The following is a 109,533-nucleotide window of genomic DNA, read 5'->3' on the forward strand; positions in this document are numbered from 1 at the left end:
AGCCATGCACGGCATGGTCCGAGATGGCCGAGATCGCGCGGCTGTAGGCCAGGTGGTAGGCGCGGGCATCGGCGGCGGTGCGCGCCGCCTCGCCCAGCATGTCGTAGCTGTAGGTGTAGCCCTTCCGCTGCATCCCCTCGGCGCGCTTCATCGCCTTGCCGATATCCTCGCCCAGCACGAATTGCCGGCCCATCTCGCGCATCGCGCGGCCGACCGCGCTGCGGATCACCGGCTCGCCCAGCCGCTTCACCGCGCCGCGCAGCGCCCGGAACGGGGCGGGGCGATCCTCGTCCAGGACCCGGCCCGTCAGCATCAGCGCCCAGGTCGAGGCGTTGACCAGCGGGGAATGCGACCTGCCGAGATGCCGGCCCCAGTCCGAGGGCGCGATCTTGTCCTCGATCAGCGCGTCGATCGTCTCGGCATCGGGTACGCGCAGCAGCGCCTCGGCGAGGCACATCAGAGCGATCCCCTCGTCGGTGGAGAGGCCGTACTCGGCCAGGAACACCTCCATCAGCCCCGGATCGGCATGGGCCCGGATCCGCCGGACGTAGTCCGCGCCCGCCCGGCCGATGGCCCGCCGCGCCTCGGGCGAGAGGTCCGCCCGCGCGGTCAGGCGCGCAAGTGCGTCCGCCTCGGGGCCGAGATAGGCGGCGTCGATCGTGTCGCGGATGCTGCGGGGGCTGTCGTCGCGGGGCATGGGAGGGCTCCGAGGGAGAGGGGCGATGCCACAATATAGGGCTTTGCGCGGCGGCGTATCGACCGTAAAGCGGATCACGGGTGGGCGATCCGCCGCAAATCGGGGGATATCATGGTCCAACAGGATCCGTTGCTCGACGCGTTCGACCGCCGCATCCTCGACGTGCTCGCCACCGAGGGACGGATCCCCGTGGCCGAGCTCGCCCGCCGGATCGGGCTGAGCAAGACGCCGGTCCAGGCGCGTCTGCGCCGGATGGAGGAGGCGGGCGTGATCCGCGGCTACCGCGCGCTGATCGACGAGGTGCGCCTCGGGCGCGACCACATCGCCTTCGTCGAGGTGAAGCTGACCGACACGCGCGAGGCGGCGCTCGCCGCCTTCAACGCCGCCGTCGCCCGGCTGCCGGAGGTCGAGGAATGCCACATGATCGCCGGCCAGTTCGACTACCTGCTGAAGGTGCGCACGACCGGAATGACCTCGTACCGCCTCCTCCTGGCCGAGAAGGTCTCGACCCTGCCGCATGTCGCCAGCACCTCCACCTATGTCGTGATGCAGGCGGTGGTGGAGGAGGGGCGCCCCGCCGGGGCCTGACCGCGCGCGAAGGCGTGATTTGACGCCGGGGCAGGACGGCGCAGGTCGGCCGTCATGCGCCTTCTCCTTCTCTTGGCCCTCTGCCCCGCTGCCGCCCTCGCGGACTGCCCGCCCGGCCCCGACATCGCGGCCGAGGCCGCGCCGCTGATCCGGGCACTGCCGCAGGCGGGGGGCGAGCGCGCGGCGCGCCTGATCATGGACGATCTGTGGCAGCTCTGGATGCGGGCGCCCGATCCGCGCGCGCAGGAATTTCTGGACCGCGGGATGGACCGGCGGGCCGCCTACGACCTGCGCGCCGCCTACGACGCCTTCGACCAGCTCGTGGGCTATTGCCCGGGCTGGGCCGAGGGGTGGAACCAGCGCGCCTTCGCGCTCTTCCAGATGCAGGATTTCGAGGGCGCCCTGCCGGATCTCGACCGCGCGCTGGAGCTCTCGCCCGCCCATGTCGGGGCGCTGTCCGGCCGGGCGATGACGCTGCTGGCGCTCGGGCGGGTCGAGGAGGGGCAGCAGGCGCTGCGCGACGCCCTCGCGGTCAATCCCTGGCTGGCGGAGCGGCGGCTCCTGATCGAGCCGCCCGGCGTGGACCTCTGATCCCGGCTTCGCTATCGATCGGACCGGGGTCGCCCGCGTGGTGGAATTGGTAGACACCGCAGACTTAAAATCTGCTGGCCGCAGGGCCGTGCCGGTTCGAGCCCGGCCGTGGGCACCCCCCAGCCGGACCGCGCCGCGCCGGCCCGCTCCGCCCGGGCGCCCCGTCCGCAGGGCCCGTTGCCGACCCGCGCGCGGGGGCTCTCCCTCCGCAACGACCAGCATAGCCGATCAGAGACAGACAGGGGGGGGGACGTTCCCCGGCCTGGCGCCCCTTGCCCGCACCCCCTCGGCCCGCGCATCCTGCGCCCCGGCGAGGTGACGACATGACCAGAGACATCCCGATCGAGCCGCTGCGCGCGGAGGAGTTCGGCCCTTTCGGCGAGGTGCTCGACACCGACGGCGATCCCGACCGGATCATCAACCAGGGCCTCTGCGGCCGCTGGCACGACCGGGCCGCGCTGGACTTCGGAACCGGACGGGCCGGGATCAGCCTGTTCCGGGCCGAACCGCGCGGCCTGCCCCTGCGGCTCGAGATGGTCGAGCGTCACCCCGAGGGCAGCCAGGCCTTCCTGCCGATGACGGAGCACCCGTTCCTCGTGATCGTCGCGCCCGATGCGGGCGGCGTGCCAGGGGCGCCGCGCGCCTTCCGCGCCGCGCCGGGGCAGGGGGTCAATTACCGCCGCGGCACCTGGCACGGGGTTCTGACGCCGCTCCACGCGCCCGGGCTCTTCGCCGTCGTGGACCGGATCGGGGCGGGCGCGAACCTGCAGGAGCACTGGTTCGACGCGCCCTGGACGATCCGCGGCTGACCGCCCGGCGGGGCGGCCAGGGACGACGGCCGCGGCCCCCGGAACGGGCCGGCGGCGCGCCACACCCCCAGCCCCGTCGCCGCCCCCGGCCGGAGCGCCTGTCCCCGTCCCGACCGCCCGCTTGCCCGGGACGCCCCCGGGCTCTCCCGGCCCGCCGGTCGCCGGGGCCTACCCGCTCTTATCTTGCCCCAAATACTCCGGGGGCTCGCGAAGCGAGCGGGGCGGAGCCCCTCGCCGCCGACGCCCCGCGCTAGCGCAGACGCAGCGCGGGATGCCGGTTGACGTCCTTGTAGAGCAGGTAACGGAACCGCCCCGGCCCGCCGGCATAGCACGATTGCGGGCAGAAGGCGCGCAGCCACATGTAGTCGCCCGGCCCGACCTCGACCCAGTCGCGGTTCAGCCGGTAGACCGCCTTGCCCTCCAGCACGTAGAGGCCGTGCTCCATCACGTGGGTCTCGGGGAAGGGGATCAGCCCGCCGGGGCGGAACTCCACGATGTTGACATGCATGTCATGCGCGATCTCGCCGGGATCGACGAAGCGCTTCGTTGCCCAGGCGCCGTCCGTGTCCGGCATCGGAACCGGCTCGTGGTCGTCCTCGTGCGTGACGAAGGCGCCGGGCGGGGCGAGGCCCGGCGCCGCCTCCCACGACTTGCGGATCCAGTGGAAGGAGAGGGCGCTTTCGGCCCGGAGCGCCCAGTCCGCGCCGGGCGGCAGGTAGGCGTAGCTGCCCGCCCGCAGCGCACGATCCGACCCGCCCAGCGTCAGGCGCCCGGTCCCGGCGGTGACGAAGAGCACGCCCTCGGCCCCGGGATCGGGCTCGGGCGCGGTCGATCCGCCGCCGGCGCCGGTTTCCATCAGGTAATGGGCGAAGGTCTCGGCGAAGCCCGAGAGCGGGCGGGCGATGATCCAGGCCTCGGTCGCCTCCCAGCCCGGCAGGCGCGAGGTGGTGATCCCCCGCATCGTCGAGGCGGGCAGGAAGGCGTAGCTCTCGGTGAAGACGGCGCGGGTCTCGGCCGCGGCGTTCTGCGGCGGCAGGCCGCCTGGGGGCGTGGCGTATCCGGTCATGGTCGGCACCTCCTGCCGTCCTGATGCCAGAGGAACGGGGGCGGGGCCAGAGGACGCGCCGGAGGGCGCGGCCCCGCCAGGCGGGGCGGGACCGGCGACGCCGCCGCCGGTCGCGTGCTGGGGCGCCGGCCGGAACCCGGCGCGCAGTCATCGGCCGCGAAGGGAAGGCGCAGGTCATGGGCAGCCCCCCTCCGGCGCCTTGCCGCGGGCGCCGGGGGCGGGGCGGGCCGGCCGAACCGGGCCCGGGGGCGGGGCGGGGGCCGGCCGGCCCGGGTCGGCCGGCCGCGGAGCCTCGTGCGGCCGGCCCGCCCCATGGGCCGGCCGGGCCGGTTTCAGCGGACGCGCTCGGCGCCGTAGGCGATCGCGCGCTGGTAGTTGCCGCTGTCGTTCCAGGCCGAGAGGATGCGGAAGTTCGCGGTCCCCTCGCCGAAGGGCTGGCCGGCCTGCCAGCCGTTCGCGCGCAGCAGGTTCGCCGCCGAGGCGAGCGCGTCCGCCGCCGTGTAGGGATCGGCCCGGCCGTCGCCGTTCGCGTCGACGCCGAAATTCACCCAGTTCCCGGCGAGGAACTGCATGTGCCCCAGCTCGCCCGACGGGCCGCCCCTCGTGTCGGCGGTGATCACCCCGCGATCCACCAGCTGCGCGGCGGCGAAGGCATGGGTCTCGAACCGGGGATGCCGGCGGCAATAGGAGGCGAGCGTGACCGCCCCGTCGACGATCCGGGTCTCGCCCAGATAGCCGCCCCAGCCGGTCTCGAGCCCCCAGATCGTCGCCAGGAGCGGCCCCGGCACGCCGTAGCTCCGCTCGATCGAATCGAACAGCGCCTGGTTGCGGGTGTAGTTCTGGCGGATCAGGTTCACGAAGGCATCCGCGCTCGACCCCGAGCGGCGCGCGAGGAAGGTCGCGGGATCGACGACGCTGACCCCGCTCTGCGAGGAGGGGTTCGATTCGAACCGCCAGGTGATGCCCGAGAGCTGGGCGTTCTGCAGCGCCTGCAGCCCCCGCTGTCCGACACCGTAATTGGCGGCCTCCGCGGCGAGGTTGGCGCGATAGGTCGGGAACTGGTCCTGGCTGGTGATGCAGGGCGCGGCGGCGGCGAGGGCCGGCAGCAGGGACACCGTCGCGGCGGCGACGGCACGAAGAACGGGACGCATGGTGGCTCCAGTCGAAAGGGTCTGTCGTTGCGCCCGAGCATGGGGGAACGCCTCCTGATATGCCATAGCGAAGCCCCTCACGTCCGGGGGATCGCCCCGCCCCGGCGCCGCAGCCGGTTCCGCCACCGGCCAGATGATCCGCCCCCGCATCCCTGGGCCGCCCCCGGATTCGCGGCCGTCGGGGACGTTGTCGTTTCCCCGCCGGGAACGATCCGGGCGGCCCGGGCCGGATCGGATGCCGGAGGTACGGTTATCATCGATCCGACATCGCAATGAGGCAGTCCCGTCACGGAACCGCCCCATACTGGCCACAGTTGCGGAAACGTCGGGACCGCCTCCGGCCCCGGCCATCGCTGGAGCCGGTCCCATGCCCATCGACATTCCCGCCCGCCTCGTCCTCGCGCCCGTCCTTGCGCTGCAGGCGCTGCGGTTGCGGGCCGCGGCGCAGGTCCTGCCGGAGGCGCGGGGCCAGCGCAGCGGCACGGCCGGGATGGGGCCACGGCTGCGGGTGCTCATCGTCGGGGACAGCTCGGCCGCCGGGGTGGGCGCGGCGACCCAGGCCGAGGCGCTGGCCGGCCGGATCGTTGCCGACCTGTCGCGCGATCACCGGGTCGAGTGGCGGCTCATCGCCCGCTCCGGCGCGACGGCGCTGTCGATGCTCGAGATGCTGCGCGCGGATGCGGGCGGACGGTTCGACGTGGCGGTCGTGACGCTGGGCGTCAACGACGCCAAGAACGGCGTGCCCTGGGCGCTCTACCTCGCGCGGATGCGGCGGATCGTGGCGCTCTTGTCCGGCAGGTACGGGGCGGGCCGGATCTACGTGTCGGGCCTGCCGCCCGTGGGCCTGTTCCCGGTCCTGCCGCAGCCGCTGCGCTGGATCCTCGGCAGCCAGGTGGCGCGGTTCGACCGGCTGCTCGCCTATGCCGCACGCCGGATCCCCGGCATGGTCCATGTCCCGCCGGATTTCACGCTGGACGTGACCGACCTCGCCATCGACGGCTTCCATGCCGGGCCGCGGCTCTACCGCCGGTGGGGGCGCTGCCTCGCAAGGGCGGTCCGGGCCGGGGACGCGGTGCGTCACGCGCCCAGCTACGACCTGCGCGGCGCCGCCGGGACGGCCCCCCGCGCGTGGGGCGCCGCCCTGTCGCGCCGCTTCAGGCGCTGAGCTAGGCGCGGGTGCCGGCGAAGCGCGCCGCCCAGTCGGCGCGCTGCTCGTCGGTGATCTTGGCGAAGAGCACCTCCGGCACGGTGAAGGCGTGGCCGGGGGGCAGGGCGCCGAGCGCGCCGGTCACGTCGTCCGGCCAGCCGAGATCGGTCCGCATCGCCCCCGCCATCGCCCGGGCGGCGAAGGGGATGAACGGCTCGGACAGCGCGGCGTAGAGGCGGATCAGGTTGAGGCCCAGCCGGACCTGCATCGCCGCGATCTCCGGGTCGGTCTTGAAGGTCGCCCAGGGCGCGGCGGCCTGGAGATACTCGTTCCCCGCGACCCAGATCCCGCGCAGCTCGGCCGCCGCCTTGCGGACCTCGATCGCGTCCATGTGCCGCGCGTAGGCGGCGACGCGGCGCGTCAGATCCTCGGCCAGGGCGTGCTCGCGCGCGCCCCATTCCCCGCCCTCGGGCACCGTCTCGCCGAATTTCGACCGGCAGAACTTCGTCACGCGGCTGACGAAGTTGCCCAGCACGTCGGCGAGATCCTTGTTCACGCCGTCCTGGAACCCCTCCCAGGTGAATTCGCTGTCGCCGCTCTCGGGCGCGCGGCTCAGCAGCCACCAGCGCCAGTAATCCGCGGGCAGGATCTCCAGCGCCTGATCCTGGAACACGCCCCGCCCGCGCGAGGTCGAGAACTGCCCGCCGTCGTAGTTCAAGTAGTTGAAGGACTTGATGTAATCGACCAGCTTCCACGGCTCGCCGCTGCCGAGGATCGTCACCGGAAAGCCCAGCGTGTGGAAGGGCACGTTGTCCTTGCCCATGAACTGCGTGTAGCGCACGTCGTCCGCGCCCCGGTCGGTGCGCCACCAGCGCTCCCAGTCGTCACCCTTGCCGGCATCGACCCATTCCTGCGCAGATGCGATGTACTCGATGGGCGCGTCGAACCAGACGTAGAAGACCTTGCCCTCCATCCCCGGCCAGGGCTGGTCGCCCTTCTGGACGGGCACGCCCCAGTCGAGGTCGCGGGTGATGCCCCGGTCCTGCAGCCCGTCGCCGTCATGCAGCCATTTCCTGGCGATGGAGGTCGTCAGCACCGGCCAGTCGGCCTGCCGGTCGATCCAGTCCGACAGCTCGTCCTTCATCGCCGATTGCCGCAGGTAGAGATGCTTGGTCTCGCGCATCTCGAGATCGGTGGAGCCCGAGATGGTCGAGCGCGGGTCGATCAGGTCCACGGGATCGAGCTGCTTGGTGCAGTTGTCGCACTGGTCGCCCCGCGCGCTCTCGAAGCCGCAATTGGGGCAGGTGCCCTCGATGTAGCGGTCGGGCAGGAAGCGTCCGTCGGCATTGGAATACATCTGCCGCTCCGACACTTCGCGGATCAGGCCCGCCGCATCGAGCCGTGCCGCGAAATGCTGGGTCAGCGCCTTGTTCCGGTCCGAGGAGGAGCGGCCGAAATGGTCGAAGGAAAGGCCGAAGCCCTCGGCGATCTCCGCCTGAACGGCGTGCATCTCCTCGCAATACTCGGCGACCGGCTTGCCCGCCTTCTGCGCCGCGATCTCGGCCGGGGTGCCGTGCTCGTCCGTGGCGCAGAGGAACAGTACCTCGTGGCCCCGGTCCCGCAGGTAGCGGGCATAGAGATCGGCCGGCAGCTGGCTGCCCACGAGGTTCCCCAGGTGCTTGATCCCGTTGATGTAGGGAATGGCGGAGGTGATGAGGTGGCGGGCCATGATCGCTCCCTGTCGCGGCGGCCCCATCTAAGTCCGCCGCGCCCGGCGGACAAGGCGATTGCGTCCGCCATGCCGGACGGAGGGATCGTGTCCGCTATGCCGGACCGAGCTATTGCGTCGACGGCCGAAGGCGATTGACCGGCACACCTGAATCACCATATGGTTATATAAACGATGGGGGATGCCCTGATGGCCGATCTCGACATGCTCTTCGGCGCGCTGGCCGATCCGACCCGCCGGGCGATCCTGCGCCGCCTCGCCGACGGACCGGCGGGGGTGGAGGAGCTGCGCGCGCCCTTCAACATGAGCCAGCCCGCCATCTCCAAGCATCTCAAGGTCCTCGAGGGTGCGGGGCTCGTCGAGGTGGAGGTCGACGGCCCGCGCCGCCCGCGCCGCCTCGTCCCGGCCCCCCTGGTCGAGGCGACGCGCTGGCTCGAGCGCACCCGGGACCGCTTCGAGGCGAATTTCGCCGCCCTCGACACCGTCCTGGACGAGATGACGAACGAAACCTCAACGGGGAAGGAGACCCCATGACCAGCACCGCCGTCGATCCCGTCACGACCACCCGGGTGGAGGAGGCGGAGCCCGCCGCCCTCGTCGTCACCCGCGACTTCGCCGCCCCGCCCGAGAAGGTCTGGCGCGCCTTCACCGACCCGGCGATCCTGACCCGCTGGATGACCGGCTATCCCGGCTGGACCATGACCTGCGAGATGGACGTGCGCGAGGGCGGCGCCTTCCGCTGGACCTGGGAGGAGACGGAGACCGGGAGCCGCTTCGGCTTCCACGGCACCTACCGCGAGGTGATCCCGCACGGCCGCATCGTCAACACCGAGACCTACGATCCCGGCACGGTGGGCGGCGGGATCGGGACCAGCGTCAACACGACCACCTTCGCCGCCACGCCCTACGGCACGCGGATGGTCCTGCGGATCGACTACGACAGCCCAGCGACCCGCGCCGCGGCGCTGGAGACCGGCATGACCGAGGGGATGGAGGTGACCTACGGGCTGCTCGACGGCGTGCTGGCGGGCGGCTGACGCGTCCGCGCCCGCCCGGTCAGCCGCCCGATCGTGAACGAGGTGCGCGGCACCCAGACATAGCGGGTCCGCGTCTCGGGCGAGGCGCGGCGCCGCATCCGGGCCAGGCCGAACGCGATCAGCAGGACATGGGCGGCCGAGATGAAGACGAAGAGCGCCGCCGGCCCGTAGGCGCCGATCAGCAGGGCCGCGACCCAGGGCGCGGCGATCGCGCCGACCGCGTACCAGAACATCAGTGCGGCCGAGAGCTCGACCCGCTCGTCCTCGGCCGCGTGGTCATGGGCATGGCTGGCCGCGACCGAGTAGATCGGGAAGGTCGTCATCCCGAACAGGGCCGAAGCGGCGAGGATCGCCGCGGTCCCGGCGCCGGAGGCGGCGACCGTCACGGCGGAGGCGAGGATGCCGAAGGCCGACAGCCAGATCAGCACCCAGCGCCGGTCGATCTTGTCCGCGGCCCAGCCCACGGGCAGCTGCGCCAGCGCGCCGCCGCCGATCCAGGCCGCCAGCAGCACGCCGATCTGCCCCGGCTCCAGCCCCACGCCCTCGCCGTAGATCGGCCCGACCATCCGGAACGACGCGCCCGTCACCGCCGAGACGAGGCAGCCCGCCACAGCGAGCGGCGAGCGGTCCCAGGCCAGGCGCGGCCGCAGGCGCGGCGCGGCCGGGGTCGCGGGCTGGGGCAGGCGGCTCAGCGTCAGCGGCAGCAGCGCCGCGCAGGCGAAGAGGGCGAGCGTGTTGTACGCGACGTAGAGCTCCAGCGGCGCCAGCGCCCCGATCATCAACTGCGCCACCAGCGAGGCGCCCATGTCGGCGATCCGGTAGGAGGCGAAGGTCCGCCCCCGCGTCTCGTTCGTCGCCCGGGCCGACAGCCAGGCCTCGACGACAGTGTAGCAGCCCGCGATGCACAGCCCCGTTGCCAGCCGCAGCGCCGCCCAGGCGAGGGGGTCGAAGACCAGCGTGTGCCCGATCAGCCCGATCGCCCCCAGCGCGGTCAGCGCGGCGAAGGTCCGCGCATGTCCGAGCGCCCCCATCATCCGCGGCGCCGCCCAGCACCCGGCGAAGAAGCCGAGGAAATGCGCCGAGCCGAGCAGCCCCACCTCCCCGGCCGTGAACCCGCCCGCGAGCCCCGTCAGCGCGTCGAGCGGCCCCACGCCCCCCGACGACAGCTGCAGCAGCGCGACGGAGAGGAACAGGGCAGCAAAGGACAGGGCGGTGCGCATTGGGGGCCTGCGGGTGGGTCATCGCGACAGAACGCCCGGACCCGAAGGATGTAAAGCTTGCGGGCGGCTGATCGACGCAGGACAAGTCGGACATGGTCAAGGCCGTCTTCATCCAGAACCCGCATTCCATCTACGACGACAGGCCGGGCGAGGCCTATCATTTCCCGCAGATGTACTTGGGAACCGTCCGGCAGACCGTCGGCGACTGGGTCGTCTTCTACGAAAGCCGCAAGGGCGCGTTCGGCTATGTCGCGGTCCAGAAGGTTCTTTCGGTGGAGGCCGATCCCGCGATGCCCGGCCATCACTACGCCCGACTCGATCCGGGCACCCTGTGGGAGTTCGAGCAGGTCGTCGGCCGCAGCGACGCCGATGGCCGACCGCTCGAGTCGATGCTCCGGGACGAAGTGGGCCGCCCGCTGAAGGGCGGCGCGAACGTGCTGGCCGTGCGGCGTCTGCCCGATGCGGAGTTCGCGGCCATCGTCGGGCGGGGGCTGGCGGAGGTGCCGGGGCCGGAATCCCTGCCGCGCCTGGGATCATGGCCCGAGGGCGAGCGTCCTGCAGCATCGGGGGAGACGTTCGGACTCGCGAATGGACATGAGCCGTTCGGACCGGCCCCGCTGGCCGGAGCGCGCGAGTCGGTGCTGATGTCGCGCCCCCTCCGGGACGCCTCGTTCCGGCGTCAGGTCCTCCGAGCGTACGACAATCGCTGTGCGATCTCGGGTCTGGCGCTTCGCAACGGCGGAGGACGGGCAGAGGTGCAGGCGGCGCATATCCGTCCTGTCGACCAAGGGGGCCCCGACACCGTCCGCAACGGGCTCGCCCTTTCGGGGACGCTGCACTGGATGTTCGACCGTGGCCTGATCGCGGTGGCGGACGACCTGACCATTCTCGTCTCGCACAACAAGGTCGATCGGGAGACCGCGGATCGCCTGATCGGACGGGAGGGGAGATTGCGACTTCCGCAATCCCCCCGCCACCATCCGCATCCCGACTACCTGCGATACCACCGAGAAAACGTCTTCGCCCTGTCGACGGGATGAGGCGCCGCTACTGCGCCGTGTAGCCGCCATCGACGAGGTGGTAGGAGCCGGTGACGAAGCTGGCGCGGTCGGACAGCAGGTAGCAGGTCAGGTCGGCCACCTCGTCGTCGCGCCCCAGCCGGCCGATCGGGTGCAGGCCGGCGAGGCCGTCCATCTGCTCCGCGCTCAGGTTCTTCTCCAGCAGCGGGGTCTGGATGTAGCCCGGCCCGATCGAGTTCACGCGGATGTTCTTGCCTGCGTATTCCAGCGCCGCCGCCTTGGTCAGGCCCACGACGCCGTGCTTGGCCGCGACATAGGCCGGTGAGCCCTGCGTGCCGACCGAGCCGAGGATCGAGGCGATGTTGACGATGGCGCCGCCGCCCGCGCGCTCCAGCGCCGGAATGGCGAAGCGCATGCCGTAGAACACGCCGTTCAGGTTGATGCCGATGACCTTCTGCCAGCCGTCCACGGGATACTCTCCCACGGGCGCCTGCGGCCCCCCGATCCCGGCATTGTTGACGACGAGGTGCAGCCCGTCGCCCGCCTTCTCGGCGAAGGCCACCATGGCCTCGACTTCCTGGGGGTCGCCGACATCGGCGCGGGTGGCGACGCCGCCGATCTCGTCGGCGGCGGCCCGCGCCGCGTCGAGGTCGAGATCGGCAAGGACGACCGTCGCGCCGGATTCCTTCAGCCGCTTCGCCACCGCCTTGCCGATGCCCGAGGCCGCGCCCGTGACGAGGGCCGTCTTGCCCGTGAGGTCGATATGCATGGGAACGCTCCTTCTTCTGCGTTACCCGCCGATAACGCATGGGCGCGGCGAACGCTCCGCCCGGGGGCGCACCCGACCTGTGCAGAAGGGGGCCTTGCGGCGGCTATGCCGGCCTCAATTGACCTTGCGCGTCGGGGTGAAGGGCAGGGGCGCGACGGGGATCCCGTCCTCGATCAGCCTGCGCGCGTCGGCCAGCTTCGCCTCGCCGTGGATCGGGCGGGCGGGCTTGTCGCCCTCGTGCATCGCCCGCGCCTCGGCCGCGAAGGACAGGCCGACATAATCGCTCTCGCGTTCGACCTTCTCGCGCAGCGCGGCGAGCGCCTTCTCGCGCGCGGTCGCGGGCGAGAGCCGCTCGCGGCCGGGCCCAGGCGACCGCTCCGGCGCGACGGCCGGCGCCATCAGCGACTTCTCGACCCGGGCCGAGCCGCAATCGGGGCAGGCGACCTGCCCGGCGGCGGCGAGCGTGTCGAAGGCGGCGTTCGAGGCGAACCAGCTCTCGAAGCGGTGGTCGTTGTCGCAGCGCAGGGTGAAGCGGATCATGTCGGGGTCCGGCAGGAATGTCGCTTGATCACATAATCCCCCCGGCGGCGGGCGCAATCTGGACGGCGCACGGGCGTGCCATAGATGACGCGGGCGTGACACAGCCGTCGCGTCCCTGCCGCTGCCGAGGCCCCCATGCTGCGCGTCGCCCTCGCCCTCCTCGCCCTGCCGGGCCTCGCCCTCGCCGGCGAGACCTTTCCCTCGATCGACGGGGGCGCCTACGACATGGACGACTGGTCCGGCCAGCCGGTGCTGGTGGTCAATACCGCCTCGCAATGCGCCTTCGCGCCGCAATTCGTCGGGCTGCAGGATCTCTACGATGCCTACCGCGAGGCCGGGCTCGTCGTGCTCGCCGTGCCGTCCGACGATTTCCGGCAGGAGCTGGAGACCGAGGCGGAGGTGAAGGAATACTGCGCCATGGTCTTCGGCATCGACATGCCGATGACCGAGATCGAGGTCGTGACGGGCGAGGGCGCCCATCCCTTCTACGCCCGCGTCGCGGAGGAGACGGGCTTCGCCCCGACCTGGAACTTCAACAAGATCCTGATCGGCCCGGACGGGGACGTCCTGGGCACCTGGGGATCGGCCGTCACCCCGCAGAGCCCGGCGATCACCGGCGCCGTCGAGGCCGCGCTGGGGATGTGACCCCGCTGGGCCGGCCGCTCTTCATCGGGCACGAGATCTACCGCCATTCCTCCTACGGGGGATGGCACCCGCTGCGGATTCCGCGCGTCTCGACCGTGATGGACCTGTCGCGGGCGCTGGGCTGGCTGCCGCGCGCGGCCTACGTGACCTCGCCCCGGGCCAAGCCGGCCGCCATCGCCGCCTTCCACACGCCCGACTACATCGCCGCCCTGCAGGAGGCGGAGCGGACGGGAGAGGTGAGCGCCGCCGTGCGCGCCCGGCACAATATCGGCACCCATGCCAACCCCGTCTTCCCCGAGATGTACCGCCGGCCCGCCACCTCGGCCGGGGCGGCCCTGCTGGCGGGGGAGCTGCTGGCCGGGGGCGGGGTGGTCTACGCCCCCGCCTGCGGCACGCATCACGCGCTGGCCGATGCCGCCTCGGGCTTCTGCTACTTCAACGATCCCGTCCTCGCGATCCTGTCGCTGCGGCGGCAGGGGCTGCGGCGCATCGCCTATGTCGACATCGACGCCCATCACGGCGACGGGGTGGAGATCGCCTTCCGCGACGAGCCCGAGGTGCTGGTCCTCTCGGTCCACGAGGAGAACCGCTGGCCCCGCACCGGCGCGCTCGGCGATCGCGGGGCGGGCAATGTCTGGAACCTGCCGGTACCGCGGGGCTTCCACGACGACGAGATGGCGCTGGCGCGGGACGCGGTGATCCTGCCCGCAGTGCAGGCGCATCGCCCCGAGGCGATCGTCCTGCAATGCGGCGCCGACGGCGTGACCGAGGATCCCCAGTCGCGGATGGAGCTGTCGAACAACGCGCATTGGGCGGTGGCGGCCGCGCTGATGCCGCTGGCGCCCCGGATGCTGGGCCTCGGCGGGGGCGGCTACAATCCGTGGAGCGTCGGCCGGCTCTGGACCGGGATCTGGGGCACGCTGTCGGGACAGGAGGTGCCGGAGCGCCTGCCCGCGCAGGCGGAGGCGGTGCTGCGCGCCCTGCGCTGGGAGGGGCGGACCCGGGTGACGGTCCCGCCGGAGAGCTGGGTGACCACCCTGCGCGACCCGCTCCGGGGCGGGTCGATCCGCAGCGAGGTCCGCGATCGGATCTCCGCCCTGCGATCGCGGTTGACGGCAGAGGCCTGAGAGGCACCTCTGCCCTTGATCCGGCGCCATTCCGGCCGGTGCCCCTGGGAACGGACGCGATGCTGCTCGACTGGACCGACTACTACCTGATCGTCACGGTCCTCGCGGTCCTGTTCGCCATCGCCATCTCGGCGGCGCTGGGCCGGCAGCGCTCGCCGCAGGCCAGCACGGCCTGGGTCCTCTTCATCATCCTGGTGCCCTATGTCGGCCTGCCGGCCTTCCTCGCCTTCGGTCTGAGGCTGGGACCGGGGCCACGGGCGCCGGCGGCGGAGGATGCGCCCGGCCTTGCCAAGATGCTGGCCTGCTACGATGCCGGGCCCCGCCGCGGGGGGACCGACCTGCGGCTGCATGCCTCGAACAGCGAGGCGCGGGAGGCGCTGTTCGGCCTCGTGGAGGGGGCGGAGCGCACGCTGGACGTCGCGCTCTACCAGCTGGCGAACGACGCGACGGGACTGGAGTTCCTCGCCCTGCTCGAGCGGCGGGCGCAGGCGGGCGTGCAGGTCCGGCTCTGCCTCGACGGGATCGGCGCGGTCCTGCGCCCGCGCCGGGCGATCCATGCCGCCAAGCGCAGCGGCGTGAAGGTCCATGTCCATGCGCGGATCTTCCCGCCCAAGCGGCTCTGGTCGATGGATCGCCGCAACCATCGCAAGATCGCGATCGCGGACGGGGCACATCTTTGGTCGGGGGGCCGCAATGTCGGCGACGTCTACCTGTCCGAGGGGGAGGGGGCCTGGACCGATCTCGGCTTCACCGCCCGCGGGCCGCTGGTCGCCGAGGCGGCGCGGCTCTTCGCCGAGGACTGGCCGGGCCGGCAGATCGTCGCCGCCCCCGTGGTCGAGGCGGGCGAGGCCGAGGTTCAGCTGCTGCCGACGGGGCCGAGCCAGCCGGGGGACGGGCTGCACGAGATGCTGCTGCATCTCATCCACACCGCCACCGACCGGATCGAGATCGGCACGCCCTACTTCACCCCGACCGAGACCCTGACGACCGCGCTCGCCATGGCGGGGCGGCGGGGCGTCGACGTGCGGATCGTGCTGCCGACCCATTCGAACCATCCCGCGGCCGATCTCGCCCGCGGCGCCTTCATCCGCCAGCTCGAACAGGCGGGCTGCCGGTTCCACTGGCACGGGAACGGCATGTTCCACGCCAAGGCGATGCGGTTCGACGACCGTGTCGCGCTGGTCGGGTCGGCCAATTGCGACAGCCGGTCCCTGCTGACGAACAAGGAGATGATGGTCCTGCTCTGGTCCCCGGCGGAGATCGCCGCGGTGCGGGACTGGTTCGAGACGGTAATGGCCGGCTGCGGGAGCGAGGGGCCCGAGGACGGGCCGCTCCGCCGTCTGGCGGAGCGGACGCTGCGGCTGGCGGCGCCGCTGCTCTGAGCCGTCAGGCCATCTCGGGCCGGCGGACTTCCACGGGGCGGTCGTCCTCGCCGAAGCGGTGGATGTTCTGCGGCTGCGGCCGCAGGTGCAGCTCGGTCCCGAGCGGCGTGTTCAGCTTGCCCGGCTGGCGCACCAGAACCGGCTCCTCGGCGCCGATATCGACGAAGACGTAGTTGTCGGATCCCAGGTCCTCGCCATGGACCACCTTGCCGGTCCAGACGTCGGGGCCGGGGCCGTCCACCAGGTCGATATGCTCGGACCGGATGCCGAGCGTGGCGCAGGTCTCGGCCTCCGCGAAGCGCCCCTTGAGGAAGTTCATCTTGGGCGAGCCGATGAAGCCGGCGACGAAGACGTTGGCGGGGGCCTCGTAGAGCTCGGACGGGGTGCCGACCTGCTCGACCCGCCCGTCGCGCAGCACGCAGATCCGGTCGGCGAGCGTCATCGCCTCCACCTGGTCGTGGGTGACGTAGACCATCGTCACGTCCGACATGTCGTGGTGCAGCTTCGCGATCTCGAGCCGCGTCGCCACCCGCAGCGCGGCGTCGAGGTTCGACAGCGGCTCGTCGAACAGGAAGACGCGCGGATCGCGGGTGATCGCCCGGCCGATGGCGACGCGCTGGCGCTGCCCGCCGGAGAGCTGGCGGGGCAGGCGGTCGAGCAGGTGCTCGATCTGCAGCAATCGGGCCGCCTCGCGCACGCGCTTGTCCCGTTCGTCCTTCGACGCGCCGGCCAGCTTCATGCCGAAGGCCATGTTGTCGTAGACCTTCATGTGCGGGTAGAGCGCGTAGCTCTGGAACACCATCGCGATGCCCCGGTTCGAGGGCAGCACGTTGTTCACCCGCTCGCCGTCGAAGACCAGGTCCCCGCTCGTGATCCCCTCCAGCCCCGAGATCAGGCGCAGCAGGGTGGACTTGCCGCAGCCCGAGGGCCCGACGAAGACCATGAACTCGCCCTTGCGGATCTCGAGATCGATGCCCTTGATCACCTCGACGGCGCCGTAGGACTTGCGGACGTTCTTCAGTTCGATCTTGGCCATGAGACGACCTCCTTAACCCTTGACGCCGCCCGCGGTCAGGCCCGCGACGATCTTGCGTTGGAAGATGAGCACGAGGACGATCAGCGGTACGGTCACGATGACCGAGGCCGCCATGATCGACCCCCAGGGGATCTCCTGCTGGCTCGCGCCCGACAGTAGCGCGATGGCGACGGGCACCGTGCGCTGCGTCTCGGAGATGGTGAAGGTCAGCGCGAAGAGGAACTCGTTCCACGCGCCGATGAAGGCGAGCAGGCCCGTGGTGACGAGGGCCGGCCAGAGCAGCGGCAGGAAGACCTGGGTGATGATGACCCAGGGGCTGGCCCCGTCGACGATCGCCGCCTCCTCGATCTCGATCGGCAGGTCGCGCATGAAGGTGGTCAGCACCCAGACCGTGAAGGGCAGGGTGAAGATCGTGTAGCTCAGCACCAGCGCCCAGGGCGTGTTGTAGAGGCCGAGCAGGTTGACCAGCTCGTAGAGGCCCGACAGCACTGCGATCTGCGGGAACATCGACACGCCGAGGATGGTCATCAGCAGCAGGCCGCGGCCCCGGAACCTCACGCGCGACAGGGCGTAGGACGCCGTGACCGCGAGGAGCAGCGCAAAGCAGACCGTCACCCCGGCGATCAGGATCGAGTTCCCGATCGACCGGACGAAGGCGCCCTGCGTCAGCACGTTCACGTAGTTCTGGAACGTGATCATCTCGGGCAGGAAGTTCGGCGTGAACAGCGCCGTGCCGGATTCCAGCGAGGTGATGACCGCGTAGTAGAACGGGTAGACCGCGATCACGACGATCAGGACGACGCCCGCGTAGAAGAGGGCGGTTTTCCACCAGACCTGTTGCATCAGCCCTTGTCCCCCGCGAGGTCGACCCGGCCGATCTTGAGATAGAGCAGCACGAAGCCTGTGATGATGAGGAAGAGCAGCGTCGACATCGTCGACCCCTCGCCGTAATCGCCGAACTGCTGCAGCTCTCGGTAGGACAGGACCGACATCGTGACCGTCGAATCCGATTGCGGCGTGAGCAGGTAGATCAGGTCGAAGATCCGCAGCGCGTCGAGCGCACGAAAGATCACCGCGACGAGGATCGCGGGCCGGATCAGCGGCAGCGTCACCTTGAAGAAGACCTTGACCGGGTGGATGCCGTCGATCTTGGCCGCCTCGTACATGTCGCGCGGCACCATCTGGAGACCGGCGAGGATCAGCAGCGCCATGAAGGGCGTCGTCTTCCAGACGTCGACGATCAGCACCGCGATCATCGCCGTGTCGGACGAGGCGGTCCAGGCGATGGGCCGGTCGATCAGTCCGACGCCCATCATCATGTAGTTTATCACGCCGAACTGGTCGTTCAGCATCCAGCCCCACATCCGGGCCGAGACCACCGTCGGGATCGCCCAGGGGATGAGGATGGCGGCGCGGACGAGGCCGCGGCCCTTGAACTCGGCATTGAGGACCAGCGCGACCAGCATGCCCAGCACCAGCTCGAGCCCGACCGAGACGAGGCTGAAGCGGACCGTGTTCCAGACCGCGTTCCACCAGTCGCCGTCGACCAGCACGCCGCGCCAGCGCACCTCGCCGTTCGAGCGGACCGACCGCTCGACGTAATTGTCGAAGCCGACCCATTCGGATTCGCCGTTGAAGATGGTGTTCGCGCTCGCATCGGTGAACGAGAAGGCGATGGAGCGGAAGAGCGGCCAGGCGGCGACGAGGGCCAGCATGACCAGCATCGGCAACAGGAACAGGTAGGCGGCCCGGATCCGCTGCCGCTGCAGCTCGGCCTCGCCGCTCCCGGCATTGACTTCGGGCGGTGGCGATTTCGGCGCGTTCGCGGCCTCGGGCACCATGTCGGCGTGGCTCATGCGGCTTGCCCTCCCTTGCAAGACCTGCGCCGCATTTCCCGGGAGACGCTTCGGGGGAGCCGGGCGCCCCTCCTCGGGCGCCCGGCGATCGCGTCGGACCCTTCCCCGCGGGGAAGGGTCGGGGGCGTCACTCGAGGATGTCCTCGAGGTCCAGCTCCAGATCCTCCAGCGCGGTCGCGGCGTCCTCTTCGCCGGTCAGCACCGAGTGGACGGCCGAGAAGAACGCCGTCGAGACCTCGTTGTAATCCTCCTGCGTCGGCGCGGACGGGCGCGGCACGGCGGAGAGGAACACCTCTTCCCAGCGCGGGATGATCGGCTGCTGCTCGGCGATCTCGGGATCGGAGTAGAGCGACTGGATCGTCGGCAGGTTGGTGGAGTTCAGCGCGCGCATCTTCTGCGCCTCCTCCGAGGCGAGATACATCGCCAGGTCGGTCGCGATGTCGATGTTGTCGCCGTACTGGGACACCGCGATGTTCCAGCCGCCCAGCGTCGCGGCCGAGCCTTCGCCGCCCGTAGGCAGCGTCGTCACGTCGAACAGGCCGGCCACCGCCGAATCCTCGCCGTTGCCGAGGCTATAGGCGTAGGGCCAGTTGCGCATGAAGGCCGCGTTGCCGGTCTGCCAGACGCCGCGGGCCTCTTCCTCCTGGTAGGAGACCACGCCGTCGGGCGCGATCGTGCCGACCCAGGACGCCGCCTGCTCGAGCGCGGCGACCGCCTGCTCGTTGTTGATCGAGATCGTGCCGTCGGCCTCGACGATCTGGCCGCCGCCGTAGGACTTCACCCATTCCAGCGCGTTGCAGGTCAGGCCTTCGTAGGAATTGCCCTGGAAGACGAAGCCCCAGAACTCGCCGTTGCCGTCGTTGCGCTCGCCTTCCTGGATGGTCTGCGCCATCGAGGTCAGCTCTTCCCAGGTCTCGGGCGGGGCGTCGAAGCCGTACTTCTCGAGCATGTCGGTGCGGTAGTAGAGCGCCGGCGCGTCGGTATAGATCGGCATCGCGACCAGCTTGCCCTCCACCGTCTGCGACTCGATGATCGAGGGGAAGTGGTCGTCGATGACGTCGGCCGCGGCCTCGGACAGGTCCACGAAATGCTCGGCCAGCTGCGGGGCCCAGATCACGTCGGTCTGGTAGAGGTCGATGTCGCCGTTCCCGGCGGCGAGCCAGAGCCGGTACTGGCCGAACTGGTCGGTGGTCGAGGCGGGCATCGGAACCAGCACGGCGGTATGTCCCGTGCGCTCCTCCCACGGGGCGACGATGCGGTCGAATTCCTCGATGGCGTTGCCGACGGCGCCGGAGACGACGGTGATCTCCTCGGCGGCGGCGACGGTGCCGAGGCCGGCCAGCGTGATCGCGAACGCGGTGGTGGACCGCAGCGAGGCGGCCCGGATCGATTTGGTCATGTAGTCCTCCCAGAATTCGGCGGGCTGGCCCCGCCTGTCGAAGACGCGCGGACCGGGGCGGACCCCGAGCCGAAACGTTTCGGGTGGAGTAAGCGACATCGTGACGATTCTGTCAACGGGTGTCCCCATGGTGATTTTTTCGGGGCGCCGGGCGCTCGTTCCGCGGGGCCGCGACGGAGCCGCGCTCGACGAAGTCGACCGCCGCGGTGTGCTGCACCGCCGGGATCGGGGCGCCCGCGATCAGCCGGGCCAGCCCGTCGGCCAGCGGCGCCCAGCTGTCGTAGATCGGCGAGGTCGTGGTGGTCAGCGGCGGCTCGAATCCCGTCGCGGCGAGGTCGCTCAGCTGGTCGTCATGGGCGACGATCGACACGTCGTCCGGCACCCGCAATCCCAGCGCCGACAGGCCCTGCACCAGCCCGCGCGCGATCTTCAGGTGGCTGGCGATCACCGCGGTGGGGTGGGGCGCTGGGCCCGAGAACAGCTTCACCGCCGAGACGAGGCCGTGCTTCTCGTCCATCGAGGCGGTGATGTGCAGCCCGGGGTCGAAGGGCAGGCCCGCCTCCTCCAGCGCCTCGACATGGCCGCGGCGGCGGGCCTCGGAATAGGCCCGCTGGGGCGAGCCGTTGAGAAAGGCGATGCGGCGGTGGCCGTGGCGCAGCAGGTGGCGCGTCAGCACGCGGCCCACCTCGGCATTGTCGATGTCGTAATAGGCATGGGCCGGCCCCCCGAAGAGGCGGCCGTGCACGATGACCGGGATGCCGCGCTGCGCCAGATAGGCGACGCGCCGGTCGTCGGTCACCGGCTCGATCAGGACGAAGCCGTCCAGCCCCCCGCCGTCGATCAGCCGGCGGTAGACCTCGATCACGTCCTCCTCGGGATCGGCCATGTGCAGCACGAACTGCAGCTCGCGGCGCGAGAACTCGGCGCTGAGGCCGCCGATCACCGTCAGGAAGTGATCCCCCGTCATCGAGGCGGGCGTGCCCTGCAGCACCAGCCCGACGATCCCCGACCGGCCCGAGACCAGCTTCCGCGCCGAGAGGTTGGGCTGGTAGGCCAGCTCGCTCGCGGCGGCGAGGACGCGGGCGCGGGTCGCCTCGCTCACGTCCGCATAGCCGTTCAGCGCCCGGCTGACCTGCGTCACCGACAGGTTCAGGTGCCGGCTGAGGTCCTTGAGCGTCGTCATCTGCGTCCTCCCGCTCTCCACCCTTGCGCGACCGAAACGCTTCGGGCAACGGTTTTCCACGGGCCCGAAACGTTTCGGGCCGCGAAATGCGGGAGGACCTCATGAGCAAGAACAGCGATTGGTGGCGGGGCAGCGTCACCTATCAGATCTATCCGCGGTCCTTCCAGGACGATTCGGGCGACGGAATCGGCGATCTGAGGGGCATCACCCGCCGGCTCGACCATGTCGCCGGGCTCGGCGTCGACGCGATCTGGCTGTCGCCGATCTCGACCTCGCCCATGGCGGACATGGGCTACGACGTCAGCGATTACCGCGACATCGACCCGGTCTTCGGCACGCTGGACGATTTCGACGCGATGGTGGCGCGGGCGCACGAGCTGGGGCTGAAGGTCATCATCGACCAGGTGCTCTCGCACAGCTCCAACCGGCACTCGGCCTTCCTCGAGAGCCGGTCCAGCCGCGACAATCCCAAGGCCGACTGGTATGTCTGGGCCGACCCGCAGCCCGACGGCTCGCCCCCGAACAACTGGCAGTCGATCTTCGGCGGGGTGGCCTGGGAATGGGAGCCGCGGCGCAAGCAGTACTACTTCCACAACTTCCTCAAGGAACAGCCGGACCTGAACTTCCACAACAGGGAGGTGCAGGACTGGACGCTGGAGAACGTGCGGTTCTGGCTGGAGCGGGGGGTCGACGGCTTCCGCCTCGACACGGTGAACTTCTACTTCCACGACCGGCATCTGCGGAACGACGCCGCGAACTTCCAGCCCGGCGCGCTGCAGGCGTGGAACCCCTACTACATGCAGTACCACCTCTTCTCGAAGAACCAGCCCGAGAACCTCGATTTCCTCAAGCGCCTGCGCGCGCTGATGGACGAATACGAGGACCGGACGCTGGTCGGCGAGGTGGGCGAGCAGCACCACCCGATCGAGATCATGGGCCAGTACACGACGGGCGGCCGTCTCCACATGGCCTACAGCTTCGAGATGCTGAGCCACAAATGGGATGCCGCCCATTTCCGGCGCCAGGTCGAGGAGTTCTTCCGCCTCGCCCCGGGCGGATGGCCCTGCTGGGCCTTCTCGAACCACGATGTCGTGCGGCACCTGACCCGGTGGGAGAAGCACGGCGCCAGCCGCGAGGCGCTGGCCAAGCTGGGGGCCGCGCTCCTCTTCAGTCTCCAGGGGTCGGTCTGCATGTATCAGGGCGAGGAGCTGGGCCAGACGGAGACCGAGCTGACCTACGACGAGCTGACCGATCCGCAGGGCCTGGTCTTCTGGCCCGAGGACAAGGGCCGGGACGGCTGTCGCACCCCTATGGTGTGGGAGAGCAACGCCCCGAACGGCGGCTTCTCGACCGCCACGCCCTGGCTGCCTGTCAAGTCGCCGCAGCAGGCGGTGGCGGTGGACGCGCAGGGGGAGGGGTCGGTGCTGGACTTCTACCGCCGGATGCTGGCCTTCCGTCGCTCCGAGCCGTCGCTGCGGACCGGCGGGACGACCTGGATCAACACGCCCGAGCCGGTCCTGGCCTTCACCCGCGGGGGCGAGGTGACCTGCGTCTTCAACCTCTCGCCCGAACCGGCGGAGGCGGAGATGCCGTCGACCGGCGAGGTCCTGTTCGCCGAGAAATCGGACCTCGACGGGCGCATGGCGCGGCTGGGGCCCAACGGCGTCCTGTTCCTGCGCCTCTCCTGAGGGCGGACCACAAAAGGGCGGCGGTCCCGCAGGGCCGCCGCCATCCCTTCAGCGCCGGCAGGTGCCGGTGCCGAACGGCCGGTAGAGCGGGCAGGTGCCGAGGGCGGCGGTCAGCAGGAAGATCCCTCCCACGACCAGGGCGAGCCAGAAGGCCGCGCCCGCAAGGCCCGTCCCGAAGGCGAGCCATACCAGCGCCACCGCGATCGCCGCGCGGACGATCCTGTCCGCCGATCCCATGTTCCCGATCATCGGGTTCACTTCTTTTCCCCCGGGCCGGGCCGTCATGGTCCCGGCCGGTCGTCGCGGTCCGACGACAGGGCCCGCGCCTGGTCGCCGGCCGGGTCCTCGTACTGGCCCGAACGCAGGGCCCAGACGAAGGCGACCAGCCCCGCGAGGCCCAGCGTCACCGAGATCGGGATGAGGAAGGCCAGGACGTTCACAGCCGCCTCATCGCGTTGAGCGTCACCGTCAGGGAAGAGGCCGACATCGCCAGCGCCGCCACCAGCGGCGAGGCGTGGCCCGTCACGGCGAGCGGGATCGAGATCGCGTTGTAGGCCAGCGCGAGGCCGATGTTCTGGCGCATCCGCGCCATCGCGCCGCGGGCGGTCCGCAGCAGCAGCGGCACGGCCCCCACATCCCCGGACAGCGCGACCACGTCCGAGGCCGAGCGCGCGGCGTCGAGCGCGCTGCCCGGCGACAGTCCGGCATGCGCCACGGCGAGCGGCCCGGTATCGTTCAGCCCGTCGCCCACCATGAGGACGCGGTGCCCCTCGTCCTGCCGGGCCTCGACCCAGGCGGTCTTGTCCGCGGGGCGGAGATCCGCATGCGCCTCGGCGATCCCCGTCTCGGCGGCGAGGCGGCGCACCGGCCCGGCCGCGTCCCCCGACAGGAGGGCGGTGCCGTAACCGGCCGCGGCCAGCGCGGCGGTGGCGGGGGCCGCGCCGGGGCGCAGCGTCTCGGCCATCGGCAGGGCGACCGGGGCCGTGCCGTCCCGGCCCAGCCACAGCCCGTCCCCCGCTCCGCCCGCGAAGGCGGCCCGGCCGAGCCGCAGGCGCCGGCCGTCCAGCCATCCCTCCACCCCGTCGCCGGGATGCTCGGCGATGTCGCGGACGGGGGCGGGGGCCAGGCCGGCCGCTTCGGCCGCGGCGACGATCGCGCGCGACATCGGGTGCGCGGAATGGCGGGCGAGGCCGGCCGCGGCGGCCAGTGCCGCGTCGTCCGGCCGGACCGCGAGGCGCGGCGTGCCGGTCGTCAGCGTGCCCGTCTTGTCGAAGGCGACGATGTCCACCTCCGACAGGCGTTCCAGCGCGGTCGGCGACTTCACCAGCAGTCCCGCCCGGAACAGCCGCCCCGTCGCCACCGTCGAGACCGCCGGCACGGCGAGGCCGAGCGCGCAGGGGCAGGTGATGACGAGGACCGAGATCGCGACGTCGAGCGCGCGCCAGCCGTCGCCGGTCGCCGCCAGCCAGCCGAGGAAGGTGCCCGCGCCAAGCAGGTGCACGGCGGGCGCGTAGAGCCGCGCCGCGCGGTCCGCGAGCCCGGCATAGCGGGTGCGCTGTCCCTCGGCAGCCGCGATCGTCTCGGCCATCCGGGCCAGCGCCGTGTCGCGCCCCGCGCGCAGGACGCGGACGGTGAGCGCGCCGGTCAGGCAGGTCTCGCCGGCCGCGACGGGATCGCCGGGACCGGCGGGGGCGGGCTGGCTCTCGCCCGTCAGGGCGGAGCGGTCGAGGTCGCAGCGCCCGCTCACGATCTCTCCGTCGGCGGGGAGGCGATCGCCGGGGCGCAGCAGGATCAGGTCGCCGGGGGCGAGATCCGCGGCGGGCACGACGCGCTCGCGCCCGTCCTCCAGCCGGATCGCCTGCGGCACGTCCAGCGCGGCGAGATCGGCGGCGGCCGAGCGGGCGGCGGCGCGACCGGCCGTGTCGAGATAGCGGCCGATCAGCAGGAAGAAGGTCAGCGCCAGCGCCGCGTCGAACCAGCCGTCGTTCGGCGCGAGGTCGAAGGCCGCCGCGAGCGAGGCGAGGCTGGCCAGCAGGATCGCCAGCGCGATCGGCACGTCCATGTTCAGCCGCCTCGCCCGCAGCGCCTGCAGGGCCGAGCCGAAGAAGGGCTGCGCGGCATAGGCGACGGCGGGAATCGCGATGGCGGCAGAGACGAGGTGGAAGACCTGCGCCGTCGCGCCCGTCGCGCCGCTCCAGACCGCGACGCTCAGCAGCATGACGTTCATCATGGCGAAGCCCGCGACGCCGATCCGGGTCAGCAGGTCGCGCGGGGTCCGGTCCGCGCCGGTACGCGCGGCGTCCATCGGCTGGGCGCGATAGCCCGCCTCGGCCAGCGCGGCGACGAGGGTGGCGGCGTCGAGGCCCGGCGCGGTGATCGCCACGCGCTTGCGGGTCAGGTTCACGCGGGCGGCGCGGACCCCCGGGGCGGCGCCGAGCGCGCGCTCCACCCCCGCGATGCAGGCGCCGCAATGGATGTCGGGCAGGTGCAGAAGATGCGTCGTCTCGAGCGCCGGGGCGGGGCGGGCCATCTCGACGCCGGCGCAGGCAGGACAGGCGGCGGTCACGGCGCCACCTCCAGGACGACGGCCCGCTCGAACAGGGTACCGTCCGGCGCGGTGGCGGTCAGGTCCAGCCGCCAGCGCCCGGGGGCGAGGTCGATCGCGACCTGTCCCGCCTCGAGATCGAGGGCGATGTCGTCGCGGGCCTCGGTCGGGCGGCCGACATGACCCGAAAGCTCCGCCGCCGGGGCCGGGGCGCCGTCCGGGCCGGTCAGCGCGACGGTGAGCAGGCCGTCCGAATAGCCCGCCGCCACCTCCCATCCGAGCGCGTCCTGCGCCTCGCGCCGCGCCTCGAAGCTCTGGCTGGCGACGTAGGAATTGGCGACCTCGAGCCCCGGGAATGTCCGGACCGCATTGGTGGCGAGCGCGACGTTCACCGCGATGATGATCCCGAAGCCGAAGGTGAACATGCCCGCGACATGGATGCCCCGAAGTTCGGTCATGGCGTCTCTCTCCCGTTGAAGGTGGTGTCGACGAAGGCGCGCTCGCCACTCTCCCGGTCCTGGGCCCAGAGCCGGACCTCGGTCCGGTCGGCGGTGGCGGGCGCGCTGCCGGGCGGGGCGGTGAGGTAGACCCGCACCCGCCCCTGCGTGTCGGCGGGCACCGTGACGGCGGCGTCCGTGCTGCCCTCGACGCTCAGCGCCAGGCGTCCCGCCATCGCCTCGCCGGTGGCGAGCGCGAAGTCCCGCGCCTCGCCGTGCTTGTTGCGCAGCCGCACGTCGTAGGCGTTGCGGATCGACCCGTCGGACAGGGTGACGAAGGTCGGGTTGCGGACCGGGGCGACCGTCATCTCGATCTCGGGCCGGATGAAAAGGAGCACGACCAGCGCGATCCCGACGGCGGACCAGAGCCCGGCATAGACGAAGTTGCGGGGGCGCATCGCGTGCCGCCAGGCGGCGATCGGCGCGCCGCCCGCCGCCTCGCGCGGGGCGTCGGACAGGGCGACGTAGTCGATCAGGCCGCGGGGCCTGCCGATCCGGTCCATCACCTCGTCGCAGGCGTCGATGCAGAGTGCGCAGGTGATGCAGGCCATCTGCTGGCCGTCCCGGATGTCGATGCCCATCGGGCAGACGTTGACGCAGGCGTTGCAGTCGATGCAGTCGCCCGCCGCGCCCGGGACGGCGGGGGCCGGGGCGGCGGGCTGCGCCACGGCGGTGGCGCCGCGCACCTGCATCGGGATCACCGGCGAGCGCCCGCCGATCCGGGGGCCGGCGGCGCGGGTCGCCGCCTCTGCCGCCTCGGCCCGTTCGCGGCGGCGCAGCCCCTTGCCCCGCGGCTCGCCCCGCCAGTCGCGATAGGCGACCGTGAGCGTGCCCTCGTCCATCATCGCGCCCTGGATGCGCGGCCAGGGGCACATGTAGATGCAGACCTGCTCGCGCATGAAGCCGCCGAAGACGAAGGTCGTCGCGGTCAGCAGGGCGATCGTCGCCCAGGCCACGCCCGGCGCCTGCAGCGTGGCCAGATCGCGGGCGAGCGTCGGCGCGTCGGCGAAGTAGAAGACCCAGGCCCCGCCGGTCGCCACCGCGATCATCAGCCAGAGCGACCAGGTCGTGAGCTTCAGCCGGATCTTGCGGGCGGTCCAGGGGGCCTGGTGCAGCCGCAGCCGCGCGTTGCGGTCGCCCTGCACCCAGCGCTCGACCTTGAGGAAGAGGTCCGTCCAGACGGTCTGCGGGCAGGCATAGCCGCACCAGACGCGCCCGAGCGCCGCGGTGAAGAGGAAGAGGCCGAGCCCGGCCATCACCAGCAGGCCGGCGACGAAATAGAATTCGTGCGGCCAGATCTCGATCCAGAAGAAATAGAAGCGCCGGTTCGCCAGATCGACCAGCACCGCCTGGTCGGGCAGGTTCGGCCCCCGGTCCCAGCGGATCCAGGGGGTCAGGTAGTAGATGCCGAGGGTCACCGCCATGATGACCCATTTCAGGTTGCGGAACCGGCCCGACACCCGGCGGGGGAAGATCGGCACGCGGGCGGCATAGAGGGATTTCGTGGCCGTCATGATGGCTCTTTCGAAGCAGGTCGGCCCTCCCTAGGGCGGGAGGGCCGGGGCGGCCTTGACGTGGATCAACCGGACACGGCCGCGTGATCCTTCGGGGGGCGATACGCTACTCGGTGGCGCCGGCTTCTTCCGCGAACGGCACCTCGTCCGGATCGGACGGTTCGGCCCCGGTCGCGCCCGCCCCTTCGGCCACCGGGGCCTCGCCGACCTGCGCCTCGCCCCCGCCGAGCGCGTGGACATAGGCGGCGACGGCGCGCACCTCGGCCTCGCCCAGCCGCTCGCCCCAGGGCGGCATCACGCCGGAGGGCCCGCGCCGGATGCTGCTGGCGACCTGCTCGGGCGTGTCCCCGTAGAGCCAGATGGCATCCGTCAGGTTCGGCGCGCCGATCGTCCGGTCGCCTTGCGCGTTCTCGCCGTGGCAGGAGGCGCAATTGTCGAGGAAGAGCTGCCCCGCTTCGCCCGCGGCAGGATCGGCGCCACCGGGCAGCGACAGGACGTGGTCGGTCAGCAGGGCGATCTGGTCCCGCTCGAGGATGTCCCCGAAGGCCGGCATCTGGCTGAACCGGGCGTCCGGATCCTCGTCGTTGCGGATGCCGTGGCGGATGGTGAAGGCGATGTCCTCGAGCGTGCCGCCCCAGAGCCACTCGTCGTCCAACAGGTTGGGATAGCCCAGCGCGCCGGCCGCGCCCGAGCCGTGGCATTGCGAGCAGGTGTTGCGGAACACCGCGCCCCCAGCCTGCTGGGCGAAGCCGTAGAGCTCCTCGTTGCGGGGCAGGACGCGCAGGTCCACCTCCGTCAGCGAGGCGAAGAGAGAGGCCTGGCTGGCATCCACCGCCTCGATCTCGGCCGCGACGTCGCCGCGGGTCGACCAGCCGAGCAGTCCCGACGTCGCGCGGTTCACGACCGGCCAGGCCGGGTAGAGCACGACGTAGATCAGGGAGAAGACGACCGTCGCGTAGAAGGTCCAGAGCCACCAGCGGGGGAGGGGGTTGTTCAGCTCCTCGATCCCGTCCCAGACGTGGCCCGTCGTCTCGGTCCCGGTCACGTCGTCCTTGCGCTTGCCGCTCATTGCCGGCCCTCCGGGGTGTCGCCCAGGTGATCGCGGAAGATCGCGCGGGCCGCGTCGTCGTGGAGCGGGCGCGAGCCGGGCCGCCAGGCCCAGGCGAAGACGCCCGCGAAGAAGAGGGTCAGGGCGAGCAGCATCCAGCTGTCGGCGAATTCCCTCAGGATCGAATAGAGGTCCATGTGCGTGGCTCCCTCAGCAATTGGCCTGGCGGCTGGCTTAGCGACTGGCATCGGCCACGAAGGTCGAGAAATCGACCGTCGTGCCGAGCATCTGCAGATAGGCGATGAGCGCATCCATCTCGGTCAGCTCCGGCTGGCCGTCGAAGTTGCGGACCTGCGCGCCGGGATAGCGCTCCAGCAGGCCGTCGAAATCGCCGAACGGATCGACCTGCACGCGGAAGTCGGCGCGGGCGGCCTCGATCATCTCGTCCGTGTAGGGCACCCCGACGAAGGCGTGGGTCGCCATCGTCTCGGCGATCAGCGTGGGCTCGATCGGGGTCCGGGCGAGGTAGTCGTATTTCGGCATCACGCTCTCGGGGACGACCGATTGCGGGTCGGTGAAATGGTCGACATGCCATTCGTCCGAGTAGCGCCCGCCGACGCGGGCCAGGTCCGGCCCGGTCCGCTTGGACCCCCATTGGTGCGGGTGGTCGTACATGCTCTCGGCGGCGAGGCTGTAATGGCCGTAGCGTTCCACCTCGTCGCGCATCGGGCGGATCATCTGGGAATGGCAGACGTAGCAGCCCTCGCGGATGTAGATGTCGCGCCCGGCCAGCTCGAGCGGGGAGTAGGGGCGCACGCCCTCCACCTCCTCGATCGTGTTCTCCAGCCAGAAAAGCGGCGCGATCTCGACGATGCCGCCGATGGTCACGACGAGGAAGGACAGGACGAGCAGCAGCGTCGCGTTGCGCTCGATGATGCCGTGCTTGTCGATCAGCGCCGTCTCGGGCGGCAGCTCGTTCGGAACCTCGCCCGGCGGGTTCACCTTGGGATCGTCCTCGGGGGACGGGACGGAGTCGTTGTGCTTGGTCATGTCGGTTACTCCGCGGGGACGAGGTCTTGGACGGGCCGCGCCTGCGGGGCGCGGATCGTCATCCACACGTTCCACGCCATCAGCAGCGCGCCGGAGAGGTACAGCACCCCGCCGAGGCCGCGCACGACGTACATCGGGAACTTGGCGGCCACGGTGTCGGCGAAGGAGTTGACGAGGAAGCCGTTCGCGTCGACCTCGCGCCACATCAGGCCTTCCATGATCCCGGTGACCCACATCGAGGCGGCGTAGAGGACGATGCCGATCGTCGCGAGCCAGAAGTGCCAGTTGATCGCGGCCATCGAATGCATCCGCTCCCGCCCCCAGAGCTTCGGCGTCAGGAAGTAGAGGCAGCCGAAGGTGATGAGCCCGTTCCAGCCGAGCGCGCCGGAATGGACGTGGCCGATGGTCCAGTCGGTGTAGTGCGACAGCGAGTTGACCGCCCGGATCGACATCATCGGCCCCTCGAAGGTCGACATGCCGTAGAAGGCGAGGGAGGCGACGAACATGCGGATGATCGGGTCGGTGCGGATCTTGTCCCACGCCCCTTCGAGCGTCATCAGCCCGTTGATCATGCCGCCCCAGCTGGGCATCCACAGCATGACCGAGAACACCATGCCCAGCGTCGCCGCCCAGTCGGGCAGGGCGGTGTAGTGCAGGTGGTGCGGCCCCGCCCAGATGTAGAGGAAGATCAGCGCCCAGAAGTGGATGATGGACAGCTTGTAGGAATAGACCGGACGGCCCGCCTGCTTGGGCACGAAGTAGTACATCATCCCCAGGAACCCGGCCGTCAGGAAGAAGCCGACGGCGTTGTGCCCGTACCACCACTGCACCATCGCGTCCTGCACGCCGGCGAAGACCTGCACGGACTTGGAGCCGAGGATGCTGACCGGGATCGAGATGTTGTTGACGACGTGCAGCATCGCGACGGTCACGATGAAGGCGAGGAAGAACCAGTTGGCGACGTAGATGTGCCGCTCGCGCCGCTTGATGAGCGTGCCGAGATAGACGGCGAGGTAGACCAGCCAGACGGCCGTCAGCCACAGGTCCACGTACCATTCGGGCTCGGCATATTCCTTGGATTGCGTGGCGCCGAGCAGGTAGCCCGTCGCGGCCAGCACGATGAAGAGCTGGTAGCCCCAGAACACGAACCAGGCCGCGTTCCCGCCCCAGAGCCGGGCGCCCGAGGTGCGCTGCACCACGTAGAAGGACGTGGCGATCAGGGCGTTGCCGCCGAAGGCGAAGATGACCGCGCTGGTATGCAGCGGGCGGAGCCGGCCGAAATTGGCGTAGCCCTCGGACCAGTCGAAATTGAGCTCGGGAAAGGCCAGCTGGAAGGCGATGAAGGTCCCGACGAGGAACCCGGCGATGCCCCAGAAGGCGGTCGCGATCACGCCGTAGCGGATCGGACCGTCGAGATATTGCGCCTCGTCATGGACGGGGGCGGGCTCGCCGATCCGGCCGACCGACCAGACGAGCATGCCGGCCGCGATGACCATGACGAGGAAGGCATGGACCGAATAGGCCAGGTCGTGCCCCCAGTTTGCGGCGATGGCCGCGAAGAGAGCGACCAGCCCGAAGATGACGGGCCTGAGATACTCCATGATGCCTCCTGCGATTCCCGTGCGCCCCGCGACAGCGGGCGGGGCCGGGGGGGATGTCGCATGAGGGCGGGGGGCGCTCCTTGACCTGGATCAAGTGCGCGGCAGGTCGCGGGGCGGGTGAGCTGGCGGCGGAAGGGTGCCACGACCCCGTCCCGGGCCTGACCCCGGACCCCGAGAACGGGGAGGCGCCCGGTCCGTCGAGGTCCGGCTCGCGGCCGGGGCGGCGTCGGAGGGAAGTGCGAGAACCCCGTCCCGGGCTCGATCCGGGGCCCCCCGGGGGGGATGCGGACGGGTCGGCCGCAGGGGGCGATCCCCCCGCGGGCGGATCAGGCGATCACGCCGCCATCGCCGTCATCGCCGGTCTCGAGCGCCAGCGCCTCGAAATCGGGGATGACGATCTCGCGCTTGCCCGGAACCTCGATCAGCCCGTCCTTGCGCAGGGCCGTGATCTGCCGGCTCGTCGTTTCGATCGTGAGGCCGAGGTGGTCGGCCATCGCCTCGCGCGAGAGCGGCAGGTGCAGCGCGACCGCACCCACGGGGCCGTCCCGCTCCTCGATGACCGCCTGCCGGCGGGCGAGGCTGACGAGGAAGGCGGCGATCTTCTCGCGCGCGGTCATCCGGCCCAGCACGACCGCCCAGTCGCGGGCGGCGTCGAGCTCGTCCAGCGTCATCGTCAGCAGCCGCGAGGCGATGTGCGGCAGCTCGCGCACCAGCTTCTCGAAGGCGCGGCGCTCGAAGCGGCAGACGGTAACCTCGCTCAGAGCCTCGACGTCGAAGGGCGAGGTCGCGCGCCCCGGCCGGCCGATATAGTCCGAGGGCATGAGAAGGCCGACGGTCTGGCGCCGCCCGTCCTCGAGCGTGCGCGACATCGTGGCGCAGCCGGCGACGATCGACGAGAAATGGTCGAGCGATTCCCCGGCGGCGGCGAGCGGCGCGCCGGCGGGAAAGGTGCGGTAGCTCTTGATCTCGGCGAGCAGGGCCAGTTCGCGCGCATCGCATTCGGCGCAGACGGCCCGGTGCCGGATCGGACAGGCGGCGCAGGAGGAGATCGGGTCGAGCTTCATGTCCCCCCTCCCTAGCGGGACGGTTGATCTCGATCAATGCGGGTCCGCCCGCGAGGCGTCACCACGGCGCCCATGACACAGGACACCGCCGTCACGCCCTCGTCGCTGCGCGCCGCGCTGCTGACTGCCCGCGTTCCCCGCTACACCAGCTATCCGCCCGCCGACCGCTTCGGCGACCGGGTGGGCCCCGCGGAGGGGGACGCCTGGCTGCGCGCCGTGCCCGAGGGGGCCGAGGTGTCGCTCTACGTCCACGTCCCGTTCTGCCGGCGGCTCTGCTGGTTCTGCGCCTGCCGGACCCAGGGGACGCGCACCGACGCGCCGCTGGACCGCTATCTCGACCATCTGGAGCGCGAGATCGCCGCCGTGCGCGGCCGGCTCGCCCCGGTCCGGATCAGCGCGCTGCACCTGGGGGGCGGAACGCCGACCCTGCTGTCGGCCGACAGGCTCGACCGGCTGGGCGCGATGCTGCGCGCGGCCTTTCCGATCGATGCCGCGACCGAGGTCTCGGTCGAGATCGACCCCACCGAATGCGACGGGCACCGGCTGGACGCGCTGATGCGGATGGGGCTGAGCCGCGCCTCGATCGGCGTGCAGGATTTCGATCCCGTCGTGCAGGCCAGCATAGGCCGCCGGCAGGGCCTGGACGAGACGGAGCGCGCGGTCGCCGGCCTGCGGGCGCGGGGCGTGCGGTCGGTCAACGTGGACCTGCTCTACGGTCTGCCGCACCAGACGCTGCCGCGGCTCGCCCGCACGCTGGCCGCGATCGTGCGCCTCGCCCCGGAACGGATCGCGCTCTACGGCTACGCGCATGTCCCCTGGGTGGCGCGGCGGCAGAAGCTGATTCCCGAGGCGGCGCTGCCGGACCCCGTCCAGCGGCTCGCCCTGGCCGAGGCCGCGCGCGAGATCCTGACGAGCTCGGGCTACGACGCGGTCGGGATCGACCACTTCGCGCGCCCGGGCGACGGGCTGGCGCGGGCGGCGGCCGAAGGGCGGCTGCACCGCAACTTCCAGGGCTACACGACCGACGCGGCCGGAACGCTGATCGGCCTCGGCGCCTCGGCGATCTCGCGCTACGCGCAGGGCTACCTGCAGAACGCCGCCGCCACCGACGCCTGGCAGAAGGCACTGGAGGAGGGGGACCTGCCGGTCGCGCGGGGCATCGCGCTCACCCCCGTCGACCGCACCATCGCCGCCATCATCGAGTCGCTGATGTGCTACGGCCGTGTCGACCTGGCCGCGCTGCCGGACGAGACGCGGCCCTGGGCGCGCGAGATGGCCCTCGCCGCGCTGACCCTCTATCCCGGCGCGGGCGAACTGGCCGGACAGGTGCTGCGCCTGAACGACTTCGCCGCCGCCCGCCTGGTCGCCGCGGTGTTCGACCCCGGCTCGGGCCGGGGCGGACCGCGCTACAGCCAGGCGAGCTAGGCCCGCCGCCGCGCGCCCCGGGCGCGAGCGACACGCCGCGCCGGCCGGACGGACTGGCCGGACGAGCCGCGCGATCGGGAGAGAGCGGGGGACCCTGGAGGCGAGTACCGGAATCGAACCGGTGTGCACGGATTTGCAATCCGCTGCGTAACCACTCCGCCAACTCGCCGCCGAAGGTGCGGCCCTGATAGCCCTCCGTCCGGCGGCTTGCAAGCGGGCGGGACGGGCGAGGCGGGGGCGGGGCGGCCCATCACGTGTTGCCCCCCTGCGGGGGGTGTGGCATCAGGGTCGTGACATTCCACTGACGAGACATGCGAAGGTCCCGTGGCTGATTACGCATCCCGCCGCCGTGTGATGGTCGACACCCAGGTGCGGCCCTCCGACGTGACGAAGTTCCCCATCATCCAGGCGATGCTGAACGTCCCGCGCGAGCGCTACGTGCCCGACGCCGCCCGCGAGGCCGCCTATGTCGGCGACGGCGTGCGCCTGGGCGACGGGCGCGTCCTGCTGGAGCCGCGCACCTTCGCCAAGCTGCTCGACGCGCTCGACGTGGGCCCCGGGGACGTGGTGCTCGATATCGGCTGCGGGCTCGGTTACTCTGTGGCGGTGCTGGCCTGGATGGCGGAGTTCGTCGTCGGGGTCGAGGACGACGAGACCCGCGTGGACGAGGCGCAGGCGACGCTGTCCGATACCGGAATCGACAACGCCGCCATCGTGGTCGGGCCGCTCGCCGAGGGGGCGCCGAAATCGGGCCCCTACGACGTGATCCTGATCGAAGGCGGGGTCGAGCAGGTGCCGCAGGCGGTGATCGACCAGCTCAAGGACGGGGGGCGGATCGCCTGCCTCTTCGCCGAGGGGCGGCTGGGCGTCGCCCGGGCGGGAATCAAGACAGACGGCCGGGTCAGCTGGCGTTACCTCTTCAATGCGGGGGCGCCGCTGCTGCCGGGCTTCGAGAAGGACGTGGCATTCACATTCTGACCGCGGAACCGGCGGATCGGGGGCACAACCCCGGCAGGTCACGGGCCGACGGCGCAACCTCGAGAGGACGGGCATGGGGCATCGTGGCACGGCACGGGGCAGCCGCAGGAGCGGCCGGAACGCATTCGCAACCCAATTCGGACCGGGGCTGAGGCGCGCGGCGTCGGCGGCCCTCCTGGCGCTGGCGCCCTTCGCCGCAGAGGCCGAGACGCTCGGCGACGCGCTGGCCTTCGGCTACGAATACTCCGGCCTGCTGGAGCAGAACCGCGCCCTCCTGCGCGCCGCGGACGAGGATGTCGCGCAGGCGATCGCCGCCCTGCGGCCGGTGGTCAGCTACGCGGCCCAGGCCTCGGTCGGGGCGCCGCTCGGGGGCCTTTCGGATTACCAGATCGACCAGAGCCTCAGCGTCAGCGCCCAGATGACCGTCTATGACGGCGGGGCGAACCGGCTCGCCATCGACGCCCAGAAGGAACTGGTGCTGGGCACCCGCGCCGCCCTCGTCGGGGTGGAGCAGGATGTCCTGCTGCGGATCGTCGTCGCCTACATGGAGATCCGGCGCTCGCAGCAATTCGTCTCGCTGCGGCAGAACAACGTGCGCCTGATCACGCAGGAGCTGCGGGCCGCCGAGGACCGGTTCGAGGTGGGGGAGGTGACGCGCACCGATGTCAGCCTCGCCGAGGCGCGGCTCGCCGCGGCACGCAGCCTGCTGGCGGCCGAGCAGGGGGGGCTCGCCCAGGCGATCGGCGAGTTCCGGGCCGCCGTGGGCCGGGCGCCGGGCGACCTGCAGCCGGTGCCGCTGGCCGACGTCCCCGCGACGCTCGAGGAGGCGCGGGCCATCGCCCTGCGCAACCACCCCGCCATCGAGGAAGCGCAGCGCAACGTCGCGGCGACCGAGCTGAACATCCGCCGGGCCGAGGCCGCGGTGCGGCCGCAGGTCACGGTGAACGGGCGCCTGTCGGCGGATCTCGAGGGTAACGAGAGTGCCTCCCTGGGGCTGAATGTCGGCGGGCCGATCTATCAGGGCGGCGCCATCGCCAGCCAGGTCCGGCAGGTCATGGCGCGGCGGGATGCGGCGCGGGCGGGCCTGCATGTCGTGTCGGACAACGTCGCCCAGAACGTCGGCATCGCCTGGACCGGGCTCGAGGTGGCGCGGGCCAGCGATGTCGCGCTGGCGCAGCAGGTGACGGCGGCGACCGTGGCCTTCAACTCGATCCGCGAGGAGGCGACGCTGGGCGCGCGCACCACGCTCGACGTGCTGAACGCCGAGCAGGAGCTGCTGACCGCGCGGGCCGACCTGATCTCGAGCCAGGTGGACGAGACGATCGCGACATACCGCCTGCTCTCCACGATGGGGCTGCTGACGGCCGAGCATCTGGGCCTTGCGGTGCAGATCTACGACCCGGCCGCCTATTACAACCTCGTCCGGACAGCGCCGTCGGCCCTGTCCGAACAAGGGCGCGCGCTCGACCGGGTGCTGGAGGCGATCGGCGACTGAGACGGGCGCTGCCGGACGGGGAAAACGTCGCCATTCCGCGACATCCGTTTCCCGGCGCCCCATTCGGGCCCTATTCTCGCCGCGAGACTGATAGATCGAGGACACATGTCGGAAATCCGGACCAATGCCGAAATCGAGGACGTCCTGTCCTCCATCCGCCGCCTCGTCTCGAAGGGCGAGCGCGGCGACGCGCCGGCCGCGCCGGCGCAGGCGCCCCGGCTGGTCCTGACCCCCGCGCTCCGCATCGCCGAGGCGCCACGGGAGGCAGAGGTAGAGGCAGAGGCGGGGACAGGGGCCGACGAGCCCCTCGACCTCTCCGTCCTCGATCTCGGACCCCATTCCGATCCGGCTCCGCAGGAGGCGGCCGCGCGGCCGGGCCTGAGGGCCGTTCCCGACGCGCCCGCCGGCCCGGCCCGCGAGCACGCCGAGGAGCCCCCCCGAGCCGGGGAGTCCGACATCCCTGCCGCCGGACCGATGGCGGAGAGGCCCGGCGAGGTCGGGGAAGGGGCCCCGGACGGTGCGGAAGGGGGGGCCGGATCGGCCCCGCCCGAGGAATCCGAAGACGACGCGGCGGCGCTCGAGGCTGCCGCCCTCCGCGCCACGATCGCCGAGCTCGAATCCGCCGTCACCCGCACCGCCGAGGCCTGGGAGCCGGACGGAAGCGAGGTGGAGGGCCGGGACCTGCCCCGCGACTGGTCCCGCGACTGGGCCCGCGACGAGGGGGCGGCCGCCTTCTTCCACTCGCGCCGCGCGCCGGCCCAGCCGGATTCGGAGCCCGTGGCCGAGACCCCGGCACCGGACGCTGTCGCCCCGGCGCTCGACGAGGCCGCCCTGCGCGGGCTCGTCGCCGACGTCCTGCGCGAGGAACTGGCGGGCGAGCTGGGCGAGCGCATCACCCGGAACGTGCGCCGGCTGGTCCGGCGCGAGATCGCGCGGGCGCTCGCCTCGCAATAGGCGCCGGACGACAGGCCGCCGGTCAGACAGGTCGCCAGTCAGACCGGCCGGGCCAGCGCCAGCAGCCGCTCCACGTCCAGCGTCGCCTCGATCTGCGCCGCCAGCGCGTCGAGCGCCGCCTCGACACCCGCGCCATAGGAGGTCGCCCCCGTCCCGGGACTGCCGAGCCGGGCGAGGAACGCCGCGCGGAAGGCGTCGGCGGCGAACATGCCGTGCAGGTAGCAGCCGCGGATCCGGCCGTCGGCGCTCGCCGCGCCCTCGCCCCGCCCGTCGAGATCGAGCCAGGCGCGCGCGGTGTCCGGGCCCGTGGTCTCGCCCATGTGGATCTCGTATCCGGTGAGGTCGAGCCCGCTCTCGCGGTCGCGCGCCTCGGACAGGGCGAGCCGCTTGCGCGGCTGCAGCACCGTCTCGACATCCAGCAGGCCCAGCCCCTCGACCGCACCGGCCGGCCCCTCGATCCCGTCCGGATCGGCGATCCGCCGGCCCAGCATCTGGTAGCCGCCGCAGACGCCCAGCACCGCCCCGCCCCGCCGGACATGGGCGGCGAGGTCGATATCCCAGCCCTGTGCCCGGAAATGGGCGAGATCGGCGATCGTGCTCTTCGATCCCGGCAGCAGGACCAGAGCGGCGTCGCCGGGCAGGGCGCGTCCCTCGGGCACGATCTCGACGCTGACCGCCGGATCGGTGGAGAGCGGGTCGAGATCGTCGAAATTCGCGATCCGGTTCAGGCGTGGCACCGCGATCCTGATGGGCCCGCCGGGACGCGAGGCGATGTCCATGACATCCTCGGCCGGCAGGCGCCACGCCTGGTCGAACCAGGGCAGGATGCCGAGCGGCGCCCAGCCGGTCCGCGCGGCGATCGCGTCCATCCCCTCCGCGAAGAGGGTCGGGTCGCCCCGGAACTTGTTGACGAGGAAGGCGACGATCCTGTCGCGATCCGACGGCGGCAGCACGGCGTGGGTGCCGACGAGCTGGGCGATCACGCCGCCCCGGTCGATGTCGCCCGCCAGCACCACGGGCACGTTCGCCGCCTCGGCAAAGCCCATGTTGGCGATGTCGCCCGCCCGCAGGTTGATCTCGGCCGGGCTGCCAGCCCCCTCGACGAGGACGAGGTCGGCCGACGCGGCGAGGCGGCGGAAGCTCTCCATCACCTTCGGCATCAGGGTGGGCTTTAGCGCGGCGTAGTCCCGCGCCCGGACCGTGGCGAGGCGCCGGCCCTGGACGACGACCTGCGCGCCGATCTCGGTCTCGGGCTTCAGCAGGACGGGGTTCATGTCGGTCAGGGGCGCACGTCCGGCGGCGAGGGCCTGCAGCGCCTGCGCCCGTCCGATTTCGCCGCCATCCACGGTCACGGCGGCGTTGTTCGACATGTTCTGCGGCTTGAACGGGGCCACCGACAGGCCCCGCCGGGCCGCCGCCCGCGCCAGTCCCGCGACGAGGAGCGACTTGCCCACGTTCGAGCCTGCCCCCTGGATCATGAGTGCCCGTGCCATGGCCCCTCGATTAGCCCGGCGCCGCGGGGGGCGCATCCCGTTTCCGACATCCCCTGCGGGGGCCGCGACGCCGCCGCCCGCCCGAACGAAACGCGGCCGCCCAAGGGGACGGCCGCGTTTCGGTTCGGCTGGCGCGCGGCTCAGGCGGCGCGCGCTTCCTCTTCCGCCAGGGCGGCGGCGTGGCGACGCTCGCTCTCCTCGCGCGACAGCGCGACGGAGGTGCGGACGCCGCGCGAGACGAAGTCCATCAGCCCGCCGACGACCCGCTCGTTGGGGTCGATGCCGGCGCAGGTGAGCACCTCGCGTCCATCGCGCGAGCGGGCCCAGCGGGCGATCTGCTCGGGGCCGTTGCCGTACTTCTTGTCATCGGCGATGGCGTCATCCAGAGCGGCAAGGACGACGGCGGCGAACAGCTTGCGGGCGCGGTTGCCCTGCTCGTTGTTGTAGGCGGTGCCGTCGATAAAGTCGGTCATGTTCCGTCCTTTTGTTTTTGCTCTTGTGTGTCGTGGGTCCGGCGCAATATGGCCATTTCGCACCGATTCTGGTGACCTGTTTCGGCATGTCACCTATGCATCCGGTGCATGGCTCAGGGCCCTGACACACGCTATCTGTTGTCGAAAGTGGCGGTTTCCGGCCCAGAGCTAGGGTCGGGACCGACAGCTTCAAGGGATTGCCATGATTTGGTCACATCGGACGCGACGGGATCGGGAAAAGCGACTTGACGTTTTCACGAAATGATGCCGCTGCCCTAGCGTCAGCCGCGATGGAGTCGGCGCGTGTTCACGTGCTTCCCCGGTTCAGGCGGCTGGATCCGGGCGAAATTGCGGAGAAATCGGGGCCGGGCGACCTGGTCACCGTCGCGGACCTCGAGACGGAGGCCGCGCTGACGGCCTGGATCGCGGCGCATCTGCCTTCCGCCCGGGTGGTGGGAGAGGAAGCGGCCGCCGCCGATCCCGCGCTCGCCTCGGGCCTGGGATCGGCCGAGCTTGCCGTGGTGATCGACCCGGTCGACGGAACCTGGAACTTCCGCGTGGGGCTGTCGGTCTTCGGCCTGATCCTCGCGGTGGTGGAGGGCGGGCGTACCCGCTGGGGTGCGATCCTCGATCCCGTGATCGGCGACCGGGTCGAGGCGTGGTCCGACGGGCCGGCGCGGCTGATCGGTGCGGATGGCGCCACCCGCGCGCTGTCCTGCGACCGCCTGACGGACCCCGCGCGGATGTCGGGATTCATCCATACGACCTACGCCCCGGCGGACCGGCGCGGCGCGCTGCACGAGGCGGGCCTGCGCTTCGCCGACATGCGGGCGCTGCGCTGCTCGGCCCACGAGTATCGTCTGATCGCGATGGGGCAGGCGTCGTTCTGCCTGTCCTTCCTGCTCAATCCCTGGGACCATCTTGCCGGCTGCCTCGCGGTGAAGCGGGCGGGCGGCGTGGCCCGGCAGCTGGACGGCACGGCCTACGGGCCGGGCACGATGTCGGCTGCGCCGCTCCTCGTCGCCTCGAACGAGGAGGCGTGGCAGATCGCGTCGGGGATCTTCCGGCCGGCGCTGGGCCTGGACTAGAGGCGCCGTCCTTCCGGGCGGCGCCGGCTTGGGGTCGAAGGGCGGCCCCCCGGACGGCGCCGGGGCCGGGCTAGAGGCGCCGCACGGTCGCCTCGCCGGCCTGCATCTCGTCCTCGGCCCGGTCGAATCTCAGATAGGCGAGGCCCACCTCACCCGCGCGGCTGGTCAGCGTGCCGATCGCGCGCCCGCCCGCCGTGATCGGCGTGCCGGGCTCGGCCGGGCCGTCGACCGCGACCCGGGCGAGGCCCTTGCGCAGCTCGGTCTTGTGCTTCATACGCGCGGTCACCTCCTGCCCGACATAGCAGCCCTTGCGGAAATCGACGCCGTTCAGACGCTGGAAATCCTGTTCGAGGATGTAGGCGTCGGGATGCAGCTCGGCCCCCGTCTCGGGCACGCCCAGCCCGACCCGCAGCGCGGTCCAGTCGGTGCCGTCGTCGCCCCCCTCGGCCCCGTAGAGCCGCCAGCCGAGCGCGGGATCGCGCGGATCGGGCAGGGCGCCCTCGGGCGCGGGCCCGGTTCCGCGGCGGACCTGCAGGTCCGTCTCCGCGAGGTCGACCTTCGCGCGCAGCCTGTACATCGCGAGGCGGCGATAGAGATCCGGCGCGATCCCGGAATCGACATCGACGAGGATCCGGTCCGGCTGCCCGACGAGGAAGAAATCGGCGAGGTACTTGCCCTGCGGCGTCAGCAGCGCGGCGTAGACGATGCCGCCGCGCGCCCGCGTCACGTCATTGGTTACGAGGCCCTGCAGGAAGGATTCCCGGTCCTCTCCGGTCACGGCGATGATGGTCCGCTCGGTCATGGCGCCTCTCCTGTCCGGTCCAGGCCAGAAGTGGGATCCGATTGCAGCGCGTGCAACCGGGCATAGGTGCCGGCGGCCGCGATCAGCGCCTCGTGCGTGCCTGTCTCGACCGCGCGGCCGCCCTCCATCACCACGATCCGGTCGGCGCGGCGGATCGTCGACAGGCGATGCGCGATCACGATGACCGTCCGCCCCGCCGCCAGGCGGTCCAGCGCCGCCTGCACCACCGCCTCCGAAGCGGTGTCGAGCGCGCTCGTCGCCTCGTCCAGCAGCAGGATCGGCGCGTCGCGCAGCAGCGCGCGGGCGATGGCGACACGCTGCCGCTGCCCGCCGGACAGGGCCGAGCCGCGGGGCCCGGCCGGCGTGTCGATCCCCGCATCCAGCCGGGGCAGGAAATCGGCGACATGCGCCGCCTCCAGCACCTCGGCCAGCCGCGCCTCGCTCACGTCGGTGCGGCCGAGCAGGATGTTCTCGCGGATCGTCTCGTCGAAGAGCAGCGAATCCTGTGTCACCACCGAGAAGAGGTCGCGGAGCGCGGAGAGGTCCATCTCGGACGGCGCGACGCCCCCGATCGTGACCAAGCCGCCTTCGGGATCGACCATCCGCGTCAGCAGGTTGAAGACCGTGCTCTTGCCCGCGCCGGACGGCCCGATCAGCGCCGTGGTCCGGCCGGCCGGGGCGGTGAAGGTCAGGCCGTTCAGCACCGGAAGGTCGCCGTAGCGCAGCCGGACGTCCCGCAGCGCGATCTCGGGCGCGCCGGCCGGCGCGGGACGCGGCGCCGCGGGACCGGGCAGGGCGGAGCGCTCGCCAAGCAGGGCGCGGATCCGCTCGATCGAGGCGGCCGTCGCCTGCCACTGGCCCGACAGGTTGCCGAGCCGGCGCAGCGGCTCGAAGGTCAGGGCCATCGCGGTGAAGAAGGACAGGAATTCGCCGACGCTCTTCTCCCCCGCGATGATCTCGCGCCCGCCGAAGACGAGCACGGCGACGAAGCCGACGCCCGACATCACGTCCATCAGGGCCGGGATCGCGGCCTGCCCGGTGGCCGAGCGCGTCTCGGCCCGGACCCTCTCGCGCGCGAGGCGGGCGTAGCGCCCCGACTGGTAGCGCTCCAGACGGTTCAGCTTCACCGGCATCAGCCCGTGGAACACCTCGTCGAGCCGGGTCGACATCCGCGCCGCGATCTCGCGCGCGCCGCGGGCGCGGCGACGGACATAGGATTGCGCCAGCATCGCGGGCAGGACGAGCACGGGGATCCCGACCAGCGCGACCAGCGTCCAGCGCCAGTCCACCGTCAGGGCGACGACCAGCAGCGCGACGACCGAGACGAGGTCGCGTCCGAAGCCGGTGATGATCCCGCTCCACAGGTTGCCGACCTGTCCGACATCGCCCTGCACCCGCTCGATCAGCGCGCCGGGCGGGTTGCGCTGGTGAAAGGCGCCGTCCAGCGTCATCAGGTGCGAGAGCAGGTCGCCCCGCATCTCGGCCGCGGTGCGCTCGCGGATCCGGGTCAGCAGGATCCGGTTGCCCATCGAGGTGACGGCCCGCAGCAGGAAGATCCCCAGGATCGCGCCCCCGACCCACCACATCGCGCCGCTGTCGCCCGCGGTGAAGACGCGGTCGAACATCGGCTCCATCATCCGCGCCAGCAGGCCGAGCGAGGCGCCCTCCAGCGCCATCAGGACCATCCCGGCGAAGAGCGGCCTGCGGTGGCGGCGCAGATAGGTGCGCCAGATCCAGCCCAGCAGGTCGGCGAGACGGCTGTCGCGGGCGCCGGGGGCGGGCCCGCCGGGGATCGCGCCGTCCTCTGCGCCCGTTCCGGGGCCGGTTTCGGGGCCGGTTTCGGGGCGCGCTCCGGGGCCGGACCGGGGGCCGGGGTCCGGCGCGGCCCCTCGCCGGTCCGGGTCCGGGCTCATCGGCCGCGCCTCTCGGCGAAGCCGCGCGTGGCCTCGGCGGGGTCGTATTCCGTGCGCAGCCAGTCCTCGATCCCGATGGGCCCCCGCGCCAGCCGCGCGGCATAGAGGTCGAGCGTGTGATCGAGGATCCCGGTAGCCGAGCCGCGCAGGTGCAAGTAGCGCCAGCCGAGTTCCCTGCGCGCCTCCTCCAGCGGGGCGCCCTCGATGGCGAGGCGGTAGAGCGTCGCCGCCATCCCGGCCCGGTCGGCGCCGGACTTGCAATGCATCAGGAAGGGCCGCTCGGCGGCGCGGAAGGCGGCGATGACGGCGAGGTATTCCTCGGCCCGCGCGGCCTTGCGGGCATGAAGCCTGACGTCGATCAGGGGCAGCCCGTTCACCGCGCAGGCATGCGAGAGCAGGCGGTAATAGGGGTCGGATTGCCTCGCCCCGCGCAGGTTCACCACGCTGCGCAGTCCCAGCCGCGCCTTCAGTCGCCGCAGCCGTCCCGCCGTGGGCTGGTTGGACCGCCAGACGCCCGGCGCGACGGGCCCCAGATTGTGCCACAGGTGCCGCAGCACGCCGTAATCCCGGAACTCGTAGGCGAGCCGGTCGGACAGGCTGGGGGGGATGGGCGGCAGGGACATCCGGGGCTCGATAGCGGCAAAGGGCGGGGCCGGGCAAGCGGCGGCCGCATGGCGCGGCGCGGGACGGCCGCCCGGGGCGCATGGTCCGCAGTGGGGAGGGGGCCGGGGGCCGGGTGGCAGGGGCGCCGGGGCCGTCCGCCGGGAGGGCTTCGCTGGCGGGAGCGATGCGGCCCTGACGGGGCCCGATCGCCGCCGCCGGCTCACCGGCCGCCCCGGCGCCGGGCCCGTGGCGCGACCGGGCCTGCCCGTCGCGGATCCACGGGGGCGCGGGACGGTCGGCGCCGGAGAGCCGCGGATCGCCCGGACCCGCCCCCCGATCCGCAGCCGGTGGCCGGACGGCGCCCCACCGCGTCGCTCGGCACCCCGGATCCCGCGCCGGCAGGCGTTGACCTTCCCCGGCGCGGGCGTAGGGTCGCGCGGCTCACGATCCGCCCCGAAAGGTCCCCCACAGATGTTCGCAAACGGCCGCCCCTACCTCGCCATTCCCGGACCCTCGGTCATGCCCGACCGGGTGCTGCAGGCGATGCACCGGCCGGCGCCGAACATCTACACGGGCGATCTGCACGAGGTGACGATGTCCTGCATCCCCGACCTCAAGGCGGTGGCGCGGACGGACGGCCACCTCGCCATCTACATCGGCAATGGCCACGCCGCCTGGGAGGCGGCGCTGACCAACGTGGTGGGCGAGGGGGACCGGGTCCTCGTCCCGGCGACCGGACGCTTCGGCCATGGCTGGGGCGAGATGGCGGCGGGTCTCGGCTGCGAGGTGGAGGTGCTGGATTTCGGCCAGTCCTCCCCCGTCGATCCCGGCAGGCTGGAAGAGGCGCTGCGGGCGGATACCGACCGGCGGATCAAGGCGGTCCTGGCGGTCCATGTCGACACCTCCACCGGGGTGAAGTCCGATCTCGCCGCGATGCGTGCCGCGCTCGACGCGGCGGGACACCCGGCGCTCCTGATGGGCGACACGATCGCCTCGCTCGGCTGCGACGTTGTCGAGATGGACGCCTGGGGCGTCGACGTGCTGGTCAGCGCCTGCCAGAAGGGGCTGATGACGCCGCCCGGCCTCGGCTTCGTGTGGTTCAACGACCGGGCCGACGCGGTCCGGGCGACGCGCGGGCGGGTGTCCAACTACTGGGACTGGGTGCCGCGCTCGCGTCCCGATTTCTACTACCAGAACTTCTGCGGCACCGCGCCGACGCACCACATCTACGCCCTGCGCGCCGCGCTCGACATGATCGGGGAGGAGGGGCTGGACGCGGTCCATGCACGGCACGAGGCCCTGGCCCGCGCGCTCTGGGCCGCCGTCGACGCCTGGGGGGCGCAGGGGGCGATCCGTCTGAACGTCGCCGATCCGGCCGCGCGCAGCCGGGCGGTCACCTCGATCCATGCCGGCGGCACCGATGGCGACCGCCTGCGCGACTGGTGCGAGAGGCAGGCCGGGCTGGTGCTCGGCATCGGGCTGGGGCGCGAGCCGACCTCCGCCTGGTTCCGCGTCGGGCATATGGGCCATGTCAACGCGCCGATGCTGCTGGGGGCCATCGCGACGATGGAGGCCGGGCTGACTGCCCTGTCGATCCCGCACGGGACCGGCGCGGTCGAGGCGGCGACCAGCGCGCTGGTGAGCTGATCCGCGCCTAGCCGCGGCGCGGCAGGGCGAGGATCGCCCGGTCGAGCGCCGCGCCGGCGAGCAGCGCCCAGATCCACCCGGCGAGCGCGGCGAGGGTGAGCAGCGCCATGAAGAGCAGCAGGCCCGTCACGGCGAGGAAGGCGTCGGTGTAATCGGGCGCGCGGCCCGGCGGCGTGCGGTGGGACATCTGAGGTCTCGGCTCGGGCTCTTCCCCGCCGGCGAAGCTAGGGCGCGGCGGCGGCGGGAACAGATCGCCTCGCGGCCTCCAGCGCTTGCGGCAGGGCGGCGGCGAACAGGTCGAGATCGGCTCGGGTGCCGCAGCTGACTCGGATGCAGCGGTCCTGAGGCGCGACGAAGGGCATCCGCACGAAGAGGCCCCGCTCGGCCAGCCCGGCCAGCACGGCCCGGGCAAAGGCGCCGTCCCGGCCGCAATCCACCGCGACGAAATTGGTGGCGGAGGGCAGGGGCGACAGGCCGTTCTCGCGCGCGATGGCGCCGATCCGGTCCCGGGCGGCGGCGATCCCGCCCTGCACCCGGGCGAGATGCGCGCCGTCCGCCAGCGCGGCGCGCGCGCCGTCCTGGCTGACCCGCGACAGGCCGAAATGGTTGCGCACCCGGTCGAAGGCCGAGATGACCGGCGCCGCGCCGATCGCGTAGCCGACCCGGATCCCGGCGAGGCCGTAGCCCTTGGAGAAGGTGCGCAGCCGCAGCACCCGGGGATCGCCGGGGTCGAGCGGCGGCGCCGTCCCCTCCGGCGCGCATTCCAGGTAGGCCTCGTCGAGTAGCAGCAGGCACCCCTCGGGGACCGCCTCGATCATGCGCTGCACCGTCCCGGCCTCGTGCCAGCTTCCCGTCGGGTTGTCGGGATTGGCGAAGTAGACGAGCTTCGCCCCGGTCTCGCGCGCGGCGGCGATCAGCGCCTCGGGGTCCTCGGCATCGTCGCGGTAGGGCACCGCGTGAAGCACCCCGCCGAAGCCCGTCACGTGGTAGTTGAAGGTCGGGTAGGCCCCGGCGGAGGTGACGACCGCGTCCCCGGGCGCGACGAAGAGACGGACGATCAGCCCCAGCAGCCCGTCGATCCCCTCGCCGGGCAGGACATGGGCGGGCGCGACGCCCAGATGCGCGGCGAGCGCGGCGCGCAGCTCGTGCGCCTCCGGGTCGGGATACATCCAGGCGTCCTGCGCCGCGCGGGCCATCGCCGCGACCGCCGACGGGGAGGGGCCCCAGACGCTCTCGTTCGCGCCGAGCCGGGCGGCGAAGGGCACGCCCGTCCGCCGCTCCTGCGTCTCGGGCCCGACGAAGGGGACGGTGGCGGGCAGGGAGGCGGCGAGCGGGGTCAGGCGGGGATCGGTCGGATCGGTCATGGCGCCGAGGATTGGGGCCGGGCGCCGCCGCTGTAAAGGCTCAGCGGTAGCGTGCGCTCCGCCGGCGCTGCTCCATCATCATGTCGTGGCGCAGCTGGATCCGGCTGACCTCGGTCATCAGCCGGCGGCGATCCTCGGGATCGTCGCAGGCCTTGAGCCGGGCGCGCGCGGCGGCGAGGTCGCGCATCACCTGGACCTCGGGCGGGATCGCGCCGTTCTCGGCCATCAGGCGGTAGCCGATCTCCTCCGCCGCGTCGACGGCCCCGTCGCGCGTCTTCTCGGGCAGCGGCTTGCCGGCCCCGGGCAGGTGGTCGAAGACGCCGTCCTCGGCGGCCTTGTCGATCAGGCGTTCGGTGAGGCGGGCGAGGAAGCGCATGGACGGGCCTGCTGGAGGGTGCGGGGGAGGTGCTGCGGGGGGTGGGTGCGACCCACCCTACATGGCGCCGGGAGAGGCGGCGGGCAAGGGTCGGGCGTTCGACAGGGGGGCGACCCCGTCGCGCCCTTCCGACCCCGTAGGATGGGTCGCACCCATCCGTGACAGCGGCCGCCCGCCCCTGTTCCGGGGGGGGGCGCGACCGCCACCCACCGATCCCGTCGAGTGGGTCGCACCCACCCGCGACGATCGCCGCCCGGGCTCAGATCCGGGGGTTTCGCGACCGCCACCCACCGATCCCGTAGGGTGGGTCGCATCCACCCGCGACGATCGCCGCTCTTCCTGCGGACCAGCGCCCTATCCCGGGGCGCGGTCCCGCGGCCCCGTGCGGAACCGTCCGGCGCGGCTCACCCGATCTCTTCCAGCCGGGCGAGCGCGGCGCGCAGCTGGGCGGCCTCCTCCTGCCGGAGGGCGAGGTTCGCTTTCGCCTCCTCCACCACTTCGGGCGGGGCGGAGGCGGCGAAGTTGGGATTGCCGAGCCGCTTCTCGAGGCCGCCGATCTCCTTGTCGAGCTTGGCGGCGGACTTGCCGATCCGGGCCTTCTCGGCCTCCACGTCGATGATGTCGGCCAGCGGCAGGGCGAAGGACGCGCCGCGCACCGGCACGGCGAGCGATCCCTTCGGCGCCGTGCCGTCCGTGATCTCCCCCACCCGGGCGAGGCGCTTGATCAGCGCCTCGTTGGCGCTCAGCGCGGCGCGGGCCGCCCCGTCCATCTCCTCGGCCACGACGGGGACGTGCAGGCCGGCGGGCACGTTCATCTGGGCCCGGGCCGACCGGATCCCCTCGATCAGCGAGATCGTCCAGCGCATCTCGGCCTCGGCGCCCTCGTCGGCGAGATCGGCGGCGGCCTCCGCCGGCCAGTCGGTGACGGCGAGCAGCCTCTCGCGGTCGCCGGTGGTCGACCAGAGCTCCTCCGTGACGAAGGGCACGATGGGATGCAGCAGGATCAGGCAGCGATCCAGCACCCAGGCCATCGTCTCGCGCGTCTCGGTCTTCTCGTCCTCGCTGCCGTCCAGCAGCAGCGGCTTGGAGAATTCCACGTACCAGTCGCAGACCACGCCCCAGACGAAGGCGTAGAGCGCCTGCGCCGCGTCGTTGAAGCGGTAGGCGGCGAGGGCGGCATCCACCTCCTCGCGGACCTTCGCCGTCTCGGCCATGATCCAGCGGTTCACGGTGGCCGTCGGGGCGGGGGTGCCGGTGCCCCGCGCCTCGAACACGCCGTTCATCTCGGCGAAGCGGCAGGCGTTCCAGAGCTTCGTCGTGAAGTTGCGGTAGCCCTTGATCCGGTCCTCGGAGAACTTGAGCACGCCGCCGATGGACGCCATCGCCGCATTGGCGAAGCGCAGCGGGTCGGCGCCGTACTGGTCGATGATGTCGAGCGGGTCGACCACGTTGCCCGTGGTCTTGGACATCTTCTTGCCCTTCTCGTCCCGGACGAGGCCGTGCAGGTAGACCGTGTGGAACGGCGCCTGGTCCATGACGGCGTAGGACATCATCATCATCCGGGCGACCCAGAAGAACAGGATGTCCTGCCCGGTGACGAGCACGTCGGTCGGGAAGTACTTCAGCGCGGGGTCGTCGTTCGGCCAGCCCAGCGTGCCGAAGGGCCAGAGGCCGGAGGAGAACCAGGTGTCGAGGACGTCGGGATCCTGCGTCAGGGTCCTGCCGGGGGCCATGGCCTGCGCCTCGGCCTCGGTCGCGGCACAGTAGCGGTTCCCGTCCTCGTCATACCACACCGGGATCCGGTGCCCCCACCAGAGCTGGCGCGAGATGCACCAGGGCTCGATGTTCTCGAGCCAGTGGTAGTAGGTCTTCTCGCCGCTCTCGGGCATGATCCTGACCGTCCCGTCGCGGACGGCGTCCAGCGCGGGGCCGACGATCTTGGCCGTGTCGACGAACCACTGGTCGGTGAGCATCGGCTCGATCACCACGCCCGAGCGGTCGCCGAAGGGCTGCATGATCGGCTTGGATTCGATCAGCGGGACGAGCTCGGCGTCGCGCACCTCGCCGCCCTCCTCGGGGGCGACGGGGCGGGGAACCGGGCCGAGGCGGGGGTCGGTATCCTCGGTCATCACGGCAAGGCCCTCGACCGTGATCTCCTCCACCACCTTCTGCCGCGCCTCCAGCCGGTCGAGGCCGCGCAGATGGTCGGGCACGAGGTTCAGGGCGTCGACCTCGGCCTCGCTCATCTCGAAGGGCTGCTCGGCGAGGCCGGGCGTGGCGTAGCCGTTCGCCACCAGCCAGGCCCGCGAGGCGCGGTCGGCGGTGGCCGCGCATTCGGCATAGGCCGGCCCGTCGCCGCGCATCGCGCCCTTCTCGTCCATCAGGCGGTACATCGGGATGCCCACGCGCTTGGCCACCGCGTAGTCGTTGAAGTCGTGGGCGCCGGTGATCTTCACCGCGCCCGAGCCGAAGGCCGGGTCGGGATACTCGTCGGTGACGATGGGGATCAGGCGACGGTGCTCCTTGGGCCCCACCGGGATCTCGCAGAGTTTCCCGACGATCGGCGCGTAACGCTCATCCTTCGGGTGAACCGCGACCGCGCCGTCGCCCAGCATCGTCTCGGGCCGGGTCGTCGCGATCGAGATGTAGTCGCGCTCCTCCTCGAAGAGGACGTTCCCGTCCTCGTCGCGCTCGACATAGGTGTAGGTGGCCCCGCCCGCGAGCGGGTACTTGAAGTGCCACATATGGCCGGGCACCTCGCGGTTCTCCACCTCGAGATCGCTGATCGCGGTCTCGAAATGGGGATCCCAGTTCACCAGCCGCTTGCCGCGGAAGATCAGCCCGTCCTCGTACATCCTGACGAAGACCCGGATCACGGCGTCATGGAAGTTGCCCTCCTCGCCCGCCGGGGCGCCGGGGGCGCCGGACATGGTGAAGGCGTTGCGCTCCCAGTCGCAGGAGGCGCCGAGGCGCTTCAGCTGCCCGATGATCGTGTCGCCGTATTGCTGCTTCCACTCCCAGATCTTCGCCGTGAAGTCCTCGCGGCTCATGTCCTGGCGGCGCAGGTTGCTCTCGGCCTTCAGCTTCTTCTCGACCTGCAGTTGCGTGGCGATGCCGGCATGGTCCTGCCCGGGCTGCCAGAGCGTGTCGAAGCCCCGCATCCGGTGCCAGCGCACGAGGATGTCCTGCAGCGTGTTGTTGAAGGCGTGGCCCAGATGCAGCGCGCCGGTCACGTTGGGCGGCGGGATCATCACGGTGAAGGTCTCGTCCCGGCGGGCATTCGCGCCCGCGCGGAACGCGCCGGCCTCTTCCCAGGCGGCGCTGATCCGCGGTTCGGCCTCGGCGGCGTCGAAGGTCTTTTCCATCGGCATGTCGGTCTCGTCCTCGGGCATCACGTCGGCGTCGGTATCGGGCGCGGGGGCGGTCTAGCGCGCGGGGCGGGGCGGGTCCAGCGGCGGGCGGTCTGGACACCGGCGCCGGGGCGGCTAGGCTCCGCCCCGCGCCGGCGGGCCGTCCCGCCCGGCGCGCCAGGAGGACGGACCCATGCAGAAATTCGGCAAGCAGCAGAGCATCAAGCGGGTGGAGGATCTGCGTCTTCTCACCGGGCACGGGCGGTTCATCGACGACATCGCGCCCGAGGGGGCGCTGCATCTCTTCGTCCTGCGCTCGCCGGTGGCGCATGGCACCCTGCGCCCGCTGGACCTGAGCGCCGCGCGCGAGGCGCCGGGCGTGGCGATGGTCGCCGCGGCCGCCGACCTCGCCGGGGCGGGGGTGACGCAGGCGATGCCCGCCTCGATCCTGACGCAGAAGGACGGCCGCAAGGCCGCCGTGACCCGCCGCACGCTGCTGGCCGAGGACCGCGTGCGCTACGTGGGCGACCCCGTGGCCTTCGTCGTCGCCGAGACGATGGCGCAGGCGCGCGACGCGGCCGAGCTGATCGAGATCGAGATCGACGAGCTGCCGGTGCATCTGGACCTCGCCGAGGGCGGCGAGGCGCTGCACGACACCGCGCCGGGCAACGTCGCCTACGACTACGCCTTCGGCGATTCCGGCGCGGTCGAGGCGGCCATCGCCGGCGCCGCCCGGACCGTCACCGCCGAGATTCCCGACAACCGGATCATCGTGAACTCGATGGAGCCGCGCGGCGCCTATGCCGAGATCGAGGAAGGCGGCCGGCTGCATGTCGCGGTGAACGGGCAGGGCGTCTGGGGCACGCGCGACAACATCGCGAAGATGTTCGGGCTCGAGAAGGACGCGGTGCGCGTCACCAATCCCGATGTCGGCGGCGGCTTCGGGATGAAGGCCTCTCCCTATCCCGAGCAGTTCATGGTGGCCCATGCGGCGCGCGTCCTGAACCGGCCCGTCCACTGGATGTCGGACCGGACCGAGGCGATGCTGTCCGACAACGGGGGCCGCGACCTGACCTCGACCGCGACGCTCGCCTTCGACGAACAGAACCGCATCCTCGCCTACAAGGTTCAGAACGTCTGCAACCTCGGTGCCTACAATTCCGGTTACGGCCAGTTCATCCAGTCCGAGCTCTTCACCAAGGTGATGCCGGGCACCTACGACATTCCCTGCGCCTCGCTGGAGTGCCGGGGCATCTACACCAACACCACCCCGACCGACGCCTATCGCGGCGCGGGCCGGCCCGAGGCGATCTTCGTGCTCGAGCGGGCGATGGACCACGCCGCCCGCGCGCTGGGCGTCGATCCGTGGGAGCTGCGGCGCATCAACTTCATCCGGCCCGACCAGTTTCCCTACACCTCCGCCACCGGCATGGCCTACGACGTGGGCGAGTTCGAGCGCCTGCTGGACCGTGCCATCGCCGAGGCGGACGTGGCCGGCCTCGCCGCCCGCAAGGCGCAGAGCGCGGAGAAGGGCCTGCTGAGGGGGATGGGCTTCGCCTATTACATTGAGTCGATCCTCGGCCAGAAGGACGAGTTCGCCGAGGTCGTCTTCGGCGAGAACGAGGTCGAGATTCGCGTCGGCACCCAGTCGAACGGGCAGGGTCACGAGACCGTCTTCGCCACCTTCCTCGCCGACCAGACCGGCATCCCGCTGGAGAAGATCCGCGTGGTGCAGGGCGACAGCGCGCTCATTCCCTCGGGCGGCGGCACGGGCGGCTCGCGGTCGGTCACGACGCAGACCAATGCCACGCTCGCCACGGTGTCGGTGATGACCGAGGCTTTCGCCGCCTTCCTCGCCGAGCGCGAGGGAGTGGAGGCGGGCGAGATCGCCTTCGACGACGAACGCTTCCGCATCCCGGGCTCGAACGCGACGCCGACGATGCTGGAGGTCGCGCGGATGGCGCGCGAGGCGGGGCGGACGGATCTGCTGTCGCACCGCCAGAAGGGCAACCTCGACAACATGTCCTTCCCCAACGGCTGCCATGTCGCCGAGGTGGAGCTCGACCCCGAGACCGGCGTCGTCCGGGTCGAGAGCTACACGGTCGTCGACGATTTCGGAAATCTCATCAATCCGATGCTGGCCGAAGGTCAGGTGCATGGCGGCGTCGCGCAGGGTCTCGGCCAGGCGTTGATGGAGAGCGTGCACTACGACGAACAGGGACAGCTGCTGACAGCGACCTTCATGGACTACGCGATGCCCCGGTCGGACAACATGCCCAACATCGCCTTCCACACCGAGGCGGTGCCGAGCGTCTATAACCCCATGGGCATGAAGGGCTGCGGCGAGGCAGGGACCGTGGGGGCGCTGGCCGCGATCACCAATGCCGTCGCCGACGCGGTGGCGGAGCGGGGGCTGGCGGACCGGGTGACGATGCCCTTCACGCCGGTGCGGATGTGGTCTCTGCTGAACGACGCGGCGTGATGTTCAGCAGATGGCAAGACTCGACCGCTAGCCTGGGCGGAACGGCCTGCGCGCGGCGATATATCTGGAAGGATCGTTCATGGATCGCGTGACGCTCGGCCGCGACGGGCTGGAAGTCTCGGCCTGGTGCCTCGGCACGATGACCTGGGGCAACCAGACCGAACAGGACGACGCCCATCGGCAGATCGACATGGCGCTCGATCACGGGATCGACTTCCTCGACACGGCCGAGATGTATCCCGTCGCCCCCGTCCGGGCCGAGACGGTGGGCCGGACCGAGCGGATCATCGGCAACTGGATCGAGCGGACGCATCGCCGGGACGAGCTGGTGATCGCGACCAAGGTGTCGGGTCCCGACAATCCCGACATCCGCGACGGGGAAGGGTATTCGGGCGCCAATATCCGCGCCTGCGTCGAGGCGTCGCTCCGCCGCCTGCGCACCGACGTGATCGACCTCTACCAGCTGCACTGGCCCGCCCGGCGGGTCTGGGCCTTTCGCCGCAACTGGTCCTACCGGCCGAGCAGCGACCGCGCGAAGTGGACCGCGCATATGGAGGAGGTGCTCGCCGCGCTGGGCGATCTGCAGCGCGAGGGCAAGATCCGCGCCTTCGGCCTGTCGAACGAGACGGCCTGGGGCCTGACGAGATGGTGCGACCTGGCCGAGGGGGCGAAGGGACCGCGCGCGGTGGCGATCCAGAACGAGTATTCGCTGCTCGCCCGCCTCTACGACACCGACCTGGCCGAGGTCTCGGCGATGGAGGGGGTGACCCTGCTCGCCTATTCCCCGCTCGCCGCGGGCTTCCTCACGGGCAAGTACCAGGGCGGCAAGGTGCCGAAGGGCTCGCGCCGGTCGCTCGTGGACGAGATGGGCGGACGCATGAGCGCGCGCGTCCTGCCGGCCGTCGCCGCCTATCTCGACCTCGCCGAGAGGCACGGTCTCGACCCCGTCCACATGGCGCTGGCCTGGACGGTGACGCGGCCCTTTCCCGTCGTTCCGATCTTCGGCGCGACGACCACGCCGCAGCTCGAGCGCATCCTCCAGGGGACGGATCTGTCGCTGCCGAAGGCCGTGCTGGACGAGATCGACGAGGTCCACAAGTCGCACCCGATGCCGTTCTGATGAACCCGCTGCGCGCGGCCCTCGCCCTCGGCCTGCTGGCCGGACCCGCGGCGGCCGAGGATCTGCCATGGCTGGGGAACTGGGGCGGGCTGGACTGCCGCGACCCCGTCCGGCTGGGCAGCGCCGCAGTCTCCGGCCCTTCGGGGCGCTGCGACGTCGCGGGCATCGTTCCGCTGGGCGGGTCGGGGGCGACCGCGCTGCGCCTCGATTGCGGCGGGGCGGCCCTGGACGTCGTGCTGCTCTACGACCGGACGGGCGACCGGCTCTGGCTCTGGGACGGGCCGGGCAACCGGCGCCCCCGCATCCTCTGGCGCTGCGAGGCGGAATGAAACGATTGCTCCTGCTGGCCCTCCTCGCCGCCTGCGCCCCGCGGCCGGGGCCGGAACCGGCCGCCGCACCCACCTGGCGGGATCGCGGCATCCCCATCTCCACCCCCGCGATCTGGGAGGCGGGCCGCCTGCGCGGCGACTGGACCGCCATAGCGCATTATCCCGCCGCCGGGACGGCGGGCTGTGCCGAGCTGCGCTACCGGATCGGGGCGGAGACCATCACGCGGTCCTGCGACGGACGGGTGGAGGGCGGCGCCTTCGCCCTGCGGGCACCGGCACGATACGAGACGGACCTGCCCGGCCAGCCCGCCGCCTTCTGGGTGCTCTGGCTGGACGAGAGCGGCGAGACGGCGGTGATCGGCACGCCCGAGGGCGGGGCCGGCTGGATCCTGGACCGCGACGGGGCGACCACGCCCGACCGGTTGCGCGCGGCCCGCGACGTGCTGGAGTTCAACGGCTACGACCTCTCCCGCCTGCGGATGCTGCGCTAGGGCTTGCCTTCCCCGGCGGGAAGGCGATGAGGGGGCATGGACGCCTGGATTCCCGTCACCATCGCCGCCGCGCTGGCGCAGACGCTACGCTTCATGCTGCAGAGGTCGCTCGCCGGCGGCGGCGGGCTGTCGGCGGCCGGCGCGACCTTCGCCCGCTTCGTCTATGCCGCGCCGCTGGCCGTGCTCGCCGCCTTCGGCTGGGCGCGGTTCAGCGGGCAGGCCCTGCCCGGGGTGCCGGCCGGGTTCTGGCCTTGGGCGCTGGCAGGCGGCATCAGCCAGATCCTCGCCACGATCTGTACCGTCCTGCTGCTGGGGCGGCGCAACTTCGCGGTCGGCATCACCTTCAAGAAGACGGAGGTCATCCTGTCGGTTCTCGCCGGGTGGCTGCTGCTGGGCGAGGGGGTGGGGCCCGGCGCCTTCGCTGCCATCTGCGTCGGCCTCGGCGGGGTCCTCCTGCTCTCCGACGTGCCGGGCGGTGCTGGGCCCTGGCACCGGCGCATCCGCAACCGCTCCGCCGGGCTGGGCCTGCTGTCGGGGCTGTTCTTCGCGGTCTCGGGCAACGGCTACCGCGCCGCGTCGCTCGGCCTCGACGGGGGCGATACGCTGCTGCGCGCGCTGGTCACCCTGTCGCTGGTCACGATCAGCCAGACGCTGATCCTCGGCGCCTGGCTGGCCTGGCGGGAACGGGGGGAGATCGGGCGCGTGCTGCGGCGCTGGCGCGTCGCGGGGCTGGTGGGGGTCACGTCGATGATCGGCTCGGCCTGCTGGTTCACTGCGTTCACCCTCCAGACCGTCGGCCTCGTCAACGCGGTGGGGCAGGTGGAACTGATCTTCTCGCTCGCCGTCTCGGCGCTGGTCTTCCGCGAGTCGATCACCTGGCGCGAGCTGGCGGGCGTCGCGGTGCTGGGTGCCTCGATCCTGGGGCTGATCGCCTTCGTCTGAGGTCAGGCGATCCGGGTGATCCGCTGGGCGCCCGCCTCGAATCGCAGGAACGGCACCGCCTCAGGCGGACCGGCGCGGCCCATCCCGGCCGCGATCTCGGCCAGGACGAGGCGGGTGACGAAGGGCAGGTCGCGGGCCCGCGTCTCGTCCAGCGGCACCCAGGCGAGATACGACAGCTCGTCCTCGGCCCCGTCGAACGCGTCGGGATCGGTGGCGAGCCGATCGGCCTCGGCCAGGAAGAAGCGCGCGTCGAAGCGGCGCGGGCGGCCGACCGGCGTCACCGCACGGAAGACGAAAGTCAGCGGGGCCGCGTCGGGGCGCAGGCCGCGCGCGGCGAAGGCGGCCCATCCCGGCGGCGGGTCCGGCCAGGGGGCGGGGCGGCCGAAGGCCTGCGCCGTCTCCTCGTGCAGCTCGCGCAGGGCAGCGGCGGCGAGGGCTGTCGGGCACCGGGCGCTCTCCGCCCCCAGCCGGGCGGCGCAGGTCGGCGACAGGTCGAGCGGGATCGCCGCGTCGCCGGGATCGACCGCACCGCCGGGAAAGACGGTCTTGCCGGGCATGAACACGGCGCCTTGGCCGCGCTGGCCCATCAGGACGGCGGGTCCGTCCCGGCCCTGCCGCAGCACGATCACGCCGCCCGGTCCGGCCCGAAGCCGTGCATCCGCTTGGCCCATTGCACCGCCACGACCAGCCCCTTGAACCGGGGCAGCAGCGCCAGCGACAGGCCGACCGCCGTCAGGGTGAAGATCGTGGCCATGACCAGCGGGGCCGGGCGGAACAGCGTCCAGGTATAGTGGATCACCGGCACCATCAGGTGGCCGACGACGAGGATCGTCAGATAGGCCGGCCCGTCATCGGCGCGCTGGGCGCGGTAGCTCTCGTCGCAGACGGCGCAGCGGTCGACGACCTTGAGGTAGCCCTCGAACAGCGCGCCCCGGCCGCAATGCGGGCAGCGGCGGCGCATCCCCTTGCGGATCGCCGGCCAGACGGGACGCTCCTGCGTGCCGTCATCGGGGGCCGCCCGGGCCGACGTCTCGGGCGGCAGGGCTGTCTCTTCGGGGCGGAGCGGTTTCATGGCCTCGCACCTAACCCGGAACGCCGGCCCGCGCATCCCCCCGCGACGATGCGCGACCGTGTGACGCGCGGGGCGGCGTGAAAAGCCGCCGCCCCCGCGACGGAAGCGCCCGGCCGGGCCGTAACAGCGATGATCCCGGCGAGAGAGCGGGGATCGTCCCCCCCGGCGGGCCGGACCGGCCCCGCCGAACGAGATGAAGGACCGGCACGATGAGACAGACCCTTTTCCTGGCCGCGGCGATGATCGCGGGGCTGGGCATCCAGGCAGCGCGGGGGCAGGACGCCGCCGAAGAGACCCTCCCCGGCGCGGTGGAGGCCGAGGCCGACGCGGCCGGGGCGCGGGACGGAGCGGCGATGCCCGGCCGGACCCTGCCGCCGCGCCTCGCACCCTTCGACGGCGACGGGGACGGCGTGCTGGACGCGGCCGAGCGCGACGCGCTGCAGGCCGCCCGGTTCGCCGAGGCCGATGCCGACGGGAACGGCGCGCTGACCGCGGACGAACTCGCCGCATGGTTCGAGGCGCAGGCCGCGCAGCGCCGGTCGGACCGGGCCGAGCGGCTGGTGGCGCGGCTCGATACCGACGGCGACGGCAGCGTCGACGCCGAGGAGCTGGCGGCGGCACCCGTCTTGGCGGACGGGGACCGGGAGGTCGGCGATCGGATGGCCGCCCGGTTCGGCGATCGCGGTCGCGGCGATCATGGTCCCCGCGGCCATTGGTTCGGCGATCACGGCCCCCGTGGCCGCCACTGACAGCTGGTGGATCGGCGGGACCGGGCGTTTCGCGCCCGGTCCGGCCGGTGGCGCAGGGGGCCGGGGCCCGTTAGCAAGGGTGACGATGCGACAGGCCAGCGCCCCAGACGCCGCAGCCCCCTGCGAAGGCGCGCCGGACCCCCATGGCGCGCTGCTGCTCGCCTATGCCAACGGCGACGCGCGGGCGGCGCGCGACCTGACACTGGCGCTCGCACCGCGGGCCCTGTCGCAGGCGCAGCGCATGCTCGCCGACCGGGCCGAGGCGGAGGACGTCGTGCAGGAGGCACTGATGCGCCTCTGGCGGATTGCCCCCGACTGGCGGCAGGGCGAGGCGCGGGTGACGACCTGGCTCTACCGGGTCGTCGCCAATCTCTGCCTCGACCGGCTGCGGCGGCGGGGCCGTGCCGCGCCGCTGGACGCGGTGCCGGAACCGGCGGACGACGCGCCGGGCGCGGCCGAGGGGCTGCTCGAGGCGGCGCGGCACCGCGCCCTGGCCGAGGCACTGGCTGCAATCCCCGAGCGGCAGGCCCACGCGGTCGCGCTGCGCCACCTCGAGGGGCTCGGCAATCCCGAGATCGCCGCGGCGATGGACATCGGGGTGGAGGCCGTCGAGAGTCTGACGGCCCGGGGGAAACGGGCGCTGGCCGCGATCCTGGCGGAGCGGCGCGCAGAGCTGGGATGGACCGATGAGTGAGACCGACACGACCCGCGCCGCATCCGGGCCCGGCGACGCCGCGGCCGAAGAGGCCGCGCCGGGCGAGGCCGCGCTGGACCGCCTGCTCGCGGATGTCGCGGCGCGGGAGGGCGCGCCCCCTGGGGGCGATTTCCTCGCCCGGCTGGAGGCCGACGCGCTGGCGGCGATGCCCGGATCGGCGCCGCGACCGGCGCCGCGCGCGGCGGGCGAGGGGGCGGGCTGGGCCGACCTGCTGGGCGGCTGGCTGGGCTTCGGCTCGCTCGGCGTGGCGGCGCTGACCGGATTGCTGATCGGAATCGCCCCGCCCGCGGCGCTGCAGGGCTATCTCGACGACACGGTGGCGATCGGGCTGCTGCCCGACGACGTCGCCCTGGTGGAGGACTAGACAGCATGACCGACACGCCCCCGCCGCGCCGCCGCCTGCGCCTCTCGCGGGTCGTCCTCGTCCTGTCGCTGGCGCTGAACCTTCTGGTCGCCGGGCTGATCCTCGGCGCCGTCCTGCGCGGCAACCCCCCGGGCGGGCGGCCCGGCGTCGAGCTGGCGGTGGGGCCGCTGCTCGACGCACTGCCCCCCGAGCGGCGGGACGGCATCCGGGCGCGGCTGCGCGGCGACGACGACCTGCGCCGCTTCGACCGTGGCGCCCGTCGCGAGGCGATGCGCGCCTTTGCCGGGGCGCTGACCGCCGAGCCCTTCGACCCGGACGCGGTCGAGGCGCTGCTGGCGGCGCAGGGCGCGCGCCTGCGGGGTCTGCAGGACGCGGCGCAGGACGCGTTCCTGGCGGAGCTGGCGCAGATGGGGCCCGAGGAGCGCGCGGCCTATGCAAGGCGGCTGGGCGGGGGCCACGGCCGCGACTGACGCGGCCCGCAACAGCCGCGCCGGACGCGGCCCGCAACAGCCGCGCCGGACGCGGCCCGCAACAGCCGCGCCCGACGCGACGCGTCACGGCCGCGATCGGCGCGGCGCAGGTCCCTCGGTGCGGGGAGGGCGCGGCAGGGCGGAGGCTTCCCCCGGCCGGCCCGATCCGGGCGGCAACGCGCTCCGTGGCGCTCAGACGGCCTTGCCGAAGCGCAGGACGGGGCCCGGCGGGGCGAGGCCGTGGATCCCGCCGGTGGACGGGCGCAGGGTGGCGAGGTCCGCACCGTCGATCGAGGCCGGCCCGATCACCCGGTTCTTGCCCGCGCGCTTCGCCGCCATCAGCGCGCGGTCGGCCCGCGCGAGGATGTCGCTGCCGGCCTCGCCGCCTGTCCCGAGGGCGAGGCCGATCGACACCGCCGCGGCGAGCCGGATGGCGCAGCCCCCTCCCGGGCCGTCCACGGTGACCGGGCGTTCCGCCACATGGCGGCGCATCCGTTCGGCCGCGTCGACGGCCGCGTCGCGCCCGGCGACGGGCAGCACGGCCAGGAACTCCTCCCCGCCCAGCCGCGCGACCATCCCCTCGGGCGGAACCAGCCCCTCGAGCCGCTGCGCGATGGCGACGATGACGCTGTCCCCGGCCGCATGGCCGAAGCGGTCGTTGATGGCCTTGAAGTCGTCGACATCGATCATCATCACCGCCAGCTGCCCCGGCGGGCCGGGCGCCTGCGCCTGCCGGTCGAGCGCGGGCAGGGCGTAGCGTCGGTTGTAGAGGCCCGTCATCGGGTCGTGCAGCGCCGCCTTCAGCCCGACCCGCAGCTCCTCGCGGCAGCGGTCCTGGTCGCGCTTGCGCCGGATCAGCCCCTCGGCCCGCCAGGCCAGCTCCTCGGCCCCGATATCGGGCGTGACCACGTTCTGCGCGCCGAGGTCGAGCGCCATCACGGCGAGGTTCGTCGCCTGCGGCGGCACGAGGGCGAGGATCGCCGCATGGCGGGCCGGCCCGTGCGAGCGGATCTCGGCGATCTGGCGGAACAGGGCGGCGCTGTGCAGGGCGCGCCCATCGCCCGCCAGCCGGATCGCCGCGGCGAGGTCCGGCGCGCCGCCCGCGGCGTCGAGGATCACGAGGTCGGGGGCCGGCGCACCCGCCCGGCCGCTCGACAGCGTCTCGCGGTCGAGGCTCAGCGCGTGGCGCCGCGAGAGCGGCTCGATCGCCTCCGGCATCCGGCCGGCGCGGCCGGTGACCACGCGGATCGTGGCACGGGCGCCGAACCCCTCCTCCGGCTCGGCGAGGCCCGGCATGTCGGGGGCGAGGCCGCCGGCGCCGCCCTGGGCGAGATCCGCCAGTTCGTCCGCGCCGCGCAGCAGGGTGCGAATCCGCCCCAGCAGCAGCGCCGGATCGTAGGGCCGTGTCAGCACCTCGTCCGCGCCGGCATGCAGCAGGCGCAGGCGCGCCGCGCGGTCCTCCTCCGCCGCGATGGCGAGGACCGGCAGGCGCCGCGTGCCCGGCCGGGCGCGGAGGCGCCGCAGGAAGTCGGCGCCGGGCTGGCCGTCCCCGGCGCCGAGCACCAGCAGGTCGGGGCAGGCCGCGTCGAGCGCCGCCCACGCCTCTTCCTCCGTGGCGCAGGACCTGACGGCGTGATGCCCCGCCGACACCTCGCCGCAGGCCAGGATGCGGCTGCTGCAGAGGGTATCGACAATGAGGATATCGCGCGACATCGTCTTCCTGCTCAGCAACTTGGTTGTATTTGACTCAAGTTCTGACCCCCAAAGGTTAAGAAGTTGTTGCCCGTCATGCCCAGAGAAAAGATTCACCCCGGCGGGATGGGCCGGCCCCGGGCCGAGGAGATCGCGCTTTCGGCGCTCGGCTGGCTGGTGGCGAACGACGAGCTGCGCGACGTCTTCCTCGGCTCCACCGGCCTCTCGCCCGAAGAGTTGCGACAGCGGGCGGGGGACGAGGACCTGCTGGTTTCGGTGCTGGAATTCGTGACGATGGACGATGCCTGGGTGCTGGGCTGGTCGCGCGAGACGGGGCACCCGCCCGAGGCGGCGATGACGGCGCATGCGGTCCTCGCCGGCACCGCGCGGACCCACTGGACATGAGCCTGCCCGGCCTGCGCGGCGTGCTCTTCGACAAGGACGGCACGCTCTTCGGCTTCCAGCAGACCTGGGCGCCCTTCGCCGAGGCGGTGATCGCCGACCTCGCGGATCGCGGCGCCGATCCGGGAGAAGTGGCGTGGACGCTGGGCTTCGACCGCGACCGGCGTCTCTACCGCCCGGATTCGCCGGTCATCGCCGAGACGGCGGCCGAGGTGGCGCGGCTCCTCGAGCGGTTCGCGCCGGACGACCCGCCGGGGCTGGCCGCGCGGCTCGACCGGCTGGCCGCGGGAATCGCGCCGGTGCCGGCGACCGACCTGCGCGCGGCGCTCTCGCCCCTCGCGGCGGCGGGGCTGCGGCTGGGCGTGGTGACGAACGACAGCGCGGGCGCGGCGCGCGCGCACCTCGTCCGCGCGGGGGTCGCTGACCTGTTCGACCCGGTGATCGGCTATGACAGCGGCCATGGCGGCAAGCCCGATCCCGGTCCGTTGCTGGCCGGGGCCGCCGCCTGGGGCCTGCCGCCGGACCGGATCGCGATGGTCGGGGATTCCGCGCATGACCTGGTCGCCGGGCGGGCGGCCGGGATGGTGCCGGTCGGGGTCCTGACGGGACCGGCCGATCGGGCCGCGCTGGCGCCGCTCGCCCGGGCCGTGCTGCCCTCCATCGCGGATCTCACGGATCTGCTGGAGCTCTAGGCCGCTCGGGATCGTCGCCGGGGGAGGAGCGCGCGGGGCCCCCAGATCGATCGCACGGGAACGATCGCCTCCGCTGCCATGGGGCCCTGCGCTCTCCCGCCGGACATCAAAGGCGTGATCCCCGAACGGGGCAGGAATGAGTTGACGATGCGGCAATTGACGCAAGCGTCAGGTCGCCGCCGCTGGTCCCGTGGCAGGACGGAGCGGCCAGGGCCCGCCCGGCCCGGGCAGTCTCAGCCCTTGCCCATCGCCTTGATGAGGCTCACCGCCCCCTCGCCGAGCCTCACCTTCGCGAAGGGGCCGCCGAGGCGGGTATACCCCATGTCCTGCGGATCGGCTTCCGGCGCCGCGGCCTCGATCTCGGCCGCGTACTCCTCGGCATTGTCCTGCGGGCGGTAGCCGAGGAAGGGCACGGTGTGGTTCGAGACCGGGGCCCGGTCGTTGTTCGACACGCCGTAGGCCACGGTGAAGCCGACCGTCGGCGCCAGCACCGCCCGCTCGACGAGATGCACCATGTCGCGGTGGCTGAGCCAGGTGCCGAGGGCGCGCAGGTTCTCGGGCTTCGGCGTGCAGGACAGGATCCGCAGGCAGACCGCCTCGAGGCCCCGCTTCTCCCAGTACATGCGGCCCAGATCCTCGGCGAAGCACTTGGCGAGTCCGTAGAACGTGTCGGGCCGGTGCGGCTCGCGCGTGTCGATGCCGGAGGCGGTCTCGCACAGTCCGACGGCGTGGATGGACGAGGCGTAGACGACGCGCCGCAGCCCGTGGCGGTGCGCGGCTTCCCATATGTTGTAGGCGCCGATGTAGTTCGGGCCCAGCAGTTCCTCGAACGGCGCCTCGTCGACCCTCGCCCCGAAATGGACGACCACGTCCGCGCCCTCGAGCAGGGGGGCGACCTCGTCCATGCGGGCGAGATCCGCCCGGACATAGGTCTCGTTCGGGGCGAGATCGTCCGGCGCGTCCTGGATGTCGGTGGAGAGGAGCGTGTCGGCGAGTCCCGCCAAGGCGGGGCGGAGCGAGGTGCCGAGCGCGCCGCGCGCGCCGGTGAGGACGATCTTCTTCATCGGGGTCTTCCTTCGGTCGGTCAGATGATGGCCGGCTCGCGCAGGGCGCGGCCCGTCGCGAGGCGGGTATAGGAGAGGTCGGACAGGTCGAGCGCGACGTAGCGCCCGTGCAGGATCAGCTCGGCGAGGCCGCGGCCGACGGCGGGGGCCTGCTGCAGGCCATGGCCGGAGAAGCCGCTCGCGAAGAGGAAGTTCGGCAGGTCCGGGGCGGGCCCGAGGAGGGCGTTCTGGTCGAGCGTGTTGTAGGCGTAGTGTCCCACCCAGGACCGGCGCAGCTTGATCCGCTCGAAGGCGGGAACGCGCGCGGCGAGGGCGGGCCAGACCACCTCTTCCCACAGGTGGGGATCGTCGTGGAAATCGTCCGGCGCGACGGCGGTGTCGGGATCGGGTTTCACCCCGGCCATGTAGAGCCGCCCGTCGCTGCGCATGTGCACGCCCGACGGGTCGATCGTCAGCGGCAGATCGGCGGGCAGGGGCTCGGCCGCTTCGAAGACATAGGTGAAGCGGCGGCGCGGCTCGACCGGCAGGGGCAGGCCGACCATCGCCGCGACCTGCGCGGCGCGGGGGCCGGCGGCGTTGACGACCCAGCCGGCCGCGACCTCCGTCCCGCCGTCAAGCGTCACGGACATCACGCGGCCGCCCTCGACCCCGATGCCGGTCACCTCGGCCTGCACGTAGTCCACGCCGAGCGCGCGGCCGCGCCGGCGCAGCCAGTCGAACATCGTCGCGCCGTCGAAATACCCCTCGTCCACCGCGTTGTGCGAGCCGAGGATCACGTCGCCCGCCTCTATGAAGGGCCATTCGGCGGCGATCTCGGCGGGGGTGAGCAGGCGCGTCGCGCAGCCGAGCCGGGCCTGCAGGGCCTGTGCCTGGCGCAGCGCGTCCGCGCCCGCCTCGGACCCGGCGAGGTAGAGGTAGCCGAAGCTCTGCAGCGTGAGCGTAGGCGCCTCGCGATCCTCCATCCAGTCGCGGAAACCGTGGATGAACTCCGCCCCGAACCGGCTGATCCGCACGTTCACCTCGGCCCCGAACTGCTGGCGGATGCAGCTGTTGGTATGCGTCGAGGAGGCGGTCTCGTAGCTGGGGTCCCGCTCGACCACCAGGACGCGGCCGTGGAAATCGGGATCGCGGGCGAGCCACCACGCGGCCGACGCGCCGTGGATGCCGCCGCCGACGATCACCACGTCGTAGGCGCCGTGGGCAGGGGTTCTGTCGAGGGGCATCTGGCACTCCGGCCGGTGGCGTCGGGGCGAGCCTAGGCCCGGGCCGGAGGGGAAGGGAAGGGGGGCTGCGGCGCTGCCGATGGTCATGCGGTCCGGCCGGGCGCGCGGTGGCCGCGCCGGGACGGCGGACCTCAGAAGTCCTTGAGGATCGCCTTGAGGCCCGGCTCGGTCACGAGGCTCGCCGCCTTCTTGGGGCTGACCCAGCGGCGGTCGCGCCGCTCGGCCTCGGGGTAGTCCTTGGACATCTTCTTCACCTCGACGGCGAAGACCTTGACCAGGGCGGGGATCATCGCGCCGTTCCGCAGTTCCTTCATCGCCCGGAACGAGCCGATATGCTTGCGTTCGGCCCGGCCGCGCTTGACCCCGCCTTCCTCCCACGCCTCGATCAGGGCCGCCTCGCGATGCGTGCAATCCGCCATCGGCCAGCCCTTGGGCAGGATCCAGCGCCCCGAGGACGAGGTGACGAGAAGGACCTCGCGATCCTTCTTCGGGCCGCGCCAGCACAGGGCGGCCAGCTGGATCACGGGGTCGTCCTCTGTGGCGGTCTGGATGGCGATCTTCTTGCTCAACGACATGGGATGGGGGGATACTCGGCCTACAGGATGTCGTTACAATCTAGGCCGCCACCCACGAATTCAAAGTTTCAGGTGCCGCGAGGTTTCGTCCGTCGTGTCGGTTCCGCCACGGAAGGATTTTCGGGCCAGGGGTGCCGGGGGTAGCGGCCGCGCATGTCCCGGCGCACGTCGTGATAGGCGCCGGACCAGAAGCCCGGAATGTCGGTCGTCACCGCCAGCGGGTGCTGCGCCGGCGACAGCAGCGTGACCTGGATCGGCCGGCCGGCGACCTTTGGATGCTCCTGCGTGCCGAACATCTCCTGCAGCTTGACGGCGATGGCGGGATGCTCGCCCGAATAGTCGACGGGCACCTCGCGGCCCGTCGGGGTCGTGACCTTGCCCGGCGCGGCAGCGTCGAGCGCCTGCATCCGGCCCCAGTCGATCCGCGCCCGCAGGGCCGGCAGGGGGTCGAAGCGCTTCCAGTCCTCGGCCGTCCTGACCCCGGCGAGGTAGGGGGCGAGCCAGTCCTCGAGCGTCTCCAGCAGCTTGGTCTCGTCCATCGCGGGCAGGTCGTGCCCTTCCGCCCGCGCGAGCGCGACCCGGGCGCGCAGACGCTCGGCCGCAGGGGAGAGGCGCAGACCCAGCTGGCGCACCCCGTCGCACATGGCGCGGGCAAGGTCCGCCGTCTCGGCCGCGCCGGGCCGGTCGGCGAGGACCAGGGCCCCCAGCCGCTCCTCGGCGCGGGCGACGACGCGGCCCTCGCGGCGCGACCAGCGGCAGGTCTCGGTCCAGACGATCCGCTCGGCGAAGAGATCGCGGATCTCGGCCTCGCTCACCTCGGCCGCCGCGCGGATCCGCGCCTCGCGCGGGTCGCCGTCGAGATCCGTGGCGACGAGGAAGGGCACCCCCGCCAGCGGATCGGCGGGGTCGAGATGCGCCCCCTTGCCGCCCGACAGCAGGAAGCGCGGCGCCTCGCCCGGCCGCCGCCTGCCGATCCGGTCGGGATAGGCGAGCGCCGCCATCGCACCGGGGGAGAGGGACGGGCCATCGGGCAGGCCCCTTGCCAGCCGCCTGCTCTCCTCCCGCACCCTGGCCAGCGCGCCGGGATCGGCCTCGCCGGTCCGGTCCCCCTTCAGGGCGCGCAGGCGCAGCGCGAGGTCCGACGACGCCGCGCGCAGCACGTCCCGGTCCGACAGCAGCGCGGCGAGGGGGGCGGCCTGCCGCCCTGCGACGCCCAGCATGTGGGCGAGGCGCGGATGGACCGGCATCGCCGCCAGCGCCCGTCCATGGGCGGTGATGCGGTCCGCCCCGTCCAGCGCGCCGAGATCCCGCAGGAGCGCCCGCGCCTCGGCCAGCGCCCCCTCGGGCGGCGGGGTCAGGAAGGGCAGGTCGGCGCTGCCCCAGAGCGCGAGGTCCAGCGCGAGCGGCGCGAGATCCGCGCTCTCGATCCCCGGCGGGGGATAGGCGGCGAGGGCGCCCTCCTCCCCCTTCGTCCAGAGCCGGAGCGCGATCCCCTCGGCCACGCGACCCGCGCGGCCCGCGCGCTGCGCCGCCTCGGCCCGCGTGACCCTTTCGGTCACCAGCCGCGCCATCCCCGAGCCGGGATCGAAGCGGGACCGCCGGGCCAGCCCTCCGTCGACCACGACGCGCACGTCCTCGATCGTGAGAGAGGTCTCGGCAATGGAGGTGGCGAGCACGATCTTGCGGGTGCCGGGCGCGGCGGGCCGGATCGCCGCCCGCTGCTCGGCCGGGGGCAGGGCGCCGTAGAGCAGGCGGATCTCGGTCCCCGCCGGCACGCGGCCGGACAGGCGCGCGGCGGCGTCCCGGATCTCCCCCGCGCCGGGGAGGAAGGCGAGAACGCCGCCCGTCGTTCCGGGCAGCAGGTCCAGCACCGCCTCGGCCAGCTGCGCGCCGATCCGCCCCTTCGGAAGGGGGCGGTCCAGGTGCCGGATCTCGACGGGGTAGGCGCGCCCCTCCGACGTGATGCGGGGGGCCCCGTCCATCAGCGCCGCCACCGGCGCGGCATCGAGCGTCGCGGACATGACCAGCAGGTGCAGGTCCGGCCGGAGCGCGGCCCGCACCTCGAGACAGAGCGCGAGGCCGAGATCGGCGTCGAGCGAGCGTTCGTGGAACTCGTCGAAGATCACCGCCCCGATGCCGGCGAGCTCGGGGTCGGACTGGATCATCCGCGTCAGGATCCCCTCGGTCACGACCTCGATCCGGGTCCGGCCCGACGTCTTCGTGTCGCCGCGCATCCGGTACCCGACGGTATCGCCGGGCCCCTCGCCCAGCTGCTCGGCCAGCCGCTCGGCCGCGGCCCGCGCGGCGAGGCGGCGCGGCTCGAGCATCAGGATGCGGCCGGTAACGAACCCCGCCTCGAGGAGGGCGAGCGGCACGCGGGTGGTCTTGCCCGCGCCGGGCGGCGCCTCCAGCACGGCGCGTCCCCTGGCGCGGAGCGCGGCCACGAGGTCGGGCAGGACGGCGTCGATGGGGAGGGCGTCGGGCATGGGGCCTTATCGCCCCGCCGGACGGCCGGGTGAAGGGGCGCGCGCCGACCCCGGTGCAGTCGGGCGGAGGCGCCCCTGCCCGGCCCCTTCGCGGGCGGAGGCTGAGGAGGGTTTCTGGAACCCTGCGAAAAGGGGGGGCGGGGGAGCAGGGCCCGGCGGTGTTCCGGGCGGGTCCCCGGGGGCGGCGGGGCTGCCGATGCGCCTTCTCCAGGCCCTTTCGCTGGCGGAGGCTGAAGACGGTATCTGGAACCCTGCGAAGGGGGGGCGGGGGAGCGGGGCCCGGCGGCGGGCCGGGCGGGTCCCGGGGGCGGCGGGGCAGGGAGGGGACGGGCGATCCAGGGATGGGGTCCAGCCGGCTTGCGTCGCGGGTGCGCAGGTCCGGACGATATCACGATGCTTCGGGGCAGGGCGCCGGGTACCGGCGGGGGCCGGCCGGGGGCGGGGCGACTGGGGGGCTGCAGGGGGGGGAAGCGCGCCGGACGCGACCGGGGGGGCGGCCCCGGTCGGGCGCACGTCCAGGGTGCACAGGACGGAAGGGGGGCGGGCCGCCGCGGCCGCCGGGCGGGGCCCGGCTGGCCGCGCGTGCCGTCAGGCGAGGCGCTTGCGGACCCGCTCGCGCGTGGCCTCGTCGCAGAAGGCGCCGGCGAGGCCGGTCTCGGCGAGATGGCGGAACTCGCTTTCTCCGAAATCGAAGACCTGTTCGAGCATGTCGTATTCGTTGCTCATCGTGGTGTGGAAGAAGGGCGGATCGTCCGTCGAGACGGTGCATTTCACCCCCCGGGCCATCAGCTTCGGCAGCGGGTGGTCCTTCCACGAGGGAACGGCGCCGAGGAACACGTTCGAGCCGGGGCAGACCTCGAGCACGATGCCCTTCTCGGCGATGTCGTCCACAAGGGCGAGGTCGCGGATCGCGTTGATGCCGTGGCCGATCCGCTCGACCTTGAGGTCGCGGATCGTGTCGGCGACCATGTCCGGCCCGCCCCATTCCCCGGCATGGGCGGTCAGCCGCAGCCCGGCCTCGCGCGCGGCATCGAAGGACCAGGCGTAATCGCCGGGGCGGCCCATCATCTCGGCCCCCGCGAGGCCGAAGCCGGTGAGGAAATCGCCGGCCGTCTCGACCGCGCAGCGGGCGGTGTCGCGCCCCTTGTCGGGGCCGAGATGGCGGATGATCGTGGCGCAGCCGCGCAGGGTGATGCCGAAGTCGCGCTCGGCCTGCATCGCCGCGTCCTGAATCGCGGCGAGGTACTCGCGCCAGGCGCCGACATCGCCGCCGCCGCAGAATTCGGGGCTGAGGAAGGCCTCGGTATAGACGACGCCCTGCGACGCGCTTTCCTCGAGCACCGCCAGCGTGAGGCGGCGGAACTCCTCGGGGCCGGTCAGGACCTGGCAGGCGGCCTCGTAGACCTGCAGGAAATGCTCGAACCCCTCGTAGCGGTAGCCGCCATCGGGGCGGAAGATGGCGGACAGGTCCATCCCCTTCTCGGCGGCGAGGCCGCGGATGAAGGCAGGCGGGGCCGCGCCCTCGAGATGCAGATGCAGCTCGACCTTGGGAATGTCGCGCCAGTCTGAGGTCGGTTCGGTCACAGGAAGCTCTTTCCGTTCTTCGGGGTCACGCCGAGATGGTCGGCCACGGTCGCGGCGACGTCGACGAAATCGACGAGGCCGCGCCCGCCGGGCACCGCGCCCTGCATCAGCACCGGCACCCGCTCCCGCGTGTGGTCGGTGCCAGAGAATGTCGGGTCGTTCCCGTGGTCGGCGGTGACGATCAGCAGATCCCCGGCGCGGAGCCGGGGGATGATGAGGCCGAGCGCGTTGTCAGCCCATTCGAGGGCGCGCGCATAGCCCGAGACGTCGCGGCGATGACCGTAGAGGCTGTCGAACTCGACGAGATTGGCGAAGACGAAGGCCCCGTCCTCGGCACCGTCGGCCAGCGCGGCCAGCCCCTCCATCAGCTCGGCATCCTCGCCCTTCACGACGTCGTCGATCCCGCGCATCGAGAAGATGTCGCCGATCTTGCCGACGGCGTGGACCGGGTGGCCGGCCTCGTGCAGCCAGTCGCAGAGCGTGGGGGCGGGCGGGGCGATGGCGAAGTCCTTGCGGTTCGACGTGCGCTTCCATCCCGTCTCCTCGGATCCGAGGAAGGGGCGCGCGATGACGCGGCCGACCTTCATGTCGTGGAGCCGGGGAGCGAGATCCGCGCAGAGCTCCAGCAGGCGGTCGAGGCCGAACGCCTCCTCGTGCGCCGCGATCTGGAAGACGCTGTCGACGGAGGTGTAGCAGATCGGCCGGCCGTTGCGGACATGCGCGGCCCCCTCCTCCTCGATGATGTTGGTCCCGCTCGCGTGGCGGTTGCCGAGGATGCCGTCCGTTCCGGAGAGGCGGCAGACCTCCTCCACCAGCTCCGGCGGAAAGCAGGGATCGGCCTTCGGGAAAGTATGCCAGTCCCACGGCACCGGCACGCCCGCCAGCTCCCAGTGGCCGGAGGGGGTGTCCTTGCCGCGCGAGACCTCGGTCGCCGCGGCCCAGGCGCCCGTCACGGGACCGTCCAGCCCCGGGGGCGGCGCCATGCCGGAGGCGGCCTCCAGCGCGGCGCCGAGCCCGAGCGAGGCGAGGACCGGCACCTGCAGCGGGCCGCTGCGGCCGTCCTCGGCCCGCCCCGCGGCGCAGGCCTGCGCGATATGGCCGATCGTGTTCGCGTCGGTATCGGGCACGTCGCCGTTGAAGAACTCGCCCGCATCGGGGGCGCCGCCGATCCCGGCGGAATCGAGCACGACGAGGAAGGCGCGGCTCATGGTCTGTCTCCTCCGACCGATCCCAGCACGAGGTCCCGGGGCGTGAAGCGCTCGCCCAGCGTCAGCGCGGCGAGGACGGCCTCGGCCCCTTCCTGCGCGTCCTCTTCGCTGCGGGCATGGATCGTGGCGATCGGTTCGCCCCGGCGGACGTCCGTGCCGAGCGGGCGGATGTCGGAGAGGCCGACGCTCCAGTCGATGCGGTCCTTCTCGCGCGCGCGCCCGCCGCCGAGGCCGACCACGACGAGGCCCAGCGCCTCGCCGTCCCAGCCGGCCAGGATGCCGTCCGCCGGGGCGACGACGTCGCCGACGACCTGCGCGCGGGGCAGGTGGGCGCGCCAGTCCGCCTCCATGTCGGGCGGGCCGCCGAGGGCGGCGACCATGCGCGCGAACCGCTCCATCGCGGCGCCCGAGGACAGCGCCCCGGCCAGCCGCGCCGCGCCGTCGGCGATCCCGCCCAAAGCCAGCAGCCGGTCGCCGAGCGCGATCGTCAGGTCGTGCAGGCGCGGGGCGGCCGCGCGGTTGCCGGACAGCACCTCCATCGCCAGGGCCACCTCGAGCGCATTGCCGAGCGCGGGGGCCAGCGGCTGGTCCATGTCGGTGATCAGCGCCGCGGTGGGGCAGCCCGCCCCGGTCGCGGTCTCGACCAGCGCCTCGGCCAGGTCGCGCGCCGCCGCCTCGGTCGCCATGAAGGCGCCCGAGCCGCATTTGACGTCCAGTACGAGCCCGCCGAGACCGGCGGCCAGCTTCTTGGACAGGATCGAGGCGGTGATGAGGTCGACGCTCTCGACCGTGCCGGTCACGTCGCGGATCTCGTAGAGGGTCCGGTCGGCCGGGGCGATGCGACCGGTCGCGCCGACGATGGCGCAGCCGACCTCGCGGGTGATCCGCCGCAGCCGGTCCTCGTCCACCTCGACCTTCACGCCGGGGATCGCCTCCATCTTGTCGAGCGTGCCGCCGGTATGGCCGAGGCCGCGGCCCGAGATCATGGGAACGTAGACGCCGCAGGCGGCCAGGGCGGGGGCGAGGACGAGGCTGACGCAATCCCCCAGTCCCCCGGTCGAATGCTTGTCGAGGACGGGACCGGGCAGGTCCCAGGTCAGGACGTCGCCGCTGTCGCGCATCGCCTCGGTCAGCGCGACGCGTCCCGCGGGGCCGAGCGCGGTGCGGCAGACGCCCATCGCGAAGGCGCCGGCCTGCGCGTCGGAGACCGCGCCGGAGGCCAGACCGGCGGCAAAGGCGCGCAGCGCGTCCGGATCCGGAGCCTCGCCCCGCCGGAGGCAGCCGTTGACGGCGCGAACGTCGAGGCGGGCCGTCATCGCGTTCAGCCGGCGGCCATGTCGGAGGAGGTGAAGCCTCCCGGCAGCAGGGCGGCCAGCGTCGTGCGCTCTTCGGTTCCGGCGAGGTTGGCCATCGTGACGGGCGTGTCGCCCGCCCCGAATTCCGCCAGCTTCTGCCGGCAGCCGCCGCAGGGCGTGACCGGACGAGGCGCGTCGGCGATGACGGCCACCTCGGCGATCCGGGTCTCGCCGCCGGCGATCATCGCGGCGATCGCGCCCGCCTCGGCGCAGGTGCCTTCGGGATAGGCGGCGTTCTCGACGTTGACGCCGGTGAAGACCGCGCCGGACGGCGTGCGGATCGCCGCCCCCACCTTGAAGTTCGAATAGGGCGCGTAGGCGCGCTCGCGGATGGCGCGGGCAGCGGCGAGAAGATCGGTGTCGGACATGGGCGGCGCTCCCGGCGGGTCGATGGTGCCCGCGATCCTGCGGCGGGGCCCGGCCGGATGCAAGGCGAGGCCCGGCGGCAACGCTCGCCGGTCCGGCCCGGAACGTGACGGAACCCCGTCATGCGGCGCCCCGTTGGGATTGCGACACGCGACACGGACGAGGTGTCCGCGCCCGGCACGACAAGGCCCCATCGCCGCCGCGAAGCCGTCCTTCGCCCGGCGTGACACCGGGTCGGCATGGGGGCGGACGGGACCGAAAGGCGACGACGATGAGCACGATGCCGATGGGGCAGAGCGCCCCGATGACGACAGCGCAGAAGAGCGAGCTCCAGCAGCTCTGCGAGCGGACCGGCGAACAGGTCGAGCGCGAGCTGACCCACGACCAGGCCTCGGCCCGGATCGAGGTGCTTCGCTCGCTGCGGACGCTGCCCTGCCGCTGAGGCGGGCGCCGCCCCGACGCCGACGATCGCCCCTATTCGGCGGGCGCGGTCGGCAACGGCGCCAGCCGTGTCTCGTGCCCCGGGGCCGGGTGTCGCGGGATCAGCAATGCGAGCGCGAAGGAGGTGGCGGCCATCCCGGTGGCGAGCAGGAACACGGCCGCCGGCGAGGTCAGCCACAGGTAGCCCAGCGCCGCGGGCAGGAAGACGGCCGCGATGTGGTTGATCGTGAAGGCCACGGCGGCGGTGGGCGCGATGTCGCCGGGATCGGCGATCTTCTGGAAATAGGTCTTCAGCGCGAGCGCCATGGCGAAGAAGATGTGGTCGAGGATGTAGAGCAGCGCCGCGACCGCCACGCCCCAGCCGAACATGTAGAGCCCGCCATAGCTGGCGAAGATCGCCATCAGCCCGGCATATTCGATCAGCAGGGTCCGCCGCTCGCCCGCCACGGTGACGAACCGGCCGATCGCGGGGGCGAGGACGATGTTGGCGACCAGCGTCACGCTGTAGAGCAGCGTGATGTCGTCGACCTCGAAGCCGAAACGCTCCACCATCATGAAGGCGGCGAAGACGACGAAGATCTGCCGCCGCGCGCCCGACATGAACTGCAGCGCGTAGTAGAGCCAGTAGCGCCGGCGCAGGACCATCCGCTTGACCTGCGGGTGCGGCGCCTCGAACTGCGGATAGGCGAACAGGGCGAGGATCGCGAGCAGGGCGGTGATCCCGCCGCCCGCCAGGTAGACGGTAGCATAGTCGAGGTCGAACCGCTTCCACGTCACGATGATGCAGAGATAGGCGATCAGCGTCGCGCCCGACCCGACGGACAGGATCCAGCCCAGCATCTGCGGCGCGCGCGCCCGGTCCAGCCATTGCAGCTGGAGCGACTGGTTCACCGTCTCGTAGTAGTGGAACCCGATCGAGGACAGCATCGTCACCGTCAGGATGCCGCCCAGCGACGGAAAGAAGGCGGTGATCGCCGTCGCCACGCCCAGCATCAGCAGCGCGACGAGGCCCAGCACCTGCTCGCGGACGAAGAGGATCAGCGCGATCACCCCCACGGCGAGGAAGCCCGGGATCTCGCGCACCGTGTGCAGCCAGCCGATGTCGCTGCCGTCGAAGCCCGCCACCTCGATGACAAAGTTGTTCAGCAGCGCCGACCAGACATTGAAGGCGAGCGGCATCGCCGCGGCGGTGAGGAAAAGCAGGGCGACGGGACGCTGCCAGAGGGGCAGGCGCCGCGCCTCGGACAGGGGGACGATGCGCATGGGGCGCGGCTTACGCCGGGGCGGGGGGCTTGACCAGTGCCTCGACGGGGCCGCCGGCTTGGCCTACGACCCCGGGGAAGCATCCGCGGGAGACGCCCATGACCCAGCACCTGACGATCGTCGATCACCCCCTCGTCCAGCACAAGCTGAGCCTGATGCGCGAGAAGGACACCTCGACCAAGTCCTTCCGGCAGCTGCTGCGCGAGATCTCGCTCCTGCTAGCCTACGAGATCACCCGCACCCTGCCGCTGACGACCCGGCGGATCGAGACGCCGCTGCAGCCGATGGACGCGCCCGTGATCGAGGGCAAGAAGCTGGCGCTGATCTCGATCCTGCGGGCCGGCAACGGGCTGATGGACGGGATCCTCGAGCTGATCCCCGCCGCCCGGGTCGGGTTCGTCGGCCTCTACCGTGATCCCCAGACGCTGCAGCCGGTGCAGTACTACTTCAAGGTGCCGAGCGCGCTGGAGGACCGGCTGACGATCGTCGTCGATCCGATGCTGGCGACGGGCAATTCCTCGGCCGCGGCCATCGACCTCATCAAGGCGGCGGGCGCGCGGGACATCCGCTTCATGTGCCTGCTCGCGGCCCCGGAGGGGGTGGCGCGGATGAAGGAGGCGCATCCCGACGTGCCGATCGTCACCGCGGCGCTGGACGAGCGACTGGACGATCACGGCTACATCGTCCCCGGGCTCGGCGATGCCGGCGACCGCATCTTCGGAACGAAGTGACGGGCGCCGCGCGCCGGACCGGAAGGGCCCGGCGCGCAAGCCGCTGATCCGCAAGGGCCCGGCGGCCCTGCGGGCGGGTCCGGTGCAGGGGGAACGCGGCGTTTCCGAAACGGCATCGGTCCCTTTACATCCTGCGGGGGCTTTGGCAGGTTTCCACCATATCTTGTGGGGGAACCGATGCGACAGCTGAGCCGCGCGACCAGGGTCGGAGCCGTCGCGCTCCTCGCCGGGCTGGGATGGATGCAGGCCGGGAGCGTTGCGGCGCAGGTCCTGCCGCGCGAGTTCCCGCCCGAGAGCTACCCGGGAAACCAGTATGTCGACAGCGGGGGCTGCGTCTTCATCCGCGCGGGCGTCGCCGGCGCGACCCGCTGGGTGCCCCGCCTGTCGCAGAGCCGCGAGCAGCTCTGCGGCTTCGCGCCGACCTTTCCGGAGGGGATCCCCCTGCCGGCGATGGCCGACATTCCCGACGATCTGCCGAACCTGATCGCGGTGCCCGAGAACGCGCCCGCTCCCGCCCCGGCGGCGGAGGCCGGCGGCCCGGCGGCGACGATGGCCGGCCGGCCCGTCCCGACCTCTCCGCAGGTGGTGCCGCCCCCGGCGGCCGCCCCGGCGCCGGAGGCGCAGGCGCAGCGGACCACGCTCGCCGCCTTCTGCGAGGGCCGGCGCGGCGTGCAGGGCGGCTTCGTCAATGCCGAGACGGGCGAGACGATCGATTGCGGCGGCGGCGTGCGACCGGCCGCCGCGAGCCCGGCCGCGATGCCCGCAACCATGCCCGGCCCGATGCCCGCCGCGTCGCCGCAGCCCGAGCGCCTGACCCTCGGCGCCTTCTGCGAGGGGCGGAGCGGACCGCAACCGGGATGGGTGAACGCCGAGACGCGCGAGACGATCTCCTGCGGGCCGGCCGCCCTGCCGGCGCCGATGGCCGGGCCGGTGAACGCGTCGGTGCCCGTCGCCGGTCCCGGCGGCGCGGTGACGGTCGCGGGCGCCGAGCCGCGCCGCGTCGCGCTGGCCGATCTGTGCGCCGAGGCCGCCCTGACGGGGCTGCGCTACGTCTACCGCGAGACCGGGTTGCCGGTCTGCGGCACCGCGCCGACGACATTGCCCGTCGCGGCCCCCGTTCCCGGTCCGACGATGGTCGCCGCCTCGCAGCTGCCCGGCGGCCCGGGCATGCCCGGCGCCCCCGCCGCCCCTGCCACGGCCGGAACGATGACCGCCTTCGTCCATCCGTGCCGCGACGCGATGGGGGCCTACCTGACCGGCGGCGGGACCGGTGGCGTGCGCTGCGGGCCGCAGGCGCAGTCCCCCTCCGGCGCCGGCGCGGCTGCCCCCGCGCCGCTCACGACCGCGCGTTTCGCCCGCGCCTCGGGGCTGGAGGACATCTTCAATCCGCAGCCGATCCCGGCCTCGAACCCGGTCGGCGCGCCGATCCCGGCCCATCCTCCGGCAGGCTACGTGCGCGCCTGGGAGGACGGGCGGGTGAACCCGCAGCGCGGCCTGCCGGCTCGCTACGCCTCGCCCTTCGCCGATGCCGGTCAGGCGGCGGCAGCGGGCTACCGGGCCAGCGACGGCTACTTGATCCGCTGAGGAGGGCCGGCCGGGCCTGCCCGGCCGGTCCGGGGTCGTTCCGGGCCGTTCCGGGCCGTATCGGACGGGGGCCGGGTCAGCCCCGGCAGATGCCCTGGAGGCCGACCCAGTCGCCGTCGCTCAGCACAGCCTGGCCCGAGGCGGGTTGCGGCGGTTCGGGCGGGTCGGTCTCGCGGTAGCGCGCCCAGGGGCCCATCGGTACGTCCGCCGCCTCGAACCAGGGGGCCAGCGCGTCGGGATCGGGGGGCACGACAGGGTTCGACAGCAGGCGCTGCGCCTCGGTCGCGAGGGCGGCGTCGGGCAGGTCGCCGGTCGTCAGCAGGGTCACGGTCGCGCGCAATCCCTCGGCCCGCAGGATCGGGGCCATCGGGTCGCCCGCGGGGCCGTTGACGGCGGCGATCATCTGGCCGGCGACGACCGAGGGTTCGCTCGCCGTCTCGACCGTGCGGCGCGACAGGACGATGAGTCCCCCCGGCAGGTAGAGCGGTCCGGGCAGGGCGGCAGGCAGCACGACCGCCTGGCCGGGCGCGTCCGGCCCCATCACCCGCTCGTGCAGCCGGGCCAGCGCCTCGGTCCCCAGCGGGTTGCGGCAGGCGGGCCCGGTCACCCGCTGCAGGTGACCGAGGAGGATCGCGCCGATCTCGCTCCGCTTGGTCTCCGGCACGGCGCCGAGGGCCTGGGTCAGCAGCGCCGAGGGCAGCCAGAGCGCGATCGCCACGACCGCCAGCGCGCCGCCGCCCCAGACGATCACCTGACGCAGCCGGCCCGGATGCCGGCGGGCGCGGTCGAGACTCTTCCGCACGGTCTCGATCGCGTCGATCATCGTGGCGTCGGAGAGTTCCAGCGTCTCTCCCGCCTCGCGGTCAGGGCCGTAGAGCGCGGGATCCTCGCCGGGATTCAGACGCTCGACCGCCGGCAGCGACCAATGGGTGAGGGGGCGACCGGCGCTGTCCGAGATGACGAGGGTCGCCTGCCCGAAGGAGACCGTCACGTCGCGGCGCTGCGCCTCGTGGGAGGGGCGCCAGAGGCCGGGGCATTCGAGCCGGGCGTATCGGGACAGTGCGGTTCCTGACAAGGGGGGGCTCGTTCTCGCGTGGCCTTGGGCTCGATCTGCTCGACGCGCAGCCTACAGGCGGACGGGGCGGGTGAACAGGCGTCTCGCCCGGCCGTGGCGTGCCGGGGCGTGCGGGGCGGTCCCGGGCGGGCGGGGCCGGCGGGGTGATCGTGGCGCAATTGCGGCAACCGGACCGGCAGGAGGCAGCCCCGCGGCGTGCGGCGCTGCCACAAGTCCTAAGACAGGGGGGGCCGTCAGGCGCTTGGCCGGTGCCGGGCACCGCCGCGGGGCCCCCGCCGGCCACCCGTTCCAATATTTCATGAGGCCTGACCAATCCGGCCTGCCCCGGGGTCCGCGTGGAGCGAATCACTCCGCCTGATCTTTCGGACAGGTCACCTGACTTTTCGGGCAGGTGGCCCGGCCGTGGCCGGCGGGGGCCCTTGGAGCGGGAAATTAACGCCTTGGTCCCCCCGAAAAGGGCATTTCGACACCGGGGGAACACAATTCGGTCGCGCCTCCGCCCCGAGCGGACGGCCAAATGGGTCCCACAGGTCGAACGACAGACCTCCGCTGCCAAACTCGCCGAGGATGACACCGCCATGGGCCTCACCTTCTCCCCCCTGAACGGCACACCCGGACAGCGCGCCTGCGCCGATTTCGACGGCGGCCTGCTCGCCGGGACGGAAATCGCCACCGCCATGGGCTGGCGCGCGGTCGAGGCGCTGAGCGCCGGGGATCGGGTGCTGACCTTCGACAACGGCATGGTCCCGCTCGAGGCGATCTATCGCCAGTCGATGGGGCAGGACGACCGGATGCCGATCTTCGGCTCCGCCCGGCCGCTCTCAGTGCCTGCGGGCGCGCTCGGCAACGAGCGCAGCTTCGAGGTCATGCCCTGCAGCTACCTGATGATCGAGAGCGACCTCGCCGAGGAGATGTTCGGCGACCCCTTCGTGATACTGCCGGCCCGCGCGCTCGACGGCGTGTTCGGCATCGGGCCGAGCCGGATGAGCGGGCAGCGCCCCTCGCTGGTGCGGCTCTGCTTCGAGCGGGACGAGATCGTCTACCTGCGGTCCGGCGGTCTGATCCATTGCGCGCGCGATGCCGACATGATCGACGAGATCTTCGCCAGCGGCCATGTCGGGCCCACCGCCGCCCTCACCCTTCGCGAGGCGCGCGCCTTCGTCGGGCAGATGCTCGAGGAGGCGCAGCGATCCGGCGCCTCCGGCACCGCCCCCGCCATGGCCCACGCGGCCGTCTAGCCGGTCCTTCTCTCTCTTCCCGGTCCAGCCAGAAAGGGACGGTCCCGCTCGGGGCCGTCCCTTTCCGGTTCGGGGTGTCCCCCGGGGCGCCTTGCCCCGGGGCAGGGGCGGCCCTCAGGCCGCCGCGTCGAAGGCGCGGCCGTCTCCGAAGCGGCCGTAGAAGGTTGCGCCCTCCTCGGCCATGCGGCGCAGCAGGTCCGGGCAGGCGAAGCGGGGGCCGAACCGGTCCGCAAGCGTGTCGCATGTCTCGGCCGCGTAGGGCGCGCCGAGGATGTCGAGCCAGGCGAACGGGCCGCCCGACCACGGCGCGAAGCCCCAGCCGAGGATCGCGCCCACATCGCCCTCGCGGATGTCCTCGAGCACGCCTTCCTCGTAGGCGCGGACCGCCTCGAGCACCTGCACGAAGAGCAGGCGGTTCTGCACCTCGACGAGATCCGGCTGCCGCTCCGCCGCCGGGAAGCGTTCGGCCAGCCCGTCCCAGAGCAGCTGCCGCTTGCCCTTGTCGTCATAGGCGTAGAAGCCCTTGCCGGCCTTGCGCCCCATGCGCCCCTGATCGGCCATCCAGAACAGGACCTCGTCCACCTCGTCGTTGGGGTAGTCCGCGCCCATCGCGGCCTTCGTCGCCTTGGCGATCTTCACGCCGAGGTCGATCGAGGTCTCGTCCGTCAGCTGCAGCGGGCCCAGCGGCATGCCGGCGAGCTTGGCCGCGTTCTCGATCAGGGCGGGCTCCACCCCCTCGCGGACCATCCGGATGCCTTCGTTGATGTAGGGGATGATGCAGCGGTTCGCGTAGAAGAAGCGCGCGTCGTTCACGACGATCGGCGTCTTGCGGATCTGCCGCACGAAGTCGAGCGCCTTGGCCACCGCCCGCGCACCAGTCCTCTCACCCTTGATGATCTCGACCAGCATCATCCTGTCGACGGGGCTGAAGAAGTGGATGCCGATGAACTGCTCGGGCCGCGCGCTGGCCCTGGCCAGTTCGGTGATCGGCAGGGTGGAGGTGTTGGTGGCGAAGATCGCGTCCTCGCCGACGACCGCTTCCACCTTCTTCGTCATCTCCGCCTTCACGCCCGGATCCTCGAAGACCGCCTCGACGATCAGGTCGCAGCCCTTCAATCGCTCCAGGTCGGTCGTGGCGTCGATCCGGGCCAGCACCTCGGCCTTCTGCTCGGCGGTGACGCGCTTGCGCGCGATGCCCTTGTCGAGCAGCCCCTCGGAATGGGCCTTGCCGCGATCGGCCGCTTCCTGCGCCTGGTCGATCAGCACGACCTCGATCCCGGCATTCGCCGCGACATGGGCGATGCCCGCCCCCATCATCCCGGCGCCGAGCACGCCGACCTTGCGGACCCTCTGGTCCGGCGCGTCCGGCCGGTTCGCGCCCTTCTCCAGCGCCTCCTTGTTGATGAAGAGGCTGCGGATCATCGCGGACGAGGACGGATTCAGCAGGACATGGGTGAAATACCGCGCCTCGATCCGCAGCGCGGTGTCGAAGGGCACCAGCGCCCCCTCGTAGACCGCGCTCAGCAGCGCCTTCGCCGCCGGGTAGGCGCCCTGCGTGTTGCCGTTCACCATGGCAGAGGCCCCGACGAAGGTCATGAAGCCGGACGGATGGTATGGCGCGCCGCCGGGGAACTTGTAGCCCTTCTGGTCCCAGGGCTTCACGATGTCGGCGTCGGTCGCCCCCAGCACCCAGGCCTTGGCGCGGTCCAGAAGCTCGCCGGCCGGGACGACCTCGTCCACCACCCCCGCCGATTTCGCCTTTGCCGGGTCGTTCAGCTTGCCTTCCAGCAGCAGGGGCGAGGCGCCCATCGCGCCCAGCTTGCGGGCGAGGCGGGTGGTGCCGCCCGCGCCGGGGAAGATGCCGATCTTGATCTCGGGCAGGCCGATTTTCGCTTTCGGGTTGTCGGCGGCGAAGATGCGGTGCGTGCAGAGCGGCAGCTCGAGCCCGATGCCGAGCGCGGTGCCGGGCAGGGCGGCCGCGATCGGCTTGCCGCCCTTCTTCGTCTTGGGGTCCATGCCGGCGAGCTCGATCTTCCGCATGATGCCGTGGATCCGCATGATCCCCTCGAACAGACCCCGCGCGGGATCGTCCCCCGCCTCGTCCCGCATCCGTGCGATGACGTTGAGGTCCATGCCGCCCGCGAAGGATCCCTCCTTGCCGGAGGTGAGGACGATCCCCTTCACGCCCTCGTCCGCGAGGGCGCGGTCGATCAGCGTCTCCAGCTCCTCCCAGCCGTTCAGGGTCATCACGTTCATCGACTTGCCGGGCAGGTCCCAGGTGATCGTCGCGACGCCCTGTGCGTCGGTGTCCATCGTGAATTCGGCCATGTCGGTCCTCTCGTTTCCGTCCGGGCGCGCCGGTCAGGTGTCCTGTGGATAGGGGGTGCCGTCGCGGCGGGCATAGCCGCGCGGCAGGTGCAGCAGGTCGAGCCCCGGATAGACGGTCACGTTGCCGTCCCGGCGGCTGCCCATGATGAGGTAGGTGGCGGGGCTGCCCGTATGGTTGCGCAGGGTGTGGGCGGGCGGCCCGCCGGCCGGCCAGGTGCAGCAATCGCCGGGGCCGATCACCGTCTCGACCCCGTCCTCGATCACCGTGATCTCGCCCTCCAGCATGTAGAGGAACTCGTCCTCCGCGCTCTCCCAGTGCATCTGGCTCGACACGCCGCCGGGGCGGATCGTCTCGAGCGCGACGCCGAACTGGGTCAGCCCGCCCGCATCGCCGAGCGCCCGCCAGGCGAGGTGGCCGTCCCCCTGGTCGAAGGGGGCGGGGTAGCTGGACGTGCCTTCCGTCAGCGGCACGCTGTCCCTGCGATGGATCGGCATCGGTCCCTCCCTCGTCTCAGCGTTTCCGGAACGCGTCGTCCGCCATCAGCCGCTCGACCCAGTCGGCATGGCCGACGGTGTGCGCGTTCGCCACCGCCCGCCAGCGGTCGGGCTGGCGGCGGATGGTGATGGTGGAGCGGTAGGGCGCGGCGACGACGCGCCGCCCCCCGATCAGCTGGGTCTCGTATACGGCCGAGACGAGGTCGCGTCCCAGCGCGTCGGCGCGGAGGAGATGGTGCCGGACCCCCTCGAAGCCGAGCGCATCGAGCCCGGCGAGGAACAGGGTGAAGTGATCGGCCATCCTGTCCGGGTCGTCGAAGACGCGCGTCTCGGCAGCCGAATGGATCGCGTAGGGCAGGGCGATCAGGTCGAGATAGCCGGCATGGTCCCGGCGCGCGACGACGTCCACGATCTCGTCCAGGAAGCCCTGGACGTCGAGGAAGACCGCGTCGCGCACCGACATGGCCCTCAGACCCGCTCGATGATTGTGGCCGCGCCCATGCCCGAGGCGACGCAGAGCGTGGCGAGACCGGTGGCCTTGTTCGCGCGCTCCATCTCGTCGAGCAGCGTGCCGAGGATGATCGCCCCCGTCGCGCCGAGCGGGTGGCCCATCGCGATCGCCCCGCCATTGGGGTTCACCGCCGCGGGATCGACGCCGAAGCGCTGGAGGAAGCGCAGCACGACGGCCGAGAAGGCCTCGTTCACCTCGAAGAGGTCGATGTCGCCGATCTCCATCCCGCTCTCGGACAGGATCTTCTCGGTCACGGGGACGGGGCCGGTCAGCATGATGGTCGGGTCGGTCCCGATCTTGGCCGTGGCGCGGATCCGGGCGCGGGGTTTCAGCCCCATCGCCTCGCCCCATTCCTTCGATCCGACCAGCACCCCGGCCGATCCGTCGACGATGCCGCTGGAATTGCCGGCATGGTGGACGTGCCGGATCCTCTCCAGATGCGGGTATTTCATCAGCGCGACCTTGTCGAAGCCGGGCATGACCTCGCCCATCTGCTGGAAGGACGGGTTCAGCGCGCCGAGGGCCTGCATGTCGGTGCCGGGGCGCAGGTACTCGTCCTTCTCCAGGATCGGCAGCCCGTTCACGTCGCGCACCGCGACGACGGAGCGGTCGAACCGCCCGTCCGCCCAGGCGGCGGCGGCGCGCTTCTGGCTCTCCACCGCGAAGGCGTCGGCGTCGTCGCGGCTGAAGCCGTATTCGGTCGCGATGATGTCCGCCGCGATGCCCTGGGGCACGAAATAGGTCTCCATCGCCACCGACGGGTCGACCGCGATCGCCGCCCCGTCCGAGCCCATGGGCACGCGGGACATCGCCTCGACCCCGCCGGCGATGTAGGCGGCGCCCGCGCCGCCCTTCACCTGGTTGGCGGCGAGGTTCACCGCCTCGAGCCCGCTCGCGCAGAAGCGGTTGATGGACAGGCCCGGGATCGACTGGTCCAGCCCGCTCGCCAGCACGGCCGTCCGCGCCAGGCACCCGCCCTGTTCGGCGACCTGCGTGGCGTTGCCCCAGATCACGTCCTCGACCGCGTGTCCCTCCAGCCCGTTGCGCTCCCGCAGGGCGTCGAGCACCTGGGCGGAGAGGCGGGCGGAGGTCACCTCGTGGAGCGACCCGTCCGGGCGGCCCTTGCCGCGCGGGGTGCGGACGGCGTCGAAGATGTAGGCGTCTAGCATGTCGTCTCCTCACGCGCCGGGAAAGGCGCGCTGCATCAGGTCGTAGGGGTGTTTCCAGCCGGGCAGGGCGGCGATCCGGTCCAGCCAGGCGTCGATGTTCGGGTGCGCGGCGCGGTCGAAGCCGAAGGGCTCGGGATAGTAGAGATAGCCGCAGCAGGCGAAGTCGGCGATCGTGGGGGCGTCGCCCACCATCCAGTCGCGCCCCGCGAGATGCCGCTCCAGCACGCCGAGCGCGGCCTGCACGCGGCCCGTCAGCCAGTCGATCGCGCCCTCGGGGCGTTTCTCCTCGGGCAGGAAGTTCATCAGGAACCGCAGGCCCCCCTGCTGGCCGGTGCCCTTCTGCGCGTCCCAGAACATCCAGCGCAGGATCTCGTTTCGGTCCCCGTCCAGGAAGCGTCCTGTCCGCTCCGCCACGTGCAGCTGGATGACGCAGGACTGACTCAGAACCAGCCCGTCCTCCTCCAGCACCGGCGCCTCGCCCATCTCGTTCAGCGCGCGGAAATCGTCCGTGCGGGCGGCGCCGCCGAAGAAGTCGAGATGCACCGGCGCCCAGTCGTAGCCGGCCAGCTCCATCGTCAGCGCCGCCTTGTACGCGTTGCCGCTCTCGCCGAAGCAGGTCAGTCGCGCGGTCATCTCTTCCTCCCTCCGGCAAGGGCCGTGGCCCTGCTCTTATCTTGCCCCAAATACTCACGGCCGCACGGTCCGGCCGGGCGCCCGCTCACCGCTTGCGCGCCTCCAGCTCCGAATTGAACAGCCGCAGCCGGTGGCCGAACGTCTCCTCGTCCATCACGCTGTCGAAATTCTCGAACAGGAAGGACAGCGCCTCGCCCTCGTCGAGGCCCGCCTCGGCGGCGAAGCGCTTCAGCCGCCGCCAGGCATCCTCGGTCAGGGCGAGGTTCACGCGACGGGTCAGGCGCAGGCGTTTCGGCATGGGGGTCTCCTTCTCGGCGGGGGTGGGTGCGACCCATCCTACAGGACATCGCGTCCGCAGGATGGCCGCTCCGACCGCCCGGGATCAGAAATTCGCCGCCTCGAGCGCCATCACCGGCTCGGACCCCGATTCGATGCGCTTGAGCAGCGCGCCGGTCAGCGGCAGCTGCCGCCGGCCGTAGAACCGGGCCGTCGCGATCTTGGTCCGCAGGAAATCGGCATCGCCTTCCCCCGCCTCCAGCATCGCCTTCGCCTTCACAGCCATGCGGCCCCACATCAGGCCCAGGCAGACATGGCCGAACATGTGCAGGAAGTCGGTCGACCCTGCGAGCGCGGCGTTCGGATCCTTCGGTCCCTGCTGCATGAAGAACATCGCCGCCGCCTGCAGATCCTTCGACGCCGCCTTGAGCGGATCGAGGATGGCGGGAGACAGCTCGTCGTCCTGGCCGGCCTCCTTGAGGAAGCCCTTCACGTGATCGAAGAAGGCCATCGCGTGTCTGCCGCCGCCCGAGGCGAGCTTGCGGCCCACGAGGTCGAGCGCCTGCACGCCATTCGTGCCCTCGTAGATCATCGCGATGCGGGCGTCGCGGACGTATTGCGACATGCCCCATTCCTCGATGTAGCCGTGCCCGCCATAGATCTGCTGGGCCTGCGTCGCGTATTCGTAGCCCTTGTCGGTGAGAAAGCCCTTGATGACCGGCGTCAACAGCGAGACCAGCCCCTCGGTCGCCTCGTCCCCGGTCCGCTCGGCCCGGTCGAGCAGCATCGAGGCCCACATCGCAAAGGCGCGGCCGCCCTCGACGAAGCTCTTCTGCTCCATCAGCGACCGGCGCACGTCGGGATGGACGATGATCGGGTCGGCCGGCGCGTCCGGTTGCTTCGCCCCGGTGATGTCGCGGCCCTGCAGGCGGTCCTGCGCGTAGGCCAGGGCGTTCTGGTAGGCGATGGCGGCCTGCGACAGGCCCTGCAGGCCGACCCCGGCGCGGGCGTCGTTCATCATCGTGAACATCGCGCGCATGCCCTTGTGCTCGGCCCCCAGCAGGTAGCCCGTGGCCCCCTCGTAGGTCATCACGCAGGTCGAATTGCCGTGGATGCCCATCTTCTCTTCCAGACCGGTGCAGCGCACGCCGTTCCGGTCCCCGAGCGATCCGTCCTCGTTCACGAGGAATTTCGGCACGATGAAGAGCGAGATGCCCTTCACGCCGTCCGGCCCGCCCGGGATCTTCGCCAGCACGAGGTGGACGATGTTGTCCGCCATCTCGTGCTCGCCCGAGGAGATGAAGATCTTCTCGCCGCTGATCCGGTAGGTCCCGTCCTCCTGCGGCTCGGCCTTCGTGCGCATCAGCCCCAGATCGGTGCCGCAATGCGCCTCGGTCAGGTTCATCGTGCCGGTCCATTGGCAGGAGACCAGCTTCGGCAGGAAGGTGTCCTTCTGCGCGTCGGTGCCGTGCTTGTGGATTGCCAGATAGGCGCCGTGGGTCAGGCCCTGATACATGTTCAGCGCCATGTTGGCCGAGACGAAGGCCTCGTTCGAGGCGGTGCGCATGATCGCCGGCAGGCCCTGGCCGCCATAGGCCTCGTCGCAGTCGAGCGCGGTCCAGCCGCCCTCGCGCAGGGCGTCGAACGCCTCCCGGAAGCCGTCGGGCACGCGCACGACGCCGTTCTCCAGGCGGCAGCCCTGCTGGTCGCCGGTGCGGTTGGTCGGCAGGATGACGTTCGCGGCGAGCTTGCCCGCCTCCTCGACGATGGCGGCGGTGAAGTCGCGGTCCAGATCGGAATAGCCCGGGATGTCCTGCGCCGCGATGTCGAGGATGTCGTGGAGCAGGAACTGGATGTCCTGGGTGGGGGCGGTGTAGGTCGGCATGCGGTCCTCTTCTCGCTTGCGCGGCGGCAGGGCCCGCCCCGCCGCCAGTCCTCCTGCGGCCGCCCCCGGCCCCCCGTCAGGCGGCGTTGGAGCGGCGTTTCTCGAGCTCCCTGGCGCCCCATTCCATCTGGGTCTCCAGCTCCGCGATCGCGCGGTCGAGCTCCTCGCGCTGGCCCTTCATCTCGTCGAGATGCTGCTGGGCCAGCTCGTATGTCCTGGCGAGCTGCACGGTCTTGCCCTCGCCCATGTCGTAGAGGTCCAGCAGCTGCCGGATCTCCTCGAGGCTGAAGCCGAAGCGCTTGCCGCGCAGGATCAGCTTCAGCCGCGCCCGGTCGCGCCGGGTGAAGTGGCGGCGCGTCCCCTCCCGGATCGGGAAGATCAGCTCCTTCGATTCGTAGAACCGGAGGGTGCGCGGCGTGACCTCGAAGAGGTCGCACATCTCCCGGATCGTCATCGTCTCTTCGGTCGTCGTCTTGTCGGTCTCAGTCGTCATCGGGGTCGCCCTCGGTTGGCGTCGCATCGCCCGCGAGGTGAGCCCACGCGAGCCACCCTACAAGACGAATTGACGTGAACGTAAATGAAACGCGGCGTCAGAAATCCTGCTGACGAGAGGTCAGCGCCCTCTGCCTGCCGCGTCGCGGAATAATTTGAACGGACGGTCAATAATCCCGTCCTTCCCTGACGACAAGGTAGGCAAGGCGGTCAGTTTTGCGAGGACACTTTGCGCGATCGCATCGCCGCGCGCGAAATCCCGCTTCCCCCGCGTCCTACACGGCGGAGTTGTGCCGGATCGGTGCGCGGGAACGCCGCGTCACGACAGCGTGGAGGCCGTCTCGTCCCGCAGGCCGCGCAGCTCGGACATCGTCTCCTCGAGCTGGCGCCGCTCCTCCTCCAGCGCGGCGAGGCGCGCGTCGGCATAGTCGACGAAGGTCCGCATCTGTGCCTGCGTGCCTTCCTTCTCGTAGATCAGGAGCCATTGCCGGATCTCCTCCAGCGGGAAACCCCAGCGCCGCCCGCGCAGGATCAGCGTCATCCGCGCGATCTCGCGCGGGCCGTAGAAACGCGAGCGGCCCTCGCGCTCGGGGGCGAGCAGCTCGATGTACTCGTAGTAGCGCAGCGTCCGCGGCGTGACGTCGAACTTCGCGCACATCTCCTTGAACGACAGCCTGGTCTCGGTCATCAGCCACTCCCTTTCCGCCGGGGGAGGTAGTCCGCCGCCGCGCGCGGGGCAACCGGGCGGATCAGTTCAGGAAGCCGGGCGCGAGGATGTGGAAGCCGTAGCCGACCAGCACGGCCGGCACGGTGGAGTAGACCGTCGCCATCACCGCCGCCCGGGGTGCCAGCGCGATCGCCGGGAAGAGCGCGTCCCCGTCGTTCGAGATCGCGTTCGCGGCGAGGGCCGAGAAGGGGATCGCGCCGTTGACGTAGAGCGTCGCCACCACGACCTGCGGCCCGCAGCCCGGCACCAGCCCGATCGCCGCGCCGAGGAGGGGCAGGACCGGGGCGATGGCGGTGAACAGCGCCTCGAGATCGAGACCGGCGAAGGCGGCGAGGTAGTCGTAGGCGAGGTAGGCGAAGATCACCCAGATCGAGATGAACGAGGTCTCCTCGGACATCCGCGTCACCGGCCCGTCGCCGCCGTTCGTCATCGCGTTCACCGGCGAGGCGGCCCAGATCAGCAGGCCGGTCGCGATCCCGGCGAGGGCGAAGACCTCGATCGGCACCCCCGCGACACGGGCCACCTCCACCTGCGCGATCTGCGCGACGCCGACGACGAGGCCCGGCGCGACCATGGCGAGATAGGTCAGGTCCCGGGCCCGCAGCCGGCCGATCCGCGGCGCGATCTCGCAGGCGGGCCCCGAGGTCGGGCGGTAGTCGGAGGCGGCGAAGCGGTCGGTGATCCAGCCCGCGCCCACCCCGACGAGCAGCTGCACCGGCAGCAGCACGGCCGCCGCCTCCGGCCGCGTGGCGAGCAGCAGGAACGCCGCGTCGCCCATCGTCGCGGTGAGGGTCGCGACCACGGCGCCGAAGCTCGCCTTGCCCGAGGCAAAGGCAGCGACCACGACCACGGCGCCGCCGCAGCCCGGCGTCGCGCCCATCAGCGCCGCGATCGGCACCTGCCATCCCTTCGCCCGGGAGAGTGCGTCGCCGATGTCGAAGCGCAGCACCTTCTCCGCCCCGTAGAACAGCAGAAGCGTCGCCGCGACGAAGACGCTCACCTGTACGAAGGCGTCGGTCATCAGCCCGCGGGTCAGCGCGCCCAGCTCTCCCGGCGCGAGGGCCAGCGCGGCGAGCAGCAGCACGACAAGCAGCCGGCCGCCCCGGAACGGTCCCCAGCGCCGGGGAAGCACGAGGGGCTGCGGCGCGGGACGGGTCGGGACGGTCGTGGTGGTCATCGGGCTCCGGTCGGAATCTGGAATGGTTCCAGAACTCGAAGATAGAGGTTGCCGCCCGCGCCGCAATGGCCAAGTTTCCGGCTGGGCACGCGAGACGGGGGCGGATCATGGCGGACGAGACGGATGGGGACGAGGCGGCGGCCCGCCGCGCCCTGCTGAGCCGCGCCTTCGTCGAGGCGATCCCCCATGCCCGCGCGCTGGGCATGCGGATCGCCGAGGTCGGGCCGGGCCGGGTCGAGATGGAGATGCCCTACGATGCCCGGCTGATCGGCGATCCCGGGACCGGGGTGATCCACGGCGGCGCCGTCTCGGCCCTGATGGATACCTGCAGCGGGGCGGCGGTGATGGTCCATCCCTCGGGCCCGGACGGCACCGCGACGCTCGACCTTCGCATCGACTACATGCGCGGCGCGGTGCCGGGCCGGACGATCCGGGCCGTCGCCGAATGTCACCACATGACCCGCTCCGTCGCCTTCGTCCGCGCCACGGCGACGGATGGCGAGGAGGGGCCGCCCGTCGCCACCGCCACCGGCGCCTTCACGGTGGAGCGGCGGTCGTGAGCGCGCGGCCCCGCCCCGAACCCGTCCAGGTGGTCAAGCAGCGGCGCGACGCCGCGCTGGCCGAGCTGGTCGGGTCGATCCCCTATGCCGCCTTCCTCGGCATCTCGTTCGACCGGCGCGGCGACGAGCTGACGGGGATCATGGCCTATGCCGACACCAATATCGGCAACCCGATGCTCCCCGCCCTACATGGCGGGGCGGTCGCCGCCTTTCTCGAGACGGTGGCGATCCTCGAACTCGCCTGGACCCGGCAATGGGAAAGCATGGAGGCGGGGCAGGGCGCGGCCCCGGACCGCCTGCCCAAGACGATCGACCTCACCGTCGACTACCTGCGCACCGGCCTGCCGCGCGACGCCTATGCCCGTGCACGGATCGTCCGGTCGGGACGGCGCTATGCCAGCGTGCAGGTCGAGGCGTGGCAGGACAACCGCGACCGGCCCTTCGCGCAGGCGACGGGGCATTTCCTGATGCCGCGGCCGCGGGAGTGACGGCGTGAGCGCGGGTGTGGCCGCCGCCCCGGCGCGGCCCATCACCCATCGCCGGGTGCTGGCCATCGCGGTGCCGATCGTGCTGTCCAACGCGACGGTGCCGATCCTCGGCGCGGTCGATACGGGCGTGGTCGGCCAGATGGGCGAGGCGGTGCCGATCGGCGCGGTGGGCATCGGCGCGGTGATCCTGACCGCGCTCTACTGGATCTTCGGCTTCCTGCGGATGGGCACGACGGGCCTGACCGCGCAGGCCGAGGGGGCGGGCGACGGGGCGGAGGTCGCGGCCCTGCTGTCGCGCGCGCTGCTGATCGGCGGGGCGGCGGGACTCGCCATTATCGCGCTGCAGCTGCCGCTCTTCGCCCTGTCCTTCCGCGTCTCGCCCGCGAGCGCCGAGGTCGAGGCGCTGGCCCGCGACTACATGAGCATCCGGGTCTGGTCGGCGCCCGCGCTGATCGCGCTCTACGGGATCAACGGCTGGCTCATCGCGCTGGAGCGGACGCGGGCCGTGCTGGTCATCCAGCTGTGGATGAACGGGCTGAACGTCGCGCTCGACCTGTGGTTCGTGCTGGGCCTCGGCTGGGGCGTGCCGGGCGTCGCCTGGGCCACCTTCGCCGCCGAATGGTCGGGGCTGGCGCTGGGGCTGTGGTTCTGCCGGGGGGCCTTTGCCGGCACGGCCTGGCGGGACGCGGCGCGGGTCTTCGACCGGGTGCGGCTGGTGCACATGGCCCGGGTCAATTCCGACATCCTGATCCGGTCGGTCCTGCTGCAGGCGATCTTCATCAGCTTCATCTTCTGGGGCGCGGATTTCGGGGACGTGCAGCTCGCCGCGAACCACATCCTGCTGCAATTTCTGGAAATCACCGCCTATGCGCTCGACGGCTTCGCCTTCGCCGCCGAGACGCTGGTCGGCAACGCGCTGGGGCGGCGGGACGTGGCGCGGCTCCGGCGCGGGGCGCTGCTGTCGTCCCTCTGGGGCGGGGCGATCTGCCTGTGCCTCGGGGCGGCGTTCTGGCTTTTCGGCGGAGCGATCGTCGAGGTGATGACGACGGCGCCCGACGTGCGCGCGGCGGCGATGCGCTACCTGCCCTGGATGGTGGCGGCGCCGGTGGTGGGGATCGCGGCCTGGATGCTGGACGGCATCTTCATCGGCGCGACCCGGACGGGGGACATGCGCAACATGATGGCGATCTCGGCCGCGATCTATTTCGGCGCGGCGCTGCTGCTGATGCCCGCCTTCGGCAATCACGGGCTCTGGGCGGCGATGCTGATCTCGTTCGTCGCGCGGGGGGTGACGCTGGCCGCGCGCTACCCCGCCCTGGAGCGGTCGGCCGCCTAGAGCCAGCGGTCGCGGTCGGCTCCCACGGCCTGCGCGACATTGGCGAAGCCGTCCCGGGCGAGCAGCGCGTCGAGGCCGCGCGCGATCCGCGGCACGAGCGAGAGCCCCTCGTAGACCAGCGCGGTATAGAGCTGCACCGCCGAGGCGCCGGCCCGGATCTTGGCATAGGCGTCCTCGGCCGAGGAGATGCCGCCGACGCCGATCAGCGGAAGATCGGTCAGGGTCGAGAGCCGGGCGAGCACGCGCGTGGACTTTTCGAACAAGGGCTTCCCGGACAGCCCTCCGGTTTCCCCCGCGCTTGCACCTTTCAGGCCTGCGCGGTCCAGCGTGGTGTTCGTGGCGACGATCCCGGCCAGCCCGGCCTCGTCCGCGATGCCCGCGATGCCCGCTAGCGCCCCCTCGTCGAGATCGGGCGCGATCTTCAGCAACACCGGCAGCGGAGCGGGCAGGGCGGCATTCGCCTCCATCACGCGGGCGAGGAGCGCGCGCAGCGCCTCGGGGCCCTGCAGGTCGCGCAGCCGTTCGGTATTCGGCGAGGACACGTTGACCGTGGCGAAATCTGCATGCGGGCCGAGCCGCGACAGCACCGCCGCGAAATCGGCCGCCCGGTCGGCGCTGTCCTTGTTCGCGCCGAGATTGATCCCCGTCCGCCCGCCCGGATGCGCCGCGAGACGGGCGGAGACCGCCTCCGCCCCATCGTTGTTGAAGCCGAAGCGGTTGATCGCCGCCCGGTCCTCGCTCAGGCGGAAGAGGCGGGGCCTGGGGTTGCCGGGCTGCGGGCGCGGCGTCACGGCCCCCACCTCGACGAAGCCGAAGCCGCCCCGCGCATAGAGCGCGTCCAGCGCCGTCGCGTTCTTGTCGAAGCCGGCCGCGAGCCCGACCGGGTTGGGCAGGTCCAGCCCGAGCAGCCGCGTCCGCAGTCGCGGCGAGGTCGGCGGCGGAACCTTCGGCACCAGCCCCGCCCGCAGGCCGGCCAGCGCCAGCCCGTGCGCCCGCTCGGGGTCGATCCGCCGCAGCAGGGCGAGGCCGGCCCGCTCCAGCCTGCTCATGTCAGGGCGGGCAGGCGGTGCGCGCCGCCGTCCAGCGGCATCGGCCGCGCCCAGACCACGTCGGACAGGCGCAGCTCGCGATAGAGATGCGGAAAGAGTGCGCCGCCGCGCGACGGCTCCCACCGCAGGGCATCGCCGAGCGCCGCATCCTCGACCGCGAGCAGCATCAGGCCGTCCTCGCCGGCGAAATGCCTCGCCGCAGTTTCAGCCAGCTGCTCGGCGGTCGAGAAATGGACGTAGCCGTCCGCCACGTCGACCGGCGCGCCGGGCGTGACGCCGGCCGATTGCAGCGCGGCCCATTCGGCGGGGCGGAGGATCTTGTAGATGGTCATGGGGGGCCTCCGGCGGTTGCGCGATGCGGTCTAGGCGAGGGCGCGGCCGGGGGAAAGCGCCCTGTGCCGATGCCCGGAAAGAGGGCGTTACCGGAACGTCACGAAGCCCGGCTAGGCGGGGCGCGTCGCGCGGGCTTTGACTCTTCGGTCAGGCATCCGCACTCTGGCACGACAACGAGATAACCGACAGGGACCTTCCGACATGAAACGCATCCTGATGTCCTCCGCGGCGCTGACGCTGATCGCGGGCGCGGCTTCGGCCTACGACCTCACGATCCTGCACACGAACGACTTCCACGACCGGTTCGAGCCGATCAGCGGCTCGGACTCGACCTGCTCGGCCGAGGACAACGCGGCCGGCGAATGCTTCGGCGGCATCGCGCGGATGATCACGGCGATCGAGTCGGCGCGCGAGGGGGCCGAAACGGACGTGCTGCTGCTCGACGCGGGCGACCAGTTCCAGGGCTCGCTCTTCTTCACCAATTACGGCGGCGAGCTCGCGGCCGAATTCATGAACCAGCTCGGCTACGACGCGATGGCCGTCGGCAACCATGAGTTCGACAACGGCCCCGAGGGCCTGGCCGAGTTCCTCGACCTCGTCGAGTTCCCGGTCCTCTCGGCCAATATCGACGTCAGCCAGAACGATCTTCTGTCGGGCCGCGTGCAGAAATCCGTTGTGCTCGACACGGCGGGCGGCGAGCAGGTCGGCGTGATCTCGGTCCTGGCCGAGGACACGCCCGAGACGTCCTCACCCGGCGACGACGTCATCTTCTCGCCCACCGTCGACGCGGCGCAGGCCGAGATCGACGCGCTGACCGAGCAGGGCGTGAACAAGATCGTCCTCCTCACCCATGTCGGCCTGACCGAGGATCGCCGCCTCGCCGAGGAGCTGAGGGGCGTCGACCTGATCATCGGCGGCCACAGCCACACCCTGCTGGGCGACATGGACGGCGCGGCCGACACCTATCCGGCGATGGCGAACGACGTGCCGATCGTGACCGCCTATGCCTATGGCAAGTATCTCGGCGAGGTCACGATGACCTTCGACGACGAGGGCAACGTGACCGAGATCTCGGGCCAGCCGCTGCTGCTCGACGCCTCCGTCGCCGAGGACGAAGCCGCGCTCGCCCGCGTCCAGGAGCTCGCCGCCCCGCTCGAGGAGCTGCGCGCCGAGGTCGTGGCCGAGAGCACCGGCCCGATCGAGGGCAACCGCGACATCTGCCGCCTGCAGGAATGCGAGATGGGCAACCTCGTCGCCGACGCGATGCTCGACCGCGTGGCCGACCAGGGCATCCAGATCGCCATCGCCAATTCCGGCGGCCTGCGCGCCTCGATCGACGAAGGCGAGGTGACGATGGGCGAGGTGCTGACGGTGCTGCCGTTCCAGAACACGCTCTCGACCTTCCAGGTGACGGGCCAGGAGGTGATGGACGCGCTCGAGAACGGCGCGAGCCAGATGGAGGAGACGGCGGGCCGCTTCGCGCAGGTCGCGGGCATGTCCTACACCGTCGATCCCTCGGCCGAGGTGGGCAGCCGGATCTCCGACGTGATGGTCGGCGGCGAGCCGATCGACCCCGAGGCCACCTACGGCGCGGTGTCGAACAACTACGTCCGCAACGGCGGCGACGGCTATTCCATGTTCGTGGATGCCGAGAATGCCTACGATTTCGGCCCCGACCTCGCCGACGTGACGGCGGAATACCTGGCGGCCAACTCGCCCTACACGCCCTATACCGACGGGCGGATCACGGTGACCGGCGCCGAGTAAGCGGCCCGTATCGCGAGAGGGAGGCGCGCCGGGGAGCCGGCGCGCCTCATCCCTTCGCGGCGGCCCAGCGCGTGACGGCGCCGCGCAGCGACTTCTCGATCTGTCCGCCGCAATACCCGTTCCCGAACCGCTGACGCGTCGCCTCGATGAGGTCCGCCTGGGCCGGCCGGGCCGCCATGCGGTCGCACAGGGCCGCGACCTTCGGTGCGTGGCGCTCCAGCAGCGGACGCAGCTCCGGCAGCCGGTCCGTCATCGTGTGCCAGCAGACGAAGGTGGCGATATCCGCCACGCCCGGCCCGCCCGTTCCGGACATCCAGCCGCCCTCGCCGGTCAGGCCGCCCCGGGCGCCGGTCGCCTCGAAGATGGCCATCCAGCGCGGCAGCCTTTCCTCGGCGAACGCGGCCCAGTCCGCATCGTCCCACATCTTCATGCCGCCCTGCCGGGTGATCTCGTCGATCACGTCGTTGGAATCGGCGACGACCTTCAGCGCGGCGGCCGTTGCGTGGGTCCCCTCTGGCAGTAGATCGTGGCGCAGGCCGAGCCAGAGCAGGATCGCCGGCATCTGCGACACCGCCTCGCCCGTCTCGCCGTCGACGAGAAGGGGCGGGCCCATATGGGGCATGTCCTGATCGGCGGGCCGCGCGCCCATCCTTTCGGAAACCGCCTCCGGCCCCGGTTCCCGGGCGGGGGCCCCGATCTCGGCGAGCGCGGCGCGGACGAACTGCCCCCGGAAGGGAAGGGGCCAGTAATAGAGGACATAATCGGGCATGGGACCATTCCTGCGGCCGGAACGCGCGGCCGTCTGCTGTCTGCGGGTCCTGCCGGGACCTAGCCCCGCGGCAGGCGGAATCATGGTTTTTCGCCCGGCCCTCGGCGCAGGCCCCTTGCCGGGCTGGGCCGGCTTGCATATCAACGGCCGGGCGCGGGCGTTGTGTAATGGTAAGACCCTTGCCTTCCAAGCAAGAGATACGGGTTCGATTCCCGTCGCCCGCTCCACCACCGCCCCACCCGGATGCGACATGAGCGCCCTTCGGGCGCGGCGCGCCTTGCCCCCCGGCGGCGCCCGGGTCTAGACCGCCCCCGCACGACAATCACGCCCGAGGCGACATGGCCCGCGCCCCCCAATCCACCGAGGATCGCCCCGTCTCGAAACGGATCGGGGCGCTCGCCGCGCTCTGGCCCTTCGTGCGGCCCTATCGCGGCTGGCTGGCCGCGGCGCTGGTCGCGCTGGTGCTGACCGCCTCGGTCAGCCTCGTCATGCCGCTGGCCGCCCGGCGGGTGATCGACAATTTCGACGTGGCGGGCGGCGCGATGCTCGACCGCTATTTCGGGGCCGCCATCGCCATCGTGGCGCTGCTCGCCCTTGGGACGGCCCTGCGCTACTACCTCGTCACCCGGCTGGGCGAGCGGGTCGTGGCCGACATCCGCGCCGCCGTCTTCGACCGGATGATCGGGATGAGCCCGGCCTTCTACGAGAGGGTGATGACCGGCGAGGTGCTGAGCCGCATCACCACGGACACGACGCTGATCCTGTCGGTGATCGGCTCGTCCATTTCGGTCGCGCTGCGCAACTGCCTGATCCTGCTGGGCGGCATCGCGCTGATGCTGGTCACCTCCGTCAAGATGAGCCTGCTCGTCCTCTGGCCGATCCCGGTGATCCTGCTGCCGATCGTGTTGCTCGGCCGCCGCGTCCGGAGCCTGTCGAAGGAGAACCAGGACTGGATCGCCGAGAGCAGCGCCGCCGCCTCGGAGCAGCTGCTCGCCGCACAGACGGTGCAGGCCTTCACCCACGAGGCGCCGAGCCGCGCCGCCTTCCGCGAGGTAACCGAGCGCAGCTTCGACAGCGCCCGGCGGCGGATCCGCACCCGGGCGGTGATGACGGCCATCGTCATCTTCATCGCCTTCTCGGGCGTGGTCGGGTTCCTCTGGATGGGGGCGAACGACGTGCGCGAGGGCGCGATCAGCGTCGGCGAGCTGGTCCAGTTCCTCATCTACACGATCATGGTGGCCGGCGCCGTCGGTGCCCTGACCGAGATCTGGGGCGAGCTGCAGCGCGCCGCCGGCGCGACCGAGCGACTGGTCGAGTTGCTGACGGCCGAGGACAGCGTGCTGGACCCCGCCGCCGCGCGGGCGCCCGACGTGCATCGCGGCGAGGTCGTGTTCGAGGACGTGTCCTTCCGCTACCCGGCGCGTCCGGGCGTCGCCGCGCTGGACGGGATCGACCTGCATGTCCGCCCCGGCGAGACCGTCGCGCTGGTCGGCCCCTCCGGCGCGGGCAAGTCGACGATCCTGCAGCTGCTGCTGCGGTTCTACGACCCCGGTTCGGGGCGGATCACGCTGGACGGGATCGACCTGCGGCAGATGGAGCGCGGGGCCTTCCGCCGCGCCATCGCGCTGGTGCCGCAGGACCCGGTGATCTTCGGCACCACCGCGCGCGAGAACATCCGCTTCGGCCGCCCGGAGGCCAGCGATGCCGAGGTCGAGGCCGCCGCCCGCGCCGCCGCCGCCCACGATTTCCTGACCGCGTTGCCCGAGGGCTATGACAGCCAGGTCGGCGAGCGGGGGGTCATGCTGTCGGGCGGGCAGAAGCAGCGTATCGCCATCGCCCGCGCGATCCTGCGCGACGCGCCCGTCCTGCTGCTGGACGAGGCGACGAGCGCGCTCGACGCCGAGAGCGAGCGCCTCGTGCAGAGCGCGGTGGAGCGGCTGAGCGCCGACCGCACGACGCTGGTCGTGGCGCACCGGCTCGCCACGGTGAAGAAGGCCGACCGCATCCTCGTGATGGAGGACGGGCGCATCGTGGCCCAGGGCACCCATGACGCGCTGGTCGCGGGTGGCGGCCTCTATGCCCGCCTTGCGCGGCTGCAATTCACCGAAGGCGTCGCCGCCGAGTAGCGCCGGGCCCCCGCGGGGGCTGGCGCAGAGCCATGGCGCAGCGTCATACTTGTTCCGTCGGGCCCGGTTTCGGCAGGGTCGGACGAGGCGGCGCGGAGGGGCGCCGAACGGACAGGGAGGAAGAGCAGCCATGGCCTATGCCGGGTTCGACGATCGCAACGCCATCGAGGCCGAAAGCCCCTGGGCGGATCGCGACGTGCCGAAGACGACGTGGCAGATGCTGTCCCGCACCGCGGACGCGCACGGATCGCGCAAGGCGGTCACCTTCCAGATGTTCTCCGATCCGGGCGCCCCGGACGAGACGCTGACCTGGGACGAGCTGCGCGCGCAGGTGGCGCAGACCGCGAATCTCTTCCGCTCGCTCGGCGTGGGCGAGGGCGACGTGGTCGCCTTCCTTCTGCCCAACGCGACCGAGACGATCCTGACCTATCTCGGCGGGCAGGTGGCGGGAATCGTGAACCCGATCAACCCGCTGCTCGACCCCGAGCAGATCGGCGCCATCCTGCGCGAGACGAAGGCCAAGGTGCTGGTCACGCTCCGCGCCTTTCCCAAGACCGACGTGGCGCAGAAGGCGGCCCGCGCGGTCGAGCTGGCGCCGAACGTGGAACATGTCGTCGAGGTCGACCTGCTCCGCTACCTGACGGGCGTCAAGAAGCTGATCGTGCCGCTGATCCGGCCGAAGGTGAAGGTCCGGCACGAGGCCAGGGTCCATGCCTTCCGCAAGGCCATCGCCGCCCAGCCGAAGGAGCTGGCCTTCGCCGACAGCCCCGGCGACCGCGTCGCGGCCTATTTCCATACCGGCGGCACGACCGGCATGCCGAAGGTCGCGCAGCACCGCTATTCGGGCATCGTCTACAACGCCTGGCTCGGCGCGCGCCTGCTCTTCACCGAGAAGGACGTGGAGATCTGCCCGCTGCCGATGTTCCACGTCTTCGCCGCCATCGTGGCGATGGGCGCCTCGCTCGGCTCGGGCTGCCAGATCGTCTTTCCCACGCCGCAGGGCTACCGGGGCGAGGGCGTCTTCGATAATTTCTGGAAGCTGGTCGAGCGGCATCGCGGCACCTTCCTCATCACCGTGCCGACGGCGATGTCGGCGCTGATGCAGCGCAAGGTCGATGCCGACATCTCTTCGCTGAAGCTGGCCTTCTGCGGGTCCGCCCCGCTGCCGCTGGAGCTCTACCGCCGGTTCGAGAGTGCCGCCGGCGTCACGATCTGCGAGGGCTACGGCCTGACCGAGGCGACCTGTCTCGTCTCGATCAACCCGCCGGAGGGCGAGAAGAAGGTCGGCTCGATCGGGATCCCGTTCCCGCATACCCGCGTGCGGATCGTCGACACGGCGACCCAGCGCGATTGCGGCGTGGACGAGGTGGGGGAGATCTGCGTCTGCAGTCCCGGCGTCGGGCCGGGCGACACCTATACCGAAGAGGCGAAGAACAAGGACCTGTTCTACCACTGGCCCGAGGACGGCGACTGGTTCCTGCGGACCGGCGATCTCGGCCGGATCGATGCGGACGGCTATGTCTGGATCACCGGGCGGGCAAAGGACCTGATCATCCGGGGCGGGCACAACATCGACCCCGCCGAGATCGAGGAGGCGCTGGCCGGTCACGAGGCGGTTGCCTTCGTCGGGGCGGTGGGCCAGCCCGACGCCCATGCCGGCGAGCTGCCTTGCGTCTATGTCGAGCTGGTCGGCGGCGCGTCCGTGACCGAGGCCGAGCTGCTGGATTTCGCGAAATCCCGCATCCACGAGCGGGCGGCCCACCCCAAGCATCTCGAGATCCTGGACGAGCTGCCGAAGACGGCGGTGGGCAAGATCTTCAAGCCCGACCTGAGGCGCCGCGCGATCACCCGCGTCTTCGATGCGACGCTGGAAAAGGCGGGCCTGCCCGCGCGCGTCGTCGAGGTGACGGAGGACAAGAAGCGCGGCCTCGTCGCCCGCATCGCGCCGAACGGCGCCGCGAAGGACGAGATCGGCGCCGCCCTGTCGGACTTCACCGTTCCCTTCGACGTGGCAGCCTGACAGCGCGCGGGAAGCGGCGGCCCGGGCTTGCCGGGTCACCCTCCGTGTCCCGCCGGGACAGCAGCGTCGATCGGGGGGCCGGTTGCGCGGACTCGCCCGCATCGCGCCGAACGGCGCCGCGAAGGACGGGGATCGGAGGGGCCCTGTCCGGGCCGCGGGGGATCGGCGCCGCCCTGTCCGGTGATGGAGCCCCGTGGACTCGGCGGGCCGACGGCGGGCGGAAGGGTGGCCCGGGCTTGCCGGGTCACCCTGCGTGTCCTGCCGGGACAGCGGCGTCGATCAGGGGACCGGTGGCGCGGACTCGCCCGCATCGCGCCGAACGGCGCTGCGACGGACGGGGATCGGAGGGGCGCTGTCCGGGCCGCGGGGGATCGGCGCGGCCCTGTCGGGGGTGATGGCGCCCCATCGACATGGCGGCTTGACGGCGTGCGGGAGGGTGGCCCGGGCTTGCCGGGTCACCTTCCGTGTCCTGCCGGGACAGCGGCGTCGATCAGGGGACCGGTGGCGCGGCCTCATCCGCATCGCGCCGAACGGCGCTGCGAAGGACGGGGATCGGAGGGGCGCTGTCCGGGCCGCGGGGGATCGGCGCGGCCCTGTCGGGGGTGATGGCGCCCCATCGACATGGCGGATTGACGGCGTGCGGGCGGGCGGTCGGGGGTTTGGCCGGGCCATCGAGGGCCTTTCTTCGGGGTGGGGGCCGGGACGCGGGACGGGCAACCTCCCGGCCCGTGGGGGGTGCCGCCAGCCGGGACCGCGCCGGGCCTGGGGGAGGGCCGGCGGACCCGCCCGATGTCAACCTCCGCCGGCGTCACGGGGGGGGAGGCTCAGGGTCGGCTCAGGGGAAGCGGCTCAGGCCGCGCGCGGGATCCTGGCCGTCCCGCCGGAATCCAGGCGGAAGCGGGCGACCTGGCGGCCCATCTCGCCCGCCCGGGCGCTCAGATCGTGCGCCGCGGCGGTGTTCTCCTCCGCCATGGCGGCGTTCGCCTGCGTGACTTCGTCGAGCTGGGAGACGCCGGTATTGATCTCGGCGAGGCCCGTGGCCTGTTCCGATGCCCCGCGGGCGATTTCGGTGACGAGGTCCGAGATCTGGGCCACGCGGTCCACGATCGCGCCGAGCGCCTGCGCCGCCTCGTCGACCAGCCGAACCCCGTCCGCCACCTCCAGGCGGCTGCCCGAGATCAGGCCCTTGATCTGGCCGGCAGCCTCGGAGGAGCGCTGGGCGAGGGCCCGCACCTCGGAGGCGACGACGGCGAAGCCGCGGCCGGCCTCTCCCGCCCGGGCCGCCTCGACGCCGGCATTGAGGGCGAGGAGGTTGGTCTGGAAGGCGATGTCGTCGATCACGCCGATGATGTGCCCGATCTCGTCGGAGCGGCCCTCGATCCTCTTCATCGCGCCGATGGCCGAGGCGATGACGGCCCGGCTCGATTCGGCGTCCTGCCGGGAGTCGCGCGCGATCTTCTCGACCTCGCCGGTCGTGCGGGCGGCCTCGCGGACCGAGGCGGTCAGCTCGTCCAGCGCGGCGGCCGTCTGTTCGAGGGTGACGGCCTGCGATTCGGTCCGCCGGGACAGGTCCTCGGCCGAGCGGGCGATCGCGTCCGTGCCGTCGCGGATCTCGCCCGACCGGGCGGAGAGCGCGGCGATGAGTTCGCGCCAGCGGGCGATCGTGGTGTTGATGTCGTCGCGCAGCGCCGTGAATTCCTGCGGGACGTCGATCTCCAGCCGGCCGCCGAGGTCGCCGTCGGAAAGCGCGGCGAAGCGGGCGCGCATCGCCGCGACTACCCGGTCCTGCCGGGCCTTGGCGGCCTCGGCCTCGGACCGGCGCTCGATCTCGCCCACAGTCATGTCGCGGAACTGCAGCACGGCGCGGGCGATGGTCCCGATCTCGTCCCCGCGGTCCGCGGCGCGCAGCTCGATCCCGTAATCGCCGCGGGTCATCCGCTGCAGGCCGTTCTTGATCCGCTCGAGCGGCAGCGTGACCGTCCGGGCGAGGAAGATGCCGAAGGCGACGGCCAGCGCGGCCAGCAGGGCCGATTCCGCCGCCATCACCCGAACGGTCGACCAGAGGGCCGCATCCACCTCCGCGAGGTCGCGCTGGGCGAGGATGCCCCAGCGCCGCCCGTCGAGCTCGATGCCGATGCTCGCCCCCACCACCGGGGCGCCGGACAGCCCCGGGCGATCGACAAAGACGTCCGCCTGGCCGGGCTCGACCACCAGGGGCGTCTCCAGCGGGGGGAGCGGGTCGAAGGCGCCGAGATCCGGCAGGTGGCGCAGGTCGTTGAGCATCAGCCCGTCCGGGCCCAGCAGCACGATCTCGCCCGTTTCGCCCAGTCCCGGCGCGTCGGCGAGGCGGGTCCACAGGCGATCGACGGGCAGCTGGATGGCGAGGACGCCCAGCACTTCGCCCGCCGCGCCGCGGATCGGGGCGGAGAGGAAGGCCGCGGGCGCGCCCATGCTGGGCGCGTAGGGCCGGAAGGGTTGCAGCCGCGCGGCCGTGCCGCCCGAATCCGCCTCGGCGAGGGCGGCGATCCAGGCCTCTGCGAGGCCGGATCCCGCGAGCGGGCCCGCTTCCAGCGGCTGGCCGAAATCCGTTTCCTTGAACGAGGTGTAGACGACGCGGCCCGCCGGATCGATCAGGAAGATGTCGTAGAGCCCGTAATGCCGCCGCAGGTCGCGCAGGAAGGCGTGCCGGCGCGCATGGGTGCGATCGTAGACGCTGCCGGTCCCGGCATCGAGAACGTCCTCGCGCGCAAGCGGGTCGGCGGGGCCGCCGGTCGCGTAGGCGGCGAGGAGCGTGTCGGCCGCGCCTTCGCCCAGCGCCGCGTAGCCGTCCGCGAATTCGCGCATCGCGACGGCGATGGAGGGGGTACGGGCCAGCATCTCGACATCGGTCGACAGGCCCTCGATCCAGCTCTCGACGGCCATCGCCTCGGCCTCGGCCACGGCGCGGAGGGTCCCGGCGGCGCCGGTGCGCAGCGTTTCGCGCGTCTCGCGCGCGGCGGCCAGGGTGAGCAGCAGCGCCACGGTCAGCGTCAGCAGGGCCGGGATCGCCGGCAGCTTCAGGCTGAGCCTGAGCGAATCGAACCTTTGCACGAGCCTGTTCATCGGGCACCTCGATCGTCGCGGACCCGGCCTTCTAGCGAGGCAAAGCTGAATGGGCGGTTAGCGCCGGCGCGGCCGGGGGGGCGCGGGCCGGTCCAGCGCCAGGGGCGAGCGCGAGAAGGTCAGCGGCGTGCGCAGCCCCGGCACCCCGCCCGGCGCGATCCGCAGGCCGCGCGCCGCGATCTGCGGATGCTCCAGCGCCTCGGCCACCGTGGCGATGGGGCCGCCGGGCACGCCGCGCGTCGCCAGCGCGTCGATCAGCCCGGCCCGGGTCATGCGCGAAATCGGCCCCGCCAGCAGCGGAATCAGCGTCTCGCGCGCGGCCACCCGGCCCGGATTCGTGGCGAAGCGGGGATCGACGGCCAGCGCCGGCACGCCCAGGATGTCGCAGAGCGCGGCGAACTGCCGGTCGTTGCCGCAGGCGACGATGGCATAGCCGTCCGACGTCTCGAAGACCTGGTAGGGGACGATGTTGGGATGCGCGTTGCCGAGCCGGGTGGGCGCCGTGCCGGTGGCGAGGTAGTTCATCGCCTGATTGGCCAGCACCCCCGTCATGCTGTCGAGGAGCGAGAGGTCCACCTGCTGGCCGAGGCCCGATCGCTCGCGCTCGGCCAGCGCGGCGAGCACGCCGATCACCCCGTAGAGCCCGGTGAAGATGTCGGCGAAGGCGACGCCCATCTTCTGCGGGGGCCCGTCCGGCGCGCCGGTCAGGTCCATGATCCCGGACATGCCCTGGATCAGGAAGTCGTAGCCCGCGCGGGGCGCGAGCGGCCCGGTCTGCCCGAACCCGGTGACGGAGGCGTAGATCAGCCGGGGATTGCGCGCGGCGAGGGCGGGATAGTCGAGCCCGAACTTCGCCAGCGCGCCGACCTTGAAGTTCTCGATCACCACGTCGGCGGTATCGATCAGCGCCTTCAGCTCGTCGAGCTGCGCGGGATCGGCGAAGTCGCAGGACCGGCTTTCCTTACCGCGGTTGGCGGCGTGGAAATAGGCGGCCGAGACGTCGCCCTCCGCCTCGATGAAGGGGGGGCCCCATGTCCGCGTATCGTCGCCCGCGGGGCCCTCGATCTTGATCACCTCGGCGCCGAGATCGGCGAGGGTCTGGCCGATCCACGGACCGGCGAGGATGCGGGCGAGCTCGACGACCCGGAGGCCGGCGAGGGGCGGGGAGGCTGCGTCTGTCATGGCGCCATATGGCCGGCCGGTCCGGGGCGGCGCAATGGCCGGGCCGGCTTTCAGGGTCGGCGATCAAGGCCGGCGGTCAGGCCCGGCAGACGGGTGCGCCGTTCACCCAGGTCGCGACGATGGCGCGGTCGTCGCCCATCATGATCGTGGGAAAGATCGCCTCCCACAGGTCCCCGGCCCGCGCCGCCGCCTGCGCGATGGCGGGGGTGGAGGCGAGGTCGAGCACGACGAAATCGGCCTCGCCCCCGGGGGCGAGGCGCCCGACCGTGCCGGAGAGATGCATGACGCGGGCCGAGCCCTCGGTCGCCAGCCAGAGCAGCTCGGCCGGGTGGAGGGGGCGCCCCTTCAGCTGGCCGATCTCGTAGGCCGCCGCCATCGTCCGCAGCATCGAGAAGGACGAGCCGCCCCCGGTGTCGGTGGCGAGCCCGACCCGCAGGCCCCGTTCGGCCAAGGTCATGTCGAAGAGGCCCGAGCCGATGAACGTGTTCGAGGTCGGACAATGGACGAGGCCGGCGCCGGTCTCGCGCAGCCGGTCGATCTCGCGCGGCTCGAGATGGATCGCGTGGCCGTAGAGACCGCGCGGGCCGAGCAGGCCGTGCGCCTCGTAGGTATCGAGATAGTCGCGGGCGGCAGGGTAGAGGCCCCGGACCCAGGCGATCTCGTCGATCTGCTCGCTCAGATGGGTCTGCATCAGGCAGTCCGGCCGCTCGGCCCAGAGCGCGCCGAGTGCCTGCAGCTGGTCGGGCGACGATGTCGGAGAGAATCGGGGCGTGATGGCGTAGCTCGCGCGGCCCGTCCCGTGCCACCGGTCGATCAGCCGCTTGCTCGCGTCGTAGGCGTCCCGCGCGGTGTCGCGCAGCCCGGCGGGCGCGGTGTCGCGGTCCATGCAGGTCTTGCCTGCCGCGATCCGCATGCTGCGCGCCGCCGCCGCCTCGAACAGCGCGTCGACCGATCCCTCGTGGATCGTGCAGAAGCTCGCCACCGTCGTGGTGCCGTTGGCGAGGGCGAGGTCCAGCGTCCGGCCCGCGATCTCGTCCGCGTAGGACCGGTCGGCGAAGCGCATCTCCTCGGGGAAAGTGTAGGCGTTCAGCCAGTCGATCAGGCGCTTCCCCCAGGAGGCGATGATCGCCGTCTGGGGGTAGTGCATGTGCGCGTCGACGAAGCCGGGCAGGATGAGCTTCGATCCGTAATCCGTGACCTGCGCCCCCGGATGGGCCGCGCGCAGGGCGGCGCCGGTCCCGACCGCGGCGATGCGCCCGTCCTCGACCAGCACGCCGCCGGCGCTGTCGACGCGGGCGGCGCTCTCCCATCCCTCGGCGAAGGGGTCGGCGGCGAAGGCGAGGGTCTGCCCGAGAAGGAGATGCGTGCTCATGCGCGGACCCTAGACGCCGCCTGACGGGGCCACAATCGCGCGGGCCGCCGGGCGCCTTGCCGGGACGCCGCGTTCCACTATGGTCCGCGCCGCATCCCGACCCGCGAAAGGGCCCGCCATGACCGACGAGGACCAGCTCGCCCGCAAGGTGGAGCCCGAGGACGAGACCGAGGAGACGGACGATTTCTCGCTGCCGCCCCGCCTCTTCGACGAGGTGCTGGACGCGGTCGAGGGCGAGGATGCCGAGGCGCTCGACGCGCTGCTGGACCCGCTGCACCCCGCCGACATCGCCGACCTGCTCGAACAGATCGACCCGCGCGACCGCAAGGCGCTGCTGACGCTGTGGAAGGGCGGGCTCGACGGCGACATCCTGTCCGAGCTCGACGACAATTTGCGCGAGCAGATCATCGCCGATCTCGCCCCTGCCGATCTCGTCGCGGCGGTCCGCGAGCTCGAGACCGACGACGTCGTCGACATCGTCGAGGACCTCGAGCCGGTGCAGCAGCGGGCGATCCTCGCCGGCCTCTCGCCCGCCGACCGGGTCGCGGTCGAGAAGGCGCTGGCCTATCCCGAATATTCCGCCGGGCGGATGATGCAGACGGAAGTCGTGCGCATGCCCGAGGACTGGACCGTGGGGCAGGCGATCGACTTCATGCGCGCCTCGCCCGGGCAGCTGCCGGACCAGTTCTACCACGTGATCCTCGTCGATCCGCGGATGCGGCCGAAGGGCTACGTCCAGCTCGGCCGGCTCCTGTCGTCGAAACGCGAGGTGCGGCTGGCCGACATCCTGGAGGACAGCTTCCGGACCTTCGGCGTCGAGGACGAGCAGGGGGCGGTGGCCTATGCCTTCAACCAGTACCACCTGATCTCGGCCCCCGTGGTCGATGCCGACGAGCGGCTGGTCGGCGTCATCACCATCGACGACGCGATGGAGGCCCTCGACGAGGAGCACGAGGAGGACATCCTGCGCCTCGCCGGGGTGGGGGGCGAATCCGAGCTGTCGGACAGCGTGCGCGAGACGACGCGTCAGCGCTTTCCATGGCTGGCGGTGAACCTCGTCACCGCGATCCTTGCCTCGGGGGTGATCTCGCTCTTCGAGGACGTGATCGCGGGGCTGGTGGCGCTGGCCGTGCTGATGCCCATCGTCGCCTCGATGGGCGGCAATGCGGGCACGCAATCGCTGACCGTGGCGGTGCGCGCCATCGCGACACGCGACCTGACCGGGTCGAACGTCTGGCGGGTGATCCGGCGCGAGGTGGCGGTGGGTCTGGTCAACGGCCTGATCTTCGCGCTGGTGATGGGCGCGATCGGCTGGGCCTGGTTCGGCGCGCCGATGCTGGGCGTCGTGATCGCGGCGGCGATGGTCATCAACCTCGTCGTGGCCGGTCTGGCCGGGACCGCGATCCCGGTCATTCTCGAGAAGCTGAAGGTCGACCCGGCCCTCGCCTCCGGCGCCTTCGTCACGACGGTGACGGATGTCGTCGGCTTCTTCGCCTTTCTCGGCCTCGCCGCGCTGATCCTGCTGTGAGCGCCGAGGCCGAGGCGAAGGCGGTCCTGCGGCGGGACGCGCTGCTGAGGCGCAAGGCGGCCCATGCCGCCCGCCCGGAGGATTGGTGCGGAATGCTGCGCGGGGTGCTGTCGGCCCATCGGGGCCGGCCCCTTGCGGGCTACATGGCGATCCGCTCCGAGATCGACCCGCGACCGGCCATGGTCGGGGCGGCCGCGTACGGGCCGGTCTGCGTCCCGGTGATCGACGGGCCGGAGCAGCCCCTGCGCTTCCGCGCCTGGCATCCGGATGCGGCGATGATCCCGGGCACGTTCGGCGCCCATACCCCGCAGGACGGAGACTGGCTCGAGCCGGAGGTGCTGATCGTCCCGCTCGTCGCCTTCGACCGGCTGGGCGGGCGGCTCGGCTATGGCGGCGGCTTCTACGACCGCACGCTGCAGGCGCTGCGCCGCCGCGGCCCGGTCGTGGCCATCGGCTTCGCCTATGCCGCGCAGGAGGTGGCCGCGCTGCCGCAGGAGGCGACCGACGAGCCGCTCGACCTCGTCGTCACGGAAGCGGGCGTGGTGGACCTGCCGGGCCGGGACTGAGCGGAGCGGCCCCGCGGCGAAGAGCGGCGCGGTCCGGGGACGCGAACCGGGGGGGGATCGCCCGCGATCCGGGGCGGGCCGGTCTCCCTCCGCTCGGTGCCCGGAGGCGCGGCCCCCGCCGGGAACCCGGCGCCTCGCCGGTCGTCAGCCGGCCGGCGATGGAGGGCGCCTCGCCGGTCGTCAGCCGGCCGGCGATGGAGGGCGCCCCTCTCGGGGCCGGCCGCACCTGTCGGACGGCGTGCCGCCTCAGACCGCCTCCGCCGCCACCTGATCGAGCACGAGCGCCCCGTAGCGGGCATTGGCGTGCAGCACGTCGTCCCCGGGCTGCGGCAGGCCCGGCCGCGCGGCGAGGCGGACCGCCCCGTCCATCCAGGCGAGGCCGGTATAGAGGTCGGCCTCCACCGTCTCGGGCGGCTGGGGCAGGTAGCCCGCGCCCGCCGCCGCCGCGGCTCCGGCGGCGGCGCGGTCGAAGAGGGCGGCCAGCGCCGCACCGTCGCCCGCCCGTTCGGCGGCCGCGAGGCTGCGCGTCGTCGGCCGGGGTGCGGCCCGCACTGCGGCGGAATAGCGCGGCTGGCAGGCGATGCGGATCGGCACGTCGGTCGCGGCCGACAGCATCGCGGCCAGCCGGGGACCCAGCTTCTCGCCCAGCGCGCCGCAGAGAGAGGCGAGCGCCGCCTCCTGCGAGATCAGGGTCGGCCCCGGCGCGGCGACGTCCGCGGCCCGCTCCAGCGAGGGCAGGCCCGGCCAGCGCGCGTCGCGCCAGAGAATCGTCGCCTGCGCGAGCGAGACCATCGCGCCGGCGATCACGATCAGGTCGTAATCCGCCAGCCGCACGTCCCGCGGCGCGCCGAGCCGGGACAGCGCCTGCGCGGCGGCGGCGCTGGCGGGGCGGTAGACCCCGTCCGTCACCTCCGCCTGCAGCAGCAGCCCCTTGTGGGCCCCGACGAAGGTCGCTTCCATCCCGGTCCCGGCGGGCCGGTGGCCGCCCTCCCAAGCCGATTTCAGCGCCGCCAGATGCGAATTGCCGAAGACGAGCACCTTCACCTTGCGATCCTCGCCGTGACGGCGTCGAGGACGAGCGCCCCGTATTCCGCCGAGGGGTGCGAGATGTCGGGCACGATCCGCCGGCCCCCGGCCGGGTCGTCCACCTCGATCTCGCCGGCCATGTAGGCGGCGCCCGTCAGCAGGTGCCGCCGGATCGTGGCCGGGGGCTGGGGCAGGGCGATCACCCCCGCCCGGGCCGCCGCCGCCGCCAGCGCCCCCTCGTAGAGCGCGGAGAGCGCCGGCGCGTCGCCCGAGGTCAGCGCCCGCGGCAGGCCAAGGGCGCGTCCGCGCGCGCTGCCCGGCGCGGCTTCCGACAGGCGGGGATGGCCGACCAGAAGGACGGGCCAGCGGCCCGTGGCGGCGAGCCGGGAGGCGAAGTCGAACCCGGCCAGCCCGCCGAGATAGCCCGCCAGCGCCGACCGGGCCGCCTCGCGCGATAGGAAGGTCCGGTCGAGCCCGGCGAGGTCGCAGCCGGCGAGAGAGGGCAGGCCGGGCCAGCGCGCCTCGCGCCAGAGCGCGAGGACGTGGTGCGGCTTGACGTTGAATCCCACCACCACGACGGCGCGCAGCCCCTCCAGCGGGATGTCGCGCCCCGCGTGGTAGCGCGCGAACTGCGCCGCCGCCGCCCGTCCCGCCGGGCGCAGCGCCCCTTCGGCGACCGCCACCTCGCGCACCGCCGTGCCCCGGAACGGGGTGAACCGGGGCGCGAGATCCGGCCAGCGCCGGGGATCGGCGCTCCACGCCGCCTCGATCGCGCCGAGATGCGAATTGCCGAGGAAGAGCGTGGTCACCGCCGGCCTTCCCCGCCCGGGGCGAAGGCCTGCAGCAGAAGCTCGTCGCAGACGAGGTCGTCCCCGTCCTCGTCCTCCCCGTCCGCATCGTCCGGCGCATCGTCCGGTGCGGTGGCCGGATCGGGACGGGACGGCGCGTCCAGCAGGCCGTGGGCCTGCAGGAACTGCGCCATGACCCGTTCGACGATCTCGGGGCGCACGCTGCGCAGGTTCGGCGCGAAGGCGTCCGTGACGAGGGCCGGGTGGGTGACCAGCTCGTAGCTTGGGAAGTAGTCGGCATCGGCATGGTCCGCGACGAACTCCGCCACGGCCGAGCGCAGGGTCGCCTTCGCCTCGGCCGTCGCATCGAGGACGTGCCGCCGGGGCCGCGCCGTCGCGGTCAGCGGCACGGGCGAGACGGTGAGCAGCAGGCGCATCCCCCGCCGGAACCTGTGCAGCAGCTTCCGGATCGCGGCGAGATCCTCCAGCACCTCGGCCTGGCGAAAGACCCGCAGGACGTGCCGGGCCGGGTCGAATCTTCCTGCGACCACGCCCGGCGCGACGGGATAGACGCGCCCGCTGGCGCGGTCCGCCCAGGCCTCGGTGAGGCCCAGCGTGAAAATCAGCACCTCGGTCCGCTGCAGCATTCGGCTGGTCCGGGCGAGGTGGTAGTCGCGGTGGAGAAGCACCTCGTCGACCGTGGCGAGACCGTCGGGCTCGACATTGGGGCGCAACGCGTCGAAGTGGCGCCCGTCCTCCTCCCAGACATGCGCCGAGTCGGGCTCGCCGTCGGCGACCTCCTCGAGCAGCTGGCGCAGCTGGCGGGCGGTGTAGACGTTGCCGGTCCGCGCGGAGAAGAGGTCGTAGCCGTACCGGGCGCGGATCTCGGCCGGCATCGGGCGGGGTGCCGGCTCGGCGTCCAGCACGTTCGCCCCGGCCGCGCGCAGCGCCCGGGCGATGTGCTGGGCGAAGCAGCTGCCGGCGGTGGCGATGGCCGTCTGCCGCGTCAGGACGTGGCGCGGCCGGTAGAGCCCGCGCAGTGCCGCGCGGTCCGCCTCGACCACGCCGGTCTTCCAGAACGCCTCCGGCGGCAGGTCGTCGTAGGGGCTGGACATCGGGACCTCCGGCGGCGTCGGGCTGTGGCGCGATCCATAGCGCACCGGCGGGCCGGGATTGTGGCGCGGGATGGGAAAACGAGCGGCCGGACGGGGCGGGCCGGAGGGCTGGACCGGCCGTCGTCCCGCCCGGGGATGCGGGAGCCGCGCGCCTCCGGTCGAGGGCGCGTCCCCGGTCCGGCGATGCCCGGCCAGCGCCCGGCCCGGGCCGGCTGCGATCCCTCCCCGGGCGCTGAGGGCGACGCGCGAAGGGAAGCGGATCCCACCCCCGCCGCCCGCTCCGGCGCGCCCGACGCATTCCAGGCAGGGTCGGGGCAGGCGCGGAGCGATGCGGCTGCCGAGCCGAGAGGGGCGCGTGCCGGGCAGGCCTACCGCGCATCGGGGACGCGGCGGGGCGTGCCGGGCGCGGGGACGCGGCGGGGCGTGCCGGGCGCTGGGACCCGCGCCTTCCGGGGCGGGCGCCTCCCGCGCGGTGGGGGCCGGACCCCGACCCGGCGGCCTCGCCGCCCTGCGCCGGGGAAGGGGCGGCGCGGCGCCAAGGGCAGCGCCGGCACGGGACGGCCCGGGCGGAGGCGTTGACACCCCCCGGGCGGCGGGCCAAGCCATGCGGATGATCGACCTGCGCCCCGTCGGATACGTGATCGGCCTGCTCGTCGCGGGTCTCGGCGCAGCGATGCTGGCGCCGCTCGCCGCCGATCTCGTCGCGGGCAACGGACACTGGCCGGCCTTCGCCGAGAGCGCGATCGTCACCATCATCTGCGGCGCGCTGATGGCGCTGGCCTGCTCCAACGCGGTGGGGCGGGGCCTGACGATCCGGCAGAGCTTCCTGCTGACCACGGGGATCTGGTTCGTCCTGCCCCTCTTCGGCGCGCTGCCGCTGATCCTGGGCGAGACCGCGCTGCCGCTGGTCGACGCCTATTTCGAATCCGTCTCTGGCGTGACCACGACCGGCACCACGGTGATCGAGGGGCTGGACACGCTGCCCGCCGGGATCCTGCTCTGGCGGGGGATCCTGCAATGGCTGGGGGGACTCGGCATCGT

Annotated in this window: 104 protein-coding genes and 3 tRNA genes (2 of these 107 cut by a window edge); 43 read left to right on the forward strand and 64 right to left on the reverse strand. The window is 72.2% G+C overall.

Annotated elements, in window-relative coordinates:
- Nucleotides 1–697, reverse strand: the start of a protein-coding gene (gene putA, locus BUE30_RS06210) for a bifunctional proline dehydrogenase/L-glutamate gamma-semialdehyde dehydrogenase PutA (protein ID WP_073327047.1). Its footprint begins 2,777 nt before the window's first position; 697 of the gene's 3,474 nt are visible here — the first part of the coding sequence; the start codon lies at nt 695–697; the stop codon falls past the left edge of the window.
- A gap of 111 nt (nt 698–808) precedes the next feature.
- Here putA and BUE30_RS06215 point away from each other — a divergent pair, with 111 nt between their 5' ends.
- The 4 genes from BUE30_RS06215 to BUE30_RS06230 all read left to right on the forward strand — a co-directional run bounded on the left by BUE30_RS06215 (nt 809) and on the right by BUE30_RS06230 (nt 2,685).
- A complete protein-coding gene (locus BUE30_RS06215; protein WP_073327050.1) occupies nt 809–1,285 on the forward strand; it encodes an Lrp/AsnC family transcriptional regulator in 477 nt (158 codons plus the stop codon).
- Nucleotides 1,286–1,339: 54 nt separating this feature from the next.
- The gene (locus BUE30_RS06220) at nt 1,340–1,876 is read left to right on the forward strand and encodes a tetratricopeptide repeat protein (protein WP_073327052.1); all 537 of its coding nucleotides are present in this window, start codon (nt 1,340–1,342) and stop codon (nt 1,874–1,876) included.
- 31 nt (nt 1,877–1,907) lie between these two features.
- Nucleotides 1,908–1,991: transfer RNA gene (locus BUE30_RS06225), tRNA-Leu, on the forward strand.
- Between the two features lie 208 nt (nt 1,992–2,199).
- A complete protein-coding gene (locus BUE30_RS06230) occupies nt 2,200–2,685 on the forward strand; it encodes an ureidoglycolate lyase (protein WP_073327055.1) in 486 nt (161 codons plus the stop codon).
- 250 nt (nt 2,686–2,935) lie between these two features.
- Here the strand turns inward: BUE30_RS06230 and BUE30_RS06235 are convergent, their stop codons facing one another.
- On the reverse strand, nt 2,936–3,751 hold the full coding sequence (locus tag BUE30_RS06235) for a bifunctional allantoicase/(S)-ureidoglycine aminohydrolase (RefSeq protein WP_073327058.1): 816 nt from the start codon (nt 3,749–3,751) through the stop codon (nt 2,936–2,938).
- Between the two features lie 332 nt (nt 3,752–4,083).
- On the reverse strand, nt 4,084–4,902 hold the full coding sequence (locus tag BUE30_RS06240; protein ID WP_073327061.1) for a lytic murein transglycosylase: 819 nt from the start codon (nt 4,900–4,902) through the stop codon (nt 4,084–4,086).
- 367 nt (nt 4,903–5,269) lie between these two features.
- Between BUE30_RS06240 and BUE30_RS06245 the strand changes: the two genes are divergently transcribed.
- Nucleotides 5,270–6,067 (forward strand): SGNH/GDSL hydrolase family protein, encoded by a 798-nt coding sequence (locus BUE30_RS06245; RefSeq protein ID WP_073327064.1) that lies wholly within the window; start codon nt 5,270–5,272, stop codon nt 6,065–6,067.
- Between the two features lies 1 nt (nt 6,068).
- Here the strand turns inward: BUE30_RS06245 and metG are convergent, their stop codons facing one another.
- Nucleotides 6,069–7,778, reverse strand: coding sequence for a methionine--tRNA ligase (gene metG / locus BUE30_RS06250; protein ID WP_073327067.1), 1,710 nt, complete (start codon nt 7,776–7,778; stop codon nt 6,069–6,071).
- Nucleotides 7,779–7,967: 189 nt separating this feature from the next.
- On the opposite strand from metG, the gene BUE30_RS06255 reads away from it, so the two are divergent.
- Nucleotides 7,968–8,312, forward strand: a complete 345-nt coding sequence (locus BUE30_RS06255) for an ArsR/SmtB family transcription factor (protein WP_073327070.1) — start codon at nt 7,968–7,970, stop codon at nt 8,310–8,312.
- On the forward strand, nt 8,309–8,815 hold the full coding sequence (locus BUE30_RS06260) for an SRPBCC domain-containing protein (RefSeq protein ID WP_083601178.1): 507 nt from the start codon (nt 8,309–8,311) through the stop codon (nt 8,813–8,815). Before BUE30_RS06255 ends, BUE30_RS06260 begins: the two co-directional genes overlap by 4 nt.
- Here the strand turns inward: BUE30_RS06260 and BUE30_RS06265 are convergent.
- Nucleotides 8,779–10,035, reverse strand: coding sequence for an MFS transporter (locus tag BUE30_RS06265; RefSeq protein ID WP_073327073.1), 1,257 nt, complete (start codon nt 10,033–10,035; stop codon nt 8,779–8,781). The two genes, BUE30_RS06260 and BUE30_RS06265, sit on opposite strands and share 37 nt — an antisense overlap.
- Nucleotides 10,036–10,127: 92 nt before the next feature.
- On the opposite strand from BUE30_RS06265, the gene BUE30_RS06270 reads away from it, so the two are divergent.
- Nucleotides 10,128–11,075, forward strand: a complete 948-nt coding sequence (locus BUE30_RS06270) for an HNH endonuclease (RefSeq protein WP_073327076.1) — start codon at nt 10,128–10,130, stop codon at nt 11,073–11,075.
- 7 nt (nt 11,076–11,082) lie between these two features.
- On the opposite strand, the gene BUE30_RS06275 is transcribed toward BUE30_RS06270, so the two are convergent.
- Both BUE30_RS06275 and BUE30_RS06280 read right to left on the reverse strand, forming a co-directional pair.
- The gene (locus tag BUE30_RS06275) at nt 11,083–11,823 is read right to left on the reverse strand and encodes an SDR family NAD(P)-dependent oxidoreductase (RefSeq protein WP_073327079.1); all 741 of its coding nucleotides are present in this window, start codon (nt 11,821–11,823) and stop codon (nt 11,083–11,085) included.
- A gap of 114 nt (nt 11,824–11,937) precedes the next feature.
- Entirely contained in the window at nt 11,938–12,363 is a 426-nt protein-coding gene (locus BUE30_RS06280) for a DUF1178 family protein (protein ID WP_073327081.1), read from the reverse strand.
- Between the two features lie 135 nt (nt 12,364–12,498).
- Between BUE30_RS06280 and BUE30_RS06285 the strand changes: the two genes are divergently transcribed.
- From BUE30_RS06285 to BUE30_RS06295, 3 genes are read left to right on the forward strand one after another with little or no spacing between them, the layout of a single operon-like run.
- On the forward strand, nt 12,499–13,008 hold the full coding sequence (locus BUE30_RS06285; RefSeq protein ID WP_073327084.1) for a glutathione peroxidase: 510 nt from the start codon (nt 12,499–12,501) through the stop codon (nt 13,006–13,008).
- On the forward strand, nt 13,005–14,135 hold the full coding sequence (locus tag BUE30_RS06290) for an acetoin utilization protein AcuC (protein ID WP_073327086.1): 1,131 nt from the start codon (nt 13,005–13,007) through the stop codon (nt 14,133–14,135). Before BUE30_RS06285 ends, BUE30_RS06290 begins: the two co-directional genes overlap by 4 nt.
- Before the next feature lie 59 nt (nt 14,136–14,194).
- On the forward strand, nt 14,195–15,517 hold the full coding sequence (locus BUE30_RS06295; RefSeq protein WP_073327089.1) for a phospholipase D-like domain-containing protein: 1,323 nt from the start codon (nt 14,195–14,197) through the stop codon (nt 15,515–15,517).
- Nucleotides 15,518–15,521: 4 nt separating this feature from the next.
- Here BUE30_RS06295 and BUE30_RS06300 read toward each other — a convergent pair whose 3' ends face one another.
- From BUE30_RS06300 to BUE30_RS06320, 5 genes are all read right to left on the reverse strand, one after another.
- Nucleotides 15,522–16,553: an ABC transporter ATP-binding protein gene (locus BUE30_RS06300; RefSeq protein WP_073327092.1), complete on the reverse strand. Its 1,032-nt coding sequence runs from the start codon at nt 16,551–16,553 to the stop codon at nt 15,522–15,524.
- A gap of 12 nt (nt 16,554–16,565) precedes the next feature.
- Nucleotides 16,566–17,396 carry a carbohydrate ABC transporter permease gene (locus tag BUE30_RS06305; protein WP_073327095.1) on the reverse strand — a complete coding sequence of 277 codons (831 nt, stop codon included), beginning with the start codon at nt 17,394–17,396 and terminating at the stop codon, nt 16,566–16,568.
- Nucleotides 17,396–18,409 carry a carbohydrate ABC transporter permease gene (locus BUE30_RS06310; RefSeq protein ID WP_083601180.1) on the reverse strand — a complete coding sequence of 338 codons (1,014 nt, stop codon included), beginning with the start codon at nt 18,407–18,409 and terminating at the stop codon, nt 17,396–17,398. The genes BUE30_RS06305 and BUE30_RS06310 overlap by 1 nt, the downstream gene beginning before the upstream one ends.
- A 127-nt stretch (nt 18,410–18,536) precedes the next feature.
- Nucleotides 18,537–19,808: an ABC transporter substrate-binding protein gene (locus BUE30_RS06315; protein ID WP_073327098.1), complete on the reverse strand. Its 1,272-nt coding sequence runs from the start codon at nt 19,806–19,808 to the stop codon at nt 18,537–18,539.
- A 112-nt stretch (nt 19,809–19,920) separates the two neighbouring features.
- The gene (locus BUE30_RS06320) at nt 19,921–20,991 is read right to left on the reverse strand and encodes a substrate-binding domain-containing protein (protein ID WP_073327100.1); all 1,071 of its coding nucleotides are present in this window, start codon (nt 20,989–20,991) and stop codon (nt 19,921–19,923) included.
- Nucleotides 20,992–21,092: 101 nt separating this feature from the next.
- On the opposite strand from BUE30_RS06320, the gene BUE30_RS06325 reads away from it, so the two are divergent.
- Entirely contained in the window at nt 21,093–22,679 is a 1,587-nt protein-coding gene (locus BUE30_RS06325) for an alpha-amylase family glycosyl hydrolase (RefSeq protein ID WP_073327103.1), read from the forward strand.
- A gap of 48 nt (nt 22,680–22,727) precedes the next feature.
- Here BUE30_RS06325 and BUE30_RS06330 read toward each other — a convergent pair whose 3' ends face one another.
- The 10 genes from BUE30_RS06330 to fnrL all read right to left on the reverse strand — a co-directional run bounded on the left by BUE30_RS06330 (nt 22,728) and on the right by fnrL (nt 31,998).
- The gene (locus tag BUE30_RS06330; RefSeq protein WP_073327106.1) at nt 22,728–22,928 is read right to left on the reverse strand and encodes a YgaP family membrane protein; all 201 of its coding nucleotides are present in this window, start codon (nt 22,926–22,928) and stop codon (nt 22,728–22,730) included.
- A 32-nt stretch (nt 22,929–22,960) separates the two neighbouring features.
- Nucleotides 22,961–23,119, reverse strand: a complete 159-nt coding sequence (ccoS, locus tag BUE30_RS06335; protein WP_073327109.1) for a cbb3-type cytochrome oxidase assembly protein CcoS — start codon at nt 23,117–23,119, stop codon at nt 22,961–22,963.
- Nucleotides 23,116–25,209: a heavy metal translocating P-type ATPase gene (locus BUE30_RS06340; RefSeq protein ID WP_073327750.1), complete on the reverse strand. Its 2,094-nt coding sequence runs from the start codon at nt 25,207–25,209 to the stop codon at nt 23,116–23,118. The genes ccoS and BUE30_RS06340 overlap by 4 nt, the downstream gene beginning before the upstream one ends.
- Before the next feature lie 32 nt (nt 25,210–25,241).
- Complete coding sequence (locus tag BUE30_RS06345; RefSeq protein WP_073327110.1) at nt 25,242–25,682, reverse strand: FixH family protein; 441 nt, start codon at nt 25,680–25,682, stop codon at nt 25,242–25,244.
- Nucleotides 25,679–27,235, reverse strand: coding sequence for a cytochrome c oxidase accessory protein CcoG (gene ccoG / locus BUE30_RS06350; RefSeq protein WP_073327113.1), 1,557 nt, complete (start codon nt 27,233–27,235; stop codon nt 25,679–25,681). The genes BUE30_RS06345 and ccoG overlap by 4 nt, the downstream gene beginning before the upstream one ends.
- 106 nt (nt 27,236–27,341) lie before the next feature.
- Nucleotides 27,342–28,304 (reverse strand): cytochrome-c oxidase, cbb3-type subunit III, encoded by a 963-nt coding sequence (ccoP, locus tag BUE30_RS06355; RefSeq protein WP_073327116.1) that lies wholly within the window; start codon nt 28,302–28,304, stop codon nt 27,342–27,344.
- On the reverse strand, nt 28,301–28,480 hold the full coding sequence (locus tag BUE30_RS06360) for a CcoQ/FixQ family Cbb3-type cytochrome c oxidase assembly chaperone (RefSeq protein ID WP_073327119.1): 180 nt from the start codon (nt 28,478–28,480) through the stop codon (nt 28,301–28,303). Before BUE30_RS06360 ends, ccoP begins: the two co-directional genes overlap by 4 nt.
- Nucleotides 28,481–28,517: 37 nt before the next feature.
- The gene (ccoO, locus tag BUE30_RS06365) at nt 28,518–29,333 is read right to left on the reverse strand and encodes a cytochrome-c oxidase, cbb3-type subunit II (RefSeq protein WP_083601182.1); all 816 of its coding nucleotides are present in this window, start codon (nt 29,331–29,333) and stop codon (nt 28,518–28,520) included.
- Nucleotides 29,334–29,338: 5 nt separating this feature from the next.
- Nucleotides 29,339–30,934, reverse strand: coding sequence for a cytochrome-c oxidase, cbb3-type subunit I (gene ccoN / locus BUE30_RS06370; protein WP_073327122.1), 1,596 nt, complete (start codon nt 30,932–30,934; stop codon nt 29,339–29,341).
- Nucleotides 30,935–31,260: 326 nt separating this feature from the next.
- Complete coding sequence (fnrL, locus tag BUE30_RS06375; protein WP_073327125.1) at nt 31,261–31,998, reverse strand: transcriptional regulator FnrL; 738 nt, start codon at nt 31,996–31,998, stop codon at nt 31,261–31,263.
- Between the two features lie 72 nt (nt 31,999–32,070).
- Here fnrL and hemN point away from each other — a divergent pair, with 72 nt between their 5' ends.
- Nucleotides 32,071–33,423: an oxygen-independent coproporphyrinogen III oxidase gene (gene hemN, locus BUE30_RS06380; RefSeq protein WP_073327756.1), complete on the forward strand. Its 1,353-nt coding sequence runs from the start codon at nt 32,071–32,073 to the stop codon at nt 33,421–33,423.
- 95 nt (nt 33,424–33,518) lie between these two features.
- On the opposite strand, the gene BUE30_RS06385 is transcribed toward hemN, so the two are convergent.
- Nucleotides 33,519–33,592: transfer RNA gene (locus tag BUE30_RS06385), tRNA-Cys, on the reverse strand.
- 155 nt (nt 33,593–33,747) lie between these two features.
- On the opposite strand from BUE30_RS06385, the gene BUE30_RS06390 reads away from it, so the two are divergent.
- The 3 genes from BUE30_RS06390 (at nt 33,748) to BUE30_RS06400 (ending at nt 36,850) form a co-directional block, all read left to right on the forward strand.
- Complete coding sequence (locus tag BUE30_RS06390) at nt 33,748–34,401, forward strand: protein-L-isoaspartate O-methyltransferase family protein (protein ID WP_073327128.1); 654 nt, start codon at nt 33,748–33,750, stop codon at nt 34,399–34,401.
- A 73-nt stretch (nt 34,402–34,474) separates the two neighbouring features.
- Nucleotides 34,475–35,896, forward strand: a complete 1,422-nt coding sequence (locus BUE30_RS06395) for a TolC family outer membrane protein (RefSeq protein WP_083601184.1) — start codon at nt 34,475–34,477, stop codon at nt 35,894–35,896.
- A gap of 105 nt (nt 35,897–36,001) precedes the next feature.
- Entirely contained in the window at nt 36,002–36,850 is an 849-nt protein-coding gene (locus BUE30_RS06400; protein WP_073327130.1) for a hypothetical protein, read from the forward strand.
- Between the two features lie 38 nt (nt 36,851–36,888).
- Here the strand turns inward: BUE30_RS06400 and BUE30_RS06405 are convergent, their stop codons facing one another.
- Together BUE30_RS06405 and BUE30_RS06410 are read right to left on the reverse strand one after the other, a co-directional pair.
- A complete protein-coding gene (locus tag BUE30_RS06405; protein WP_073327133.1) occupies nt 36,889–38,343 on the reverse strand; it encodes a cobyric acid synthase in 1,455 nt (484 codons plus the stop codon).
- Between the two features lie 140 nt (nt 38,344–38,483).
- Nucleotides 38,484–38,816 (reverse strand): DUF6280 family protein, encoded by a 333-nt coding sequence (locus BUE30_RS06410; RefSeq protein WP_073327136.1) that lies wholly within the window; start codon nt 38,814–38,816, stop codon nt 38,484–38,486.
- A 311-nt stretch (nt 38,817–39,127) separates the two neighbouring features.
- Between BUE30_RS06410 and BUE30_RS06415 the strand changes: the two genes are divergently transcribed.
- The gene (locus tag BUE30_RS06415) at nt 39,128–39,904 is read left to right on the forward strand and encodes an inositol monophosphatase family protein (RefSeq protein ID WP_244526285.1); all 777 of its coding nucleotides are present in this window, start codon (nt 39,128–39,130) and stop codon (nt 39,902–39,904) included.
- A 70-nt stretch (nt 39,905–39,974) separates the two neighbouring features.
- Here the strand turns inward: BUE30_RS06415 and ygfZ are convergent, their stop codons facing one another.
- From ygfZ to BUE30_RS06430, 3 genes are read right to left on the reverse strand one after another with little or no spacing between them, the layout of a single operon-like run.
- The gene (gene ygfZ / locus BUE30_RS06420; protein ID WP_073327142.1) at nt 39,975–40,706 is read right to left on the reverse strand and encodes a CAF17-like 4Fe-4S cluster assembly/insertion protein YgfZ; all 732 of its coding nucleotides are present in this window, start codon (nt 40,704–40,706) and stop codon (nt 39,975–39,977) included.
- Nucleotides 40,703–42,619 carry an ABC transporter ATP-binding protein gene (locus BUE30_RS06425; protein WP_083601186.1) on the reverse strand — a complete coding sequence of 639 codons (1,917 nt, stop codon included), beginning with the start codon at nt 42,617–42,619 and terminating at the stop codon, nt 40,703–40,705. Before BUE30_RS06425 ends, ygfZ begins: the two co-directional genes overlap by 4 nt.
- The gene (locus BUE30_RS06430; protein WP_073327145.1) at nt 42,616–43,242 is read right to left on the reverse strand and encodes a fused DSP-PTPase phosphatase/NAD kinase-like protein; all 627 of its coding nucleotides are present in this window, start codon (nt 43,240–43,242) and stop codon (nt 42,616–42,618) included. Before BUE30_RS06430 ends, BUE30_RS06425 begins: the two co-directional genes overlap by 4 nt.
- A gap of 451 nt (nt 43,243–43,693) precedes the next feature.
- Between BUE30_RS06430 and BUE30_RS06435 the strand changes: the two genes are divergently transcribed.
- Entirely contained in the window at nt 43,694–44,869 is a 1,176-nt protein-coding gene (locus BUE30_RS06435) for a pyridoxal-phosphate-dependent aminotransferase family protein (RefSeq protein ID WP_073327147.1), read from the forward strand.
- Between the two features lie 7 nt (nt 44,870–44,876).
- On the opposite strand, the gene BUE30_RS06440 is transcribed toward BUE30_RS06435, so the two are convergent.
- From BUE30_RS06440 to BUE30_RS06455, 4 genes are all read right to left on the reverse strand, one after another.
- The gene (locus BUE30_RS06440) at nt 44,877–45,056 is read right to left on the reverse strand and encodes a hypothetical protein (RefSeq protein ID WP_073327150.1); all 180 of its coding nucleotides are present in this window, start codon (nt 45,054–45,056) and stop codon (nt 44,877–44,879) included.
- Between the two features lie 37 nt (nt 45,057–45,093).
- A complete protein-coding gene (locus BUE30_RS06445; protein WP_073327153.1) occupies nt 45,094–46,233 on the reverse strand; it encodes a pyridoxal phosphate-dependent aminotransferase in 1,140 nt (379 codons plus the stop codon).
- A 40-nt stretch (nt 46,234–46,273) separates the two neighbouring features.
- Nucleotides 46,274–46,609, reverse strand: a complete 336-nt coding sequence (locus BUE30_RS06450) for a DnaJ family domain-containing protein (RefSeq protein WP_073327156.1) — start codon at nt 46,607–46,609, stop codon at nt 46,274–46,276.
- Between the two features lie 404 nt (nt 46,610–47,013).
- Nucleotides 47,014–49,980 carry a valine--tRNA ligase gene (locus tag BUE30_RS06455; protein ID WP_073327764.1) on the reverse strand — a complete coding sequence of 989 codons (2,967 nt, stop codon included), beginning with the start codon at nt 49,978–49,980 and terminating at the stop codon, nt 47,014–47,016.
- 172 nt (nt 49,981–50,152) lie between these two features.
- On the opposite strand from BUE30_RS06455, the gene BUE30_RS06460 reads away from it, so the two are divergent.
- The 5 genes from BUE30_RS06460 to BUE30_RS06480 all read left to right on the forward strand — a co-directional run bounded on the left by BUE30_RS06460 (nt 50,153) and on the right by BUE30_RS06480 (nt 55,323).
- Nucleotides 50,153–52,441: a xanthine dehydrogenase family protein molybdopterin-binding subunit gene (locus tag BUE30_RS06460; protein ID WP_073327159.1), complete on the forward strand. Its 2,289-nt coding sequence runs from the start codon at nt 50,153–50,155 to the stop codon at nt 52,439–52,441.
- Nucleotides 52,442–52,520: 79 nt separating this feature from the next.
- Nucleotides 52,521–53,561, forward strand: coding sequence for an aldo/keto reductase (locus BUE30_RS06465; protein ID WP_073327162.1), 1,041 nt, complete (start codon nt 52,521–52,523; stop codon nt 53,559–53,561).
- Nucleotides 53,561–53,890 carry a hypothetical protein gene (locus BUE30_RS06470; RefSeq protein WP_073327165.1) on the forward strand — a complete coding sequence of 110 codons (330 nt, stop codon included), beginning with the start codon at nt 53,561–53,563 and terminating at the stop codon, nt 53,888–53,890. Before BUE30_RS06465 ends, BUE30_RS06470 begins: the two co-directional genes overlap by 1 nt.
- Entirely contained in the window at nt 53,887–54,381 is a 495-nt protein-coding gene (locus tag BUE30_RS06475) for a lipocalin family protein (protein WP_073327168.1), read from the forward strand. Before BUE30_RS06470 ends, BUE30_RS06475 begins: the two co-directional genes overlap by 4 nt.
- A 36-nt stretch (nt 54,382–54,417) precedes the next feature.
- Nucleotides 54,418–55,323: a DMT family transporter gene (locus BUE30_RS06480; protein ID WP_073327171.1), complete on the forward strand. Its 906-nt coding sequence runs from the start codon at nt 54,418–54,420 to the stop codon at nt 55,321–55,323.
- A 2-nt stretch (nt 55,324–55,325) separates the two neighbouring features.
- On the opposite strand, the gene BUE30_RS06485 is transcribed toward BUE30_RS06480, so the two are convergent.
- Both BUE30_RS06485 and BUE30_RS06490 read right to left on the reverse strand, forming a co-directional pair.
- A complete protein-coding gene (locus BUE30_RS06485; RefSeq protein WP_073327174.1) occupies nt 55,326–55,994 on the reverse strand; it encodes an NUDIX hydrolase in 669 nt (222 codons plus the stop codon).
- Complete coding sequence (locus tag BUE30_RS06490) at nt 55,949–56,395, reverse strand: DUF983 domain-containing protein (protein WP_083601188.1); 447 nt, start codon at nt 56,393–56,395, stop codon at nt 55,949–55,951. The genes BUE30_RS06485 and BUE30_RS06490 overlap by 46 nt, the downstream gene beginning before the upstream one ends.
- 209 nt (nt 56,396–56,604) lie before the next feature.
- On the opposite strand from BUE30_RS06490, the gene BUE30_RS06495 reads away from it, so the two are divergent.
- The 4 genes from BUE30_RS06495 to BUE30_RS06510 all read left to right on the forward strand — a co-directional run bounded on the left by BUE30_RS06495 (nt 56,605) and on the right by BUE30_RS06510 (nt 58,693).
- A complete protein-coding gene (locus BUE30_RS06495; protein WP_083601190.1) occupies nt 56,605–57,144 on the forward strand; it encodes an EF-hand domain-containing protein in 540 nt (179 codons plus the stop codon).
- Between the two features lie 85 nt (nt 57,145–57,229).
- Nucleotides 57,230–57,838: an RNA polymerase sigma factor gene (locus BUE30_RS06500; RefSeq protein WP_083601192.1), complete on the forward strand. Its 609-nt coding sequence runs from the start codon at nt 57,230–57,232 to the stop codon at nt 57,836–57,838.
- Nucleotides 57,831–58,223 carry a hypothetical protein gene (locus BUE30_RS06505; RefSeq protein ID WP_073327177.1) on the forward strand — a complete coding sequence of 131 codons (393 nt, stop codon included), beginning with the start codon at nt 57,831–57,833 and terminating at the stop codon, nt 58,221–58,223. Before BUE30_RS06500 ends, BUE30_RS06505 begins: the two co-directional genes overlap by 8 nt.
- A gap of 5 nt (nt 58,224–58,228) precedes the next feature.
- The gene (locus BUE30_RS06510) at nt 58,229–58,693 is read left to right on the forward strand and encodes a periplasmic heavy metal sensor (RefSeq protein ID WP_073327180.1); all 465 of its coding nucleotides are present in this window, start codon (nt 58,229–58,231) and stop codon (nt 58,691–58,693) included.
- Nucleotides 58,694–58,885: 192 nt separating this feature from the next.
- Here the strand turns inward: BUE30_RS06510 and BUE30_RS06515 are convergent, their stop codons facing one another.
- Complete coding sequence (locus BUE30_RS06515; protein WP_073327183.1) at nt 58,886–60,406, reverse strand: diguanylate cyclase domain-containing protein; 1,521 nt, start codon at nt 60,404–60,406, stop codon at nt 58,886–58,888.
- 75 nt (nt 60,407–60,481) lie between these two features.
- Between BUE30_RS06515 and BUE30_RS06520 the strand changes: the two genes are divergently transcribed.
- Both BUE30_RS06520 and BUE30_RS06525 read left to right on the forward strand, forming a co-directional pair.
- The gene (locus BUE30_RS06520) at nt 60,482–60,790 is read left to right on the forward strand and encodes a DUF3572 domain-containing protein (RefSeq protein WP_244526286.1); all 309 of its coding nucleotides are present in this window, start codon (nt 60,482–60,484) and stop codon (nt 60,788–60,790) included.
- The gene (locus BUE30_RS06525) at nt 60,787–61,479 is read left to right on the forward strand and encodes an HAD family hydrolase (RefSeq protein ID WP_073327189.1); all 693 of its coding nucleotides are present in this window, start codon (nt 60,787–60,789) and stop codon (nt 61,477–61,479) included. The genes BUE30_RS06520 and BUE30_RS06525 overlap by 4 nt, the downstream gene beginning before the upstream one ends.
- A gap of 233 nt (nt 61,480–61,712) precedes the next feature.
- Here the strand turns inward: BUE30_RS06525 and BUE30_RS06530 are convergent, their stop codons facing one another.
- The 8 genes from BUE30_RS06530 to cdd all read right to left on the reverse strand — a co-directional run bounded on the left by BUE30_RS06530 (nt 61,713) and on the right by cdd (nt 71,342).
- A complete protein-coding gene (locus BUE30_RS06530; protein WP_073327192.1) occupies nt 61,713–62,543 on the reverse strand; it encodes an NAD-dependent epimerase/dehydratase family protein in 831 nt (276 codons plus the stop codon).
- 20 nt (nt 62,544–62,563) lie between these two features.
- Complete coding sequence (locus BUE30_RS06535) at nt 62,564–63,766, reverse strand: NAD(P)/FAD-dependent oxidoreductase (protein ID WP_073327195.1); 1,203 nt, start codon at nt 63,764–63,766, stop codon at nt 62,564–62,566.
- A gap of 131 nt (nt 63,767–63,897) precedes the next feature.
- Entirely contained in the window at nt 63,898–64,341 is a 444-nt protein-coding gene (locus BUE30_RS06540; RefSeq protein WP_073327198.1) for an NUDIX hydrolase, read from the reverse strand.
- Between the two features lie 68 nt (nt 64,342–64,409).
- Nucleotides 64,410–66,827, reverse strand: a complete 2,418-nt coding sequence (hrpB, locus tag BUE30_RS06545; RefSeq protein WP_073327201.1) for an ATP-dependent helicase HrpB — start codon at nt 66,825–66,827, stop codon at nt 64,410–64,412.
- A gap of 588 nt (nt 66,828–67,415) precedes the next feature.
- Nucleotides 67,416–68,411, reverse strand: a complete 996-nt coding sequence (locus BUE30_RS06550) for an adenosine deaminase (RefSeq protein ID WP_139300496.1) — start codon at nt 68,409–68,411, stop codon at nt 67,416–67,418.
- A complete protein-coding gene (locus BUE30_RS06555; RefSeq protein ID WP_073327204.1) occupies nt 68,408–69,619 on the reverse strand; it encodes a phosphopentomutase in 1,212 nt (403 codons plus the stop codon). Before BUE30_RS06555 ends, BUE30_RS06550 begins: the two co-directional genes overlap by 4 nt.
- A complete protein-coding gene (locus BUE30_RS06560; RefSeq protein WP_073327207.1) occupies nt 69,616–70,935 on the reverse strand; it encodes a thymidine phosphorylase in 1,320 nt (439 codons plus the stop codon). Before BUE30_RS06560 ends, BUE30_RS06555 begins: the two co-directional genes overlap by 4 nt.
- Nucleotides 70,936–70,940: 5 nt before the next feature.
- Nucleotides 70,941–71,342: a cytidine deaminase gene (cdd, locus tag BUE30_RS06565; protein WP_073327779.1), complete on the reverse strand. Its 402-nt coding sequence runs from the start codon at nt 71,340–71,342 to the stop codon at nt 70,941–70,943.
- Between the two features lie 269 nt (nt 71,343–71,611).
- Between cdd and BUE30_RS17300 the strand changes: the two genes are divergently transcribed.
- Nucleotides 71,612–71,782: a DUF3072 domain-containing protein gene (locus tag BUE30_RS17300; RefSeq protein WP_083601194.1), complete on the forward strand. Its 171-nt coding sequence runs from the start codon at nt 71,612–71,614 to the stop codon at nt 71,780–71,782.
- A 32-nt stretch (nt 71,783–71,814) separates the two neighbouring features.
- On the opposite strand, the gene BUE30_RS06575 is transcribed toward BUE30_RS17300, so the two are convergent.
- A complete protein-coding gene (locus BUE30_RS06575) occupies nt 71,815–73,044 on the reverse strand; it encodes an MFS transporter (protein ID WP_073327210.1) in 1,230 nt (409 codons plus the stop codon).
- A 98-nt stretch (nt 73,045–73,142) separates the two neighbouring features.
- On the opposite strand from BUE30_RS06575, the gene upp reads away from it, so the two are divergent.
- Nucleotides 73,143–73,775, forward strand: a complete 633-nt coding sequence (gene upp, locus BUE30_RS06580; protein WP_073327213.1) for a uracil phosphoribosyltransferase — start codon at nt 73,143–73,145, stop codon at nt 73,773–73,775.
- Between the two features lie 177 nt (nt 73,776–73,952).
- Entirely contained in the window at nt 73,953–75,359 is a 1,407-nt protein-coding gene (locus BUE30_RS06585) for a hypothetical protein (protein ID WP_073327216.1), read from the forward strand.
- Nucleotides 75,360–75,435: 76 nt separating this feature from the next.
- Here BUE30_RS06585 and BUE30_RS06590 read toward each other — a convergent pair whose 3' ends face one another.
- Nucleotides 75,436–76,434: a hypothetical protein gene (locus BUE30_RS06590; protein ID WP_073327218.1), complete on the reverse strand. Its 999-nt coding sequence runs from the start codon at nt 76,432–76,434 to the stop codon at nt 75,436–75,438.
- Nucleotides 76,435–77,012: 578 nt separating this feature from the next.
- Here BUE30_RS06590 and BUE30_RS06595 point away from each other — a divergent pair.
- Nucleotides 77,013–77,672, forward strand: coding sequence for a Hint domain-containing protein (locus BUE30_RS06595; RefSeq protein ID WP_073327220.1), 660 nt, complete (start codon nt 77,013–77,015; stop codon nt 77,670–77,672).
- A gap of 114 nt (nt 77,673–77,786) precedes the next feature.
- Here the strand turns inward: BUE30_RS06595 and BUE30_RS06600 are convergent, their stop codons facing one another.
- The 10 genes from BUE30_RS06600 to BUE30_RS06645 form a co-directional block, all read right to left on the reverse strand.
- Nucleotides 77,787–80,000 carry a 3-hydroxyacyl-CoA dehydrogenase NAD-binding domain-containing protein gene (locus BUE30_RS06600; protein ID WP_073327223.1) on the reverse strand — a complete coding sequence of 738 codons (2,214 nt, stop codon included), beginning with the start codon at nt 79,998–80,000 and terminating at the stop codon, nt 77,787–77,789.
- A gap of 33 nt (nt 80,001–80,033) precedes the next feature.
- Nucleotides 80,034–80,495, reverse strand: coding sequence for a cupin domain-containing protein (locus BUE30_RS06605; protein ID WP_073327226.1), 462 nt, complete (start codon nt 80,493–80,495; stop codon nt 80,034–80,036).
- A 16-nt stretch (nt 80,496–80,511) separates the two neighbouring features.
- Complete coding sequence (locus BUE30_RS06610; protein ID WP_073327229.1) at nt 80,512–80,958, reverse strand: hypothetical protein; 447 nt, start codon at nt 80,956–80,958, stop codon at nt 80,512–80,514.
- 5 nt (nt 80,959–80,963) lie between these two features.
- Entirely contained in the window at nt 80,964–82,175 is a 1,212-nt protein-coding gene (locus BUE30_RS06615; protein WP_073327232.1) for an acetyl-CoA C-acetyltransferase, read from the reverse strand.
- Between the two features lie 9 nt (nt 82,176–82,184).
- Nucleotides 82,185–82,808, reverse strand: a complete 624-nt coding sequence (locus BUE30_RS06620) for a glutathione S-transferase family protein (RefSeq protein WP_073327235.1) — start codon at nt 82,806–82,808, stop codon at nt 82,185–82,187.
- A gap of 85 nt (nt 82,809–82,893) precedes the next feature.
- On the reverse strand, nt 82,894–83,106 hold the full coding sequence (locus BUE30_RS06625; RefSeq protein WP_073327238.1) for a hypothetical protein: 213 nt from the start codon (nt 83,104–83,106) through the stop codon (nt 82,894–82,896).
- Between the two features lie 84 nt (nt 83,107–83,190).
- Nucleotides 83,191–84,969: an acyl-CoA dehydrogenase C-terminal domain-containing protein gene (locus BUE30_RS06630; protein WP_073327241.1), complete on the reverse strand. Its 1,779-nt coding sequence runs from the start codon at nt 84,967–84,969 to the stop codon at nt 83,191–83,193.
- 76 nt (nt 84,970–85,045) lie between these two features.
- A complete protein-coding gene (locus BUE30_RS06635) occupies nt 85,046–85,462 on the reverse strand; it encodes a MerR family transcriptional regulator (RefSeq protein WP_073327244.1) in 417 nt (138 codons plus the stop codon).
- A gap of 318 nt (nt 85,463–85,780) precedes the next feature.
- Nucleotides 85,781–86,149 (reverse strand): MerR family DNA-binding protein, encoded by a 369-nt coding sequence (locus BUE30_RS06640; RefSeq protein WP_073327247.1) that lies wholly within the window; start codon nt 86,147–86,149, stop codon nt 85,781–85,783.
- A 61-nt stretch (nt 86,150–86,210) separates the two neighbouring features.
- A complete protein-coding gene (locus tag BUE30_RS06645) occupies nt 86,211–87,365 on the reverse strand; it encodes a putative manganese transporter (protein ID WP_073327250.1) in 1,155 nt (384 codons plus the stop codon).
- Between the two features lie 107 nt (nt 87,366–87,472).
- Between BUE30_RS06645 and BUE30_RS06650 the strand changes: the two genes are divergently transcribed.
- The 3 genes from BUE30_RS06650 to BUE30_RS06660 are packed head-to-tail and all read left to right on the forward strand — an operon-like array spanning nt 87,473 to nt 89,749.
- Nucleotides 87,473–87,925, forward strand: coding sequence for a PaaI family thioesterase (locus tag BUE30_RS06650; protein ID WP_073327253.1), 453 nt, complete (start codon nt 87,473–87,475; stop codon nt 87,923–87,925).
- Nucleotides 87,922–88,413, forward strand: a complete 492-nt coding sequence (locus tag BUE30_RS06655) for a PaaI family thioesterase (protein WP_073327256.1) — start codon at nt 87,922–87,924, stop codon at nt 88,411–88,413. Before BUE30_RS06650 ends, BUE30_RS06655 begins: the two co-directional genes overlap by 4 nt.
- A 4-nt stretch (nt 88,414–88,417) precedes the next feature.
- The gene (locus BUE30_RS06660; protein WP_244526287.1) at nt 88,418–89,749 is read left to right on the forward strand and encodes an MATE family efflux transporter; all 1,332 of its coding nucleotides are present in this window, start codon (nt 88,418–88,420) and stop codon (nt 89,747–89,749) included.
- Here BUE30_RS06660 and BUE30_RS06665 read toward each other — a convergent pair.
- Together BUE30_RS06665 and BUE30_RS06670 are read right to left on the reverse strand one after the other, a co-directional pair.
- Nucleotides 89,746–90,798, reverse strand: coding sequence for a quinone-dependent dihydroorotate dehydrogenase (locus BUE30_RS06665; protein WP_073327258.1), 1,053 nt, complete (start codon nt 90,796–90,798; stop codon nt 89,746–89,748). The two genes, BUE30_RS06660 and BUE30_RS06665, sit on opposite strands and share 4 nt — an antisense overlap.
- Nucleotides 90,795–91,130: a DUF952 domain-containing protein gene (locus BUE30_RS06670; protein WP_073327261.1), complete on the reverse strand. Its 336-nt coding sequence runs from the start codon at nt 91,128–91,130 to the stop codon at nt 90,795–90,797. Before BUE30_RS06670 ends, BUE30_RS06665 begins: the two co-directional genes overlap by 4 nt.
- A 202-nt stretch (nt 91,131–91,332) precedes the next feature.
- Between BUE30_RS06670 and BUE30_RS06675 the strand changes: the two genes are divergently transcribed.
- Nucleotides 91,333–92,898, forward strand: coding sequence for a bifunctional metallophosphatase/5'-nucleotidase (locus tag BUE30_RS06675; protein WP_073327264.1), 1,566 nt, complete (start codon nt 91,333–91,335; stop codon nt 92,896–92,898).
- A 46-nt stretch (nt 92,899–92,944) separates the two neighbouring features.
- Here BUE30_RS06675 and BUE30_RS06680 read toward each other — a convergent pair whose 3' ends face one another.
- A complete protein-coding gene (locus BUE30_RS06680) occupies nt 92,945–93,667 on the reverse strand; it encodes a glutathione S-transferase (protein ID WP_073327267.1) in 723 nt (240 codons plus the stop codon).
- 153 nt (nt 93,668–93,820) lie between these two features.
- Between BUE30_RS06680 and BUE30_RS06685 the strand changes: the two genes are divergently transcribed.
- The 3 genes from BUE30_RS06685 to BUE30_RS06695 all read left to right on the forward strand — a co-directional run bounded on the left by BUE30_RS06685 (nt 93,821) and on the right by BUE30_RS06695 (nt 97,813).
- A tRNA-Gly gene (locus tag BUE30_RS06685) sits at nt 93,821–93,894 on the forward strand.
- 111 nt (nt 93,895–94,005) lie between these two features.
- On the forward strand, nt 94,006–95,793 hold the full coding sequence (locus BUE30_RS06690; RefSeq protein WP_073327270.1) for an ABC transporter transmembrane domain-containing protein: 1,788 nt from the start codon (nt 94,006–94,008) through the stop codon (nt 95,791–95,793).
- Nucleotides 95,794–95,923: 130 nt separating this feature from the next.
- Complete coding sequence (locus BUE30_RS06695) at nt 95,924–97,813, forward strand: acyl-CoA synthetase (RefSeq protein WP_073327272.1); 1,890 nt, start codon at nt 95,924–95,926, stop codon at nt 97,811–97,813.
- A gap of 849 nt (nt 97,814–98,662) precedes the next feature.
- Here the strand turns inward: BUE30_RS06695 and BUE30_RS06700 are convergent.
- The 3 genes from BUE30_RS06700 to guaD form a co-directional block, all read right to left on the reverse strand.
- The gene (locus tag BUE30_RS06700) at nt 98,663–100,915 is read right to left on the reverse strand and encodes a methyl-accepting chemotaxis protein (protein WP_073327275.1); all 2,253 of its coding nucleotides are present in this window, start codon (nt 100,913–100,915) and stop codon (nt 98,663–98,665) included.
- Nucleotides 100,916–100,972: 57 nt separating this feature from the next.
- Nucleotides 100,973–102,097 carry a CaiB/BaiF CoA transferase family protein gene (locus tag BUE30_RS06705; RefSeq protein ID WP_073327278.1) on the reverse strand — a complete coding sequence of 375 codons (1,125 nt, stop codon included), beginning with the start codon at nt 102,095–102,097 and terminating at the stop codon, nt 100,973–100,975.
- A gap of 76 nt (nt 102,098–102,173) precedes the next feature.
- A complete protein-coding gene (gene guaD, locus BUE30_RS06710) occupies nt 102,174–103,469 on the reverse strand; it encodes a guanine deaminase (RefSeq protein ID WP_073327281.1) in 1,296 nt (431 codons plus the stop codon).
- 118 nt (nt 103,470–103,587) lie between these two features.
- Here guaD and mgtE point away from each other — a divergent pair, with 118 nt between their 5' ends.
- Nucleotides 103,588–104,997, forward strand: a complete 1,410-nt coding sequence (mgtE, locus tag BUE30_RS06715; protein WP_073327283.1) for a magnesium transporter — start codon at nt 103,588–103,590, stop codon at nt 104,995–104,997.
- The gene (locus tag BUE30_RS06720; RefSeq protein ID WP_073327286.1) at nt 104,994–105,563 is read left to right on the forward strand and encodes a 5-formyltetrahydrofolate cyclo-ligase; all 570 of its coding nucleotides are present in this window, start codon (nt 104,994–104,996) and stop codon (nt 105,561–105,563) included. The genes mgtE and BUE30_RS06720 overlap by 4 nt, the downstream gene beginning before the upstream one ends.
- 246 nt (nt 105,564–105,809) lie before the next feature.
- On the opposite strand, the gene BUE30_RS17510 is transcribed toward BUE30_RS06720, so the two are convergent.
- Genes BUE30_RS17510 through BUE30_RS06735 form a run of 3 tightly spaced genes read right to left on the reverse strand, consistent with a single transcriptional unit; the run spans nt 105,810 to nt 108,492 of the window.
- On the reverse strand, nt 105,810–106,607 hold the full coding sequence (locus tag BUE30_RS17510; protein ID WP_073327289.1) for a hypothetical protein: 798 nt from the start codon (nt 106,605–106,607) through the stop codon (nt 105,810–105,812).
- Complete coding sequence (locus BUE30_RS06730) at nt 106,604–107,398, reverse strand: hypothetical protein (RefSeq protein ID WP_073327292.1); 795 nt, start codon at nt 107,396–107,398, stop codon at nt 106,604–106,606. The genes BUE30_RS17510 and BUE30_RS06730 overlap by 4 nt, the downstream gene beginning before the upstream one ends.
- Nucleotides 107,395–108,492, reverse strand: coding sequence for a GSCFA domain-containing protein (locus tag BUE30_RS06735; RefSeq protein ID WP_073327294.1), 1,098 nt, complete (start codon nt 108,490–108,492; stop codon nt 107,395–107,397). The genes BUE30_RS06730 and BUE30_RS06735 overlap by 4 nt, the downstream gene beginning before the upstream one ends.
- Before the next feature lie 610 nt (nt 108,493–109,102).
- Between BUE30_RS06735 and BUE30_RS06740 the strand changes: the two genes are divergently transcribed.
- On the forward strand, nt 109,103–109,533 hold the start of the coding sequence (locus BUE30_RS06740; protein ID WP_073327785.1) for a TrkH family potassium uptake protein. It continues 1,018 nt past the right edge of the window; the window shows 431 of its 1,449 coding nt (coding positions 1–431); the start codon lies at nt 109,103–109,105; its stop codon lies off the right edge, out of view.

The sequence above is a fragment of the Wenxinia saemankumensis genome (assembly GCF_900141735.1).
Lineage (GTDB): Bacteria > Pseudomonadota > Alphaproteobacteria > Rhodobacterales > Rhodobacteraceae > Wenxinia > Wenxinia saemankumensis.

What these genes read in the sequence shown, in the direction of transcription:
- BUE30_RS06215 (WP_073327050.1), top strand. Translation starts at nt 809, where the DNA reads ATGGTCCAACAGGATCCGTTGCTCGACGCGTTCGACCGCCGCATCCTC.
- BUE30_RS06220 (WP_073327052.1), top strand. Translation starts at nt 1,340, where the DNA reads ATGCGCCTTCTCCTTCTCTTGGCCCTCTGCCCCGCTGCCGCCCTCGCG.
- BUE30_RS06230 (WP_073327055.1), top strand. Translation starts at nt 2,200, where the DNA reads ATGACCAGAGACATCCCGATCGAGCCGCTGCGCGCGGAGGAGTTCGGC.
- BUE30_RS06235 (WP_073327058.1), bottom strand. Translation starts at nt 3,751, where the DNA reads ATGACCGGATACGCCACGCCCCCAGGCGGCCTGCCGCCGCAGAACGCC.
- BUE30_RS06240 (WP_073327061.1), bottom strand. Translation starts at nt 4,902, where the DNA reads ATGCGTCCCGTTCTTCGTGCCGTCGCCGCCGCGACGGTGTCCCTGCTG.
- BUE30_RS06245 (WP_073327064.1), top strand. Translation starts at nt 5,270, where the DNA reads ATGCCCATCGACATTCCCGCCCGCCTCGTCCTCGCGCCCGTCCTTGCG.
- metG (WP_073327067.1), bottom strand. Translation starts at nt 7,778, where the DNA reads ATGGCCCGCCACCTCATCACCTCCGCCATTCCCTACATCAACGGGATC.
- BUE30_RS06255 (WP_073327070.1), top strand. Translation starts at nt 7,968, where the DNA reads ATGGCCGATCTCGACATGCTCTTCGGCGCGCTGGCCGATCCGACCCGC.
- BUE30_RS06260 (WP_083601178.1), top strand. Translation starts at nt 8,309, where the DNA reads ATGACCAGCACCGCCGTCGATCCCGTCACGACCACCCGGGTGGAGGAG.
- BUE30_RS06265 (WP_073327073.1), bottom strand. Translation starts at nt 10,035, where the DNA reads ATGCGCACCGCCCTGTCCTTTGCTGCCCTGTTCCTCTCCGTCGCGCTG.
- BUE30_RS06270 (WP_073327076.1), top strand. Translation starts at nt 10,128, where the DNA reads ATGGTCAAGGCCGTCTTCATCCAGAACCCGCATTCCATCTACGACGAC.
- BUE30_RS06275 (WP_073327079.1), bottom strand. Translation starts at nt 11,823, where the DNA reads ATGCATATCGACCTCACGGGCAAGACGGCCCTCGTCACGGGCGCGGCC.
- BUE30_RS06280 (WP_073327081.1), bottom strand. Translation starts at nt 12,363, where the DNA reads ATGATCCGCTTCACCCTGCGCTGCGACAACGACCACCGCTTCGAGAGC.
- BUE30_RS06285 (WP_073327084.1), top strand. Translation starts at nt 12,499, where the DNA reads ATGCTGCGCGTCGCCCTCGCCCTCCTCGCCCTGCCGGGCCTCGCCCTC.
- BUE30_RS06295 (WP_073327089.1), top strand. Translation starts at nt 14,195, where the DNA reads ATGCTGCTCGACTGGACCGACTACTACCTGATCGTCACGGTCCTCGCG.
- BUE30_RS06300 (WP_073327092.1), bottom strand. Translation starts at nt 16,553, where the DNA reads ATGGCCAAGATCGAACTGAAGAACGTCCGCAAGTCCTACGGCGCCGTC.
- BUE30_RS06305 (WP_073327095.1), bottom strand. Translation starts at nt 17,396, where the DNA reads ATGCAACAGGTCTGGTGGAAAACCGCCCTCTTCTACGCGGGCGTCGTC.
- BUE30_RS06310 (WP_083601180.1), bottom strand. Translation starts at nt 18,409, where the DNA reads ATGAGCCACGCCGACATGGTGCCCGAGGCCGCGAACGCGCCGAAATCG.
- BUE30_RS06315 (WP_073327098.1), bottom strand. Translation starts at nt 19,808, where the DNA reads ATGACCAAATCGATCCGGGCCGCCTCGCTGCGGTCCACCACCGCGTTC.
- BUE30_RS06320 (WP_073327100.1), bottom strand. Translation starts at nt 20,991, where the DNA reads ATGACGACGCTCAAGGACCTCAGCCGGCACCTGAACCTGTCGGTGACG.
- BUE30_RS06325 (WP_073327103.1), top strand. Translation starts at nt 21,093, where the DNA reads ATGAGCAAGAACAGCGATTGGTGGCGGGGCAGCGTCACCTATCAGATC.
- BUE30_RS06330 (WP_073327106.1), bottom strand. Translation starts at nt 22,928, where the DNA reads ATGATCGGGAACATGGGATCGGCGGACAGGATCGTCCGCGCGGCGATC.
- BUE30_RS06340 (WP_073327750.1), bottom strand. Translation starts at nt 25,209, where the DNA reads ATGGCCCGCCCCGCCCCGGCGCTCGAGACGACGCATCTTCTGCACCTG.
- BUE30_RS06345 (WP_073327110.1), bottom strand. Translation starts at nt 25,682, where the DNA reads ATGACCGAACTTCGGGGCATCCATGTCGCGGGCATGTTCACCTTCGGC.
- ccoG (WP_073327113.1), bottom strand. Translation starts at nt 27,235, where the DNA reads ATGACGGCCACGAAATCCCTCTATGCCGCCCGCGTGCCGATCTTCCCC.
- ccoP (WP_073327116.1), bottom strand. Translation starts at nt 28,304, where the DNA reads ATGAGCGGCAAGCGCAAGGACGACGTGACCGGGACCGAGACGACGGGC.
- BUE30_RS06360 (WP_073327119.1), bottom strand. Translation starts at nt 28,480, where the DNA reads ATGGACCTCTATTCGATCCTGAGGGAATTCGCCGACAGCTGGATGCTG.
- ccoO (WP_083601182.1), bottom strand. Translation starts at nt 29,333, where the DNA reads ATGACCAAGCACAACGACTCCGTCCCGTCCCCCGAGGACGATCCCAAG.
- ccoN (WP_073327122.1), bottom strand. Translation starts at nt 30,934, where the DNA reads ATGGAGTATCTCAGGCCCGTCATCTTCGGGCTGGTCGCTCTCTTCGCG.
- fnrL (WP_073327125.1), bottom strand. Translation starts at nt 31,998, where the DNA reads ATGAAGCTCGACCCGATCTCCTCCTGCGCCGCCTGTCCGATCCGGCAC.
- hemN (WP_073327756.1), top strand. Translation starts at nt 32,071, where the DNA reads ATGACACAGGACACCGCCGTCACGCCCTCGTCGCTGCGCGCCGCGCTG.
- BUE30_RS06395 (WP_083601184.1), top strand. Translation starts at nt 34,475, where the DNA reads ATGGGGCATCGTGGCACGGCACGGGGCAGCCGCAGGAGCGGCCGGAAC.
- BUE30_RS06400 (WP_073327130.1), top strand. Translation starts at nt 36,002, where the DNA reads ATGTCGGAAATCCGGACCAATGCCGAAATCGAGGACGTCCTGTCCTCC.
- BUE30_RS06405 (WP_073327133.1), bottom strand. Translation starts at nt 38,343, where the DNA reads ATGGCACGGGCACTCATGATCCAGGGGGCAGGCTCGAACGTGGGCAAG.
- BUE30_RS06410 (WP_073327136.1), bottom strand. Translation starts at nt 38,816, where the DNA reads ATGACCGACTTTATCGACGGCACCGCCTACAACAACGAGCAGGGCAAC.
- ygfZ (WP_073327142.1), bottom strand. Translation starts at nt 40,706, where the DNA reads ATGACCGAGCGGACCATCATCGCCGTGACCGGAGAGGACCGGGAATCC.
- BUE30_RS06425 (WP_083601186.1), bottom strand. Translation starts at nt 42,619, where the DNA reads ATGAGCCCGGACCCGGACCGGCGAGGGGCCGCGCCGGACCCCGGCCCC.
- BUE30_RS06430 (WP_073327145.1), bottom strand. Translation starts at nt 43,242, where the DNA reads ATGTCCCTGCCGCCCATCCCCCCCAGCCTGTCCGACCGGCTCGCCTAC.
- BUE30_RS06435 (WP_073327147.1), top strand. Translation starts at nt 43,694, where the DNA reads ATGTTCGCAAACGGCCGCCCCTACCTCGCCATTCCCGGACCCTCGGTC.
- BUE30_RS06440 (WP_073327150.1), bottom strand. Translation starts at nt 45,056, where the DNA reads ATGTCCCACCGCACGCCGCCGGGCCGCGCGCCCGATTACACCGACGCC.
- BUE30_RS06445 (WP_073327153.1), bottom strand. Translation starts at nt 46,233, where the DNA reads ATGACCGATCCGACCGATCCCCGCCTGACCCCGCTCGCCGCCTCCCTG.
- BUE30_RS06450 (WP_073327156.1), bottom strand. Translation starts at nt 46,609, where the DNA reads ATGCGCTTCCTCGCCCGCCTCACCGAACGCCTGATCGACAAGGCCGCC.
- BUE30_RS06455 (WP_073327764.1), bottom strand. Translation starts at nt 49,980, where the DNA reads ATGCCGATGGAAAAGACCTTCGACGCCGCCGAGGCCGAACCGCGGATC.
- BUE30_RS06460 (WP_073327159.1), top strand. Translation starts at nt 50,153, where the DNA reads ATGCAGAAATTCGGCAAGCAGCAGAGCATCAAGCGGGTGGAGGATCTG.
- BUE30_RS06465 (WP_073327162.1), top strand. Translation starts at nt 52,521, where the DNA reads ATGGATCGCGTGACGCTCGGCCGCGACGGGCTGGAAGTCTCGGCCTGG.
- BUE30_RS06470 (WP_073327165.1), top strand. Translation starts at nt 53,561, where the DNA reads ATGAACCCGCTGCGCGCGGCCCTCGCCCTCGGCCTGCTGGCCGGACCC.
- BUE30_RS06475 (WP_073327168.1), top strand. Translation starts at nt 53,887, where the DNA reads ATGAAACGATTGCTCCTGCTGGCCCTCCTCGCCGCCTGCGCCCCGCGG.
- BUE30_RS06480 (WP_073327171.1), top strand. Translation starts at nt 54,418, where the DNA reads ATGGACGCCTGGATTCCCGTCACCATCGCCGCCGCGCTGGCGCAGACG.
- BUE30_RS06485 (WP_073327174.1), bottom strand. Translation starts at nt 55,994, where the DNA reads ATGGGCCAAGCGGATGCACGGCTTCGGGCCGGACCGGGCGGCGTGATC.
- BUE30_RS06490 (WP_083601188.1), bottom strand. Translation starts at nt 56,395, where the DNA reads ATGAAACCGCTCCGCCCCGAAGAGACAGCCCTGCCGCCCGAGACGTCG.
- BUE30_RS06495 (WP_083601190.1), top strand. Translation starts at nt 56,605, where the DNA reads ATGAGACAGACCCTTTTCCTGGCCGCGGCGATGATCGCGGGGCTGGGC.
- BUE30_RS06500 (WP_083601192.1), top strand. Translation starts at nt 57,230, where the DNA reads ATGCGACAGGCCAGCGCCCCAGACGCCGCAGCCCCCTGCGAAGGCGCG.
- BUE30_RS06505 (WP_073327177.1), top strand. Translation starts at nt 57,831, where the DNA reads ATGAGTGAGACCGACACGACCCGCGCCGCATCCGGGCCCGGCGACGCC.
- BUE30_RS06510 (WP_073327180.1), top strand. Translation starts at nt 58,229, where the DNA reads ATGACCGACACGCCCCCGCCGCGCCGCCGCCTGCGCCTCTCGCGGGTC.
- BUE30_RS06515 (WP_073327183.1), bottom strand. Translation starts at nt 60,406, where the DNA reads ATGTCGCGCGATATCCTCATTGTCGATACCCTCTGCAGCAGCCGCATC.
- BUE30_RS06520 (WP_244526286.1), top strand. Translation starts at nt 60,482, where the DNA reads ATGCCCAGAGAAAAGATTCACCCCGGCGGGATGGGCCGGCCCCGGGCC.
- BUE30_RS06525 (WP_073327189.1), top strand. Translation starts at nt 60,787, where the DNA reads ATGAGCCTGCCCGGCCTGCGCGGCGTGCTCTTCGACAAGGACGGCACG.
- BUE30_RS06530 (WP_073327192.1), bottom strand. Translation starts at nt 62,543, where the DNA reads ATGAAGAAGATCGTCCTCACCGGCGCGCGCGGCGCGCTCGGCACCTCG.
- BUE30_RS06535 (WP_073327195.1), bottom strand. Translation starts at nt 63,766, where the DNA reads ATGCCCCTCGACAGAACCCCTGCCCACGGCGCCTACGACGTGGTGATC.
- BUE30_RS06540 (WP_073327198.1), bottom strand. Translation starts at nt 64,341, where the DNA reads ATGTCGTTGAGCAAGAAGATCGCCATCCAGACCGCCACAGAGGACGAC.
- hrpB (WP_073327201.1), bottom strand. Translation starts at nt 66,827, where the DNA reads ATGCCCGACGCCCTCCCCATCGACGCCGTCCTGCCCGACCTCGTGGCC.
- BUE30_RS06555 (WP_073327204.1), bottom strand. Translation starts at nt 69,619, where the DNA reads ATGAGCCGCGCCTTCCTCGTCGTGCTCGATTCCGCCGGGATCGGCGGC.
- BUE30_RS06560 (WP_073327207.1), bottom strand. Translation starts at nt 70,935, where the DNA reads ATGACGGCCCGCCTCGACGTTCGCGCCGTCAACGGCTGCCTCCGGCGG.
- cdd (WP_073327779.1), bottom strand. Translation starts at nt 71,342, where the DNA reads ATGTCCGACACCGATCTTCTCGCCGCTGCCCGCGCCATCCGCGAGCGC.
- BUE30_RS17300 (WP_083601194.1), top strand. Translation starts at nt 71,612, where the DNA reads ATGAGCACGATGCCGATGGGGCAGAGCGCCCCGATGACGACAGCGCAG.
- BUE30_RS06575 (WP_073327210.1), bottom strand. Translation starts at nt 73,044, where the DNA reads ATGCGCATCGTCCCCCTGTCCGAGGCGCGGCGCCTGCCCCTCTGGCAG.
- upp (WP_073327213.1), top strand. Translation starts at nt 73,143, where the DNA reads ATGACCCAGCACCTGACGATCGTCGATCACCCCCTCGTCCAGCACAAG.
- BUE30_RS06585 (WP_073327216.1), top strand. Translation starts at nt 73,953, where the DNA reads ATGCGACAGCTGAGCCGCGCGACCAGGGTCGGAGCCGTCGCGCTCCTC.
- BUE30_RS06595 (WP_073327220.1), top strand. Translation starts at nt 77,013, where the DNA reads ATGGGCCTCACCTTCTCCCCCCTGAACGGCACACCCGGACAGCGCGCC.
- BUE30_RS06600 (WP_073327223.1), bottom strand. Translation starts at nt 80,000, where the DNA reads ATGGCCGAATTCACGATGGACACCGACGCACAGGGCGTCGCGACGATC.
- BUE30_RS06605 (WP_073327226.1), bottom strand. Translation starts at nt 80,495, where the DNA reads ATGCCGATCCATCGCAGGGACAGCGTGCCGCTGACGGAAGGCACGTCC.
- BUE30_RS06610 (WP_073327229.1), bottom strand. Translation starts at nt 80,958, where the DNA reads ATGTCGGTGCGCGACGCGGTCTTCCTCGACGTCCAGGGCTTCCTGGAC.
- BUE30_RS06615 (WP_073327232.1), bottom strand. Translation starts at nt 82,175, where the DNA reads ATGCTAGACGCCTACATCTTCGACGCCGTCCGCACCCCGCGCGGCAAG.
- BUE30_RS06620 (WP_073327235.1), bottom strand. Translation starts at nt 82,808, where the DNA reads ATGACCGCGCGACTGACCTGCTTCGGCGAGAGCGGCAACGCGTACAAG.
- BUE30_RS06625 (WP_073327238.1), bottom strand. Translation starts at nt 83,106, where the DNA reads ATGCCGAAACGCCTGCGCCTGACCCGTCGCGTGAACCTCGCCCTGACC.
- BUE30_RS06630 (WP_073327241.1), bottom strand. Translation starts at nt 84,969, where the DNA reads ATGCCGACCTACACCGCCCCCACCCAGGACATCCAGTTCCTGCTCCAC.
- BUE30_RS06635 (WP_073327244.1), bottom strand. Translation starts at nt 85,462, where the DNA reads ATGACGACTGAGACCGACAAGACGACGACCGAAGAGACGATGACGATC.
- BUE30_RS06640 (WP_073327247.1), bottom strand. Translation starts at nt 86,149, where the DNA reads ATGACCGAGACCAGGCTGTCGTTCAAGGAGATGTGCGCGAAGTTCGAC.
- BUE30_RS06645 (WP_073327250.1), bottom strand. Translation starts at nt 87,365, where the DNA reads ATGACCACCACGACCGTCCCGACCCGTCCCGCGCCGCAGCCCCTCGTG.
- BUE30_RS06650 (WP_073327253.1), top strand. Translation starts at nt 87,473, where the DNA reads ATGGCGGACGAGACGGATGGGGACGAGGCGGCGGCCCGCCGCGCCCTG.
- BUE30_RS06665 (WP_073327258.1), bottom strand. Translation starts at nt 90,798, where the DNA reads ATGAGCAGGCTGGAGCGGGCCGGCCTCGCCCTGCTGCGGCGGATCGAC.
- BUE30_RS06670 (WP_073327261.1), bottom strand. Translation starts at nt 91,130, where the DNA reads ATGACCATCTACAAGATCCTCCGCCCCGCCGAATGGGCCGCGCTGCAA.
- BUE30_RS06675 (WP_073327264.1), top strand. Translation starts at nt 91,333, where the DNA reads ATGAAACGCATCCTGATGTCCTCCGCGGCGCTGACGCTGATCGCGGGC.
- BUE30_RS06680 (WP_073327267.1), bottom strand. Translation starts at nt 93,667, where the DNA reads ATGCCCGATTATGTCCTCTATTACTGGCCCCTTCCCTTCCGGGGGCAG.
- BUE30_RS06690 (WP_073327270.1), top strand. Translation starts at nt 94,006, where the DNA reads ATGGCCCGCGCCCCCCAATCCACCGAGGATCGCCCCGTCTCGAAACGG.
- BUE30_RS06695 (WP_073327272.1), top strand. Translation starts at nt 95,924, where the DNA reads ATGGCCTATGCCGGGTTCGACGATCGCAACGCCATCGAGGCCGAAAGC.
- BUE30_RS06700 (WP_073327275.1), bottom strand. Translation starts at nt 100,915, where the DNA reads ATGAACAGGCTCGTGCAAAGGTTCGATTCGCTCAGGCTCAGCCTGAAG.
- BUE30_RS06705 (WP_073327278.1), bottom strand. Translation starts at nt 102,097, where the DNA reads ATGACAGACGCAGCCTCCCCGCCCCTCGCCGGCCTCCGGGTCGTCGAG.
- guaD (WP_073327281.1), bottom strand. Translation starts at nt 103,469, where the DNA reads ATGAGCACGCATCTCCTTCTCGGGCAGACCCTCGCCTTCGCCGCCGAC.
- mgtE (WP_073327283.1), top strand. Translation starts at nt 103,588, where the DNA reads ATGACCGACGAGGACCAGCTCGCCCGCAAGGTGGAGCCCGAGGACGAG.
- BUE30_RS06735 (WP_073327294.1), bottom strand. Translation starts at nt 108,492, where the DNA reads ATGTCCAGCCCCTACGACGACCTGCCGCCGGAGGCGTTCTGGAAGACC.